This window comes from Methylobacterium sp. 10 (assembly GCF_000519085.1).
Lineage (GTDB): Bacteria > Pseudomonadota > Alphaproteobacteria > Rhizobiales > Beijerinckiaceae > Methylobacterium.
Genome location: NZ_KI912577.1, coordinates 2,826,441 through 2,938,621, shown reverse-complemented (window position 1 = coordinate 2,938,621; position 112,181 = coordinate 2,826,441). Strand labels below are relative to the sequence as shown.

Genomic DNA, 112,181 nt, shown 5'->3' with positions numbered 1-112,181 from the left:
CCGACCGGTTCGAGCAGCCTGACCTGTCGAGCGCCATCCGCGCCGCCGCACGAGGCGTCGGCTGGTCCTTGAGTCTCGCCGCGATCTCCCTGGTGGCGGGGTTCTTCGCCTTCCTGCCCACGGCGTTCCGCGGCGTGTCCGAGCTCGGTCTCATCGCCGGCGTCGGCATGATCGTCGCCTATCTCTTCTCGCTCACCCTGCTTCCCGCCCTCATCGCGGTGTTCAAGCCGAAGGGCGAGGCGCGGGCGGTGGAGACGACATGGCTCGCTGGAGTCGACCATTGGATCATCGAAAACCGTAAGATCGTGCTCATCATCGTCGGCGTGATCACGGTCGCGGGCATCCCGCTGCTGTTCAAGCTGCCCTTCGACTCCAACCCGATGCACCTGCGCAGCACCAAGGTGGAGTCGATCTCCACCTATCTCGACCTGATCAAGGACCCGGAGACGAGCCCCAACCTCATCGACGTGATCGCGCCGAACGTGCAGGCGGTGCCCGAGCTCGCGGCCAAGCTGAGGGCCCTGCCCTCGGTCGCCCGCGTGATCGACATCGACACGTTCGTCCCCCCGGATCAGGATCAGAAGCTCGCGACCATCGCCGAGACGGCCGAACTCCTCGGACCCATCCTCAATCCGGCGAGGAAGCCGCCGCCGCCCACCGATGCCGACACGGTGAAGGCGTTGAAGGAGGCGGCCACCGCGCTCAAGGGTATTGCCACCGGTGAATCCGGCGGAGCCAAGGCCGCCGGCGCGCTCTCGGGCACGCTGGATTCCCTCGCCGCGGCTACGCCGCAGCTGCGTCAGTCCGCCAACGTGGCGGTCACCACCGATCTTACCGCCCTGCTCAGCCGCCTGCGCGGCTTGCTGTCACCCGAGAAGGTCACCCTCGCCAACATCCCGCCGAAGCTGAAGGCCGAATGGATCGCCGCCGACGGCCGCGCCCGGATCGAGGTGCATCCGAGCGGCGACGCCAACGACAACGTCGTGCTGCGCCGCTTCGCCAAGGAGGTGCAGACCGTGGCCCCGCACGCGACCGGCGCGCCGGTGGCGACGACTTCGTCGAGCTACACCATCCTCGGCGCCTTCGTGCAGGCCGCGCTGACGGCACTGGTGGCGATCTTCATCATCCTGTCGGTGGCTTTGCGGAAGCCCTGGGACGTGGCGATGACCCTCGGCCCGCTGGTCCTCGCCACCCTCTGGACGCTGATGGCGCTGCATGTGGTCGGGATGCCGCTGAACTTCGCCAACATCATCGCTCTGCCGCTGATGCTCGCGGTAGGCGTGGCCTTCCACATCTACTACGTCATCGCCTGGCGGGCCGGCGTCACCGACATGCTGGCCTCCAGCCTGACGCGGGCGATCTTCTTCTCCGCCCTGACCACCGGCACGGCCTTCGGCTCCCTGGTCCTGTCGAGCCATCCCGGCACGGCCAGCATGGGCAAGCTCCTCGCCCTGTCGCTGTTTTTCACCCTCATCGCCGCGTTCTTCGTGGTCCCGGCGTTCCTCGGTCCGCCGCCGAAGAGGCCGGACCCGAAGCGTCCCGAGGGCGAGGATGCCGTGTCAGGTCTCAGGGCGGCAAAGCCCGAGCCCGTGGCGGTGAAGTAGGGCCAGGGACCGTTTCCCCAAAAAAAGGCGGCCGTCGCTTCATGCGACGGCCGCCTTTCCTTTGATGGGGATGAGGTTTTGGTCGTAGGCGCCTACGGGAAGTCCGAAAACCCGCCCGTCATGGCCCCCGATTCCACCATGGCCGCGATCGTTTCCGGGGCGATCAGAGCGTCGCGCTCGGCAGCATAGGCATAGCCCGGCGCCTCGCCCGGAAAGCCGCCGCCGGTGGCGGGATGGGTATAGAGCTCGGTCAGGCCATCGGGCAGGTGGCGCAGGAGCCCCGCCATCCGCCGCGGCGTCATCGCGCCGGACCATGCCAGCCCCAACGTGCGATCCGGGATCAGGAGGCCCCCCTGACGGGCACGGACGGCGAGCAGGCCGGCCCAGGGGGCGATGTCGAGGGCGGGCTTCGGATGAGCCCCCGGCTCGGCGGCGCGCAGCACGGCGCGAGGCTCGCGCGGCACCCGGATCGCCCTCATGCCGTAGCCGCGGCCGATCGCCAGGACGCGGCCGGCGATGAGCGGATGCACGTGGAAATGCTTGTGGGCGTTGACGTGGTCGAGGGGGAGGCCCGTCGCCTTGTACGCCTCGAACTGCGCCGTGATCTCCGCCGAGAGCTGACGGCGCGCGGACGGCTTCACGGCGAGGTCGAGGCCGAGGCGGCCCATGTCGCTGCGGATGAGGCCATCCGGTCCGACGAGGTCGGGCAGGTCGGCCGCGGACAGGGTCGGCCACGCCTCCACCATGACGAGGTGAAGGCCGACGCGGAGGGACGGCATGCGTCGGGCACGAGCGACCGCGTCCGCGGTGGCAGGCGCGCCCACCATCAGGCTGGCGGCCGTGAGGATACCCCCGCGATGGGCCTGCTCCACCGCCTCGTTGACCGCCAAACTCAGACCGAAATCGTCGGCGGTGACGATCAGGCGTTTCTTATGGGCCACGCTCAGTCCTCGTCAGGGTAAGCCGTATCGCCACCGGACGTCGATGCGGCAAGGGCTTCGCGGCCGAGCAACCAGGGTCGCTCCGCCCGACGTCAAGCGCGCCTGGAGCAGGCGCTGATTCATGAGTTACAGCTGTACCTTCAGCATTCGGACCAAATTGGCCCAAGAGTGAAGGACGATCTGCAAACGAAAACGGCCGGGCAGCGAGCCCGGCCGTTGTGGTCCATGCAAACGGACGCTCAGGCGGCCTTGGCGGTGCCCTGGCGCTCCTTGAGGAAGCGGTAGAACTCCACGCCCTCGCGCAGACGGCGCTTCATCATGTCGGGCGAGCGGACCATCTCGGAGACGATGGAGGCGATCTTCGGGGCACGGAAATAGAACTTCCGGTAGAACTCCTCCACCGCCGCGAAGATCTCGGAATGCGACAGGTGCGGGTAGTGCAGCGGAGCGATCTGCACGCCGTTCTCGTCGACGAGCTCGGCGTTCGCGATGTCGAGCCAGCCGTTCTCCACGGCCTGCTTGTAGAGGAAGGTGCCCGGATAGGGCGCAGCCAGCGATGCCTGAATCGTATGCGGGTTGATGCGCTTGGCGAAGGCGATCGTCTCCTGGATCGTCTCACGGGTCTCGCCGGGCAGGCCGACGATGAAGGTGCCGTGGATGGCGATGCCGAGGTCGTGGCAATCCTTGGTGAACCGCTCGGCCACCTCGACGCGCATACCCTTCTTGATGTTGTTGAGGATCTGCTGGTTGCCGGATTCGTAGCCGACGAGGAGCAGGCGCAGGCCGTTCTCCTTGAGCACCTTCAGCGTATCACGTGGGACGTTCGCCTTGGCGTTGCACGACCAGGTGACGCCGAGCTTGCCGAGTTCGCGTGCGATCTCCTCGGCACGCGGCAGGTTGTCGGTGAAGGTGTCGTCGTCGAAGAAGAACTCCTTCGTCTGCGGGAACTCCTTCAGGCAGTACTTGATCTCTTCGATCACGTGCGCGACCGAGCGGGTGCGGTAGGTGTGACCGCCGACCGTCTGGGGCCAGAGGCAGAAGGTGCAGCGGCTCTTGCAGCCGCGGCCGGAATAGAACGAAATGTAGGGGTGCTTGAGATACCCGATGAAGTACTTCTCCATCTGGAGATCGCGCTTGTAGACGCTCGTGACGAACGGAAGCTGGTCCATGTCGGTCATGATCTCGCGATCCACGTTGTGGATCACGACACCGTTGGCGTCCCGGTAGGACAGGCCCTTGATCTCGGACATCGGGGTGCCGTCGGCGACTTCCTTGACGGTGAAGTCGAACTCGTTGCGGGCGCAGAAATCGATGCACGGGGCCTGGGCCATGGCGCCGGCCGCGTCGACCGCGACCTTGGCGCCGATGAGCCCGGCGATGAGCTTGGGGTTGGCGGCCTTGAGCGCCTCGACGGTCTTCACGTCGGACTTGAACGAGGGCACCGAGGTGTGGAGCACCACGAGGTCGAAATCATGGGCCTGGGCCACGATCTCGGCGAGCTTGATGTTGTGCGGGGGCGCGTCGATCAGCTTCGAGTTCGGCACCAGGGCCGCCGGCTGGGCGAGCCAGGTCGGGTACCAGAACGACTTGATCTCGCGCTTGGCCTGGTAGCGGGAGCCCGCGCCGCCGTCGAAACCGTCGAAGGTAGGAGCCTGGAGGAAAAGCGTGCGCATGGGGTTCAAGGCCTCAGCGAGAAAGGAAAAAGGGCGGGCAGGACGCTAAAAGCGAAGATCAGAGCGAGGATGCACCAGCATCGTGGCCGAGGCTTCGCTCGGGGATCAGTGTGCCATCTGCAACCACCCGATAATCGTGACCTTTCCATGTCACCGCCCCCGAGACGAAGCTCCAGGAGAAGTTCATGAAGGAGAGGATGTCGCGAATCGGCAACAGCCAGTAGGGGTGCGGAGCGAGGCCGAAGGCGCGCTCCAGGCGGACGCAGAGGATGATGCGGCAGGCGAGCGCCAGGGCTGCCACCACGAGGCCGCTCGTGTCGGCGCCGGGGATCAGGGCGCCGATGAGGGCCAGCGGGAAGGCGTGGGTGACGATGGAGCCGGCATAGCCCGCCGGATCGACGTTGCGGATGGTCCGGTTCCAGCGCAGCTCGTGCTTCCACAGGCCGGCGAGATCGGTGTCGACGCAGGTATGCCCGATGGTGAAGGTCGGGATCGCCACGAGGCCGCCCTTCGCGCGGAGGGCCTCGCCCACGGCGTAGTCGTCTGCGAGATCGTCGCGGAAGGCCTCGAAGCCGCCCATTTCGGCCAAGGCCGTGGTGGTGAACGCGATGGTCGAGCCGAAGCAGGGCTTGGCGAGGCCGAGCGAGGTGCCCATCACCACGTTCGGCAGGAACTGCACATCAATGGCCAGCGCCGAGAGATGGGCCCAGACTCCGCGATGGGCCGGCACGCCGTGATAGAGGCAGGTGACGCCGTTCACGCCCGGCTGCCCGAGTTCGGCGACGATCCGTTCGAGGTAATCGGGCCTCGCCACCATGTCGCTGTCAGCCAGCACGATCACGTCGTGGGCGATCTGGGCCGACATGTTGATGAGGTTGGAGACCTTGCGGTTCGAACCGTGCTGGCGCGCGTCGATGACGAGATCGAGCCTGAGGGCCGGATAGGCCTCGGTCAGGCGGCGCACCACGGCGATTGCCGGATCCGTGGCGTTCTGGACGCCGAACACCACCTGAACCGGTCCGGCGTAATCCTGACGGCAGAAGGTCTCGAGGTTCTCGTAGAGATTGGGCTCCATGCCGCAGAGCGGCTTCAGGATGGTGACCGAGGGACGCGCGGCGTTCGCCGGCAAGACCGGAACGGCGCGGCGCGCGTAGCGGCCCGCCAGGAAGGCGGCCGTCAACCCGTAGACGCAGCCGGCCAGGGCCATGAGCTGGAACACGAGTGAGAGCCAGCTCAGGCTCGCCGAAGGCAGATCCGTCAAGGTGAGGTCCATGATGGGTGAGGCTCGGTCACGGTTTGGATGAGGGTGCCGCAGGGTCGGGAAAACGGCACGGGTGGGGTCGTTGGGCCAGGCCCGGCGACGGGCATCTGGCCTGCGTCTAAGGCTTTGGTTTGGCGGCGAGCATCGCTGCCGTCCGATCGCGAAGGAATTTCAGCAGGCTCTCCGCGCCGCCGCCCTTCAGCGGATCGGCGAAGCTGCCGCGCATGGCGGCGATCTCGCTGACGTTGCCGTTGAGATAGACGTCCTGGATGCGGTTGCCCGAGCCGACGAGGTAATCGATCTGTGAAGCGTCGCCCTCCGCGTTGGCGACCTCGGTCTGGACCACGCGGTTCTGCCCGCGCGCCTCGCTCTCGGGCTTGATGTCGAACTTGCCGCCGGCGGCCTGGGAAAGGCGGGTGGCATAGGTCGCGGTGAAGTATTGTTTGAAGGCTTCCGTCAGGGCGCCCTGCTGCTCGGGCGTGAAGCCCTTCCATTTCGCGCCCACGGCGACCCGCGCCATGGCGGCGAAGTCCATGCTCTGGTCGAGGACCGGTCCGATGACGAGCGCCCGGCTCTTCACGTCGGCCTCTGGCGCCTTGAGCGCGCCCTCGAAGCTGGCATAGAGCCCGCGCACGGTCTGCACCGCGGAATCCTCGGCGGCGCGTACGGCCGTTCCCGACAGGAGGGTGACGGTAAGGAGGGTCGAGGCGGCGAGCCCCGATGCGAAGCCGCTCACGCGCATTTCCGCAGCGTCCCCATATCGCTCTCCATCGACCGCAGCACGGTGTGGTTTCCCACGAGGTTGGCGGGCACCCGCGACACCGGCATGGCCTCCAGGCTCACCGCCCGGGCGATGTCGCCCCCGGCTCTCGCCGTCCCCTGCTGCACGGACACCTGGTCCGGAGACGTCCGGTCCTCCGTGTCCGCCGCGTCCTTCTTGCCCTCCATGAAGTGCCAGGCCACCAGACCGGGCACGCCGACCATGAGATCGGCCAGACGCTTCACCAGGGAAAGCGCCAGGGCAGCCTCGGCTGGGATGTCGAAGATCGCGCAGAGGGCGATGAGGCCGCCTTCCTGGGCGCCGAGCGCCCCCGGCACCGCGAAGGCCGCGCCGCGGACCGCCTGGGCCAGACTCTCGATGACGATGGCCTCGGCGATGCTGACTGGATAGCCCATGAAATGCAGAGCCACGTAGACCTCGGCCGCTCCGACGATCCAACCGATCATGTGCACGCCCATGGCGCCGATGACCCGCTTGGGCGAGGAATAAAGTCTGCGCAGGCCGTCGTAGAGCACGTCGACCGCGCCGAGAGCGCGCCATTCGCGGGCGGCGGCGAAGCGGTTCAGCATGGCCTGGATAACCCGGTGACCGCTGCGGCGCTGGATCAGGAAGAAAGCGCCGAGGGCCGGCGCCGCGATGGCGAGACCGCCCGCGACGGTGCGCACGACCGGACCATCGCCATGCAGCCAGGCGAGGATGGCTACACCGCCGACCGTGAACAGGAACTGGGTGACGGCCTGCGTCATCAGGTCGACGAACATGCTGGCGCCGGCAAGGCCGCCCGAGACGCCACGCTGTGCCAGGAGCCGTGCGCCGACGAAGTCGCCGCCGACCTGGGCCACGGGAAGGAGCGTGTTGATGCCCTCGCGGACGAAACGCAGGGAGACGCAGTTCCAGAGGCTCGGGCGTTCGGCCCGCGGGAACACGGCGAACCAGCCGAGGCCGGCCCAGCCCACGGCCACGGCGCGTGCCGCCACGACGATGGCGGCGCCCCAGCCGGCGCTCACCACCGCGGCGGCGACATCATCCAGTCCCGATGACAAGAACAGGCCTGCAACCGTGCAGAGGCCGACGATGAGGGCCAATGTCGTCAGACGCTTCATGATCCCCCTTCGACCGTCGGCGCGGACGATTTTTTAGAGAAATTCACCGACCCCCCGGACGAAAAACCTTCCGGAAAACGTTGGCATCATCGGAAGTTGCAGCTTTGGATTTCGTTGTCTATCACCCGATAGACACAGTGCGGGCCAAAGCGGCGATGAGGCCTGAGCCTCGAAGAAACAGCCGCAACAAAGGCGCCACCAAGGGACGAATGATGGACCGCGAAGCTTTCACCACGGCCCGGGATGCCGTGCTCGCCGACGCGCAGATCGATGCTTACGACACCGCCCCGGCCGATTATCGCGGCACCCCCGTGCCGAAATCGCCGGTCATGGCATGGAACGAGTGGGACCCTCTGGAAGAGGTGATCGTCGGCAGCCTCGACGGCGCGACCATCCCCTCCCACCACCTCACGGTGATCTTCAACCTGCCGCGTGCCGCCCAGCCGTTCTATCGGTTCGCCGCGGGTTTCCGCTATCCGAAGTTCATGAAGAAGCTGGCCCAGGCCGAGCTCGACAACTTCATCTCGATCCTCGCCGGCGAGGGCGTGAAGGTGCGCCGTCCCGATACGGTGGACTTTTCGCGCAAGTACAACGCACCGCGCTGGTCATCCCGCGGCTTCTGCGTCGCCTGCCCGCGCGACCCATACCTCGTCATCGGCGACGAGATCATCGAGAGCCCGATGTGCTGGCGTTCGCGCTACTTCGAGGGGGATGCCTACCGCTCGCTATTCAAGGAATATTTTCGTAACGGCGCGCGTTGGACCTCGGCGCCGCGGCCGCAATTGACGGACGAACTCTACAATTACGACTACCGCGTGCCGAACCTGAAGGCCGGCGAGCCGATGCAGTTCACGGTCAACGAGTTCGAGCCGGTCTTCGACGCGGCCGATTTCGTCCGTTGTGGCCGTGACCTTTTCGTCACCCGCTCCAACGTGACGAACCTCATGGGCATCGAGTGGCTGCGCCGCCATCTCGGTTCCGGCTTTCGCGTCCACGAGATCGAGAGCCGTTGCCCGCAGCCGATGCATATCGACTCGTCCTTCATGCCGCTGGCGCCGGGCAAGGTGCTGGTCAACCCGGATTACATCGACGTCGAGAAGCTCCCCGCCGTGCTGAAGAAGTGGGACGTGCTGATCGCGCCCCGTCCCGATCCGGTGGAAGGCTTCATGAGCAAGATCTCGATGTGCTCGCCTTGGACCTCGATCAACGTGCTCGCCATCGACGAGAAGAAGATCGTCGTCGATGCGAGCCAACCGACCTTGATCAAGGCCCTCAAGGATTGGGGCTTCGATCCGATCCCGGCGCCGTTCCTGTCCTACGGGCCGTTCGGCGGCTCGTTCCACTGCGCCACGCTCGATGTGCGCCGGCGCGGTGCATTGAAGTCTTACTTCTAGTCTGGGAAGCGCTTCGGCGCGCCCTGCGCGTCGAGGCGTTTTTCTGTCGGTGCCAACATAGGTCTACCGCCACGATGGGTTTGTCGTGATGCGTTAGGGATTTGTGTCTATGACATGGTTCATGGACACGATGTTTCTCAACTCATCCTCGCGCCCTGCTTTAAGGACGAGGCTTGCCGCCATGGCGACCCTGGCCCTTGCGGGCTCGATCATGGCGGCGGGGAGCGCCGGAGCCGCCGACCTCATGGAGATCCAGCGGCCACCGACGTTTCTCGCCCTGGATGAGAACCTCTGGGTGGTGACGGTGACGGCCACCGTTCAGGCGACGCCGAGCTTTCCGGGGTCGAGCGAGTATACCGCGATCGGCTACCCGACGATCAGCATCGCCAAGGCCGGTACGCCGCGCCGGTTCTCGTCGCCCGATGACGGGATCAGCTTCACGCTCTACGATTCGCCGCTCTTCAATGCCGGTCTGACGGCGGAATACGTCCCCGGCCGCTATTACGGCGACAACCGGCGTGACCTGTTCGGTTTGCGCGATGCCCAATTCGCCATCGAGCCGGGTGTCTTCGTCGAGTATTACCCAACGCAATGGCTGCGGGGCCGGGCCGAGTTGCGCCATGGAATCTTCGGGCATCACGGCTTCGTCGGCTCGCTCGGCGCGGACGTGATCCAGCCCTTCGACCGCTGGCAGGTCTCCGTCGGGCCGCGCTTCAACTTCGGCGATGCCAGCTTCGCCCGGCGCTATTTCGGTGTTCAGCCGTTCGAGGCGGCACTGAACGGGACGCTGACCCCGTTCCGGCCCGACAGCTACGTCACGGTCGGCGCATTGGGCGCTGCGACCTACACGTTCGACGAGCGGTGGGCCGCGACAGGGTACATCGGCTACAACCGCATCGTCGGTTCATCCGCCGACAGCCCGTTGGTACGCCGCCAGTTCGGATCGCAGAACCAATACACGTTCGGCGTGAAGGTGAATTACAGCTTTGTCACGCAACCTTGGTTCTAGGGATCAACGCCCGAAACGGGCTGTCCGGGCCGCTGTTTCACCCGGCGATACGGGTTCGGACTCTTCCGTCCGGGACCCGCGGCGTAGAGAGTGCCCGTCGCCATGTGAATCCGGCGAGCACGAGGGCGAGCCCGTATTGCAGAAGCCCGTTCTCGGCGAGGTCCGTCGGCGCGATCTGTGCCTGAAGCGCCCAACGCGTCAGGACATTGAGTAGCATGAGTCCGGCGCAGAAGGCGGCGGCGGTGATCAGGGCGGCGACGAAATCGGGCATGGCACGACCTCCGGAGAACCGGATTTCGAACTAGCAAGGCGCGCGCCAGCTTTCCTCGACGAACGATCCCCGGTTCAGGCCGCCGGCGGCTTCGTCGCCTCCATGGCGGGGTGCGCGGCAAAGCTCATGAACCAGGCCACCAGATCCGGATGCTCCTGCGTCCAGCCGAGCTCGGCGAAGCGCAGATCGAGATATCCGAGGGCGCAGGCGACACTGATCGTCCCGATATCGACCCGGTCCGCGAAGCTTTCCGCCTGTTCGTCGAGGGTCGCCAGCGCGGTTCGTATCTTGGCCTCCTGGCCGTCCATCCAGGCGACGGAGCGTTCGGAGGCGTCGCGGGCCGTGAGTTCGTAGCGGATCAGCAGGGCCGCATCGAGGATGCCGTCGGCGATGGATTGCTCATTGAGCGATGCCCAACGGGCGGGGCCGGCCGGGGGGAACAGCCCTCCCCCGGCGCGGGCATCGAGATATTCGCAGATCACCCGGCTGTCGGCCAGGGCATGACCCTCGTCATCGAGGAGGGTCGGCACCTGCGCCAGGGGGTGATGGGCGAGGATGGTGCCGTCGCGATTCACCGGATGCGCGGCGCTCGGCAGCAACTCGATACGGTCGACGATGCCCAGGACATGAGCGCAGGCCATGACCTTCCGCGCGAAGGGCGAGACGTGCGAATGGAACAGCTTCATCGGGACCTTCCGGGCTCGGATCATAGGCGTGAGGGGGAGCCGGCCCGCTTTCGGCAAAAGCCGCCGCGAAGGCAAGCCCCGGCGAACGCCCGATCGTCCAAGAAGGAACGGAGATCAGGGGCGGCGCGCGGGCTTCGGCTTGGGCTGTGCGCCGGAAGCAGGCACAGGGGCGGCCGGCGCGGCCACTCGCGCGGCGCGGGGCGTTTCCACGGCGAGACGTTTCACCGGCCAGCCGTCGCTCCAGCGCTCCATGTCGCTAAGACGCGGATTGGCCTTGAGGCTGGTCGGATCCCCGCCGAACGCTGCGGCCGCTGCCAGATCGAACGTCTTCCAGTAGGCGAGATAGTCGAGGCTGTCCGCACGGGAATTGTTGAGCTGAGCCAGCAGCGTCGTCTGTTCGCCGGTCAACGACATGTCGGCCGACCATTTGAATGGGGCCGGCGGCTGCTTGGGGTCCTTCGGGGGCTCCGGTGGCAGCTTGATGGCACCCCCGTCATAGGCGGTGTCTACGGCACCCGGCGAGGTCAATGTCGCCGTAAGCGAAGGGAAGCCGTGATCGTCGGAGAGCGCGCGGATGAAAAGCTTGCGCTCGGGCGCCACGGCACTCGCTTCGCGCAGGAGGCGTCTGGCAGCAAGGTCGGCGGCGCGGGCATCCCGGTCGCCGATGACGGTGACGACCAGGGTTTCGGGATCGATCTTCGACAGGTCGCGCAAAACGACGCCCCTGGATTTGGCATCGCTCGCGATCCCGCCCGGCATGATGGCGAAGACGAGGCGAGGCACCGGCAGGCCTGCATCCCCGGCATCGGCGGCGAGGTTGGCCGCGATCGGTGCGCCCGCGAGGTGGCCGATCAAGGCGACGCGCTTCACGTCGGGCTTGGCATCGGGGTCGGTCCCGAGATCCGCGAGGGCGGCCTTCACCAGCTTCTCGGCATTGCCGGTGGCATCCGCCGGCCTCGTCCGGTTGATCTCCTGGAAGCGGGGAAACACGACGAGATACCCGGCTCTGGCGAGGTGATCGATCCATGCCCCATAAGGCTGCGGGTTGGGCGAACCCCAGGCGTGGAGGAAAACGACGACGGGTCGCCCTTCCGCTGGCGCCGCGCCGGCCGCGTGAAATACGAAGGTTGCCGCACTGGGTCGCCCGAGCGCCCGCTTCACGATGGAAACGGAGCGGTCTCCGACCCCGCCCGGGCCTTCGGCGGGCTGATTGGGCGGTGTCGCGCCGAGGACCGGTTCGCACAACGACGCGACGACAAGCGACGCGCCGAGAACGAGGCAGGCTTTCAAACGCATGACGGGCTCGTCAGATCGATCCGGAGGGGCGCGTCCGGAATATCAGGTTTTGGGCGATGAAGGCGAGGCGATCCCGGTCTCCCACCAAGTCCTGACGGATTGCGTCATTCAGGCCGCACCAATGGTACGATCCGGATCACAACGAGAGAAGCTTCGCCCTATCGCGTCGCGGCCCCGGCATTGCGCCTGTCATCGATGACGGCTGCCAGACGAAGCAGTTCCTCGGGCATGGAATTGTCGATGATCTCACTGTACAGCGTGCGCAGATTGTCGCCGACATTCTGCATCATCCTCGACTCTGAGTAGACTGTATACGATTGGCCGGATCGACTAATATTGGCCATGGTCATAGTAGCGGCGGTGCTCATTTGAAGCTCGTGCAGTCAGGTTCCATCAATCATGGACCGATGGACCAACGGCTGGAGCCGAAGAAGTTTCCTTTTAAAATATGATAATTTTGGTCACCGACCGAACACCCATCAGGGGGTGTTGCCGCCGATCCTGTCGATGCCTGGACCTTGCTCGGGCGTGCGGCCTGAAGCCTCCTCGACCCAGGCCAGAATGTCCGATGCCCGCCACGGCTTCGGGATGAAGGTCGCGGAAACCCGCAGGTCGCTCGGCTGATCGCCGGCATCGCCGGAGGTCAGCAGAACCCGCACGCGGGGCCAGGTGACGCCGATGATCCGGGCGAGCTCGAAACCGCCGATGGGACCGGGGGTGCGCACATCGGAAAAGACCACGCTCACCGCGCCGTCCTTCTCGTTCAAGATCGCCAAGGCTCGCTCGGCGGTTTCCGCCTCGATGACGCTGAAGCCGGTCTCTTCCAGTAACGCGGCCGCGAGGAACCGCTCGTCGGGCTCGTCCTCGACGACGAGGATCACTGGTTTCGCGCCGGATGGATTCACAGCACTCATGGGTCCGGAACGCTCTTCAGGGCTGGCGGCCGCATCGGCCGCCACCTCAGCAACGCTATGTTGTCATGCCCGTCAATGTGTCGATCCAGCGCTCGGATCATGAATTTCGACGGGTTTGCGCCGCGGAATTATGATCAATGTACGGGTTTCTCAATTCTAGCAGAGGGAACGCATTCATGGGAGATGCCGGATAGCCCTGTCGAGCCGTTCTTCGCGCCGGCACACCGCGGTACGATTTACTCGACCCCGTGGCTTTTGAGGAACGCCAGCGCGCGGTTCCAACCCTGCTCGGCGCTGTCCTTGCGATAGCTCGGCCGGTAATCGGCGTGAAACCCGTGCGGTGCTTCCGGGAAGATGACGAGTTCGACGCTGCGCCCTGCGGCGTTCGCCCGGTCACGGGCTTCCTCGACACTGGCCACGGGGATGCCCGTATCGGCGCCGCCGTAGATGGCAAGGAGCGGTGCATGGAGATCGGTGGCCACGTCCCCCGCCGTTTTGGGCTGAAGGTCCGTGCGGTCGCCGCCAAGGGGGCCGTACCACGCCACCGCTGCCTTCAGGTCGCGTCTGTGCGCCGCGTAGAGCCACGCCCCGCGTCCTCCGCGGCACCACCCCATCGTACCGATCCGCCCCGCGTCGGCCTTCGAATCGGCAACGGCCCAGGAAGCTGCGGCGTCGAGATCCGCAATCCACTGTGCATCCGGCGTCTTCAGGATGACGTCGCGGACGATCGCCTTCACGTCCGTCATCGCCGAGAGATCGTCCTGCCGCGCGTAGAGTTCGGGCGCGACCGCACAATAGCCGGCCTTGGCCAGACGGCGGCAGACGTCCTTGATGTATTCGTGAACCCCGAAGATCTCTTCGATAACGAGGATCAGGGGAAACGGACCCGCTCCCTCGGGCATCGCCCGGTAACCCGGCATCGGCCCGTCGGCGGCCGGGATCTTCACCTCGCCGGCTACGAGACCTGCCGCATCCGTCGTGACCACCTGCGCCTGCGCATTCGCCTCGGCCAGGGTGAACCCGGCGATGAGGCTCGTCATGACGAAGCCCCGCCGCGAGAAGGGCGGGACCACGAGCCCATCGAGGCCGCCCAAGCCCCTGTTCCGCTGGTCCTTGTCCGTCTCGTGATCGCCCATGGGATGCTCTCCTGCCCGGCGCCGTACGAAGCGCCTTCAGGGAACTAGGGCGTCACAGGGAGAGGTCACGTCAGGACAGGGCCGCGCGCACCATCTCGGCCTCGTCCTTCCGTCCGGCGCCCTTGCGATGCGGGGACGGACGGTTATCCGTCGGGGCATGCCGCCGCCGGGCGATGGATTTCGGACGCACCAGTTCCGCCAGCTTGGTGAAGCTCTCGCCGCCGGGCTGACCGCCCTGCCCCATCCGGAGACCGAAGCCGGTGACGAAGGATTGTACCAGCGCCTCGTCGCGCGCCACGTCGAACAGATCGGCGGCTGCCAGGAACGCCTCACGGAACGGGCGCAGGGAGCACCAGCTCTTCTCCGCGAGATGGAGCGGCCATTCCCACAGGCCGGTCTCGGAGCTCCGACCCAGACCGTCGCGCGCGATGAAATATCCGGTCTCGCGATGCTCCAGACCATCCGCGATCACGCGCCAGTCGGCGTTCTCGAACAGGACCACATCGTCGCCTGACGCATTGAGGTCAATCATCCGGTTCCCCTGCCATCGTGGAGGAGCGCGCCGATTCAGGCTCGCTCGCGTCTGGAACAATGAGGGAACATAGGTAGGAAACGGAACTGACGTCAAGCCACTTGTTCACGCTGTGTTCGCGTCAGGCCAGCGGTTAAGGAGGGCCGATTCGCTAGGTTCAGCGCGATCCGAACATCCTATGCTCGACCCGGTCCCCTGCTTTGATGCCAAGCTTCGCCGTCGTGCCGGCATTGAGTTCCAGCACCGCCAGCACAGGTTCGCCCGAAGTGATGACCTTGGTCGACAAGGGTTCGGTATTCGTAGCAACCCGGGCGATGCTTCCGTCGGGCCGGATGAAGAGCATGTCGAGGGGCAGGTAGGTGTTCTTCATCCACATGGCGACACGTTCGACTTTCTGGAAGTCAAACAGCATGCCGTGTTCGGGCGGCATCGAGCGACGGAACATCAGGCCGCGCGAGCGCGATTCGTCGTCGCGCATCACCTCGACGGAGAAACTGTGCCGTGCGCCCCTGCCGGTGATCTCCAGTGGCTCCGTCACAAGAAGCTCCTGGGCCGTGGCGGCACCGAGGCCGGCCAAGATCGTCACCAGGATCAGGAGCGCGCGCAGAGGCGCCAACGAGCGAGCGTCGTGGAACGGTGTCACGTGGTCATTCCGTCAGTGGGAGGCAGGCGGCGCGCCGTCCAGAAGCCGAACCTCGGCCGCCATCTTGCCCTTCGAACCGTCGCCGTACCGAACGAGAACGGTCTCGCCGGGCTTCAGTTCGGCGATTCCATAGCGACGCAACGTCTCCATATGGACGAAGATGTCGGGAGAGCCGTCGCCACGGCTGAGGAAGCCGAACCCGCGCAGGCGGTTGAACCACTTCACCACGGCCGTCTCGAGCCCGCTCGTCGCCGTGACGCTCACATGGGTGCGGGGCATCGGGAGTTCGGACGGATGCGTCGCCGTCGACTGGTCGAGGGAGATCACCCGGAAAGCCTGCCAGCCCCGCGGCCGCTCGGTGGCTTCCACCACGATCCGTGCGCCCTCGCTCGCTGCCTGATATCCATCGCGACGAAGGCAGGTGATGTGAACCAGCACGTCGGCGGAGCCATCGTCCGGCAGGATGAAGCCGAACCCTTTCGAGACGTCGAACCACTTGATGCGTCCCGAAACCTCCACGAGGTCGAGGGGGCGCAGCACCTCTCCGTCGGCGAGATCGGTGCTTCGGCCGTTGACCGATTCTCCCGAGGCGTGAAGCCCATGCGGGCCTGATCCGACATCGTCCGACATGTAAGCAACCCACACCGAATCACGCCTCGCGATCCGCACCACAGATTAACAAAGTCACAACCCGGCGGAAGCCCGTTTGACCGACATCGACTGCGGCGATTGATACATTCTTCAGCATATCGGCTTGGGCGCAACAAACCGTCCTGGAGGTGGCGCCGGGGCTGAATCCTCTCTGGGCCAAGGGCCGGATCGTGTTCCGGCCGATCACGATCGGTCGTCATCACCTTCGGGAAAAGCCCTGCATGTGTTCACCGCGCCGAAGCGAACGGATGATGCCGCGATTGGCAGTGCCCTTGCGTCGGGCTCGTGACCGGCGATAGCCAACGCGGATGATCCAGACAGTCCTTTCCGGGGTCGGGCCTTCGCTCCGCCCGCGCTCCTCGCACCGGTTCAAACGGCCCCCCCATCCGAGGCCGGGCGCATGAGCGCTTCGACGGCGAGCCCCGTCGCCGGTTCCGAAGCGCCACAATCCGCCGCCCGATTCCGCGAGACACGGCGGTTCGACCTCATCGATGTGGCGCGCGGCGTCGCCCTCGTGGCGATGGCCGCCTACCACACCACCTGGGATCTCGGATATCTGGCGCTCACGCCAGAGAACTACGCCCTGGCGCCGCTGGGCAAGGTCGCGGCCCATCTCATCGCCGGCTCGTTCCTCGTGCTCGTCGGCATCGGCCTCGTCCTGATGAATCGGGATGGCCTCCGGCCCCGCGCGTTCCTCCTGCGGCTCGCGCGGATCGGCATCGCCGCCCTCCTCATCACGGCGGCGACGCTCTATGCCTTTCCGGACAGCTATATCTTCTTCGGCATCCTGCACTGCATCGCCGTATCGAGCGTGCTCGCCGTGCCGTTCCTGCGGGTCTCGCCGGTGGCGGCTCTGGTGGTCGGCATCGTCGTCCTGGCCACGCCGGCCGTGATGGCGAACCCGGATTATCACCTCGCCGTCTTCGACGACCCAATCCTGAGTTTCCTCGGCCTCGGCACGCTGCCGCCCCGCACCAACGATTACGTGCCGCTGTTTCCCTGGTTCGGGCTGGTTCTCTTGGGGCTCGCATCAGCGCGGCTCGGGCTGCCGGCCTTCCTGCGCAGTGGTCTGTCGCAGTGGCGGCCGGGATCGCTCGCCTCGCGGGGGCTGGCCCTGGCCGGGCGCCACAGCCTCGCGGTGTATCTCGTGCACCAGCCGCTTCTGCTCGCTCTGCTGACGGGCGTCGTGACCGTGACCGGTCCGCATCCGAAGGCCGGTCTCGTCGCCTTCCGTCAGGATTACCGCACGCAGTGCGAGGCGACCGGGGGCAATGCGCAGACATGTCGGGTGGCCGCCCGCTGCGTCGCCGATGCCCTCCAACGCGAAAATCTGTGGGCGATCAAGGGGCGGGGCTTTACCGTGGAGGAGCGGGCGAAGGCCCAGGCTCTGTCCCAATCTTGTTACGACACGGCCGACGGTCCAGCTGTATCACCGTGAGGTCGTCTTGAACGAAAGGCACCCGCCTCACCAGGGAAGCGGGTGCCCAAGCTTTCGATCCATGAGCCTCGATCAACTAACAAGCTCAATGATCCCCGAATCTCAATCCTTGGCGCGTTCCACGTAGGAACCGTCTTCCGTCAGGATGACCACGCGGGTGCCCACCGCCACATGCGGCGGCACGGCGGTGCGCACGCCGTTGGACAGGATCGCCGGCTTGTAGGAGGAGGAGGCCGTCTGGCCCTTCATCGCCGGCTCGGTCTCGGTGATCTCGAGGGTGACGCGCTGGGGCAGTTCGATCGTGAGCGGCACGTCGTTATGCGAGGCCAGCATCACCTTCATGCCCTCCTGCAGGTAGGGCGCGGCGCTGCCGACGACGTCCTTGGGCACCGCGACCTGATCGTAGTTCTCGGGGTTCATGAAGTGGTAGCCCTCACCATCCTCGTACAGGAAGGTGTGCTCACGGTCCTCCACGAAGGCGCGTTCCACCGATTCGGTGGTGCGGTAGCGCTCGGACACCTTCACTCCGTCGGTGATGCGGCGCATGTCGAGCTGCGTTACGGGAGTGCCCTTGCCGGGGTGGATGTTCTCCACCGTCAGGATGACGTAGAGCTTGCCGTCCTTGTCGACGACGTTGCCCTTGCGGAGCGTAGAGGCGATCACCTTCACGGGGTCAGATCCTGTTCGAGACAATACATGCGATGCTCCGGCGCGGATTCGGCCCACGGGAGCGACATTTGTGTCCCGCCACTATCCTATCCGGCGGCCTGTTGCCAGCAGCACGGCGCCCGCACGCGCATTTGACGTGCCGGCTACGGGACGCGCGGGCGTGAGAGGTTCTCCCTCGCCCTGGTGGGCACCGCACCGCCATGCCGACCGCCGCCCTGCCCTCCTTGCCCGAAACCGCATCGTCGCGGCCCTGCGCAGGCATTTCGCGGCTCACGATTTCGTCGAGGTCGAAGCCGCCGCGCTACAGGTCTCACCCGGCAACGAGGCCCACCTCTCGGCCTTCGCCACCTCTGCCATCGGCCATGACGGTGCCGCCTCCCCGCTCTATCTCCACACCTCGCCGGAATTCGCCTGCAAGAAGCTGCTGGCCGCGGGTGAGACGCGGCTGTTCAGTCTGGCGCGAGTCTTCCGCAACCGCGAGCGCGGCCCCCTGCACCATCCGGAATTCACCATGCTCGAATGGTACCGGGCCGGCGAGGACTACGAGGTGTTGATGCGCGACTGCGCCGACATCCTGGCGCTGGCGGCCGACGAGGCGAAGGTCCGCTCCTTTCGCTTTCGCGGACGGGAATCCGATCCCTTCGCGGCCTTCGAGCGTCTCACCCTTGCCGAGGCGTTCGAGCGCCATGCGGGTATCGACCTGCTGGCGACGATCGAGCCCGGCGGCGGCACGGACAGGAACGGTCTCGCCGCAGCGGTGGCCGCATGCGGCCTGCGTGTGGCGGAAGACGATTCCTGGGCCGACCTGTTCAGCCGCGTCCTCGTCGCCCTCATCGAGCCGAAGCTCGGCGACGGGCGGCCGACCCTGCTCTACGAATATCCCGTGAGCGAGGCGGCCCTGGCCCGCCCCAGCGCCCGCGACCCCCGGGTCGCGGAACGGTTCGAACTCTACGCCTGCGGCGTCGAACTCGCCAACGCCTTCGGCGAACTCACCGACCCGCACGAGCAGCGGCGCCGGTTCAAGATCGAGATGGCGGAGAAGGCACGGATCTACGGTGAGACCTACCCGATCGACGAGGATTTCCTCTCGGCCCTGGCCATCATGCCGGAGGCGAGCGGCATCGCGCTGGGCCTCGACAGGCTCGTCATGCTCGCGGTGGGTGCGCCGCGCATCGACGACGTGATCTGGACGCCCGTGGCGGAGACGCCGGCGGCGAGGGATGGCAACGCGTGAACCGGCCGCTTCCCCGTTCTCTTCCCCGCTCCCTGCGGAACCCCACGCAGCTCGCCGAAGCCGGGCTCGTCTCGGTCTCCGACCTTCCCGCCCTGAAGGCGGTAGCGGCGCGCTACGCGGTTGCGGTGACGCCGGACATGGCCGAACTCATCGACCCGTCCGATCCCACCGACCCCATCGCCCGCCAGTTCCTGCCCCGCGTGGAGGAACTGGCGACGCGTCCGGAGGAGGATTCGGATCCTATCGGCGATGCGGCGCATTCGCCGCTGCCGGGTCTCGTCCATCGTTATCCCGACCGGGTGCTGCTGAAGCCGCTCCACATCTGCCCGGTCTATTGCCGCTTCTGCTTCCGCCGCGAGATGGTGGGGCCGGAGGGACTCGGCACCTTGAGCGAGGACGAACTCTCCGCCGCTTTCGCCTACATCGCCGACCGGCCGGAGATCTGGGAGGTGATCCTCACCGGCGGCGATCCGTTCGCGCTCTCGGTCCGCCGGCTCGGGCAGATTGCCGAGACCCTTGCCGCCATTCCGCACGTCAAGGTGCTGCGCATCCATACCCGCGTGCCGGTGGTCGAGCCCGCCCGCGTGGACGACGATCTCGTCGCGGCCCTGAAGCGCTTCGGCGGCGCGGTCTTCGTCGCGCTCCATGCCAATCATCCGCGCGAGTTCACGCCGGCCGCGAGAGGCGCCATCGCCCGCCTCGTCGATGCCGGCATCCCGATGGTGAGCCAGACGGTGCTGCTCGCCGGAATCAACGACGACCCGGAGACCCTCGCGAGCCTGATGCGGGGCTTCGTCGAGAACCGGGTGAAACCCTACTATCTTCATCAAGGCGATCTAGCGCCGGGCACCGGCCATCTGCGCACCGGATTGGCGGCGGGGCGCGACCTGATGGGACGCCTGCGCGGACGCTTGTCCGGCCTTGCCCAGCCGCTCTACGTCCTCGACATTCCCGGTGGCCACGGCAAGGTGCCGGTGGGGCCGTCCTATCTCGCAGCCGACGAATCCGGCTGGCGGGTCACCGACCCGCAGGGGCTGGAGCACCCCTACCCGCCGGATGCGGACGGACCGGACCGAGATTGACCCGCGCGCGGGGAATCGTCCGGTACATACGAGGCTTCAGGGTCCAGACATGTTCTTTCCGCTCTCGAAACTGATCTATTTCGTGATCACGCCGTCGAACTTCTTCATCCTGATCGGGCTCGTCGGCTGCGTCCTGATGTTCGGTGGGTGGACGCCGCGCCTCGGGCGCGGGCTGGTCCTCCTCGGTTTCGCCGGGCTCTTTCTCGGTGGTCTCCTGCCCCTCGCTGCCTGGATCACCCTGCCCCTCGAGAACCGGTTTCCGCGCTTCGCGGACGACGGCGCACCAGTCACGGGCGTGATCGTGCTCGGTGGCGCGGTCGAGACCCAGACGACGCTGGCGCGAGGCCAGCTCTCGGTCAACGATGCCGGCGAGCGCCAGATCGCCTTCGCGGATCTCGCGCGCCGCTACCCGCAAGCGCGGCTCCTCTTCTCCGGGGGCAGTGGCTTGCTCGGCACCGACGGGACGTCGGAGGCCGAGATCGTCAGCCGCTTCGCCGATACGCTCGGGCTGCCGCGCACGCGGATGATCTTGGAGGACCGCTCGCGCAACACTCACGAGAACGCACGTTTCTCGGCCGATCTGGTCAAGCCGGTGGCGGGCGAACGCTGGCTGCTGGTCACGTCCGCCTGGCACATGCCCCGCGCCATGGGCTGTTTCCGGCAGGCCGGTTTCGACGTGACGGCCTATCCCGTCGATTACCGCACGATGGGATGGGGCGACGCCTGGAAGCTGAAAAGCTTTGCATCCGACGGACTGCTGGTCCTCGATCTCGTGGTCAAGGAATGGATCGGGCTGATCGTCTATCGGCTCGCCGGCTACACCGATGCGGTGCTGCCGGCGCCGCATACGACGACCGACTGATCCCTTCGCGGCGGCGCGGCTCAGGCTTCCCCGGTGGCCTGGGGGGGCATTCCGAGGCGGTAGATCCCGCGAAAGTCGTCCGGGTCGGCCACGGGCCTGCCCTTGCGCAGGATGGCGATGCGGCCCTCCTTGGTGAGGCGCACGGCCATGCGGCGAACCGGCTGCATCAGCGGGCTCCAACCATCCGGATGCGGCCCGCCGAGATGACGCGCGACTTCCGATGGGCAGACGGTCTTGCCCTCGCCCCGCTCGGCGACGAGGCGGAGGATCGATTCGCCGATCTCCTCCTCGCTTACGGATTTGCGCTCTGTGCTCATGACTCGGTGTCCTGCAGGGTGGCCTCGTCGTCCTCGTTGAGGAGGATGGCGCGGATGTCGGAGGTGAATTGCCGGCGCCACATGACGCAGATGACGGCCGTGGTGGCGATGATCAGGAACCAGGCATTCACGAACCAGCCGAGATAGGCCAGCGCGAAGAGGAAGGCGCGCTGTCCTTTCGCGAAATGGCTGCCGGCGGCGATGTTCATGGCGGCGGCCCGCCTTGCGGCACGGTCCATGTCGCTTTTCGGGGCGCCGGTGCCCTTGGGAGGCACTGCGCCGATGAGGATCGCGCCGTAATTGAACAGACGGTAGGCCCAGGCGAATTTGAAGAACGCGTAGACGAAGACCATGGCGAGGCCCGCCACCTTGATCTCCCAAGTGACGCGCGTGGCGATGGCGCCGAAGGGCAGCGCGCCGAACAGGGTGAGCACGTCGTCGCCGGAGCGGGACAGGGTCAGCACGCCGCCGAGCGCGATGAGCGAGGTCGAGGCGAAGAAGGCCGTTCCGTTCTGGAGCGAGGCGTTGATCGTGGTGTCGACCACCCGGTTGTCGCGGACGGTGAGCTGGCGCGACCATTCCTCCCGCTGGCGGTTCATGATCTGGCTCAGACTCGTGCGCCGACCGCGCATCCGCGCCACCGCTATGCCGTAGCCGGCCCAGGCGGTGACGAAGTAGAGAAGGCCGGCAATGTCGAGCGGCGAGAAATCGGCGAGGGTGAACGGGTGCTGCATGGGCTCTGATCGCTTCCCGGCTGTGGCCGACCGGAACCCGGTCTCACCGGTCCGGCGCCGTCCCGCCTGCGGCGCGGACCATAGGGCATCGGCCCGATCCTTGGGAAACGAATCTCTGACGACGAAGGATCGGAGAAATCCGTTGTCGCAGCCGTCGGTAGAAGGTGATCACGTTCGCAGGATGCGAAATCCCGCATCGGGAGGATTGGCCGCGTCGACCGCCTCGACCGAAGACACGACGGCATCGGCGGGACCCAGCCGGCAAACTTCGATCATGGCGGCAACGGCGTCGGACGGTCCGCTGAACCGGGCTTCCACACCGCCATCCGCGCGGTTGCGGACATGCCCGTTCAGGCCGCGACGTTCCGCTTCTCGCGAGGTCCAATACCGGTAGCCGACGCCCTGCACCCGGCCACGTATGACGACATCGACGGTTCGGATCGTATCCAGGGCAACACTCCTCGTACGAAGCGCCGCGAGCGGCGCGGCATCGTTTCAAACCTTCGCTCGCCTCAATTCCGCGTCGTCCGCAGCCAGCGGCGCATCTCCGCGATGTAGGCGGGCGGTAGCGAGGCGGCTTCTGCAGCCGCCAGCACCGGCTGAAGATAATCGGGCCTCGGAGCACCCGGAACGGCGCTGCACCCAAGATAGATCAGGGCGCGTTTCACCCCGGTCGAGGTCGTCACCGGCTGGTAGGCCTTGGTGTAGAGCCGCCCGGCGACCCCCTCGTAGCGGTCGAGGGCCGGCACGTCGGCAAGGGCCAGATCCCACAAGACGCCCCAGACGGTGGAGGCGGGTGCCCGCACCACCGAGGCATAGCCCTCCCGCATGATGATGAAGCGATGCCGGTTCAGCCGGGCCGTGCCGAGGCAGGTCGAGCCGGGGCAGCGCGCCGCCATCGCGGCGGCATCCATGTTGGCGCCGTAGGAAAAGTAGAGGGGCATGGGCTGGATGACCGGATGGGAGTGATCGAGCGTCCGGGGCGCTCCTTCACCCTCGACCGGGCGCCCCTCCTCCAATGCCCCGCCCCGGAACGGTGAAGCGGCTGCGGAGCCCGGATTGGTCCGGCCGAGGGAGCCAAGAAGCTCTCGGGCCCGCGGGGTGAAACGATGCCCACCCCGTGGGTCCGGACGACAACGCTCTCAGGCGAATTCGATGATGACCGCGTCCACGGCAAGGCTGTCGCCTTCCTTCGCAGCGATCTTGGAGATCGTGCCGTCACGCTCGGCGCGCAGGACGTTCTCCATCTTCATCGCCTCGACGATGGCGAGGGGTTCGCCGTTCTTCACCTCCTGGCCTTCCTTCACCAGGATGGCCTTCACGAGGCCGGGCATCGGGCAGAGCACCTGCTTGCCGGAGCCGGCATTCTCCTTGACCGGCATCAGGGCGGCGAGTTCCGCCTCGCGCCGGGTGAAGACCCGAGCCTCGGCCGCCGCGCCGCCGTGCTGGAGCGCCACGCCGTTGAGCAGTCCGCGGACCTGGATGGCGACGCGTGCGCCGCCGATCTCGCCCGACCAGACCGGCTCGCCCGGGCGCCAGTCGCTCTCCACAGTCCAGGTCTTGCCGTCCTCGGCCGTGACGACGAGCTGGTCGCCGAGATCGTCCACCGTCACCGGGTAGGACTGGCCGGCGAGGATCACGACGCGGTCGCGCTCGAAATGGAGCAGGGCCGGATCGCGCATCTGGCCGGAGATGCCGCGCTTGCGGGTATTGAGCTTGTGGTCGATGGCCGCCGCCGCCGCCGCCATGCGCTGGGCGATCTCGCCCTTCGGCTCCGGCGCCACGAAGCCCTCCGGGAACTCCTCGGCGATGAAGCCGGTGGAGATGTTGCCCGAGCGCCAGCGCGGATGCGCCATGAGGGCCGACAGGAACGGGATGTTGTGGCGGATGCCGTCGATGGCGAAGGAATCCAGAGCCTCGCCCTGGGATTCGATCGCTTCGGCGCGGGTGGGAGCCCAGGTCACCAGCTTGGCGATCATCGGATCGTAGTGGATCGCGATCTCGCCGCCCTCCTCCACGCCGGTATCGTTGCGGACGATGGCGTTGCCGAAGGGCCCCTCTTCCGGCGGCTGATAGGTGGTCAGGCGGCCGATGGAGGGCAGGAAGTTGCGGGTCGGGTCTTCGGCATAGACGCGGCTCTCCACAGCCCAGCCGTTGAGCTTCACCTGATCCTGGGTCAGCGGCAGCGCCTCGCCGTAGGCCGAGCGGATCATCATCTCCACGAGGTCGAGGCCGGTGATCATTTCGGTGACCGGATGCTCGACCTGGAGACGGGTGTTCATCTCGAGGAAGTAGAAGGACTTGTCCTGGCCGGCCACGAACTCGACGGTACCGGCCGAATCGTAGGAGACGGCCTTGGCGAGCGCCACGGCCTGCTCGCCCATCTTCTTCCGGGTCGCCTCGTCGAGGAGCGGCGACGGCGCTTCCTCGATGACCTTCTGGTTGCGGCGCTGGATCGAGCATTCGCGCTCGCCGAGATAGATGACGTTGCCGTGCTTGTCGCCGATCACCTGGATCTCGATGTGGCGCGGATCGGTGATGAACTTCTCCACGAAGACGCGGTCGTCGCCGAACGAGGACGCGGCCTCGGACTTGGCGCGGGCAAAGCCCTCGGCGACTTCGTTGGACGAGAAGGCGATGCGCATGCCCTTGCCGCCGCCGCCGGCGGAAGCCTTGATCATCACCGGGTAGCCGATCTCGTCGGCGATGGTGACGGCGTGTTCGGGACTCTCGATGACGCCGAGGAAGCCCGGCACGGTGGAGACGTTGGCGGCCGACGCCGCCTTCTTCGATTCGATCTTGTCGCCCATGGCGGCGATGGCGCCGGGATTGGGGCCGATGAAGACGATGCCGGCCTCGGCCAGCGCGCGCGGGAACGCCTCGCGCTCGGAGAGGAAGCCATAGCCCGGATGGACCGCCTGGGCGCCGGTCTGCTTGCAGGCCTCGATGATCTTGTCGATGATCAGGTAGGACTGCGCGGCCGGAGCGGGGCCGATATGCACCGCCTCGTCGGCCATTGCCACATGCACGGCGTCCCGGTCGGCATCGGAATAGACGGCGACCGTCTTGATACCCATCCTGCGCGCGGTCTTGATGATGCGGCACGCAATCTCGCCGCGATTCGCAATCAGGATTTTCTCGAACATCTGTCCAGGCACTCTGGTGAAGCAGGAAAGGTCACGAGCGCCGTCGCGCTCAAGCTCGTTCCCGTTAAAGCAGTTGTGCGGCTTCGCAAAGCTGGGCCAATGAAGGATTGTTCATGCGCTGCGCCGGGGCGCATGTGTATTCAAAATCATGGGGGATGGTGACCACACGGCGGCGCAGCGGTCGCGCCGGTCCGCCTTGGGCCGATAGAGCGAGTCGTTGGCCCGGCGGACCCGTTCCGAAAGGCCCATTTCAGGCCGCGTCGAGCAGTTCGGCGACGGGGGCCGAGGTGGAATCCTCCGCATGGACGCGCCGGTGCGCGCTGCCGATGGCGAAGGCCACGAGGATCTCGTGGCTGGTCTCGGCCTCACGCACGATCTCGAAGGCGATGCGGGCAGCGAGGGGGGTCGGTCCGGCATCGCTGCGCAGGGAGCCGACGAGCCAGCGGGCGATCTCGATATCGACGTAGCCGGTGGGGCGCTCGCCCCAGACGGCGAAGTTCACCACCGCGGCGCTGACCAGATCGGCATAGGAGGGGGCGCTCCGCGGCACCGCCCGGTCGAGGGCGATGAGCATGTCGGCTTCGTCCGCGTGCGAGATGCCGTCCGGGAGCACGTCGCGGCCGAGGATCTCCACGTCCGCGGCGGTGATGCGTCCGGCGGCGACGACACGGTTACAGAAAAGCTGAAGCGAACGGTTGATCATTGGTTGATGCCTCCCCGGCTTTATTTGCGCCGGTCTGTGTTTCTGCATGTCGATGACTATGCAGGAGGCACCCGTTCAAGAAGTTAACGGCCAAATCTGAATCAACGTTCAGGTTAAAGCCTACTCACGAATGAGCCTTTCCGAAACGTATCACTGGACTTCGGCTCCGTCGTTTCGACGGCGGAGCCGGGAACCTGGTGCCGCTTCAGCGGACTACGACTTTGGCGCCGATCGGAACGCGCTCGTAGAGATCGACCACGTCCGCGTTGAGCATGCGGATGCAGCCCGAGGACACGGCCTGACCGATCTTCTCCGGCTCGTTGGTGCCATGGATGCGGAACAGCGTGTCCTTCTTGCCCTCTGCGAGGTAGAGCGCACGAGCTCCGATCGGGCTGGTGGGGCCGCCTTCCAGGCGCTTGGGTAGTTCCGGCCGGCGGGCGATCATCTCCGGCGGCGGGTTCCAGTCCGGCCACTCGCCCTTGCGGTCGACATTCGCGGTACCGGCCCAGGCCATGCCTGCATGGCCCACGGCCACGGGGTAGCGCATCGCCTTGCCGTCCGGCAGAACGTAATAGAGGCGGCGCTCTTTCGTCACCACGATGACCGTGCCGGGCGGCTCGTTCGTCCTGTAGTCCACGGTCGCCCGCGCGATCTTCGGATCGACCGTGCCCTGTGGCGCCTGTTTCAGCCATTCCTTGTCGCGGGCCTCCCCGGTCAGGGCGGCGGGCTGGGTGAGCGCCGCATGCGCGGTCGGCGGGTTCTGGGGGGCATTCGCCGTCTGCGTGTTGCAGGCGCCGAGGGCGAGGGCGGACAGGATTGTCGCGCCGCCGAGGGAGCGGCGCAGTATGTTCCGACCGGACGGGCTGAACGACCAGGGCGTGGATGACCAAGGCATGGACGACATGGGATATTGTGCCTGTCTCGAGGCCGGAGGGCTTCGAAGAATGTGGTTGATGGATTATGTCGCCATCTAACTCGCAGACCCGCCCGCGCGTAATCTCGCCGCTCTGAACCGTGGCGCATTTGCATCGTATGTTGTGCTCAAAGCACAGTCGGGTCGGGTGGGACGACGAAGATCGTTCGGAGGGATGAGCGTGACGACCCTGTACGTAAGCCACCCCTCCGCTCTGGATCACCAGATGCCCGAGGGGCACCCGGAGCGGGCGGACCGAATCCGGGCCGTGGAGGCCGCTCTGGAGAAGGAGCGGTTCTCTGGTCTACTGCGCGAATCGGCGCCCCGTGCGGAGACGGAGACCGTCGCCCTGGCCCATCCCGTTCCGTATGTGGAAGCGATCATCGCGGCCTCCCCGCGATCCGGCTACGTCCAGATCGATTCGGATACGCTGATGTCGCCGGGCACCCTCGACGCGGCCCTGCGCGGTGTCGGCGGCGCGGTCCATGCCGTGGACGCGGTGATGAGCGGGGCGTGCTCCAACGCCTTCGTTGCCATGCGGCCGCCGGGCCACCATGCCGAGCGCATTCAGGCGATGGGCTTCTGCCTGTTCAATTCCGCTGCCATCGCCGTTCGCCATGCCAGGGAACGCCACGGAGCCAGCCGCGTGGCGCTGGTCGATTGGGACGTCCACCACGGAAACGGCTCGCAGGACATCTTCTGGGACGATGCAGCGGTGATGTATGCCTCGACCCACGAGATGCCGCTGTTTCCCGGAACGGGCGCGGTGGGCGAGCGCGGCACCCACGATACCATCGTCAACGTGCCGTTGCGGGCGGGCGACGACAGCGGGATCTTCCGCGAGAAGTTCGAGAAGGGGGTTCTCTCCCGTGTCTCCGCCTTCGCTCCGGATCTTATCGTGATCTCGGCGGGCTTCGACGCCCACCGCCTCGATCCGCTGGCCAGCGTGGAACTCGACGAGGCCGATTTCGGCTGGGCCACCCGGAAGCTCATGGACATCGCCGACAAGCATGCCGGCGGCCGGATCGTCTCGGTACTGGAGGGCGGCTACAGCCTTGACGGTCTCGCCCGCTCCGTGACCGCCCATATGGATGCGCTGACGGGGCGGTGAGGATGCCTCACACGTCCAGCGGCACGTCGCCCAGCAGATCGATGCCGAAGCCCGATAGCCCCACATAGGAGCGAGACGAGGTCGCGAGATTGCGGATCGAAACGATGTCGAGGTCGCGCAGGATCTGGGCGCCGAGCCCGACCTCGCGCCATTGCCGCACGCGCTGAGCTTCCGCCCCCTCCTCCGCATAGGAGGAGAGCGGCACGCCGGCGGTGCCGTCGCGCAGGTAGACGAGGACGCCGCGTCCCTCCTTGGCGAAGCGCCGCAGCACACAATCGATCGACTTGCCGCCGCCGATCACGTCGGCCACCACGTTGGAGCGATGCAGGCGCACCAGCACGTCGCGCCCGTCGCCGATATCACCGTGAACGAAGGCGAATTGCTGCACCGTCTCGAACGGGGTCGTGTAGGCAAAGCCGGTGAGGTCGCCGAACTCCGACTTCACCGGGAAGGTCCCGACCCGCTCGACCAGCTTCTCGCGGGCCTGACGGTAGGCAATGAGGTCGGCCACCGACACCCGCTTCAGCCCGTGCAACTCCGAGAAGGCCGTGATCTGCGGCCCCTTCATCACCGTGCCGTCATCGTTGGCGAGTTCGCAGATGACGCCCACGGGCGGCAGCCCGGCAAGCTTGCACAGGTCGACGGCCGCTTCCGTGTGCCCGGAACGCATGAGGACACCACCATCCTTGGCGATGAGCGGGAAGACGTGGCCGGGGCGGACGAAATCGGATTCGCCCATATTGCCGTTGGCGAGCGCCCGCACCGTGTTGCAGCGCTGCTCGGCCGAAATGCCGGTGGTCAGCCCATGCTTCACGTCTACCGTGACGGTGAAGGCGGTGCCCAGGGGCGCATCGTTGGAGGCGACCATCGGGTCGAGGCGCAGGCGCCGCGCCTCGGCGCGGGTCAGTGGCGCGCAGACGATGCCGCAGGTGTTGCGGACGATGAAGGCCATCTTTTCCGGCGTGCAGAGGGAGGCCGCGACGACGAGGTCGCCCTCGTTCTCGCGATCGTCGTCATCGGTGACGACGACGATCTCGCCGCGGGCATAGGCCTCGATGGCCTGCGTGACGTGGGTATGGGGCACGGGATATCTCTTGGAATTCGCTGGGCGGATGGGCTGCGGCGCGCCGGGTCACCCCCGCGTCCCGACCTGCCCCCGATGACGCAGATAGTGATCGGCGAGCACACACGCCATCATCGCCTCGGCGACGGGGACGGCGCGGATGCCGACGCAGGGATCGTGGCGGCCCTTGGTGACGAGGTCGACGTCGCGGTTGTCGGCCGTCACGCTCATGCGCGGCGTCAGGATCGAGGAGGTCGGCTTGACCGCGAAGCGGCAGATCAGCGGCTGGCCGGTGGAGATGCCGCCGAGGACGCCGCCCGCATGGTTGGCGAGGAAGGTCGGTGCGCCGGCATTGCCGGAGCGCATCTCGTCGGCATTCTCCTCGCCGCGCAAAGCCGCCGAGGCGAAGCCGTCGCCGATCTCGACGCCCTTCACCGCGTTGATCGACATCATTGCGGCCGCGAGATCCGCGTCGAGCTTGCCGTAGATCGGCGCTCCGAGGCCCGGCGGCACGCCTTCGGCGACCACTTCGATGACGGCGCCTATGGACGAGCCGTCCTTGCGGATACCGTCGAGATACGCTTCGTAGAATTTGGCCGTCTCGGCATCGGGGCAGAAGAACGGGTTGCGTGCCACCTCGTCCCAATCCCACCGCGACCGGTCGACCGCATGCGGTCCCATCTGCACCAGGGCGGCCCGGATGACGATGTCGGCCGGCAGGACTCGCCGCGCGATGGCCCCGGCCGCCACACGGGCGGCGGTCTCGCGGGCCGAGGAGCGCCCGCCTCCCCGATAATCGCGGATGCCGTATTTGGCGTCGTAGGCGTAGTCGGCGTGGCCGGGCCGATAGCTGTCGCGGATTTCGGAGTAATCCTTCGAGCGCTGGTCGGTGTTCTCGATCTCCAGGGCGATCGGCGTGCCGGTGGTCAGCTGGACGCCGCCGGTGCGGTCGTCGGCGAACACCCCCGACAGGATGCGGACCTGGTCGGCCTCCCGGCGCTGGGTGGTGAAGCGCGACTGTCCGGGCTTGCGCCGGTCGAGCTCCGCCTGGATGTCCGCCGCCTCGATGGGAATCCCGGGCGGGCATCCATCCACCACGCAGCCGAGGGCCACCCCGTGGCTTTCGCCGAAGGTGGTCACGCGGAAGAGATGTCCGAAAGTGTTGTGCGACATGGTGTGGGACGCTCTAGCGCGGGTTTCGGCTGAGGGCAAAGCACCGGGCTCAAGCGTCCGGCCGCGCTAGCACCCCGCCGGTCATCGCCTCCCGCACGCCCGTGGTCGACGGGAAGGTGATCGGCAGGCCCTTCAACGAGCGCACGGCGAGATGCGCGAAGGCCTGGGCTTCGAGATAGGCCGAGGACCAGCCGATGGCGTCGGCCGTCGTGATCTCGGCACGCAGGTGGTAGTTCAGAAGCCGCACCAGCTCGCCGTTGCGGGCGCCACCGCCGGCCACGATCCAGCGCGTGGGGATCTCCGGCGCATGGTCGAGGGCGCGTGCCACGGCGCGTGCGGTGAAGGCGGTGAGCGTCGCCGCCCCGTCCTCGGTGGAGAGCTGGCCGGCGAGCTTGTGCGAGAACCAGTTGCGGTCCAGCGATTTCGGCGGTCGGCGGAAGAAGAACGGGTGCGTCAGCAGCCAGGCGAGGAGCGGCTCGTCCGGCCGTCCCCTCGCCGCCGTGCGTCCGCCATCGTCCAGGGGGCGGCCGGTGCGCTCGCGCATCCAGTCGTCGATGAGGGCGTTGCCCGGCCCGGTATCGAAGGCGATGACGTCGCCGTTCGAGGCGATGAGGGTGGCGTTGGCGACCCCGCCTATGTTGAGGATGCCCAGCGCTCCCTCGAACCCGGCGGCCTTGGCGAGCGCCTTGTGGAAGACCGGCACCAGGGGCGCGCCCTGCCCGCCCGCAGCGATGTCGGCGTGACGCAGGTCCGACACCACCGGAATCCCGAGACGGCGGCTCAGCGCGGCGCCGTCGCCGATCTGCACGCTCATGCGCTGGTCGGGGCGATGGACCACGGTCTGCCCATGGAAGCCGATCACGTCGATGTCAGCGGCGCTCAGGCCGCTGGCGGCAAGGAAGGCCTCCACCGCCTCCGCATGGGCCGCGGTGACGAAGGCCTCGGCCTCGGGCAGGCAGCCGGGCCGGTCCTCGCGGGCGACGACGGCCTCGGAATCGGACAATGCCCGGCGGAGCAACTCGCGATCCTCGTCGGTGTAGCCGCGATAGCCGGTGGGGCCGAGGGGTTCGAGATAGCCGTTATGGCTGCGGACGACCTTCACGTCCTCGCCGTCGGTCTCGATCAGGGCGACATCGACTCCGTCGAGGGAGGTGCCGCTCATCAGGCCGATCGCCCGCATCATGGTCATGCCGTTTACGCCCCGTGCCTTCCGCGGTGAGCCCTGCTAAGAGCCGCGCATCACTTGACCTGCTGCTATCACGCCGGCGTTTCTCCTGTCCCGCGCCGCGACCAGTCGAATCCGGAACCCCGCATGTCCACCGCCACGCCGAACCAGCCCGAGACCTTCGCGCCCAAATCCGACTTCGTGCGGGTTCTGTCCGAGCGTGGCTACATCCACCAGGGATCGGACCTTGCCGGGATCGACGCGGCGGCGCTGGAAGGCCGCCTGACGACCTATGTCGGCTACGATTGCACGGCGGCGTCGCTTCATGTGGGCCATCTCCTCTCGATCATGATGCTGCACTGGCTCCAGGCCACGGGGGGCACGCCGATCACCCTGATGGGCGGCGGCACCACCCGCGTCGGCGACCCGTCCGGCCGGGACGAGTCGCGAAAGATCCTGACGCTGGAGCAGATCGAGGAGAACAAGGCCGGCATCCAGAAGACGTTTTCGCGGTTCCTGACCTTCGGGGGCGGCGGGAACGGCGCGACCATGGTCGACAACGCCGAATGGCTGACCAAGCTCAACTACATCGAGATGCTGCGCGATATCGGCCGGCATTTCTCGGTCAACCGCATGATGTCGATGGACAGCGTGCGGATGCGGCTGGAGCGCGACCAGGAACTGTCGTTCCTCGAATTCAACTACATGATCCTGCAATCCTACGACTTCGTCGAGCTCAACCGGCGCTACGGCTGCGTGCTGCAGATGGGCGGGTCGGACCAGTGGGGCAACATCGTCAACGGCATCGATCTCGGCCGACGGATGGGCACGCCGCAGCTCTACGGCCTAACCTGTCCCCTGCTCACCACGGCGTCCGGCGCGAAGATGGGCAAGACAGCGGCGGGCGCGGTCTGGCTCGATGCCGGGATGCTGAGCCCGTACGATTACTGGCAGTTCTGGCGCAACACCGAGGATGCCGACGTGGCGCGCTTCCTCAAGCTGTTCACCCTGCTGCCCATGGACGAGATCGCCCGGCTCCAGGCGTTGCAGGGCGCCGAGATCAACGAGGCCAAGAAGGTGCTCGCCACCGAGGCGACCGCCCTCATGCACGGACGCGAGGCGGCCGACGCGGCCTCCGAGACCGCGCGCAAGACCTTCGTGGAAGGCGCCGTGGCGCAGGACCTGCCGAGCGTCACCGTCGCCCGCTCCATCCTGGAAGCCGGTCTCGGCGTGCTTTCGGCCTTCGGCCCCGACCATGCCAGGCTCGTTCCCTCCACCAGCGAGGCACGGCGCCAGATCAAGAGCGGCGGGTTGCGTGTCAACGACGTGCAGATCACCGACGAGAAAGCGCTGCTGACGCCGGCCGACCTCACCCAGGATGGCGTGGTGAAGCTGTCCTTCGGCCGCAAGAAGCACGTCCTTCTCAGGGTCGGGTGAGGCGACGGCTGGGGGAGCGGAACCTCGATCGGGGATTGCCGATCACGGGTTTCGAAAGCGTAGCGTGTCTCCGTCGCCCTCTGCGGGGGAAGGTGGCCCGCGAAGCGGGTCGGATGAGGGGCCCCCTGCGTTGTTTGGAGAGGCAGCCCCTCTCCCGCCTGCTCCGCAGAGCTACGGCATTCCCACATCTCACGGGCTGCTCGGGCTCCCTCTCCTGGAAGGAGAGGGAGCCCGTCGCGCCTCATCTCGAACGCTCGAGCGTATGGGAACAGCCGCCCAGGAGATGTGTGAATTCAGCAGCCCGCAGAGTGAGTGAAGTGGCCGGCCACTTCAGCGTTCTGTCTCTCCGGCGGACGTAGCGCTAGGCAGGCCGTCATTGCCACCAGCGCTGAACAGCCGGCGCAGGATGCCGGGCGCCAGGACGGAGAGCGGGTTCACGCTCACGTCCGGCTTCGACAATCGCCCCGAGACCCGGAAATTCAGGGCGAACAGGCCTTCGTTGTTGCCCCCTCCGAGAAGCTGCCCGAACAGCGGCAGTCGCGAGACGACGTTGTTGAGGCCGTAGAGGGGGACGAAGGTGCCGTTGATGTCGGCCCGTTCCTTGGCCGTGTCGAGATAGCCGCTCATGGTGAAGCCCATGGCGGCGTTGGAGATGGCGGCGTCGGTGAAGTCGACGCGGCTGCCGATGCGGGTGAAGTTCGCCCGCAGGCGGTCGAAGCTCACATCGTTGCCGGCGTTCTGGATGATCTGCTTGCGGCCCTTGGCATCCACGACCTCGCTGGTCGCCGGACCCTGCGCCATGATGCTCGACAGGGCCGGCTCGTTGCGCAGCACGAAGTCGCGGATCTGAACCACGCCGGTCTGGGGCCCGTCGCCGAGGGTGCTGCCGAGGACGAGCCGTCCGCCATACATGCGCTTGTAGATGTCGACGAAGCGCAGGGTCGCGCCGGCATCGGTGGTCTCGATGTTGATCGAGGGATCGCCCCGCCCCGAGCGGGACACCACCGCCGAGAACCCGGCTCCGTTGAAGCGGCCCTGGAGACGTCCCGAGCGGAAGTCCTTGCCCTTCATCGAGAGCTTCGCGCTGGCGCCGGTCAGCGCCTCGCCGTTGAAACCGGTGATGATGCCCAAGCTGATATCGGCCTCGATCTCCTTGGATGGGTCGCGGCCGCTCTCCTTCGCAGCCTTGCCCTCCGGTCCCCCAAGCGATTTCAGGAAGGGTCGCGCATCGGCCACGGCTCCCTTCACGCCCACCTTGTAGAGGTTGCCGCTGCGGTCGATCTGGATGCGCATGTCGTCGCCGGGCGAGAGCTTGAAGCTCGAGAGGTCGGCCCGGTCGAACTGTCCGTCCCCGTTGATGGCCGCCGTGCCGCGCGCGCTGGCGGTGCCGGCGTCGAGGACGATGTCGCGCAGGTCCATCGCCCCGCCGGGGCTGACCTCGGTCATGACGAAGCCCACGCGCCCAGGCTTGCCGGCGGGTTTGACGAAGCCGGGGATCAGGCCGTCGATGGAGGCCCGGGTCAGGTCCGCTTCCATGCGGATGGGGGAGCGGGCCGGGCTTCCCTTTCCGATGGCGAGGTTGATCTTCAACGGGATCGGCCCGGCGAGTTGCGGCGCCACCGGCAGGCCTCGCCTCGCCCGCAGGGCCTCGTCGAGGAGGAGCGTCGCGTTGACCTCGCCCGGCGCGCCCGCTTTCGGCTGGCGCAGGTCGAGGGTGAGCGGCGAGCCGAGTACCCGCCCGTCACCCTTGAGAGTGAAGCCGCCGCGCTCGTAGGCGACGGCAAAGCGGCCGCTCTCCAGCTTCTCCTTGCCGAAGGCCTTCTCGACGGCGAGGTCGCTCAGGGTTCCCGTGAGGCTTACGGGCAGGTCGGGAAGGTCGGGAATGCGCTTGAGGTTGAGCGGGAAGTCGATCCGCAGGTCGGCATTCCCCTTGACCGAGGCCGGGTCGATCTCGACCCCGGTGAGGTTCTTGAACATCTTGGTCTGAAGCAGGGCGACGAGAGCATCCGCCCCGCCGCCGAGCTTGAGGCCGATCTGGGCGATGACGGTGTCCGGCGTGATCTTCGGGATCACGAAGGATCCGTCCGTGATGAACAGCGTTCGGTCGTCTGGCATCCGGACGTCGGCGGTGACGCCACGGATGTTGGTGGTGAGGCCGGTGATGGTCCCCGTCACACGGCCGCGGCTCAAGGGCGGAGCGCCGTCGCTCACCACCAGCGTCGCATTGGAGACGGCGAAGTCGATATGGATGGCGCTATCCGGCATCGGCTCGCCGCGCGTGGCGGCGGCGAGCTCGCTGCCGCTCATGTCGACGGTGATGTCGACCTTGTCCACGAGGCCGCCCTGGAGGTTGTCCACCAGATACTCGCGGGCGGGAGGAGCGATATGTTCCGGCCACAGGCGCAGGGCCATCCGCCCGTCGGTATGGGCCGCGGTGATGTTGAGGGTCAGGCCGCCCTCATCTGCGTTCGTGTCCACCGTGCCCGTGACCCGGCCGGTGGCTCCCCCGGCACCGGCGACGGTGAACTCGTCGATGGACAAGCCGCCGTCGCGCCCCGTGACATGGGCCGAAAGGGCGTCGAGCTTGACCGGTTTGTCCGATCTGGCTGCACCCCGCAGGATCGCGTCTTTGCCCGCGAGGGCTAGGGTCCAGGCCGTGGGACCGCCTACCGGGCTCGCGGTCCAGACACCGGCGAGATGAACCGCGTTGCCGGCTCCGAGATAATCGATGCTGTCGAGATTCAGGACCCGCCTTGCCTCGTCCCAACTGACCGAGGCGGTCAGGCTCTCGATGGTGACCGGGTTGAAGTCCTTTTCCTCGATGAGGAAATTGCCGTCGCTGGTCTTCACCGTCGCTTTCAGGGTCTCGACCCGGCCGTTGTCGAGGCCGACCTCCGCCTTGGCCGACACCTTCAGGTCGGTCTCGATCGGCAGTTTCGATTGGCCGGAGAGGAGAAGCAGATCGGTGACCGGCAGGTCGTCCAGGGTGATGATGCCGTTGCGCTTTCCCTCCCCGCCCTCGTGCAGGTCACCGCCGAAGCGCCATTCCCCGTGGGGTCCGTTGATACGCAGTTCGAACACGCGGGAATCCCGCACCGCGTCACGTCGGAACAGCCCGTTCACATGCTCGAACACGCCGCGCTGGCGCGCGTCGTCGTCGATCAGGGTCAAGCGGCCATTGGTGATCCGTGCCCGGTCGAGGGCTCCGACCACGCCGGCGGGATCGAGGACGATGCCGAAGATCGAGGCGACGGCGGCCGAGATCGGCGACGAGGTTCCCCGGGCGCTGTCGACGCTGGGCAGGGTGTGGGGTTCCGCCGCGGCATGGGCCGGATCGGAACCGGCGAAGGCGATGGACCCGTCCCGGTGGACGAGTGCGGTCATCTGCAGGTCGCGGAACTCGATGGCCCTCGGCTGTACCGCGAGGCGCAGCAGTCCCCAGGTATCCAGGCTCACCACCGCCATGGGAGCACGCAGGACGAGGGCACCGTCTGGATTGTGGATGTCGAGACCGGCGACCTGAAGCGCCAGGGAATTCTCGGAATCAAGCTCGATGGTGCTGTCGCGCAGGTCCACCCGCCAGCCGGGCCCGATACTGCCAGCGATGGCCGAGGCCACGCGCTCGGACATGCCGTCGATGCGCAAGGGACCGTTGGTCAGACGCCAGACCACGCCGGACACGGCGAGCATCAGGGCGACCACGAGAACGAGCGAGCACCATAGCAGCGGGCGCCGCCGCCGGGGCGACCTGCCCCGTCGCAAACCTGTGGCCGTGTCCTGATTCATCGATCCTTGAGCCGCTGGATCGGACGGGCCGCTCACGCTATCGAGCGGGTGTCCGGGATTCGGGGTTGCCTTGACCCGGCAATCTTTCGGTCCTCAGCCGAGGGGTTACCTGCACCCCTCGATCAACGCCTCTTGTGGCACACTATCAATCGGCCGAAAGGAAGGCACCATGCCTCTCGACACCGGAGATCACGCTCCCGCCTTCACATTACCGGGCGCGGGCGGTGAAGAAATCAGCCTCGGCGGGTTCGAGGGTCGTAAGGTCGCACTCTACTTCTACCCGAAGGACGATACCAGCGGTTGCACTCTGGAGGCGCAAGGCTTCAACGCTCTCGGCGCCGCCTTCGGGGAAGCGGATACCGTGGTGGTGGGCGTCTCCCCGGATACGGTGAAGAGCCACGACAAGTTCCGGGCGAAGTACGATCTGACGTTCCCCCTCGCCTCCGACGAGAGCAAGGCGATGCTCGAGGCTTATGGCGTCTGGGTGGAGAAGAGCATGTACGGCCGGAAATACATGGGGGTGGAGCGCACCACCGTGCTCATCGACCGAGAGGGGCGCATCGCCCGCATCTGGTCGAAGGTAAAGGTGCCCGGCCATGCGGAGGAGGTTCTCTCCGCGGCGCGTGCGCTCGCCTAAGGCCGCTGCCGCACGCGTCTCGCGCATCGGATTTTGCGCTTCGTTAACCCTGATCCCCTCCAATGGCGGGAGTTGGAGTGGGGTTGGCCCGGATGCGTCTCTCGTTTCCCATCGCTGGAGGGATGCGCCTGCCGAACGTCGGACGGCGCCTCGTTCCGGCCCTTATCTGTGGCCTTGCGATCGCCACGCTCTGGGCCGGTGCCGCCACATGGTACCTCGTGTTCCACGACGAGGTCCTGGCCCGCTTCGTATCCCAGCAGACTGCCCTGCAATATGCCTACGAGGAGCGGATCGGAGCCCTCCGGCTGCAGCTCGACCGGGCGACGATGGAGCATCTCGCCACGCGCGAGGGATTGGCCGCACGGATGGCCGATCTGTCCCAGCGCCAGGCCGCGATGGAGAAGCGACAGACCCAGCTTTCGCTCCTCGCGGGCGAGGCGGGGCGCCCCGCCGCGATGGCCGACAGGATCGCGGCGGACGATCTCGCCGAGACCGGGGCGCTCGGTTACGCGAGCCCAATCACTGATTCGGTCGCCAAAACTCCAGCCAAGCCGGCGCCAAAACCCTTTCCGACGCCTGACGCTTTCGAACTGCGCTCACGCGACGGCGCGCCCGGCCGCCAATCCATGCGAGAGACCGAGCAGGTTCTGGCAGGGCTGGAACAGCGCCTCGATCGTCTGGGCGCGCACCAGATCCAGACCCTCGACGGGTTGGGTGTGCGCGCGATCCGTGGCTCCCAGCGCCTGCGCGACATCGTCATCCGGGTCGGTCTCGACCCGCAGCGTTTTGAACGGCAGCGCGATGCGGGGATCGGCGGGCCGCTCGTGCCGCTCGCCACCGATCCGTTCGGCCTCGCGGTGGGACAGGTCCAGCGGGCTCTGGGCGAGGAAGCGCATCTCCGACGGATCGCCTCCGCCCTCCCCCTCCGGCGGCCCCTGTCCGGGGATTACAGCCTATCGAGCGGGTTCGGCCCTCGCCTCGATCCCTTCACGCGCGGGCTCGCTTTGCATACCGGCCTCGACATGAAGGCCGAGTTCGGGGAAAGCGCCCGCGCCACGGCGGCCGGGCGGGTAACGGTCGCCGATTACAACGGCGGCTACGGCAACATGGTGGAGGTCGATCATGGCAACGGGCTCGTCACCCGCTACGCCCATCTCTCCTCCATCGCGGTGGGCGCCGGACAGTGGGTCGATGCCGGGGCGTCCATAGGCCGCGTCGGGTCGAGCGGACGCTCCACGGGAAGCCACCTGCATTACGAGACCCGCATCGACGGCGAGCCCGTGGACCCGCAGCGCTTCCTGCGCGTCCTCAGCGAATCGGACGCGAAGTTCCTGGACGCCCGCTAGGGATCTCACCCTCCCGCGCGATCCGGCCGTCATCGAGGACTATTCGATGTCCTCGACCTCGCCGGCGCCGCCATAGACGCGCTGGGCCAGGGACGCTTCCATGAAGGGATCGAGTGCGCCGTCCAACACTTCGTCGGGATCGGTGGACTGGGTGCCCGTGCGCAGGTCCTTCACCAGCTGATACGGCTGCAGCACGTAGGACCGGATCTGGTGGCCCCAGCCGATATCGGTCTTGGCCGCGTTCTCGGCATTGGCCTTCTCTTCGCGCTTCTTGAGCTCGGCCTCGTACATCCGGGCGCGCAGCATGTTCCAGGCGGTGGCCCGGTTCTTGTGCTGGGATCGCTCCTGCTGGCACGCCACCACGATCCCGGTGGGATTGTGAGTGATGCGCACCGCCGAATCGGTCGTGTTCACGTGCTGGCCACCGGCACCGGACGAGCGATAGGTGTCGATGCGGCAGTCCGATTCCTTGATCTCGATGACGATGCGGTCGTCGATCACCGGATAGACCCGGACGCTGGCGAAACTGGTATGCCGCCGCGCGCTCGAATCGTAGGGCGAGATCCGCACGAGACGGTGGACGCCGGATTCGGTCTTGAGCCAGCCATAGGCGTTGTGGCCCTTGACCATGAGCGTCGCGCCCTTGATCCCGGCCTCGTCGCCATCCGACCACTCGACGATGTCGACCTTGTACTTCCGCCGTTCGGCCCAGCGGCCGTACATGCGCTGGAGCATATTGGCCCAGTCCTGGCTCTCGGTGCCGCCGGCCCCGGCATGGACTTCGACATAGGTGTCGAGCCCGTCGGCCTCGCCGGACAGGAGGGTCTCGATCTGGCGGCGCGCGGCCTCCTTCTCAACGGCGCGAATGCCGTTCTCGCCCTCGAGGATGGTGTCCTGATCGCCTTCCATCTCACCGAGCTCGATGAGCGTCGCGGCGTCATCGAGATCCTGGCTGAGCTTCTTGATCGCGCCCGCGGCGTCTTCGAGGGCGCCGCGCTCGCGCATGACCTTTTGCGCCGCCTCGGCGTCGTTCCACAGGTTGGGATCCTCGGAGGCTGCGTTCAGCTCCGCGAGGCGTTTCTCGACGGTATCCCAGTCAAAGATGCCTCCTCAGCAGTCCGATCGACTGCTTGGCGGCATCCGAGAGTTGTTCGATCTCGGCGCGCATCTGGTGTTTCGGCTCGTGGTGCGAAGGTGTGGGGTTCGGCGTGTGAACGCGGGTGATACCGAGACGCCCGCCCAGTGTAAACGGCAGCACCCGTCTTCCGCTCCCTCACGATCCGGGAAGTTCACTCGCATGACGCCAGCCACCACGGCTCGACCCATCGGCCGCATTCGGACGCGAGGGGGCTGTCTCGCGGCGAGTCTCGCGATCATCGTCGCGGGGCTGACCCTGCGCCTCGTTCCCCTCGGTCTGCCGATGGGGATCGTCAAATACGGCGGCTCGGCCCTGTGGGCGGCGATGGTCTACGGTCTGGTCGCAATGTTGCTGCCGCACCGGCGCGGGCGGACGATTTTCCTCGTCGCCGGTGTGATCGCCCTGCAGGTGGAATTCTCCCGCCTCATCCATACACCGTGGCTCGACGCGTTCAGACTGACGCTTCCCGGCGCGCTGCTGCTCGGACGGATCTTCTCGCCCTGGAACCTGGTCGCCTATGCCGCAGGCCTCGCCGCATCCGCCCTCGTGGATCGCTGGGCCGACGTCCGGGCGAAGGGGAGATAGGGGTCAGCGGCCGTAGGCGGGGGGCGCGACACGCGCCGGGGCCAGGACGAATTCGTGCGGCCGCTTGCGTCCGTTCAGCGGACCTTCCGTCGGCGAATCCTCAAAATAGCTGTTGCCGCTGAGGCCGAACCCGCCGCCATTCATGACGCTCGGCACGGGAATCGCGCGCGCATCGTCCGGGACGGGACGGCCCGTCGCTCGGTCGGTGGGCAGGATGTACGGGCCGTTCGCCGCCGTATAGGACGTCTGGGCGACGGCGCCGGAGGCGAGGGACAGGCCAAGGCCGATCAGGCCTGTGGCGGCGAAGGTCGAAAGATGCTGCACGGGTCGCTCCGTCGCGGTTTTGCGGCCTTGGCCGCTCATGCCCATACCATGCCCCAGGAGAGGTTGCCTGTCCGTGTCCTCGCCGCGCCAGGACGTAACTTTTTCGAGGCCGGCCAATCTCTCACGGGGGAGACGCCTCCCGACCGAACTGGCAACCAGCCCGGAATCTCCGCGTTGAACCCACAAGCGCACTCGTTAAGCGCATTCAGCAAGGAGCCCACCATGAGCGCCATCAAGATCTCCACCGCCGCCGCAGCACTGGTCGTTGCCCTGTCCGGTGCCGCCTTTGCGCAGACCGGAATGCCCGAGAGCCATGGCACGAACGCTGCCGGTTCAAAGTCGGGCGTGGTCGGCAAGGGGGACAGCATGGAGGCAGGCCCCGCCACCACCGGCACTGCGACCGCGCCGGGCGCCCGCATGGCCCCGGGCAACGCCATGCCGTCCACTCCCGGCATGACCACCAACGATCCGAGCGCTGCGCCGCGGCCCGTCTCCCCGGCGCCTGCCGTTCGCTAAAACCAGGGCCGATCGCCCACAAAAGGAAAAGGCCGGAGCGATGCTCCGGCCTTTTTCGTGGATGAGACGGTATGTCCGCGCAGCTCAGCCCTTGGCGCGCAGGACGACCTGGGGCTCGCGTTCCACCGGCACGCAATTGGTGCGGATCGCGTTCAGAATGAGGGGCTGCGAGTCGCAGACATAGCTTAGACCCGGTTCCGGCGCGGGAACGGGGTCGCGTGCGACGATCGGGTTCGGCGCGCAGGCACCGGCCGATGCGGCCAGCAGCAGCGCGACGGTCAGGGTCAATCCGCGCATACGATCCTCGGTGACAGGCGACATGGCGCGACCCTGCGCAGCAACGCGTTGCGTGACAAGCACATGGGAGCGTCGCGGGCCGCTTTGGCGCGACCTGTCTCCCCCCCGCAACAACGCCGGTGACGCGCCTCAGCCCGCCTTGGTGAGCGGCACGACGTTGTGGAGCGTGCGATCCGACGTCTCGAAGAAGCGGCGAATATTGCGGGCCGCCTGACGGATGCGCTGCTCGTTCTCCACCAGCGCGATACGGACGTAATTGTCGCCATGTTCGCCGAAACCAATACCCGGCGCCACCGCCACGTCCGACTTCTCGAGGAGGAGCTTGGAGAATTCGAGGCTGCCGAGGCCCTGATACTTTTCCGGGATCGGCACCCAGGCGAACATCGAGGCCGACGGGCTCGGAATCTTCCAGCCGGTCTTGTCGAACGACTCGATCAGCGCGTCGCGGCGCTTCTTGTAGATCGAGCGCATCTCGACGATGCAATCCTCGGGGCCGTTGAGGGCGGCGGTGGCCGCCACCTGGATCGGCGTGAACGCCCCGTAATCGAGGTAGGATTTCACCCGCGTGAGGGCGGCGAGCAGGCGCTCGTTGCCCACCGCGAAGCCCATGCGCCAGCCGGCCATGGAGAAGGTCTTCGAGAGCGACGTGAACTCCACCGTGCAATCGATGGCGCCCGGCACTTCCAGCACCGAGGGCGGCGGCTCGCCGTCGAAATAGACCTCGGCATAGGCGAGATCCGACAGGATGATGATCTCGTGGCGTTTTGCGAAAGCAACGAGGTCCCGGTAGAAATCGAGGCTCGCCACGTAGGCCGTGGGGTTCGAGGGATAGCACACGACGATCGCCACGGGCTTGGGGATCGAGTGCTGCATCGCCTTTTCGACGGCGGGGAAGAAGGCCGGGGTCGGCTCGGCCGGCACGGAGCGGATCACGCCGCCCGCCATCAGGAAGCCGAAGGCGTGGATCGGGTAGCTCGGGTTCGGCACCAGCACCACGTCACCCGGCGCGGTGATCGCCTGCGCCATGTTGGCGAAGCCTTCCTTGGAACCCAGCGTCGCCACCACCTGGGTGTCGGGGTTCAGGCTGACGCCGAAACGGCGCTTGTAGTAGTTGGCCTGCGCCCGGCGGAGACCCGCGATGCCCTTCGAGGACGAATAGCGGTCCGTGCGCGGCCGTCCGGCCGTTTCCACCAGCTTGGCGATGACGTGGCGCGGGGCATCGAGGTCGGGATTGCCCATGCCGAGATCGATGATGTCGGCACCGTTGGCCCGCGCCTGGGCCTTGATCCGGTTGACCTGCTCGAAGACGTAAGGGGGCAGGCGCTTGATGCGGTGAAAATCGGTCATGGGCTTCACGGGATCCGATGCGCCAATCGCATGATTCGCGCGTTCAAAACTGTCATCACTCTGACGTGGTCGGCCTGTCTACCATCTCGGTGGCCAGGAGCCGACCGTTATTGTGCAGGCTGCATCTGGCCGGTGGCGCGCGCGGCACTCTCGGCGGCACGGCCCTTGGCCTCGTTGCGCCCGCGCGCGCCCATCAGATCGTTCTCGAGATCCTTGGTCCCCTCGGCGGTGCGGGCGCGGATGGGTCTGGCGGGTGCCGCGACACCCACCGGCAGGTACTCGGCGTCGGTCTTGCGCGACTCGACCACGAAGTCGGGCGCCTTCACATCCTTCGGCCCGCCCCCGGCGAGCGTATAGGCGCCGCGCATGGCATTGAGGTCGCCGGAGCATCCTCCCGCGGTGAGCAGGCCGCCGAAGACGAGGGCGAGGCGGGGAGCAAAGCCGCACCGCCTGTAATTCCGTGATGAAGGCTCTGACATAATGACCCGAAACGTAAGCCGTGCCCTGGCGGAAAGTCGAGGTGCCGCGTTAATTTGTCGAGAACGAGGACGGTTCGGCCGGGCCGTCCCGCGGAATAGAGGGGAAATCAACGCGTGACGACCGACAGGACGACACCGCTTCCCGACATCGACGCCTTGTCGCGCAACGCGACGTTGCTGATCGAGGAGTTCACCCGCACGGCCGGCGCCTACATGAAGCCGATCAGCCAGGCCGATCCGCTCGATCCCGAACTGGCCAAGCCCCCGGAAGAAGTCAACGACGTCGTCAAGACCCTCGGCACCGTCGTCGAGCGCTGGATGGTCGACCCGCAGAAGTCCCTCGAAGCCCAGAAGAAACTCAGCGACGCGTTCATCACCCTCTGGGGCTCGACCTGGCATCGGCTCCAGGGCGAGGAGGCGTCGCCGGTGGCGTTGCCCGAGGCGAAGGACAACCGCTTCAAACACGCGGAATGGTCCACCAACCCGATCTTCGACTTCATTAAGCAGAGCTACCTCATCACCTCCCGCTGGGCCGAAGAGCTCGTCGATGAGGCCGATGGCATCGACGAGCATACGCGGCACAAGGCGCAGTTCTACCTGCGCCAGATCGTCGGTGCGCTCTCGCCCTCCAATTTCGTGATGACCAATCCCGAACTGATTCGGCACACGCTGCAGGAGAACGGTGCCAATCTCGTGCGCGGCATGAAGATGCTTGCCGAGGATATCGAGGCCGGCAAGGGCCAGCTGCGGGTCCGCCAGACCGACCCGTCCGGTTTCGAGGTCGGCGTCAACGTCGCGGTTTCGCCCGGCGAGGTGGTGTTCCGCAACGACCTGATGGAACTCATCCAGTATTCGCCGACCACCGAGACGGTGCTCAAACGCCCGTTCCTGATCGTGCCGCCCTGGATCAACAAGTTCTACATCCTCGATCTCAACCCGTCGAAAAGCCTGATCGGCTGGATGGTGTCCCAGGGCCTGACGGTGTTCTGCATCTCGTGGGTCAATCCCGACGAGCGCCATGCCGACAAGGATTTCGAAAGCTACATGCGCGAGGGCATCGAGGCGGCCATCGACGCGATCGGTGTCGCCACCGGTGAGAGCGAGGTCGCCGCGGCCGGGTATTGCGTCGGCGGCACCCTCCTCGCGGTGACCCTGGCGATGCAGGCGGCCACGGGCAACAAGCGGATCAACAGCGCCACCTTCCTGACGACGCAGGTGGATTTCACCCATGCCGGCGACCTCAAGGTCTTCGCCGACGAGGAACAGATCCGCGGCATCGAGGCCCGCATGAAGAAGCGCGGCTACCTCGAAGGCTCCGGCATGGCGACCGCCTTCAACATGCTGCGCCCCAATGATCTGATCTGGTCCTACGTGGTCAACAACTACGTGAAGGGGCAAACGCCCTCGGCCTTCGACCTGCTCTACTGGAACGCCGACGCTACGCGCATGCCGGCAGCCAACCATTCCTTCTACCTGCGCAACTGCTACCTCGATAACACCCTCTCCCAAGGGCGCATGATCCTCGGCAACGTCCGCCTCGACCTGAAGAAGGTGAAGGTGCCGATCTTCAACCTCGCCACCCGCGAGGATCACATCGCCCCCGCCATCTCCGTGTTCGAAGGGTCTTCGAAATTCGGCGGCAAGGTCGATTACGTGCTGGCCGGGTCCGGTCACATCGCCGGCGTGGTCAACCCGCCCTCCAGGCCGAAATACGGGTTCTGGACCGGCGGACCGGCCAAGGGACGGCTGGAGGACTGGATTTCGGCGGCGACCGAGCACAAGGGATCGTGGTGGCCCTACTGGTTCGATTGGCTGGAGAAGCAAGCGCCCACCCGCGTGCCGGCGCGGATCCCCGGAGAGGGCGGACTGGCCTCCCTCGGGCCGGCACCCGGGACCTATGTCCGCATGAAGGCATGATCGGTTGAATGGCCGAGCCGGCAACGGGACTGTCGGTGGCCTCTGCGGCCGACTGACGTTTGTTAGACTGCGTTTTCGGATCCGCATCACCTCATCTTGAGGTGTCGGAGCGAAACGGAGGCCTCGAAGGAGGCCTCCGTTTCGCGCAAGAGTGCACTCAGAACTTCCGCACCAGCGGCGCGGAAGCGATCGGCGCTGCCGGGGCGCCGAAGACGTAGCGGAAGCCCACCGAGACGATGTCCGCGCTGCCGCTCGTATCGGCAGCGAGGGAGATATTGCGAAAATTGTAGTCGCGGCCCGGCCCGGCCAGGAGCTTCGAATCGCCCACCAGGAAGAGGTGGGAATAGGCGATGTTCAGGGTCAGCGTCTCGCTCCAGCGATAACTGCCTCCGAGGGAGACGTTGAAGCGGTCGCTGTCGGGCAGCCTCACCGAGCGGTTCGAGAAGTCGATGGGAGATTGCTCGTAGGCGAGGCCGGCCCGGACCGTCAGGGCGGGCGACCAATCGTACTCGCCACCGACGGAATAGGTGTAGCCGTCCTTGTAGTTCAGGGGCAGCGTGGTCGCGATGCCGCCGGTGGTGCGGCCGACGATGCCGACATCGCCGAGCCTCGACCAGTTGTCCCACTCGAAACCGAGATTGACACGGGCGACCGGACTGACGGCTTGGGTCAGGCCGACACTCAGCTTCTCCGGGGTGTTGAGGTTGGCGGTGACCTGCTGGCTCAGGAAAGCGGCCGGCCCCGGTAATATGAAGGCGCCTTCGATGTCGTGATGCACGGAGGAGCGATAGCCGACGCCCAACGCCGTGCCGGCCCAGGGTGTGATGAGCACGCCCGCCGTGAATCCGATGCCCCAGGATTCTCCCTTGAGCGACGCGTTGGGGGCGATGAGCGGGCTGAACGAGAGCGGGAAGGCCTGGCGCAGGGTCAGGCGGAAATACTCGATGTTCGGCCCCGCGGCGACCGAGAGCCACTCGTTGACCTTGAAGCCGATGGTCGGGTTGAACGAAAGCGAGAAGATGCGGCTCGACCGTCCATAGACCGCACCGGCCCAGTCGTCCCGAGGCTTGGTGACGAGGCCGAACGGTGCGCCGGTCTGGATGCCGATCCAGAGCCGGTCGGTGAGCTGGTAGGAGGTGGCGCCGGCCGGGATCACGGCCCCCTGGCCGATGTCGCCGCTGCCGCCCAGCGGCGCGAATAACGGGGAGGTGCCGTCGGTGGGGGTGATCTTGGAGGAGAGATTGATGAAGCTGAGATTCTGCTCGCTGACCCAGCCGGGGCTCATGGTGATCGTGGCCGGGTTCCAGAACATCGACGAGACGCCGCCGGAGCCGGACGCGGCGCCTGCGAAAGCCTGACCTTGCGCGAGGGTGCTCTGTTCGCGGATGCCGAACGCGCCGGCGAGGGCTTCACCCGCCGTCATGGCCAGGACAGCGGCGGAGAGTCCCGCCAGAGCCGCGTTGCGAATCGTCATGGCCATGTCCTGCTTCCGACCCTTGCTTGCGATGCTCGGATTTACCGCGGCGTGATCCCCGGCTCGCATCTTGAGCAGAAGAGTGCCTTTCTTGGTCGGTCTATGCAATCCATGTGTGGTGAAGTCTTAATCATTTCATAATCCGAAATATACTTTGGGAACATATCGGGTCATCTTGTCGGCCTGGGTCGTCGAGAGGCATCGGAGGGAGTGGTTCACATCTAAACTGTCCGATTTACACATGGTATAATCGGCACGAAAATGCGTGTTCCGCCGCATTCCCGAGCCCATGTATGAATTATGCAACATGCTCCTGTCCGGCATCGACACCTTGCCAGGGGCGGTGGAGGGACCGATGTCTTCGCCAGCCAACTGATCGAAGCGGAGCGAGAACCGATGAAACTGGTGCGTTACGGAGACGTGGGCGACGAGAAGCCCGGCTTGATCGATGCGAAGGGCGGGTTGCGCGATCTATCGGGCATCCTGCGCGATATTTCCGGGGCGGCCCTCGCCACCACGTCATTGGAGCGCCTGCGCTCCATCGATCCCGAAACGCTGCCGCTCCTGCCCGCCGAGACGCGACTCGGGCCGTGCGTCGGCGGCACCCGCAACTTCATCGCGATCGGATTGAACTATTCCGACCACGCGACGGAGATCGGCGCCGACATCCCGTCCGAGCCCATCGTCTTCAACAAGGCGCCCTCCTGCATCTGCGGCCCCAACGACCGCGTCATCCTGCCGAAAGGGTCGGCCAAGACGGATTGGGAGGTGGAACTCGCCATCGTCATCGGCGCACGGGCATCCTACGTCCATGCCAACGAAGCCCTGTCCTATGTGGCGGGCCTGTGCCTCTGCAACGACGTCTCCGAGCGCGAGTTTCAACTGGAGCGCGGCGGGACATGGACCAAGGGCAAGGGCTGCCCAACCTTCGGCCCCCTCGGACCGTGGCTCGTGACCCTAGACGAGATCCCCGACCCGTCCGCCCTCGACCTGTGGCTCGACGTGAATGGCGAGCGGATGCAGTCGGGCTCGACAGCGACGATGATCTTCGGCGTCGCTCAGATCGTCGCCTACCTCTCGCATTTCATGATGCTGGAGCCTGGCGACGTCATCACCACGGGCACGCCCCCCGGTGTCGGGATGGCGCAGAAGCCCCCCCGCTTCCTCAAGAACGGGGACGTTGTGACCCTCGGCATCACCGGGCTCGGCGAGCAGCGCCAGGAGATCGTCGCCTTCGACGACTGGACGGCGAAGGTCGCGGCAGGCGAACCGACTCATTGAGACGGGGCGGGGATCGAAATCCCTCCTCGCTCGTCTCCTCTGCTAGAGGCAGCTTGGCCGGTAAACTGCGTCGCACGGCTCGGCCCATGGCAGTTGGAAGGACCTAACCTTGAGCATCGGACTGATCGCCCTCCTCGACGATATCGCGGGACTGGCCAAGGTCGCGGCCGCGTCCCTCGACGACGTCGCCGGGCAAGCCGCCAAGGCCGGTGCGAAGGCGGCAGGCGTCATCATCGACGACGCCGCCGTGACGCCGCGCTACGTCGTGGGCTTCGCGGCCGAGCGCGAATTGCCGATCGTGGGCAAGATCGCCATCGGTTCGCTGCGCAACAAGATGCTGTTCCTGCTGCCGGCGGCCCTGCTGCTCCAGGCCTTCGCCCCGTGGGCGATCACCCCGCTGCTGATGCTCGGCGGGGCGTATCTCTGCTACGAGGGTACCGAGAAGGTCTACGAGGCGCTGTTCCCGCACAAGGCTCATGCGCACGAGGCCAAGCTCGATGCCGATGCCGGGGACGGCCAGGCTTTGGAAGCGCGCAAGGTCTCGAGCGCGATCAAGACGGATTTCATCCTGTCCGCCGAGATCATGGCGATCTCCCTGGCCTCCCTTCCCGAAGGCAGCATCTGGACGAAGGCGATCGTGCTGGCGGTCGTCGCCATCGGCATCACGGTCTTCGTCTATGGCGGGGTCGCGCTGATCGTGAAGGCGGACGATGCCGGGGTCGCGATGGCGAAGAACACCTCGGCTTCCGTGTTCGGCAGCGCAATCCGCGGTTTCGGCCGCGCGTTGGTCAAGGGCATGCCGGTCTTCCTGCAAATCCTGGCCGTGGTCGGCACCGCCGCGATGATCTGGGTCGGCGGCGGCATCCTCGTCCACGGCCTCGAAGGATACGGCCTGCCCCAGGTCGCCCACGCGATCCACGAAGCCGCTGCCGCCAGTGCGAAGCTGGTTCCGCCGATCGGGGCCATCGTCGAATGGATCGTCACCGCCATCGGCTCCGGGCTCGTCGGTCTCGTGGTCGGCGGTGCGCTGATTCCGATCACCAGCTACCTTATTGCGCCCCTCTGGTCGGGCCTGTCGGGCTTGCGCGGCAAGACGGCGTGAGGAGCCGATTCTGGCCGGTCTGAAGGGAAATGCATCGGGGCATGCGGCCGGCCCGGCTTGATTTTCCGGCGAAGATTCGCCTCATGGGGGCCATGACCGAGACCGTGGCCCCCCTCGCCCCTTTTCCCGCCACCGAGATCCCCGCGATCCGACACGATTGGTCCGTGGCGGAGATCCAGGCGATCCACGACCTGCCGCTCCTCGACCTCGTGTTCCGGGCAGCACAGGTTCACCGCGCACATAACGACCCGGCCGACATCCAGCGCGCCGCCCTGCTGTCGATCAAGACCGGCGCCTGCCCCGAGGATTGCGCCTATTGCCCGCAATCGGCGCATCACAAGGGCACCGGCCTGCCGCGCGAGCGTCTGATGCCCGTGGACAAGGTCCTGAAGGAGGCCGCCGCCGCGAAAGCCGCTGGCGCCCACCGTTTCTGCATGGGCGCTGCCTGGCGCCAGCCCAAGGACGGGCCGGAATTCGATGCGGTCCTCTCCATGGTGCGCGGCGTCCGCGGTCTTGGGATGGAGGCCTGCGTCACGCTCGGCATGCTGACCCCGTCCCAGGCGGGCCGCCTCGCCGAGGCCGGGCTGACCTCCTACAATCACAACCTCGATACCGGCCCCGATTTCTACGGCGACATCATCTCGACGCGGACCTACGAGGACCGCCTGAACACCCTTCAGAACGTGCGCGATGCCGGGATCGGCGTCTGCTGCGGCGGCATCGTCGGCATGGGCGAGGGCGTGCAGGACCGGGCGGCGATGCTCCAAGTGCTCGCCAACCACGCCCCCCATCCCGAGAGCGTTCCGATCAACGCACTGGTGGCCGTGGAGGGCACCCCCCTCGAAGGCCGGCCACCCGTGGATCCGCTCGATCTCGTACGGATGTGCGCCACGGCCCGCATCGTCATGCCGAAGGCGCGCGTGCGCCTCAGCGCCGGCCGCAAGGGTCTCACCCGCGAAGCGCAGATTCTGTGCTTCCTGGCCGGCGCGAACTCGATCTTCTACGGTGAGCGCCTACTCACCACGGCCAACAACGAGACCGATGCCGATGCGGAGCTGCTCCGCGACATCGGCATTACCGTGCCGGGGCTGATCCTGGCGGCAGCCGAATAGGTTCAGAGCGAGGACGGCGCACGATCCGGGATTACGATCCGGAAGCGGGCGCCCTCCCCCTCCGCCGTCGGGTCGAGGGTAAGACTGCCGCCCTGAAGCTGGATCAGTTCGGCGGCGATCGGCAGCCCGAGCCCCGTCCCTCCCGAGCGCATCGAGCCCTCGAACGGCGAGAACAGGTTCGCCCTCGCCCGTTCGGGAAGCCCGGGCCCGTTATCCGCGATGAGGATCGTCACCCCGCCCGCCCCCGGCCGACCGTGGCGTGTGGCCTCAATCTCGATCATTGGATCGAGCAGCCGCGCCTTGTCCGAACCGATGGCCTGAACGGCGTTGCGCACGATGTTGGTGAGCGCCCGCGAGAACTGGTCGGGATCGACCTCCACCTCGATATCCTCGTCGCAAACCACGCGAATCGTCACCCTTGATGCGCCGTCGAGCCTGGACAGATCGGATTGCTCGGCGAGGATCGGCGCGAGCTCGACCTTCCGCCGTTGCGGCACGGCCTCCGTCGCCCGCCCATACGACAGCGTCTCCTCACAGAAACGGATCGCCCGGCCAAGGGTGGCGAGGAGGCGGGGGGCGATGCGCTCGACCGCCGGGTCGGACACGGATTCCAGCCGGTCCCCGAGGAGCTGCGCCGTGGTCAGGAGGTTGCGCAGTTCGTGATTGATCTTGCTCACCGACAGGCCGAGTTCCGCGAGGCGTCGTTTCTGGCGAAGCTCGCCGGCCAGCGCCGTCTCCATGCGGGCCAGGGCCACCTCCGCGTGACCGATCTCGTCGGTCCGGCGCGACGGCGTGATGATGCGGTCGCTCCCCTGGGGATCGTCGGCGAACTCCGTGATGTTGCGGGCGAGGCGCCGGACCGGGCGCACGATGATCCGCTGCAGCATCAGGAAGACGAGGCCGGCGACGGCCGCGGCGATTGCCAGCGACGAGAGCAGCAGCCGGTCGGCGAAGTCGATCAGCGCTTCACGCAGGGGAGCCTCGTCGAGGAGGATCTCCACGAGGTCGAACCCGTCCCGGCCGTGGCCGATGACCCGGACCGGGCCCTTGCTCTTGGAGAAAACGGTGCGCCATGCCCCCCCGATGGAAGCGATCCAGTCATGGGAGCGCAGGTCGACGAGGCCGGCGACCTCGGAGGGCATCGCATCCACGGCGAGGAGGCGGCGCGTCCCTTCGCCGCGAACCGCGATGGCGCTGGCGCCGACCCCCTTCAGGAGATGCCGCGCGAGATCTTCCGAGACATGCTGATCGGGCGAGGCTTCGAGGACGAGGGCGGCGATCTGAGCGGCGGCGATACGGTCCGACAGCCACATGCGCCGGTAGTTCGCCACGGTCGGCACGTAGATCAGGATCTCGACCAGGGCGACGAAGGCGATGGTCACGAGAAACAGCCGGCCCGACAGGCCGAGATGACGGCCGATTCCCGGCCGAGCCTCCGCCTTGACGGGGACAGGCAATTCCATGCCGGCGCGTGGCGTCGCGTCCATCACGGGCTCCCAATCATCCCTCATCCCGGGCTTCTTCGCTCGTCCCGGTTTCTCCGGCGCAGTGCCTCCCGCGGCGGTCATTCCGATCTCTCGGCGTCCAACTCTACGTCTTAATGCGATGAATTTACATCACGGTTACGCTCCGGCTGCCGCGCCGTCGAGTGTCCGGCCACGGGGATCTGCGACGTACCGCTGCGTTTGCGGGCAAACCGGCGCCTCAGCCCGATGGAGAGCAACGCGAAGGCGGCGAGGCCGCCGAGGCCGGCGAGAGTCTTCACGGTGACCAGAGACCGCAGGGACAGGGCCTCGTCGCAGGCGTCGGCGCCGCTCGCCAGACACGCCGCCTTGGCCGCCTCGTTGGCCGCGACGACATCCTCGATCGCCGATCCGGCTGCCGCATAGGCGAAAGCGCCGGGGGCGAGACCGAGAAAGGTAGCCAGCACGAAGGTGCGCAGGGGAACGCCGAAGGCCGCCGGGGCTAGGTTCGTCATCCAGAACGGAAAGATCGGCAGGAGCCTCAGGACGAGGATGTAGCCGAAGGCATCGTCGCGAAATCCAGCGGCGAGGCGGCCGAGGCGCGGCCCGGCGCGGTTCAGGAGAAGCTCCGACACGGGTCCACGGCCGATGGAGAAGACAATGGCCGCCCCCGTCGTCGCCGAGACGAGAGCAATGCCGGCGCCCGTGGTGGCCCCGAACAGGAAACCGGAAAGGATCGTCAGGACCAGCGAGGCCGGCACGGAGACGATCACACAGCCGATATAGACCAGGCAGGCGATGCCGATGGCGCGGAGGCGATCTTCGGCCACCGCTTCCACCAGCGATGCACGATAGGACAGCAGGCGGTCGAAGCTGAGGAGGTGCGAGGCGCCGGAGACCAGAACGCCGAGCGAGATGACCACCAGGGCGAGGATGGGCAGCCACCGCAGGGCGCGGCGCAGGGAGCCGTTCGACGGGCGTGTCATCGCTCCGGCACCCTGGTCCCGGTCCGACGCGCCAGGTTCAGCCGGGCTTCCGCATCCTCAGGATCTTGAAGAAACCACCGGGGAAGGTCGGCGAGACGCCGATGAACTCGACGCCGTTGCGCCGCGCCCAGGCCTCGATGCGCGTCGATTTGAAGGCCGAGGACCAGCCGATCTTGGTGCAGAGCGGTGCCACGATCTCCTCGACCTTGGCGACCGCCCCCTTGGTCTGGCCGAAATGGTTGGCGAGCACGATCTCGCCGCCCGGCCGCACTACGCGGAGGAATTCCGACAGCGCGGCTTCCGGGTCTGGCACCAGGGTGATGAGGAACTGCGCGACCACCGCGTCGAAACTGGCATCGGCATAGCCGAGGCGGCACACGTCCATCACTTGGAGGCCGCGGACATGGGTGAGGCGGCGGCGGAGCACCTTGGCGCGGGCGCGCTTCAACATGTCCTCGGACAGGTCGACGCCGCAGACGAAGCTGCCGGGCGGATAATAGCCGAGGGACAACCCGGTGCCGACGCCGGCCTCCAGGATGCGCGGCCCGCATGCGGTGGCGGCCATCACCGCGTCGCGTGCTGCGGGCTCGGTGAGCTTGTCGTAGACGACATCGTAGACCGGTGCCCAACGGGCGTAGGCCTTGCGCATCAGGGCCGTGCTCGGACCGGCCTGCGGCTCGCTCAGCATTTCGTCTCTCAGTCCTGCAGATGGGAAGGGGTGGCGTCTCGGGCGGTTGAGCCGGGGGGCTTGTGACGGGCGGCCTGGTTTTCAGGCCGCTTGCGCCGCTCCCGCTGCCAACGCGTCGATGCGGCGAATGGTGCCGCCGCCGAGCACGCGCGCGCGTGGGCCGTCATCAGCGTAGATGACGCAGGCCTGGCCTGGGGAGACGCCGTCCTCCGGTGTGGCCAGCACGATCTCGGCGGTTGCTCCACCGGAATCGAGCGTCAGATGCGCCGGGCGCGGTTCGCGGGTCGAGCGGACACGCACGGCCACCGGCATGTCGACGACTCCGCCCGGCGGCACGATTCCGAGCCAGTTCAGGTCGTCGAGGCGGATGCGGCTGGTGGCCAGGGCGGAACGCGGGCCGACCACCACGCGGGCGGTGGCCGGCTCTAGGCGGATCACGTAGAGCGGCTCGCCGACGGCGAGGCGAAGACCCTTCCGCTGCCCGACCGTGTAATGGATGATGCCTTCATGCTGGCCGAGCACACGGCCGTCGAGGGCGACGATGTCGCCGGCACGGGCCGCATCCGGCCGCAGCTTGGCGATGACGTCGGCGTAGCGCCCCTGGGGCACGAAACAGATGTCCTGGCTGTCGGCCTTCTCGGCGATGGCGAGGCCGAGCTCGCGGGCGAGGCGGCGGGTCTCGTCCTTCGGCAGTTCGCCCAGGGGAAAGCGCAGGAAATCGAGCTGCTCGGCCGTGGTGGCGTAGAGAAAGTAGCTCTGGTCACGGGCCGGATCGAGGGCGCGGTAAAGCCCTCGGCCGCCGTTCTCCACGGGCCGGCTCGCCACGTAATGGCCGGTGGCCAGCACGTCTGCATCGAGGTCGCGGGCGGTGGCGAGCAGATCGCGGAACTTGATCGAGCGGTTGCACTCGACGCAGGGGATCGGCGTCTCCCCGGCCAGATAGCTCTCGGCGAAACGGTCGATCACCGATTCCCGGAAGCGGTCCTCGTAATCGAGGACGTAGTGCGGGATGCCGAGGGTTTCGGCGACGCGGCGGGCATCGTGGATGTCCTGGCCGGCGCAGCAGGCGCCCTTGCGATGGACCGCCGCCCCATGGTCGTAGAGCTGCAACGTGATCCCGACGACGTCGTAGCCCTGTTGGCTGAGCAGCCCGGCCACGACGGAGGAATCAACGCCGCCGGACATGGCGACGACGACGCGCGTCTCGTGCGGGGCCTTGGGAAGGTCGAGGGAGTTCATCACGTCACGGGTTCGCCGGCAGGCCGCAGCGCCCGCACATGCGGAGTCTATAGCGATCCTGAGGTGGAACTTCCAGGCAGGCCGGGCGGCAGGTCTCGCCTGTCGACGGGCCGGACCCGGCAAATCCTGCCTGGACAGGGATCATTTCGCCGGGTCGAGCTGACATGATTCACGGGCGACGAAAAAACTGTCTGTCGGAACAATGGGTTGCCGGGCGTGATTCGTGGCTCGGAGCTTGCGCTGTGGGAGGGCGAGGAGATTGCGCCGAATGGCCACCACGTCGATCAACGGAGACCAGGCGGTGCGGCTCGCGAGCGCGATCGCCGCGCGTCCCGCCACGATTCTTGCCACCGATGCGGCGGGCCTCGAACGTTTCAGCATCCCCGTAGGCGAGCCGGCCCCGTCTCCGATGCCGGCCTCACGCGGAGCCGTGGAGCCGAAGACGGCCATTCGCGAGCGTGGAGCGGCCAAGACCGTCGTCGCGACGTCGCTGGCTTCGCCGATCGTAAAACCGTCCTTGCCGGTGTCCGCCATCGTCCGGCTGGGCGCGACGAGGATCCCGTCGTCTCTGCAATCGAAGGGCGATGCCACAGGTCCTGCGGCGCCTTCGCAGCGGACGGCTTATGATGGGCTCGTATTGGTCGATGCCGGAGGAGTGGTCTCGGCCGAGGCGGCATTGCGGGAGCGGGATTCGGTTTCAGGGCAGATCGGGGACGTGGGTGAGACACGGTCGCTGCGAGCCCGAAGGGACGAGGATCAGGCGACGCCGCCGGACGAGGCAGACCCCGGGACCTCGCCGTGGTTGCCCCAGCAGCAGGCCATTGGCGCCCCCATGCCGGTATCCGAGGGCGCTCGGACACCGCAGGTCTCATCCAGTCGGGAGGAAGATCGCGATTCCTCAGCGAGCCTGACAGACGCCGCGCCTCTTGCAGGTTTGCCGGTGCAACGTAACGCTCCCTCTCTCACCCCATTGGCGGAAGGCGGCGGGTCGCAGGTCGCCCTGTCGCCCCAAGAGCCGGGCCGGGCTTTCGCTTCGGCGACGACCGGCACCGACATGCAGCCCCCCATGCCGCGACAGGGCCGAGACTCATCGATGGCGGGCGCTCTGGGAGGCGCCGCCGCTACGCCGGGCTTCCCTCAGCAGCCGATGCGTCAGGCTTTCGTTGCCATGGCCGAAAGGGCAGGCACAGAGGCCACGCTGTCCAAGCAGGATGCGAAGGCGACGTCCGCTCCCTCCCCGATCCGCTCCGGAGCGCTGTCCCAGATGCAGCAGCAAGCCGGCAAGGCAGTCTTGCCGATGACCGATGGCGCCGGAACATCGACCACCACTTCCGTGCAGGGAGGATCTGAGAGCCCTGAATCGGCCCGAGCCGCCGGAACGCCGTCAGGGCCGACGTTGCAACGGACAACCCAGGCTCCCGTCCCGATGCCTCGGAGTGGCGGAACTTCGCCCATACAGGAGGAGACTGCGGCAGCCGCTCCGGTTCCGGCGATCGCATCTCCGGCCGTCGCCGCCGAGCCGGTGACGACGGCCGACGAGCGGAACGACGAAGTGGCGGTTCCGGCAAACGGCACGGTAGGGAACCCGGCCGCCGCGGCGATCTCTGCCCTCGACCTGCCCGAACTCCTCGCGCCTCCGCCTCCGGCCAACGCACCCGCGATGGCGATTCAGGCCGGTGCCGCAGCTTCTCCGAACGCGAGCGCAATCGCTTCACCCGGCACGGGCACCTCGCACGCTGCCTCCGGTCGCCCTGTCTCCGTATCCGCACCCGGCGCCGATCGCCCGGCTGCTTCCCAGCGCGAGACCGCATCGGCCGAGGCTTTCGACGAACTCGCGTCCGGATCGACGGTGACCCCCGACGATCTCCCTTCCGCCCCCGCGGCGCCCTTCAGCCCTGTGCCGGCAGCCCACATTCCCGCACCCGCCCCCGAACCCGCCGGCGCCCTTCCCCAGACACAGGCGGCGCCGGTGCCCCTCGGCGCGGTTCCGATGACCATCGGGCTTCGGTCGCTGGCCGGGTCGAACCGTTTCGAGATCAGCCTCGATCCGAAGGATCTCGGGCGGATCGACGTGAATCTCGACATCGACAAGGACAGCGGCACCGTCACCGCGCATCTCACGGTCGACAGGCCGGAGACCCTGGCGCTGCTCCAGCGCGATGTCGGCAACCTGCAGCAGGCCCTGTCACAGGCCGGCTTCGATGGGGGGGATGCCGCCATCAACCTGTCCCTGCGCAGCGACACCGGCTCCAATGGGGGCAACGGCGCCGAGCGGGATGGCGGGGGTGGCCGGGATGGCCGTCCCGGCACGCCCGGTTCCGACCTGAAAGACCCGCGCCTTTCGAACGACGCCGTGCCCCTGCGTATGCTGCGCGGCCCCGGCGGCATCGACATCCGAATCTGAGGAGACCGCCATGACATCGGGCATCACCGGAGCTTCGAGCAGCTCCGCCATCACGAGCACGAAGACTGCCACTGGCGCTTCGCAAGAGATCGCCGGCAACTTCCAGCAGTTCCTGACCCTGCTGACGACGCAGCTCAAGAACCAAAACCCCATGGACCCCCTGGACACCAACCAGTTCACGCAGCAGCTCGTGCAATATGCCGGCGTCGAGCAGCAGCTGAAGTCGAACGACCGACTGGATTCGATCCTCAACAACGCGAAGGCCTCGAGCGCGGCCGCCGCAACAGGTTTCATCGGCCAGAGCGTGACGGCGGACGGGCGCGTCGCCAACTTGAAGGACGGTTCGGCCGTCTGGACCCTGACGCCGGCGCGTGCCGCCAAACAGGCGACGATGACGATCAGCGATGCCAAGGGCAACGTGGTGGCGACGCAGACGAAAGCCCTGACCGCCGGGGCACAGACTTTCGCCTGGGACGGGCGGTCCACCTCCGGTTTTACCTCCGCAAACGGCAGCTACTCGATCAAGATCGATGCCTTCGACGCCACTGGTGCACAGGTTAGTGTCGACACGCAGGTCGCCGGAAAAGTCGACGGCGTCGATCTCAGCGGCAGCGAACCGGTGCTGCTGATCGGCACTTCGCGGCTGCCGATATCGAGCGTGCAGAACATCGGAACCGGGTTGTCCACATGATCCTGGAAAAAACGAATCAGATGCAATCGATCCGCTTCAACATATCTTAAGCGGGCGCAAGTAGCTTCCAAGCTCGACAGGTCAGTCGAGTTGTAGAGCGTATCATGACCGAACCAAGCCGCCCGAGAGTCAAATACGTCATCGGGCCAGATGGAAGCCCGCTGACGATCGCGGATCTTCCGCCGACCACGACCAGACGATGGGTCATCCGCCGCAAGGCCGAAGTCGTCGCTGCCGTCCGCGGCGGTCTTCTCAGTCTTGAGGAAGCCTGCCAGCGTTATACCCTTACCACCGAGGAATTCCTGAGCTGGCAGTTCTCCATCGACCAGCACGGTCTGGCCGGATTGCGGACCACCCGTATTCAGCACTACCGCCATTGAGATCGAGAAGGGTCGGCATCCGGGCCTGGTTCCGGAAGTCTCCTTCGAGCAACGATCGCCTTGAAAAAGAACCGCGCCCTCCCCGGGGCGCGGTTCTTTCTGTTTCGGGCTCGGCTCGCGACGCGCGACCGCCGACCGACGTTTTTCTCTGCGTTAAGGAAATCGTTAACCGGACGCTAACCACGACCTGGGCAAATTTTGCCGAGCGAGCGCGGCCCTTCCGTCGCTCGGGTTCGGGTGGGTACGTCGCGTCGTGAAGTCCGTTCTCGAAGTGGTGACGAAGTTGGGACCGGCGCGGCTCGCGGCCATGGCGGCCGTGACGCTGACGTTGATCGGCTTCTTCGCCTTCGTGATCCTTCGCGTGTCGAAGCCCGATATGGGTGTCCTGTTCGCCGACCTGTCGATGCAGGATTCGGGCGCCGTCATCCGCGACCTCGATGCGCGCGGCATCAAGTACGAGACGCGCGGCGATGCCGGCCAGACCATCATGGCGCCTCGCGCCGACCTGCCCCGCCTACGGATGGACCTCGCCGGCAAAGGCCTGCCCAGCGCCACGGGCGTTGGCTACGAGATCTTCGACAAGGGCGATGCGTTCTCGTCCACCAACTTCGTCCAGAACGTCAATCACCTGCGCGCCCTGGAAGGCGAACTCGCGCGCTCCATCCGGGCCATCGGCCGGGTCCAGGCTGCGCGCGTCCACCTCGTCATTCCCGAGCGCCGCCTGTTCGAGCGCGACCGCGAAATGCCGAGCGCGGCCATCGTGCTCAAGCTCGTCGGCGACATGGACCCGTCCCAGGTCCGCGCCATCCGCCATCTCGCCGCCTCCGCGGTCGAGGGCCTGAAGCCCGAGCGGATCTCCATCGTCGACGAGCGCGGCCGCCTGCTGGCAGACGGGGCACGGGGCGCGGAGGCCGAGACCGGCGCCGGCATGGAGGAGAAGCAGGTCGGCCTCGAGCGCCGCCTGCGGTCCCAGATCGAGGAGATCGTGGCCGGCATCGTCGGCGCGGGCCGCTCGCGGGTCCAGGTCACGGCGGAACTCGATCGGAACCGCGTAGAGAGCCGCTCGGAGACCTTCGATCCCGAGAGCAAGGTCGTGCGCTCGACGCAGACCCGCAGCGAAAGCGCGCTCACGGGGGGCACCGAAGGCGCCGTGACCGTCGGAAACGAATTGCCGGGCGCCAACCAGACGAACCCGAATCCCAATTCGAAGGATTCCTCGAAGAAGGACGAGGAGACCACGAATTACGAGATCTCCCGCGTCACCAAGACGGTGATCGAGGAAGGCGGACGCCTGAAGCGCCTGTCGGTGGCGGTTCTCGTCGACGGCGCCTACGTCCCGGGAGCGGATGGGCGCCCCGTCTATCAGCCGCGCCCGGCCAACGACATCGAGCGGATCGCCACCCTGGTCCGCACCGCCATCGGCTTCGACAAGGACCGTGGCGATCAGGTCGAAGTGGTCAACCTGCGTTTCGCCGAGACGCCCGCGCCCGTCGAGTTCACCGAGCCTTCGCTGATCCAGTCGCTCATGGCTCCGTCGAAGGAGGACGTGATGCGCATGGTCGAACTGTCGGTGCTCCTTCTCCTGACGGTGATCGTTCTCCTCGCCGTAGTCCGTCCCCTCGTGCGCCGCGTCCTCACCGCCGAACCGACCCAGGCCATCCTGGTCTCGGGGCCGGCACTGGCTGGTGGCGAGCCCGGCGCCGATCCGATGCTGCCGGCTCGCGACAACCCCACCGCCCGCCTCGTCGACTTCGCTCAGCTGAACGGCAAGGTGCAGGCGGAGACCGTCCAGCGGGTGGTGGACATGGTCCGCGGCAGCCCGAGCGAGACGGTGGAGGTCCTGCGCAACTGGATTCACGACAGTTGAGCGGGTCGGCGACGGCATTCGAAGCGGCAACGGCAACGGCGAAGAGGAGTGAGGCATGGCCTCGGGTTTGACCGTCATCCCGGATCAGGATCTCGGCAAGGCGGGCTTGAGCGCCATGACCGGCGCGCAGCGCGCGGCTGCGCTTCTCCTTCTCCTCGGCGAGACGGAGGGCGCGCCGATCTGGCAGATGCTCGACGAGGAGGAGGTCAAGATGGTCTCCCACGCCATGGTCCAGCTCGGATCCCTGGAGGCGGAGACCGTCGAGAGGCTGATCGTGGACTTCGTCTCGCGGCTCTCCTCGGGCGGCGGCATCACCTCCAACTACGAGCGGACCGAGTCGCTGCTCCTCAAGATCTTTCCCACCGAGCAGGTCTCGGCGATCATGGCGGAGATCAAGGGCGCCTCGGGCAAGCGGGTCTGGGCGAGCCTGACGCAGATCGACCCGGAGATCCTCGCCTCGTTCCTGCGCAACGAATATCCGCAGACGGTCTCGGTGGTTCTGTCGAAGGTTCGCCCCGACTACGCGGCGAAGGTCCTGACGATCCTGCCCGAGGACTTCGCCATCGACGTCCTCAACCGCATGCTGCGGATGGAGACGGTGCAGAAGGAGGCCCTGCGCCACATCGAGGAGACCCTGCGCGTGGAGTTCGTCTCCACCATCGCGCAGACCACGCGGCGGGACGCCCACGAACTGATGGCGGACGTGTTCAACGCCTTCGACCGCCAGACCGAAGGCCGCTTCCTCGCGGCCCTGGACCAGGCCAATCGCGGCTCGGCCAAGAAGATCCGCCAGCTCATGTTCACCTTCGAGGACCTGCTGAAGCTCGATGCGGGCAGCGTTCAGACCCTCCTGCGCAAGGTCGACAACGACACCCTGTGCCGGGCCCTCAAGGGCGCCGACGAGCGGGTGCGCAGCTTCTTCCTCAAGAACATGTCCACCCGCGCGGCCAAGAACATCACCGACGAGATGGGCTCGCTCGGCCCGATCCGCCTCAAGGACGTCGATGAGGCCCAGGCCAAGATGACCGAGCTCGCCAAGGAACTGGCCGAGAAGGGCGAGATCATGATCGCCAAGTCCAGCGGCGAAGAGGAACTGGTCTATTGAACGCCCGCCGGTTCCTCTTCGACACCGATTTCCGGCCTCGCGAGGGTGCGACCGTCCCGCCGAAGGAAGCGGCGGCCCTGGCCGAGGCCGTGGCGCTGGCCCATGCCCGCGGCGTCCAGGAAGGCCGTGCCCAGGCCGAGGCCCAGGCCCAGGCCCGCATGGCCGACGCCCTCACCCGCGTCGGCCTCGCCGCGGCCGGCCTCATCGGTCAGGCCGACGCGCGGGATGCGGCCCGTGAGGAGGAGGCCCTGGCCTTCGCCGTCTCCCTGGCGCGACGCATCGCCGGCGATGCCCTCGACACGCAGCCCCTGGCGGCCATCGGCGACGCGGCGCGCGCGGCCCTGCAGCACCTGCGCGGCGTGCCGCATCTGGTGGTGCGCGTGAACGACAGGCTGGTGGACGAGGCCGAGACGCTCGTGAAGAGCCTCGCCCGCGAACGCGGCTTCGAAGGGCGCCTCATCGTCCTGGGCGAGCCCGATCTCGCCCCCGGCGATGCCCGGATGGAATGGGCCGATGGCGGCGTCGTGCGCGACCGCGCCCGTATCGAGGCCGCCGTGCTCGAAGCCATCGGTCATCCTCCCGAATCCTGATCCGTCGACGATCGCCCCCGCAACGCCCGCGACAGTGAAAGCCCGTGATGTCCGATAATTTCAGCCTGCCGCAGCTCAATGGCATCGACTCGTCCTTCGACGGACTCGGCTCCGAATCGATCCGCGAGGCGCCCACGACCCCGAAGAGCGCCGCCGACCTCGAACAGGTCTTCGACGTCCCCGTGGTGGTCTCGGCCGTGCTCGGCTCGTCGCGCATGCCCATCGGCGACCTGCTGCGGCTCCAGGCGGGCGCGGTGTTGGAGCTCGACCGCAAGGTCGGCGAGGCCATCGACATCTTCGTCAACAACCGCCTCGTCGCCCGTGGCGAGGTCGTCCTCGTCGAGGAGCGGCTCGGCGTGACGATGACCGAGATCATCAAGAGCGACCACTGATCCCGCCCGTCGCGCTGCTGCGCGAGGCACCACCTTCACAGGATACTAGACCATGCGGCTCCTCATCATCGGACGCTTGAGCGGCGAGCTCGTCACCGCCTCCAAGATCGCCATGAACCGCGGCGCGGCCGTGACCCATGCGGACGGGGTGGCACAGGGTCTCGCCGTCCTGCGCGCCAAGGGCGCCGACCTCGTCATGATCGACGTGTCGCTGCCGATCCGCGACCTCGTGTCGGCACTCGCCGACGAGCGCATCCGCACCCCGGTGGTCGCCTGCGGCGTCGCCACCGATGCCAAGGCGGCGGTGGCCGCGATCCAGGCCGGCGCCCGCGAATACATCCCTCTGCCGCCCGATCCCGAACTGATCGCCGCGGTGCTGCAGGCGGTCTCCGAGGATGGGCGCGCGTTCGTCTGGCGCGACGCCTCCATGGAGAAGGTGGTCAAGCTCGCCGAGCAGGTGGCGCGTTCCGAAGCCTCCGTGCTGATCACCGGCGAGAGCGGCACCGGCAAGGAGGTGCTGGCCCGCCACGTCCACATGAAGTCGACCCGTTCGAGCCGGCCCTTCGTTTCGGTCAATTGCGCCGCGATCCCCGAGGCACTCCTCGAATCCGAGCTGTTCGGCCACGAGAAGGGCGCGTTCACCGGTGCCGTCGCCCGCCGGATCGGCCGGTTCGAGGAGGCCAATGGCGGCACGCTGCTGCTGGACGAAATCTCGGAGATGGATGTCCGCCTGCAGTCGAAGCTGCTGCGCGCCCTGCAGGAACGGGTGATCGACCGCGTCGGCGGTACCGCGCCGGTGAAGGTGGACATCCGCGTGCTCGCCACCTCCAACCGCAACCTCATCGACGAGGTCCGCAAGGGCACGTTCCGCGAGGATCTGTTCTACCGGCTCAACGTGGTGCACCTGCGCCTGCCGCCGCTGCGCGAGCGCCCCGCCGACATCCTCGAACTCGCCACGCATTTCGCCAAGAAATACGCTGAGGTGAACGGCGTGCCGGTCCGGTCTCTCAGCCGCGAGGCACAGGCGATCATCCGCGAGAATCCGTGGCGCGGGAACGTGCGCGAACTCGAGAACACGCTCCACAGGGCGGTGTTGCTGGCGACGGGAGCGGAGATCGACGCCGACGCGATCTCGACCCCCGAGGGCGAATCCTTCGCCCGTTCCGCCGGACCGGTGGAGCGCGCCGCCCAGGTGGCCGAAGCGGCCACCCGCGGCCTCGTGGGGCGGACGGTGGCGCAGGTGGAATGCGAGCTCATCCTCGACACCCTCGACCATTGCCTCGGCAATCGCACCCATGCGGCCAAGATCCTCGGCATCTCGATCCGCACCCTGCGCAACAAGCTCAACGAATATGTCGATGCCGGCATCAGCGTCGCCGAACCCGGCAGTGTCAGGGCCGTGGCTGCCTATGGTTGAGTGGCGTGGAGCCGGCGAGGCGTCACGCCCCGTTGCCGCCCTTCCCCCTCATGGTTAGGTGTAGCGGCGGCGCCTTCCTTGGTGCGCCCGATGTGGAACAGGCACCCGGATTTGGCAAAGCACGAGAAGGACACGACCGTTCGGACGGCGAAGTCCGGCTATTCCGACATCGTCCTGGTCTGCGCGAAATGCACCAAGCGTGTCGGCCTGAAGAAGGACGAGATTCGGGGGAGGCTCAAGCGGGAGGTGAAGAGGCGCGGCCTCGGCGGGGTGACCCGCGTTGTGTCCACTGGCTGTCTCGGCCCCTGCCCGAAGCGGTTCGTGGCGGTGGCCACCTCCTTCAGTCTGTCGCGCAACCGCATCGTCCTGATCGACCCCGAGGGCAATGCCGAGCAGGCCCTCGATACGGTCTATCCTCCCGCCCGCCGGTCCGAGTGAATCGGTCTCCGATTTCAGCCCCAATGCCGCGATAGGACCGGTCCGAGTTCGATTGTGTGTCATAGGCGCAGCGCCCTGCCCGGCTCTTCGATGTGTCGCAGATTGTCATCGCGGAACCCGGGCCATGTCCGCGAAACCTGCTGAGAGAGGATCGTCCCCGTTGACGCTCGTCCATTTCGGAATTCCGGGCCTGTGACCCGCCACAGCGTGGCGCCTCCTCCCGCCCGGGCGGGAAGCGCGCGGCATGTCCTGCGCTACCTGCCCGTCCTGGGCACGGTGCTGGGCCTCGGCCTGGCGATCTGGCTCGTGGCGACCCACGATCTCGGCTCGGTGGCCGATGCCTTCGGACGGATCGGAATGGTCGGGTTGTCCGGCATCGTGCTGATGCGCGTCGTCGTCCTTTCCCTCTGCGGCTTCGCCTGGGAGCGGGTGCTGAACCGGCTCTCGGCCACTGCCGAGGCGGGTGCCTTCCTCATCCTGCGTTTCGTGCGGGACGGGATCAACGTGCTCCTTCCGGTGGCCTCCGTCGGAGGTGACGTCGTCGGCGGAAGGCTCCTCACCTTCTGGGGTGTGCCGGGGACGCTCGCCGCGGCCTCGATCCTCGTGGACATGCTGATCCAGGTCGGTACGCAGGCCCTGTTCGTCCTCGTCGGCGTCGCCCTGCTGATGCAGATGGAGGGCGAGTCCGCCGCGTCCCTCGCCGCCTGGGCGCTGCGGGCGCTGGGCGTCACCGCCGTCGTGCTCGCCGCCTTCTTCCTGTTCCAGCGCAGCCCGCTCATGCGCGGCGTCGAGCGCCGCATCGTCGAACTCGGCCGGCGCTTCCTGCGCGACGAGAACGAGGCGGCGCCCGGCTCGGCGCCCACCGACGCGGGTGTGCATGGCGCCCTCGACACGGTCTGGGCTCCGAAGCGCTGGCCCCTGCTGCTTCAGGGCGTCGTTCTCCACCTCCTCGCCTGGATGCTCGGCGCCGCGGAGATCTGGATCGCGCTGACCTGCATGGGCGTGGGGGGCGTGGGTCTCGCCGAGGTGATCATCATCGAGGCCCTGAGCCAGGCCATCAAATCGGCGGCCTTCCCGGTGCCGAGCGGCCTCGGGGTTCAGGAAGGCGGGTTCGTCTTGGTGGGCGGCCTGTTCGGCATCGATCCCGGCACCGCCATCGCCCTGTCGTTGGCCAAGCGCGTGCCGGACGTGGTGCTCGGCCTGCCCTCCCTGATCCTATGGCAGACCCTGGAGGCCCGCCGGGCGACGATCCTGCCGCCGCGCGGCTGATCTCCCGTCAGGTCGCGATCGTCGCCACCGATCCGCCATCGACACGCAGATTGGCGCCGGTGATGAAACTGGCCTGTTCGGAGCAGAGGAAAGCCACGGCCGCTGCAACCTCCTCTGCCCGTCCCCGACGCTTGGCCACCATGCCGGGGCGTTCCTCGTCGAGGAAGCTCGCGATCGCTTCATCGACGGACGTGCCGTTGTCCTCCGCCCGCTTCTTCATCATGGCGTCGGTCATGGGCGTCGCGATGAAGGCGGGGGCGACGGTGTTCACCAAGACGCCATCCGGCCCATAGGCCTTGGACAGACCCTTGGCGAGGCTGAGAATTCCGGCCTTGGCGGCGCAATAGGGCAGTTCCTCGACATAGGGCTGCACAGCGTCCTCCGAGGCGAACAGGACGATGCGCCCCCACCCGGCCTCGCGCATGCCGGGGATGAAGGCGCGCGTCACTCGCACCGCCGCCATCAGGTCGGTCTGGATCGTCTCCAGCCAATCCTCGTCGGTCAGGTCGAGGAAATCACCCGTGGCGCCGGTGATGCCGGCGGCATTCACCAGGATCGTCGGCGCTTCACCGAAGGCCTCTCGTGCCTTGATCGCGAGGGCTTCGACCTCGACCCGCTCCGTGAGGTCGGCCGCCACCGCCACCACGGCGCCGAGGCTGGAAAGTCCGGCGGCCGCCTTCTCCAACGCCTCGGGGACCTTGTCGCAGAGGACGACCTTGGCGCCCTCCTTGAGGAGTAGTTCGGCAGTGGTGTGGCCGATGCCGGAATCGCCCCCGGTGACCAACGCCACCCGTCCCTTGATGCCGAAATTCATCGCTCGCTCCGCTGACCGCGTTGGCCCGACCGGGACAATCTGGTCTCCGATCGATCATGTGCGGGCCAACCCGGATCGGGCCGGGGGTGTTCCGGGTTGTGCGGATGTGGCGGAGCGGGCGGATGTCCGGTGCGCGTGGACGACTACGGCTCCCCCGAATCCTCGCAGAAGCGGAGGCTGTTCCCGAACGGGTCGGTGACCGTCATGACCAGCCCCCAGGGCAGGCTCTCTATGCCCGGCTTGGCATGGACATAATTCCGGGCGCTGAGTTCCGCCTGAAAGGCGTGAATGCCGGCCATCCGGACGAAGGTCGTCGAGCCCGGCGTCGCATCGCCGTGATGTCCGCTGAGATGCAGGATCAGGCCCGCGCGCGAGACCTGGGCGTAGAGCGGGAAATCGTCGCCGAAGCGATGCTCCCAATCGAGGGTGAAGCCGAGGAAATCGACGTAGAACTCGCGCGCCTTGGCCTCGTCGAAGATCCGCAGGATCGGACAGGTCTGGTCGAAGCGAATCTCGCCGTCTGGCCCCTTCGTCGGTGTCATCGCCTCATGCTCCTCAGGCGATCGTATCGGGCTCGGCCAGCAACCCATCGACGAAGTCGGCGAGACCGGTGTTGCGAGCCCGCTTCAGGCGCTCCGCGGTGAGGATGCCCTTCAAGGCGTGGAAAGCATCGTCGAGATCATCGTTGACGAGGACATAGTCGTATTCGACCCAGCGCTGGATCTCGATGCGGGAATTGGCGAGGCGCTTCTCGATGGTCTCGGGCGAATCCTCGGCCCGGCGCTCGAGCCGGTGGCGCAACTCGGCGAGGCTCGGCGGCAGGATGAACACCGTCACCACGTCCTCGGCGAGCTTCGCCCTCACCTGGCGCGTGCCCTGATAGTCGATGTCGAAGATCATGTCCCGGCCCGCACCGAGGACCTTCTCCACCGGGCGGCGCGGCGTGCCGTAGAAATTGCCGTGGACTTCCGCCCATTCGAGGAGGTTGTCGGCGCCGCGCAGGGCGTCGAAGGCCTCGCGGTCGATGAAGTTGTAGTGCTTGCCGTCGATCTCGGAGGGCCGGCGCTGACGCGTCGTCACCGAGATCGAGAGGTCGAGCCCCCATTTCGGGTCACTGGCGACCGCGCGCGTGAGCGTCGTCTTTCCCGCTCCCGAGGGCGAGGACAGGATGAGGATGAACCCGCGCCGCTCGATCGTCGTGGCCTGCATGTCCGAAAAAACCTACTCGACGTTCTGAACCTGCTCGCGGAATTGCTCCACCACGGCCTTCAAGTCGAGTCCGATCCGTGAAAGTGCGATGTCTCCGGCCTTCGCGCAGAGGGTATTTGCCTCGCGGCCGAGCTCCTGGGCCAGGAAATCGAGCTTGCGGCCGATGGCGCCGCCGTTGGCCAACAACTCCCCGACGCTGTCGAGATGGGCGCTCAGGCGGTCGAGTTCCTCGCGAACGTCGGCTTTCGCGGCGATGAGGACGGCCTCCTGGTGCAGGCGGTCGGGATCGAGCCCGCCAGCCTCCATCAGCGCGGCGATGCTGGCCGACAGCCGCGCCTTCACCGCCTCGGGCTGGCGGCCGGGGCAGGCCTCGGCGGCTTGGCGGAGGCGGGACATGGCGACGAGCTGTCCCTCGATGATGGCGCGCAACTGGCGACCTTCGGCGCGGCGCGCCTCCACGAGGTCGGCCACGAGGCGGACGACGCCCTCGGCGAGATCGTGGGCGAGGGTGTCGGATTCCGCCGCCGGCTCGTCCTCGGATTCGATGACGCCGCGGATGCCGAGCAAGCCGTCGAGGGAGGCCGGGGCGAGGCCTTCGGGGCGCGGAACGCGGGCGATGGCGGCGGCGAGTTCGGCCAGCAGGGTCTCGTTGATGCGCACCCGCGCCCTGGCATCGGGCCGGGTGAGGTTGAGCGAGAGCTGGCACTGGCCCCGCGTCAGGGTCTTCTGCAGGGCGGTGCGGGCGACCTCGCCCAGAGCCTCTAGGCCATTGGGCACGCGCAGGCGCACGTCGAGCCCGCGCCCGTTCACGCTGCGGACCTCCCAGGCCCACTGGACCGGGCCGGTGATGCCCGTGGCCCGGGAAAAGCCCGTCATGCTGGAGAGGATCATGGTCGAGAGCCGTGGTCGAGAATGGCGGTCGGTCGCCGGGATTGCCCTCTCCCCGCCGGCCCTACGACATTCATACATCTGGCGGGCGGCTCGGGTCCCCTCTCCTGGAAGGAGAGGGGCAGGGTGAGGTGTGCGACTTCTCCGGAGATGGACCACACCTCACCCCAGCGCTCTCCTTCCAGGAGAGGGTGCCCGTCACGCATGTCGAACCCTCGTTGGATACAGAGAACAGTCGTCGAGCTGATCTGTGAATCCCGTCGCCGCGAGCGGCGAGAGGGTATGCACGCGGCAGGCGGGCGTCTCATTGCGGCTTCAGCGCCGGGACGCTCTTGGCCGAGTTGAGGTCGAAGGTCTTGTTCCGCAGCGGGTCGAGCTTGGTGCCTTCCGACGCGTCGAAGGCTTTCGGGCGCGGGGCCGACGGGTCCGGGGCGCTGCCCGCGAAGTTGGTGCCGTCCGGCGCGTAGGCCGAGGCCCGGCCCGGGACGGCCGAGGGATCGGCCGGCGGTTCGGCCTTGTCCACGGGGGCAGCATCGGTGGGCGTCTCCTTACGGGCGCGTTCCACCTGACGCCAGCGGGCGACGTTGCGGGAATGGCCCTCCAGGCTGTCGGCGAAGGCGTGGCCGCCGGTGCCGTCGGCGACGAAGTAGAGATCCTTGGTGCGCGACGGGTTGGCGACGGCCTCCAGCGCCGCGCGGCCGGGATTGGCGATGGGGCCCGGCGGCAGACCCTCGATGACGTAGGTGTTGTAGGGGGTCGCCCGGTCGATCTCGGAGCGCTGGATGCCGCGCCCCAGGGTGCCGCGTCCGCCCACCAGCCCGTAGACGATGGTGGGGTCCGATTGCAGCTTCATCCGCTTGTTGAGGCGGTTGACGAAGACGCCGGCCACGCGCGGACGCTCGTCGGCCCGGCCGGTCTCCTTCTCGACGATGGAGGCAAGCGTCACCATCTCGGCCGGAGTCTTCACCGGGATCTCGGCCGAGCGGCGCAGCCAGATCTGGTTCAGTACCTCGCGCTGCTTGGCGCGCATCAGGTTGACGATCTGCTGGCGGGTGGCACCGCGCTCGAACTTGTAGGTGTCGGGCAGGAGCGACCCCTCCGGCGGGATCTCGTTGATGTCGCCCGTGAGGATGTCGTTGTCGTTGAGGCGCACCACGATCTGCTCGGAGGTCAGCCCTTCGGGGAAGGTGACGGCGTGCTGCACCTGCCGGCCGGTGGCCAGGGTCTCGATGGTGTCGCCGATGCTGGCATGGGCCTTGAAGGTGTACTCGCCGGCCTTCAGGGCCTTGCCGGAGAAGCGGGAGGCCCATTCGAACAGGGCGGTATGGCTGATGACGCCCTCGCGGCTGAGCGCGTCGGCGATCTCGGAGGTGCCGCTGCGGGGCGGGATGACCACGACCTTGTCGGCAGCGAGCGGGCCGGGCTCGCGGATCTGCCGGTCGAACAGAGTCACGCCGATCATCGCAGCGATGGCGAGGACCACGGCGGCGGTGAGCAGGCCGCTGATCGTGCTCAGCAATCCGCCGCGCTCGCGAATGGGGCGCTGGGGCGGAGGCGGCGCGGCCGTGGGCTTGATCGCCTCGCTGGGGCTGCGCGGGGACACCCGGTGCGGCAGGGACGGCTCGTCGGACGGGGCCGCTATCGCCGCCTGATCCGGGTCTTTGCGCTTGCGGAAGAACATGGACATCCTGTTCGAGCCTCGCCTCTCGCCAACCTTGTCTCGGCCCGACGATGCGGTCGTCGTGTCGTCCTGGCCGACCGGGGGCCATGGGTTCCACGAGACCCAGACCAGGAGACTCAGGCCGAGAGACTCAGGCAGTGAGGTGCCGGCGCATGGATGGGCTTCTCGCAACGAAGCCGCAGGATCCGTGCGTCAAACCTGACTACACCCGGGCGGGCGGGTTGTACGAGCTGGATTGAACCGGTTTTGTGGCAAAAAGGCGTATTATCGCTCTGTCGTCACGGCCGCGCTCCCGTTCCCCACCGCTCTGCGGCGTGACCGGACGAAGCGTGTGAGGACGGCTCCCACCGGGCGCTCGAACAGGCGGTACGACACCAGGGCCATCAGGATCGCGATCATGGCCGTGGCCACTTTGGCGGTCAGCGTGGTGCCGAGGATCTTCGCCGCGGCGGAGATGACGATGCCGTGGAGCAGGTAGAGCGAGTAGGATGCGTCGCCGCCGATCTCCAGCGCCCGCAACCCGGACGGCCACCGTCCCGCCCGCTCGATGGCCAGCGCGCCGCAGACGATGAGGAAGGCCGGGACGCCCCAGGTGAGCAGGCGGTAGTACTGGTCGTAGATTCCGAGGCTTGCGAGCTCTCCGAGCCAGATCACGCCGATACCGAGCATCGCCAGGCCCTTGCCGATGCCCGAGGGCCGCACCCGAGTGGCGAGCGCGAGCCCGGCGGCGAATTCCAGGAGCAGGGGCGTGGTCCATTGGCGGAGGATCGCGTCCGATGGCTGGAAGACCGCGCCCGCAAGCGCCAGCAGGGCGAGGGACGCGGCGGCGAAGCGGATCGGCGTCCCGAGGAAGAGGCCCGCCGCGAAAAGCGCGTAGAACAGCATCTCCACGTTCAGGGTCCAGCCGACGGGCACGATGGGCCAGAGATCGCCACCCGCTTCGAAATAGGGAATGAACAGCAAGGACTTCGCGAGGCTCGGCGGATCGACGGTGATCCGGCTGAATACTCCCAGGACGGACACCGCGCTGAGGAACAGCGTCACCGCCCAATACAGCGGCACGACACGGATGATCCGCTTCGCGAGGAAGGTCGACGGCGTCTCCCCGACGCCGATCGTCCCCATGATGAAGCCCGATATGACGAAGAAGATGTCGATGCCCACGGCACCGACGATGAAGTTCCCATCGGCCAGATGGAATGCCATGACGAGGAGGGCCGCGACGAAGCGAAGGGCCTGGATCGAGCGGTAATGCGGCATGGTCGTTCTCGGTGATGTCCCGGCCGATATCCGGGCGATCCCGACGGAAACGTCGGACCGGGCCCGGTCTTCAGACCCGGCGCATCACCAAGCTCGCATTCGTGCCGCCGAAGCCGAACGAATTCGACAGTACGACATCCACCTGCTTGCGCTTGGCCTCGTGCGGCACGAGGTCGATGGCCGTCTCCACCGAGGGCGTGTCGAGGTTGAGGGTCGGCGGCATCACGCCGTCGCGGATGGTGAGGATCGAGAAGATCGCCTCGATGGCACCGGCTGCACCGAGCAGGTGGCCCACGGCCGACTTGGTGGAGGACATGGCGGCCTTGGCGGCGTGCTCACCGAGCAGGCGCTCCACGGCCTTGAGTTCGAGCTCGTCGCCCATGGGCGTCGAGGTACCGTGGGCGTTGATGTAGTCGATGTCGGACGCCTGGATGCCGGCGCGCTTCACCGCGGCGCTCATGCAGCGGAAGGCGCCGTCGCCGTCCGGGGCCGGCGAGGTGATGTGATAGGCGTCGCCGGTAAGGCCGTAGCCGACCACCTCGGCGTAGATCCGGGCACCGCGTGCCCTGGCGTGTTCGTATTCTTCGAGCACCACGACGCCGGCACCCTCGCCCATAACGAAGCCGTCGCGGTCCTTGTCGTAGGGTCGGGAGGCCTTGGTGGGCTGGTCGTTGAAGCCGGTGGAAAGAGCGCGGCAGGCGGCGAAGCCCGCGAGCGCCAGCCGGTTCACCGGGGATTCGGCGCCGCCGGCCACCATCACATCGGCATCGCCGAACTGGATCAGCCGGGCGGCGTCGCCGATGGCGTGCGCCCCGGTGGAGCAGGCGGTGACCACCGCGTGATTCGGCCCCTTAAGGCCGTGGGCGATGGAGACCTGCCCGGAGGCGAGGTTGATGATTCGGCCGGGAATGAAGAACGGCGAGATCCGTCGCGGCCCCTTGTCGTGCAGGGTCACGGAGGCGTCGTAGATGCCCCCGATCCCGCCGATGCCGGAACCGATCATCACGCCGGTGGCGCATTGATCCTCATGGCTCTTGGGGTGCCAGTCGGCATCGTCCAGGGCCTGGCCGGCGGCGGCCATGGCATAGACGATGAACGGATCGACCTTGCGCTGCTCCTTCGTCTCCATCCATTGGTCCGGATTGAAGGTGCCGTCGCTGCCGTCTCCGAACGGGACCGAGCACGCGATGCGGCAGGCGAGATCGGACACGTCGAAGGCTGTCACCTGCGACGCTCCGCTGTCTCCCGCGATCAACCGGCTCCAGGTGGCCTCGACCCCGCTTCCCAGCGGCGTCACCATACCCAAGCCCGTCACCACAACCCGACGCATCGCGTTATCCCGAACCAGTCCCGTCATGTCACTGTCGTTGGGCGCGCGGGGTCCCGTGGGCCCCGCTCCTCGCGCCTTTCGTTCCGTCGCGCTTACGCGGAGTTCTTCTCGAGGAACTTCACGGCATCGCCGACCGTCTGGATGGTCTCGGCAGCGTCGTCGGGGATTTCGACGTTGAACTCTTCCTCGAAGGCCATCACGAGCTCGACGGTGTCGAGGCTGTCGGCACCGAGGTCATCGATGAAGTTGGCGCCCTCGACCACCTTTTCCGGCTCCACGCCGAGGTGCTCGACAACGATCTTCTTCACGCGCTCAGCGATATCGCTCATCGTTCTTGGTCCTTAGTTATTCGATCGTGATGGTGAAGGCGCCGTGGCCGCCGTCCCGCTGGTGCGGATCTCTAGAGCGGCCGGTGTCCGATCGCGCGTGGTCTTGAGAACCCGCAACGCGCTGAACCGTCAACCCCCCTCGCACGGCAGCCGGGGTGGTAGCACAGGGTTTTGGCGCTGGCGAGGGCCGGTTCACAAACCGTTCATCGCCGTGGCTTTTTCCCGGACAATCGGCGGGTTTTCCTGCCTAAGCAGGTTCGCATTGGCAAGCCAACGCTTCACCTCGCTTAAGCCTTTCAAGTGTCGCAGGTTCTGGAATGCGAAACCGGTGACCACTTTTGCTGAACCTGCTTAGGGTGGCGCGACACCCGCTCAGTACATCGCCATGCCGCCGTTCACGTGCAGGGTCTGGCCGGTGACGTAAGCGGCCTCGTTCGAGGCGAGGTAGACGGCCGCGGCCGCGATCTCCTCGCCGGTGCCGAGGCGGTTCATCGGCACGCGGGTGAGGATGCCCTCGCGCTGCTTCTCGTTGAGGGCGTCGGTCATCGGCGAGGTGATGAAGCCCGGCGCGATGCAGTTGACGGTGAGGTTGCGGGTGGCGACCTCGGCCGCCATGGCCTTGGTCATGCCGACGAGGCCGGCCTTGGCGGCGGCATAGTTCACCTGCCCCGGATTGCCGGTGGCGCCGACCACGGAGCCGATATTGACGATGCGGCCGTGGCGCCGCTTCATCATGCCCTTCACCGCTGCCCGCGAGAGGCGGAAGGCGGCCGAGAGGTTCACCGCGATCACCGCGTCCCACTCGTCGTCCTTCATCCGCAGGAGAAGGTTGTCGCGGGTGATGCCGGCATTGTTGACAAGGATGTCGAGGCCGCCCAGGGCGGCTTCCGCCGCCGGCACCAGGGCCTCGACGGCGTCCTTGTCGGAGAGGTTGCAAGTCAAGGCATGGACGCGCTCGCCGCCGAGTTCGGACGCGAGTGCATCCAGCGCTTCGGCGCGGGTGCCGGAGACGGCGACGGTGGCGCCCTGGGCGTGGAGCGCCCGGGCGATGGCGCCGCCGAGGCCGCCGGTCGCGCCGGTGACGAGGGCCTTGCGGCCGGTCAGGTCGAACATGGGCAATCCTGTTGTCAGCTGAGCGTCGGGAAGGCGGCTACGTCGTCGGGCGTGCCGACGGGGGTGGCGGTGGCACCGGGGGCGATCCGTTTGACGAGGCCGGAGAGCACCTTGCCGGTGCCGATCTCGTGGAACTGGTCGATGCCGGAGGCGGCCATGGCGGCGATGCATTCGCGCCAGCGTACGGTGCCCGTTACCTGGGCGACGAGGGCTTGACGGATGGCGGCCGGCTCCAGCACCGGCGCGGCCAGGACATTGGAATAGACCGGCACCAGGGGGGGCTTCATCGCCACCCGGGTCAGGGCGTCCTGCATCGCCTCCGCCGCCGGCACCATCAGCGAGCAGTGGAACGGCGCCGAGACGTTGAGCATCACCGCGCGCTTGATGCCGCGACCTTGCGCGATCGCCACCGCGCGCTCCACGGCAGCCTTCGCGCCGGAGAGCACCACCTGCCCCGCGCCGTTGTCGTTGGCAACGTCGCAGACTTTGCCCTCGGAGGCCTCCGCGGCGATGGACCCGGCCAGTTCGGCATCGGCGCCGATGAGGGCGGCCATGGCGCCGGCACCCGGCGCAACCGCGCCCTGCATCGCCTCGCCGCGGATGCGCAGCAGGCGGGCGGTGTCGGCCAGGGTGAAGGTCCCGGCGGCGGCGAGCGCCGTGTACTCGCCGAGGGAATGGCCGGCCACCGCTGCCACGTCGCGGACGAGATCGAGACCTCGTGTCGCCTGGAGCACGCGCAGGGTGGCGATGCTGGCCGCCATCAGGGCCGGCTGGGCGTTGGCGGTGAGGGTCAGCTCCTCCACCGGTCCCTCGAACATCAGCGTCGAGAGCGACTGGCCGAGCGCCTCGTCGACCTCGGCGAAGACCGCCCTCGCCTGGGGAAATGCCTCCGACAGGGCCCGGCCCATGCCCACGGCCTGGCTACCCTGGCCTGGAAAGATGAATGCGCGCGCCATGGTCATGTTCTCGCACGGAAAGGGCGGCGCAGTCGCACCGCCCGCCCCGGGTGTCAACACGAGGCCCCGCCATCGCGGGCCGAAGTCAGGCTTCGTTCAAGGCGTCAGGCTTCGTTGAAGAAGTCCACCACGCCGGTATCGAGGCTGTAGGAGGCGCCGACAATGCGCAGCTTGCCCGCCTTCAGCGGATCGAGGAGGGCGGGCTCGGAGGCCGTGCGCATGCGGTTGACGACCCGGTCGACATTGGCGCGCACGCAATTCTCGATGAAATCGCCGGGCTTGCCGCGGGCGGACAGCACCGCCGGCACGATCGGCTCGATCATCCGGCCGATGGAGCCGGGATAGACGGTGTTGTTCTCCACCACGTCGGCCGCCGCCAGCACCGCGCCGCAGCGGCTGTGGCCCATCACCAGCACCAGAGGAACGCCGAGCTGCGACACGGCGTATTCCACCGATCCGAGGGCGGCGGTATCGGCGGTGTTGCCGGCGTTGCGGACGATGAAGAGCTCGCCGAGACCGCGCCCGAACAGGATCTCAGGCGAGACGCGGGAATCCGAACAGCTCACCAGCACGCAGAACGGCGTCTGCCCGAGGGCGATCTCGATCCGGCGGTCGCGGCCCTGCACCGAGCGGACGGGGCTGTCGGTCTTGTAGAGGCGGTTGCCTTCCTTCAGCAGGTCCAGGGCCTGGTCGGCGCTGAGATCGGTCTTCTTCGTGGACGGACTGGCGGCGAGCCCGAGATTCGGCAGGGCGGTGGCGGCGAAGGCCGCTGCGCCGAGCCGGCAGGCGCAGTCGAACAGTTTACGGCGACTGAAACTGGTGGTCATGAGTAGGGGAACCTCCGTAACCCGCGCCGAATCGTGCGGACCCGTGAGGCATGGTTAGCGACGGGCACCCCGGTTGTCTCCGGGGCGATCGGCTGCGCCAGCCGGGCGGATGGATCGGGCGCCTCGTTCGTGGCGCGAGCCGCGCCCCGAGGTTTAAACGGAGAGCGTTCCCGCGCATCGGCTTGTTGCGGCGCGTGAGGCGGTGTATGGAGCCCGTTCAATCTCTATATTCCCGGTCTATGGAAGGAGCCCTCCCGCATGGCTCGCGTCACCGTTGAAGACTGCATCGACAAGGTCGAGAACCGCTTCGAGCTCGTGCTGCTCGCGAGCCACCGCGCCCGCCTGCTCGCCGCCGGCGCGCCGCTGACCATCGATCGCGACCGCGACAAGAACCCGGTCTGCGCGCTCCGCGAGATCGGCGACGCAACGATCACGGCCGACGACCTCAAGGAACAGCTCATCCACTCGATGCAGAAGTATGTCGAGGTCGACGAGCCGGAGGCCGAGACGGTGCCGCTCCTGTCGAGTTCGCCGGCCGCCGCCGCCGTGGCGCCGCAATCTTCCAGCGACGACGGCGCCGTCCAGTTCGACCGGATGAGCGAAGAGGACCTGTTGCGCGGCCTCGAGAACCTCGCTCCGCCGACCGAGACGGACGAAGAGGCCGAGTGATCGGACGACACGCTTTTTACTGACGTTCCTGCGAAAACCCGGCCCGGCGCCGGGTTTTTTTGTTTTTCGGCGAGAGAAACCGGTGTCATGCGGCGCCATGGGTCTGGCGTGCCCGGTCGCGATGCGGGACAACGAAGACAGAGGCGGGCAGCGACGATGTGTGAAGGGTGTTGCGGCGGATGATGCGCCAGTACGAGCTCGTGGAGCGGGTGAGGCGTTACAACCCCGCCGTGAACGAGGCCCTTCTCAACCGCGCCTACGTCTACGCCATGCGGGCCCACGGCACGCAGAAGCGGGCATCGGGCGATCCCTTCTTCGCCCATCCCCTGGAAGTCGCGGCGATCCTCACGGATCTTCGGCTCGACGACGCGACCATCGTCGCCGCCGTCCTCCACGACACGGTGGAGGACACTGCCGCCACCCTCGACGAGATCCGCGAGCTCTTCAGCCCCGAGATCGGCGCCCTGGTGGACGGGCTGACGAAGCTCAAGCGCCTCGACCTCGTGTCGAAGCGCGCGGTCCAGGGCGAGAACTTCCGCAAGCTGCTGCTCGCCGTGGCGGCGGATGTGCGCGTGCTCCTGGTGAAGCTCGCCGACCGCCTGCACAACATGCGCACGCTCCATCACATGAAGCTGGAGAAGCGCGAGCGGATCGCCCAGGAAACCCTGGACATCTACGCGCCGCTCGCCGGCCGCATGGGCATGCAGGAACTGCGCGAGGAACTCGAAGACCTCGCCCTGCGCAACCTCAAGCCCGAGATCTACGCGACGATCACACAACGTCTGGCCGATCTCGCCGTGAAGTCGGAGCGCCTGGTGGAGAGCATCGAGCGGGATCTGACCGCCAAGCTCGCCGCGCAGGGCATCAACGCCGTGGTCACCGGCCGGCAGAAGCGGCCCTATTCCATCTCTGCCAAGATGGAACGCAAGTCGGTCGCCTTCGAGCAATTGTCGGACATCTTCGGGTTCCGCGTCATCGTCGAGTCGCTGTCCGAATGCTACGGGGCGCTGGGCGTCGTCCATACCACCTGGCCGATGGTTCCGGGCCGCTACAAGGATTACATCTCGACCCCGAAGCAGAACGATTACCGTTCGATCCACACTACGGTGATCGGCCCGAAGAGCCAGCGCGTCGAGCTGCAGATCCGTACCGCGGCCATGGACGAGATCGCCGAGTACGGCATCGCCGCGCACGCCCATTACAAGGAGAGCGGCGGCAGGGACGAGATCGGCGGCGTGCATCCGCGCCTCGCCACGGAGAGCGGCGCCTATCAATGGCTGCGCCGGACCATCGAACTCCTGGCCGAGGGCGACAGCCCGGAAGAGTTCCTGGAGCATACGAAGCTCGAACTGTTCCAGGATCAGGTGTTCTGCTTCACGCCCAAGGGGCGTCTCATCGCCCTGCCGCGCGGCGCGACGCCGATCGACTTCGCTTATGCCGTCCATACCGATGTCGGCAACACGGCGGTGGGGGCCAAGATCAACGGCCGTATGGCGCCGCTGCTGATCGAACTCGTCAACGGCGACGAGGTCGAGATCGCGCGGGCGGACGGGCAGTCGCCCCCGGCGGCCTGGGAATCCCTCGTGGTCACCGGCAAGGCCCGCGCCGCGATCCGGCGGGCGACGCGTTCGGCCGTGCGCCGGCAATATGCCGGCCTCGGCCGCCAGATCCTCGATCGTGCCTTCGAGCGGGCGGCCAAGAGCTTTTCCGAGGACAAGCTGCGGGGTGCGCTTCCCCGCCTGGCACGCCAGAGCACGGAGGACGTGTTCGCGGCGGTGGGCCGTGGCGAGATGTTCTCGGGCGACGTGGTGCGCGCGGTCTACCCCGACCACAAGGACGAACGCCGCACGGGCCCGGCCGCACTGCAGCAGCCCATGGATGACGGGGCGGGGCGTCTCAGCCTCGCCAAGGGGCAGGCCATGCGCCTGACGTTCCCCGAAGGCGCCGCCGATATGGGCCGGGCCGACGCCATCCCGATTCGCGGTCTCGACAACGACCTGCCGGTGAGCTTCGCCCCGAATGGCGGCGCGGTGCCTGGAGACCGCATCGTCGGCATCCTCACCCCCGGCGTCGGGGTGACGATCTATCCGATCCAGTCGGCGGCGCTCGCCGCCTTCGACAACGAGCCGGCGCGCTGGCTCGACGTGCGCTGGGACGTCGAGGCGGGCGGGAGCGAGCGGTTTCCCGCGCGCCTCGCCCTGCAATCGATCAACGAGCCCGGTGTCCTCGCCCAGATCGCGCAGGTCATCGCCGATCACGACGGCAATATCGACAACGTCTCAATGAAGCGGCGCACCCAGGACTTCACCGAGATCGTCATCGACCTCTCCGTCTGGGACCTGAAGCACCTCAACGCCATCGTCGCCGAGCTGCGTGGAAAGCGCACCGTGAGCAAGGTCGACCGCGTCAACGGCTGAACGGTCGAATTACCGCATAGCGCGTCGTCGGCCAGGACAGGGGCGGCAGTACGGCTGACCGCGCGCCGGGTAACACCCAGTTTACCATGCACCGACGCAGCGAGGCGCCCGGCGTGGCGGGGCGCCTTGCGCCTCGTGTTCCGCACTGCCACAAACGCCGCCCTACCCTCTCATCCCAGGAGCACCCCACTCATGACGCCAGACGCGGTGCTCGCCGAATTCCGCGAGGCGGGGGCCCTCCTCGAAGGGCATTTCGTCCTCAGTTCCGGGCTCCATTCCGGCGTCTTCCTGCAGAAGATGGCGATCTTCTCCGACCCGGTCCGGACGGAGCGCCTGTGCAAGGCCCTGGCGGAGGTCATCGTAGCCCGTTTCGGCCACGTCGACATCGTGGTGTCTCCCGCCATCGGCGGCATCGTGCCCGGTTACGAGACGGCCCGCCATCTCGGGGCCCGCGCCATCTTCGTCGAACGCGATCCCGGCGGGCCCTTCTCCCTGCGTCGCGGCTTTAGCATCCCGGCCGGCCAGCGCGCGGTGATCGTAGAGGATATCGTGACCACGGGCCTCTCCGCCCGCGAATGCCTCTCGTCCCTCCAGGCCGAGGCCGGGGAGGTCATCGGCGCAGCCTGCCTCATCGACCGTTCGGGCGGGCGCGGCGAAATCGGCCTCCCCCTCGTCTCCCTGGTCACCCTCGACATTCCGGTCTATCCTGCTGACGCACTGCCGCCGGAACTCGCCGCGCTGCCCGTCGTCAAGCCCGGCAGCCGAGTGCAGGTATCCAGCTGATTATAAGTAAAATCGATAACTTAAGGTGGTCGTTTGTATGGTATGCAATTAGGCATATCAGTTGCGCAGAGTGGAATATTCTAGGCACGTCCAGCTTTCATCCGCTTTTTCCGGCGATTGCATGCCGGACATGGTTGACAAACGCCTCGCTCGGACAATAGCAAAGGATAGGATTGTCGGTTGGTTTCGGTGGTCTGCGAATTCTTAAATTTTATCAGCGACTCAGTATAGTAAGATAAAATAATTTCGGACCAAAAAGTATTGGGGTTGGCAAGTCTTTTTTTGGAGCGTTGAGCTTTAAGACTTCCCTGCCTTACAAGTGAAAAATCCCATGAGAAAATGGATCGTCCAATGAGCGCACAGCAGCGCAGCGCCCTGTTCATTGACGGGGCAAATCTTTATGCAGCGACCAAGGCACTCGGTTTCGATATCGATTATCGCCGGCTGCTCAAGGAATTTCAGGCTCGCGATAACTTGATACGAGCTTTCTACTACACCGCGATGGTGGAAGATCAAGAATATTCATCAATCCGTCCGCTGATCGACTGGCTTGACTATAACGGCTACCGGGTCGTGACGAAACCGGCCAAGGAATTCACCGATTCCGCCGGCCGTCGCAAGATCAAGGGCAACATGGACATCGAGCTGGCCATTGATGCCCTCGAACTCGCGCCCCGCATCGACCACATGGTGCTGTTCTCCGGCGACGGCGATTTCCGCTCATTGGTGGAAGCGATGCAGCGGCGCGGCGTCCGAGTCACCGTCGTCTCTACGATCCAGACACAGCCAGCCATGATCGCCGACGACCTTCGTCGGCAGGCCGACGAGTTCGTCGACCTCGTCCATCTCATTCCACGGGTCGGTCGCGACCCCGGCGAGCGTGGCGTTCGGAGCCAGGGCGACGGTCCGCCGCGCGGTCCGCGCGAGTTGCCGAGAGATATTCCGCGAGACCTGCCGCGAGAGGTGGCCGAACGGCCACCGGCGCGTCCCAATCCCGGTCTGGAAACCCGCTATGGTATCCGCCAGGGCGATGACGCGACCGAACAGTAGCGGCACCCATCGCCGAGGAAGCGCGGCAAGCCGTCTCCCCGGCACCGATCCGGACCATCGCTCTCAGCCCGCGGCGTCCGCGCCATGCGCCGAGAGCTCCGTCTCCAACCGGGAGGCATGCGCGAAGAAACGGCGGCGGACATCCGCCGCATAGGGGTTCGCGCGCTCGATCGCGTCGAAGACCTCGGGCGCATCGTGCCGGACCATGCCGACTGCCTGCATCAGCAGGTCGAAGCTCTTCGTCGTCATCCGGGTCGGCAGCGGCTCCATCTCGACGAAGACCTTGGCGATGAGACGGGTCAGCCCCTGGACCGAGGCAACGGCTCTGTCATGCGCCTCCGGGTCCGTGAGGATGACATCGAGGCCGAGATGCTTGCACAGGAAAGCCGCAGCGCGCCAGCCTCCCCTCCCCCGGATCGGACATACGGCAATCTTCAGCCCCCTCACGCCCGAACGCGCGCTTTGCGGGCCGAAGAGCGGATGCGTCGCGACGATCTCCACGTGATCGGGCAACCCTTCCGCCATGATCCTAGCTGCGACCATCTTCACCGAACCGACATCGAGGACGAGGGCGCCCGGACGCAGGTGAGGTCCGATGGCGGAAACCACCTCGGCGAGCTTGGAGACCGGAGCGGCCAGGACCACGACGGGACAGGCGGCCGCCTTGGCCAGGGAGCCGAGCCGCGCCCCGGCCTCACGTGCCCCTTGCGGCCCACTGGATTCACACATCTGCTCGACAGCCGTTCCCTGGATCCAAGGGGGTTCGACATGAGGCGCAGCGGAACTCCCTCTCCTGGAAGGAGAGGGCTGGGGTGAGATGTGATCCATCTCCGGAGAGGTCGCACACCTCACCCTGTCTTTCTCCTTCCAGGAGAGGGGACCCGTGGTGCCCGCGAGGTGTGTGAACATCGTAGCCTTGACGGAGAGGGTTGGGGCGAGGCGTGGTCCATCTCCGGAAAGGTCACACACCTCACCCTGTCCCTCTCCTTGCAGGAGAAGGGACCCGAGCGGCCCGCGAGATGTCTGAGTATCGTCGACTTGCGGCAGGGCGGGATCGTAGGCGTGCAGCGGAAAATGCCGCTCGAGATGCTTGGCGATCAGCCGTCCGAACGCGCCGAAGCCGATGATCCCGACGGGAATGGTCGATGAAGGGGAGATGACACAAGACACGGAACTGACCTCGATGGAGCCGAGGAGCCAGCGGTCTTGGAAAGAGGGTCAACCGCCGACGACCGGGGCGGTTGAGACGTGACAGAGCACCTCGCCGCTAGGGGAGCGGCGGATAATCGAGACCGGAGAGGATCGGGCTCGTCGTCATGGGCGGTGTCGTGGCAGGACAGGCATCGCCCGTCAACGGAGCGTTCGCGGGTCAGCCCTTGTCGCGCATGATGCGGGCGCGATCGCGCTCCCAGTCGCGCTCTTTGGCACTCTCGCGCTTGTCGTGGAGCTTCTTGCCCCGGCCGAGGCCGAGCTCGATCTTCGCGCGCCCCTGCTCGTTGAAGTAGATCTTCAACGGCACCACCGTGTAGCCCTCGCGCTTCGTCGCGCCGATGAGCTTGTTGATCTGCTTGCGGTGGAGCAGCAGGCGGCGCGGGCGCTTGGTCTCGTGGTTGAAGCGGTTGGCTTCGAGATATTCCGGGATGTAGGCGTTGAACAGGAACAACTCGTCGCCCGACGGGCCGGCATAGGCCTCGCCGATGGCCGCCTTGCCCTTGCGCAGGGACTTGACCTCGGTTCCGGTCAGGGCGATGCCCGCCTCGAGGACGTCCGAGATCTCGTAATGGAAGCGGGCGGCGCGGTTGTCGGCGACGACGCGGCGGGTGTCTTGCGGTTTGGGAGCCATCACATCGTCGGTTCTGGAGCATCGGCCCGAGTGGCCGACGCCCCCTGTCTGGAAGGAAGCTGACGGAGGTGTCCGGCCGCGCGGTGCGGCCGGACGAGTGTCATATGGTTCGCCGAGCTTTCGCCTGCGAGAGGGACCCCGCCCGCGAGGTGCCTCAGCCTTCGATCAGGCCGGCATGGCGCAGGGCGGCGTCGACGATGCCCTTGGTGGCATCGCTGACCGTGAGGAGCGGCAGGCGCACCTCGTCGCTCATGTGGCCGAGCCGCGAAAGGGCATATTTCACCGGCGACGGGTTTGATTCCGCGAACAATCCCACATGCAGCGGCAGCAACTGGTCCTGAAGCCGCAGAGCCGTGGCGTAATCGCCGGACAGGGTCGCTTCCTGAAGCTTGGCGCAGAGGCGCGGTGCGACGTTCGAGACCACCGAGATGCAGCCGACGCCGCCCTGGGCATTGAATCCGATCGCCGTCGCATCTTCGCCCGAAAGCTGGATGAAGTCTTCACCCATGGCTTGGCGCTGCAGGCTGACACGGTCGAGCTTGGCCGTGGCGTCCTTCACGCCGGCGATATTCTTGAGCTCATACAGCCGCGCCATGGTGTCGACGCTCATGTCGACCACCGAACGCGGGGGAATATTGTAGATGATGATCGGGATGCCGATGGCGTCGTTGACGGCCTTGAAATGCGCGTAGAGCCCCGCCTGCGTCGGCTTGTTGTAGTAGGGCGTCACCACCAGCACGGCATCCGCGCCGGCCTTCTCCGCGTTGACGGCCCGGTCGACGGCCTCGGCCGTGGAATTGGAGCCGGCCCCCGCGATCACCGGCACGCGGCCGGCGGTCTCGGCGATGCAGGCGGCCACGACGCGGTCGTGCTCGTCATGGCTCAGGGTCGGCGTCTCGCCGGTGGTGCCCACGGGCACGAGACCATGGATGCCCTGATCGATCTGCCAGACCACGAATTTGCGGAAGGCGTCCTCGTCGAAGGCGCCGTCGCGAAACGGCGTGGCGAGGGCGGTCATGGCGCCCTTGAGGCGTTGGGTCGTGGTGTCGGTCATCCTGGCGTTCCCGGCCGTCGATCTTTCGGTGGGCCGGTGTGCCGGCCGCGTCACCGCTCTCGCGGACGGGCAGACATAGGGCCTCGCTTGCACTCGCGCAAACGCTCCGTCGGCGCGGTTAATGACTTCTTAATGCCCTCTGGGACAGCTTAAGCATGTCCGCATCCGACGGGACTGGAAGAACCATGGCGTTCTGGACGCGTTCCTATCGTGCCGCCCTCCCCGTGTCCCTCGCCGTCGCCTTGGCAGGGACGACGATGTGGATAGGTCCGGCCTCGGTTTTCCCCGTGGCGGCCGGCCAGGGGGACGACATCGTCACCCGGCCGTCGAGCGATGCCGTCGCCCCCTCCGTCCTCGTGCCGGACAGCAGAGCCGCCGCCACCGATGCGGTCGCGGCCGACGCCTTGAAGCTCGATGACCGCAGCGCCGAGACCGCGCCGAGCAAGGCCCTGCCCGCCGCCGCCAAGGCCTATGCCTCCGCCGACCCGGAAGCGCCGATCGCCTTCCCCCTTCCCGATGCGGCGATGACGCCGGCCGCTCCCGTTCCGGAAGTGCCCGATCCCGCCCGCGCGGCACAGGTCGCGCCGGACGTCGATCTCCCCGCTTTGCGCCAGGCCATCGACGCCTATCGGCGCGGCAAGGTGTCCGAGGGCGACCGCCTGCGCGACGGCTTCACCGATCCGGCGGCGCTGGCCCTTCTCGAATGGGTGGCGATCCGCGCCGGATCCGGTATCGGCTTCGAGCGCACCGTCTCCTTCACCCGGACGAACCCGGACTGGCCGGCGGGGCCGCTCCTGCGCCGTCGCGCCGAGGAGGCGCTTCTCACCGAGCGCAAGAACCCGGCGACCGTGCGCGCCTTCTTCGCCGGCACCCGCCCGGCGAGCGCTCCGGGCAAGTTCGCCCTCGCCCTCGCTTTCCGGGCGGACTCCCTCGACGAGGATGCCGCGTCCCTGGTCCGCGACCTGTGGCGCTCCGAGACCTTCGGGCGTGCCCTCGAGACCAAGGTGCTGGACGCCTTCCCCGGAATCCTCACCCGCGTCGATCATCGCTTCCGCATGGAGCGCGCCCTCCTGAAGGAGGATTACGAGTCGGCCGGCCGCGCCGCCACCTATGCCGGCGGCGGCTACGCCACCCTGGTGCGGGCTCGCCGCGCCGTCGAGGACAAGAGTTCCTCGGCCGCCTCCGCGCTCAACGCCGTGCCGCCGTCGCTGCGCAGCGACCCGTCCTACATCCTGTCGCGGGCGCAATATCTCCGCCGGGCCGACAAGCCGGTGGAAGCGGCCGCGATCCTCGCCACGGCTCCGACCAACGGCGACGTCCTGGTGGATGGCGACGAATGGTGGGTCGAGCGCCGGATCGTCGCCCGCAAGCTCGTCGATCTCGGCAATCCGGGCCTCGCCTACGAGGTCGCCGCCGGTCATAGCGGCCGCACAGTGGAGAAGCGGATCGAGGCCGAGTTCCATGCCGGCTGGATCGCCCTGCGCTTCCTCGACGATCCGGCCAAGGCCTCCAGCCATTTCGCCAAGGCCGCGACCATCGCCGAGACGCCGATCTCGCTCGCCCGCGTCGCCTATTGGCAGGGCCGTGCCGCCGAGGCGGCGGGCGATGCCGGCCTCGCCAAGACCTTCTACGAGCGCGCGGCGCTCCAGCCGATCGCCTATTACGGACAGCTCGCGCGGGCAAAGCTCGGACAGGCGAGCCTGCCGCTCCGTGTCGTCTCCGAACTCGAACCCGCCGCCGCGGCGGCGTTCGAGAACCGCCTGACCACGCGGGCATTGCGCATGCTGGAGGCCGCCTCGCTCAAGGATCTGGCGCTGCCGCTCTATATCGACACGGCGAACCGCCTCACCAACCCTGCCGAGATCAGCGCGCTCGGCAACCTCGCCGTCGATGTGCGAAATTCCCGCGCCCTCGTGGCCATCGGCAAGCTCGCGGTCCAGCGCGGACTGCCCCTCGACGCCCATGCCTACCCGACCATCGGCATCCCCGATTACGAGGCCTCCGCCGCCGTTCCCCTGGTGGAGAAGGCCATGGTCTTCGCCATCGCCCGCCAGGAAAGCCAGTTCGATCCCCGCGCCCAATCCAGCGTCGGCGCCCGCGGGCTGATGCAGATGATGCCGGCCACGGCCCAGCGCACGGCGCGGCGGGTCAGCGCCTCCTACGACCAGGACCGCCTCACCAGCGATCCCGCCTACAATGCCCGCCTCGGCCAGGCCCATCTCGGCGAACTGATGGAGGATTGGCGCGGCTCCTACATCCTCGCCTTCGCCTCCTACAATGCCGGCGGCGGCAACGTGAAGAAGTGGATCGACGCCTATGGCGATCCACGCCGGACCGGGGTCGATCCCATCGACTGGGTCGAGCGCATCCCCTTCACCGAGACCCGCAACTACGTCCAGCGCGTGATGGAGAACCTGCAGGTTTACCGCAGCCGCCTGGAAGGCAAGAGCGCGCTGCTGATCGAGGGAGACCTCCAGCGCGGAGCGCGGTGAGGGGAGAGTTTGTTCTCCCCGATCGCTTCATCCCGAAGCTTTCCCTCGAAGCCTCCGCTCCGCAGCGGCAGCCGGTCGAGGTGATGAGGCGAGGCGGACAGGGGAGCCGCTGACGCGGTCGATGCCCGACGCCCTCGGCGGAGATGGACGGGCCAGTCGTGCCAGTGCTCCGGTTCCGGCGCCGACGAGATAGGCCGTCAGGTTCAGCGCCGCGCTCTCCACCCAGAAGCCGGGGCGGCCTGGCACGAGCCCACTGATCGCGAGCCCACTGACCGCCACGGCCCCGAATCCGAGTCCGAGGCCGATGGCGGTCGAAAGCCGGTCGCGTGGCGGTCCGAAGTGCCATCCGATGGCGGTCCCCAGCGCGAGGCTGGCGGCGAGCGCGGGCCAGAGAATCGTCAGCAGCAGGATCATCGGGACGATCTCTCAGGAACGCAGGGCGAGGCCGACGCCCTGCCCGGTGGCATTGGCGCGGCCGGCGGGTGCGGCGACGATCCTGTCCGCCGGGATGCCGGCTTGGAGCAGATATTCGACGACCACAAGCGCGCGCTGACGGGCGATGTCGGGTTCCGGCTCCGCGGGCTTCGCCTCCTTCTGGGCATCCGCCTTGGCGTCCTTCTCCTTCGCCGCCTTCTCTCCGGCCGCCTTGTCCTTGCCGTCCTTCGCCGAAGCGGCTTTGGGATCGGCGGGCTTCACGATGGGCTTTTCGGCCTTCGCGACCACCGGCTTCGTGGCCTTATCTCCGTCCCGGGCCTTCCCCGAATCGACGGACGAGGTGTTCTCCACCCCGGCATCGAGGGCGGGTTTGGGGACGCTGGCCGCACCGGCCGGGTCGGTATGACCCGTCACCTCGATGCGCAGGCCGGGGCAGGCTTTCGCCGCCGAGGCCACTGCGTCGAGGGTCGGATAGAACTCCGCTCTCAGGGTGACGCCGCCGGGTGCGAAGACGAGGCGGCTCCCATTTATCGCGCGGTCGAACGCGCCTCGGCAGGCCGCCGGGTCGTCCGAGGTCGTGCCGGGCGGCGGCTTCACCTCGGCCTGCGCCTGCCAGCCGGCCGGCATCCGCCGGGCGAGATCGGCTTCGAACCGACCGGCACTCTCGCGGTAGAGGCTGTCGCCGGTCAGCGCGAGGCTCCTGTCCGAGAGGCGGATCTCGCCGGTGGCGAGCATCGCGAGGCTGGTAATGCCGGCCTCGACGGCGCCGGTGAGGTTGGGCGGCGCACCCTCGGCGATGCGGCTCTTGTCGACGATGCGTTCGCGGAAGAATCGGGGTCGCAGCGTCGCCAGGATACGGTCGCGCGTGACGCCGTCGGGAAGGTGTCCGGTCAGCGTCACGGCATCGCTCTCGCGCCGGACCATGAAGCGATAGGGGGAGAGCGGCATGGCAGCGAGTTCGACCGTCCCGGCCCTGGTGCCGGACGGTCGCCCGTCGCGCAGCAGCGCGTCGATCTCACCGATGGCTTGCCCGTCGAGTGCGGTCCCCGAGACCGACAGGCGCGAATTGGCAAAGGTGACGCTGCCATCCTGCAACAGGGACGAAAGCTGGAAGGCGAAGCGGCCGAGCGTGGTCGGATCGATCCCATCCTGAAGACCGCGTGCGGTCTGCATCCGGTCGTCTACCGTGGCGCCATCGGCGGCGTCGTCGGCCATCGCGCGAATTTCCTCGCGTGCCGCTTCGGAAACGATATTGCCCGAAAGGACGAGGCTGCCGCCGCGCTCCCGCATCACCGCGAACCGGAAATCGGAGATCGCAGCCGGCCGGATATCGACCTTGCCCATGGTGAAACCGGCCGGAGGATGGGCCAATGCCTGCCTGACGGCCTCGTAATCGGCCACCGTCGCCGCCTCGCCGCTGAGAGACACGGTGGTGTCGGCGATGGTGGCGCTGGCGCCCGGAGCCAGCGGCTTCAGCTGTTCGAGAGCGAAAGCGGAAGCGGCGGAAAAGTCCGGCGGTGCCCCGCGCGCGGCCTTCGCCTGATCGACGATCCTGGTCTCGGAGGGAAGCTCGGGGGCGAGCTTCGCGGCAAGCGCCCTCGGGCCGATCTCGACAGGACGGTTGCCGGACAGCTCGATCCGTTCCGGGCTCGTGCGTGTCGCCGTCCAGACGAAGGGAGAGGCATCCTCGACGATACCGATACGCCCGACCACGTGGCGCAGGCCAGGCAGGCGCTTGAGCCTGTCGAGGGCCGCGACGCGCCCGGCCTCGTCCGGCGCCTCGCCGGCGGCGATGAGGTCCCGGCCCCGCACCGTCAGGCGCAGCCAGGGCTCTAACCCCGTCTCGGCCGTCGCACGCACGACCGGGCCGGCGTTCTCGTCGAGCCGCCGCTCCGCGCGGCTGGCGAGGAACGGCGTCGCGACGCCGACGATGAGCGCCAGTCCGGGCAGGCCGACGGCCCAGCCGAATTTCTGGAGCAAGGGGGGGGACGGGAGGGCGGGCAATGCGAACCTCGGGGATCGGCCGGCACCAGACACCCGCTTCGCGGCATCTTGAAGACGCCGCAGGCTCATTCCCATCGATCGCCGCCTCCTTCCTTGTCCACATGCCTTCACCCCCGCGCGCGATAGCGCCGGGGGCATGGCCCAAGAGAAAACCCGAGAGCACCGCAAGAGGGGGACGCGGGACGCCGCGAAACCCATTGAGCGCTATAAGTGTTTGCCGGTTCCCCGGCGTCCCGTCAGGCTCCGGCGTTGCCGCCGGGGCCTGTTTTGTCGTCGCGGTGTCTCCAGCGGTCCTCGCGTTGCGTCGCGCCTGAGGTGGTCGTGTTGCATCCCAGCCCGGCTGTTCGAACGGACTTTGCCCCGCACGCCCTCTCGTATTGGAGGGGCCGCAAACCTCATCATGGCAGCCGAGATCGGGGTCAGTGCCGGGGCATTTAACTCCCGACCTACCGCGCCCCCATCCGAGCCCCCAGACTATCGAGCCGCCGCCCGGGGCGATGGTGACCGACACCACCGACGCAGGCACCGCCCCGCCGCCCCTTTCGGCCCACCCGGTCGGTCACCGGGCGAGCCCCCTTCGATGGGCGGCAGGTGTGGGGATATAGGTATGAAATAGGAATTTTGTCAAGAAGTTTCATGTCGGGGAGAACGGTCTCGGCCATGGGACCGTTATCGGGAAGCCTCGGCGATCTCTGGCGTCCCATCGGGGGCGAAGGTCTCGTGAACACTCCGTGCCCTCTGTCTCGGCAGGAGCGTTCCCGCCCCTCCGCGTGGTGCCATGACCCTGGCGGAGGGACCGGGATTCTAAGCGGGTTCGAGTTGGTCGACCGACGCTTCACCCTGCTTAGCTCTCTGATGTGTCGCAGGTTTTGATCGCAGAACCGGGGGGGCACTTCTGCGAAACCTGCTTAGTGTCTCTCACAAAACTCCCGCTGCGCCGTCGTGCTTGGAGCGAGAACCGACCGTGACCGGGAGTTTCGTGAGGCACTCTTAGCCCTTCCTCAATGCGGACAGTTCGGGGTCGTAAATGGTCCCGCCGGCTTCCCCCGGTCGAGGGGGGGCGCTTCACCGAGCGGGGGAGCCCGAGCCGACGCGCTCTGCCGGGCGTCCGGTGCGGAGGGCGACCCGCCTCATCCTTCCCGCTGCATCTCCAGCTCCAGCCAGCGGTCCTCGGCCGCCGAGAGGTCGGCCTCCGCCGCCGCGAGGGTCGCCGAGGTTTTCTGGAACAGGGCCGGATTGCGGCTGTAGAGCTGCGGATCGGCGAGGACGGCGCGGTTCTTGGCGATCTCGGTCTGCAGCTTCGCGATCCGCTCCGGCAGGGTCTTCAACTCGTGCTGATCCTTGAACCCCATCTTCGTCTTGGGCGCCGGGGGCGCGGACGTGCTGACGAGGCGTCCCGGCTTCACCTTGCCGTCGGGGCGAGGCGCCGTGGCGCTCTTGCGCGCCTCGACGCCCTGGCCGCGCTGCGTCACCATGTCAGTATAGCCGCCGGCATATTCGACCCAGCGCCCCTCCCCCTCGCTGACGAGGACGCTGCCAACGACGCGGTCGAGGAAGTCACGGTCGTGGCTCACCAGGATCAGCGTGCCGGAATAATCGGACAGCATCTCCTGCAGGAGGTCGAGGGTCTCGAGATCGAGGTCGTTGGTGGGCTCGTCGAGGACGAGGAGGTTGGCGGGCTGGGCCAGGGCTCGGGCGATGAGAAGGCGGTTGCGCTCGCCGCCGGAGAGCACCCGCACCGGGGTCCGGGCCTGTTCCGGGGCGAACAGGAAGTCCTTGAGATAGCCGATCACATGGCGGCTCACGCCACCGACGACCACGCTGTCGCCGCTACCGCCGGTGAGCACCTCCGTGACCGTCATCGACGGCTCCAGCACTGCGCGGGCCTGGTCGAGGAGCATCATCTTGAGATTCGTGCCGAGGGCTATGCTGCCGGAATCCGGTGCCGATTGTCCTGTGAGCAGATTGATGAGGGTTGTTTTGCCGGCGCCGTTGGCGCCGACGATGCCGAGCCGGTCGCCACGCATCACCCGGATCGAGAGATCGTCGACGATGCGGCGCTCACCATAGGCCTTGGCGGCGTTCTTGGCCTCGATCACCAGGGCGCCGGAACTCTCCGCCTCGGTTGAGGTCATCGTCGCGGTGCCGACGGGGCGACGGTCCTCCCGGCGGTCCTTGCGCAGGGCGTGGAGGTTGCCGAGCCGGCGGACGTTGCGCTTGCGCCGTGCGGTAACGCCGTAGCGCAGCCAATGCTCCTCGTCGGCGATCTTGCGATCGAGCTTGTGCCGGTCGCGCTCCTCCTCCTCGAAGAAAGCATCGCGCCACGCCTCGAAGGTGGAAAAGCCCTGCTCGATCCGCCTCGTAATGCCGCGATCGAGCCAGACGGTGGTCTTCGACAGGGCCGAGAGGAAGCGCCTGTCGTGGCTAATGAGAACGAGCGCGCCGCGCACGGACTTCAATTCCGCTTCGAGCCATTCGATGGCCGGGAGGTCGAGATGGTTGGTGGGCTCGTCGAGCAGCAGGATGTCGGGCTCGGGTGCCAGCGCCTGGGCGAGCGCGACGCGCCGCCCTTCCCCGCCCGACAGGCTCGCCGGGTTCTCGGCTCCGGTCAGGCCCAGGCTCTCCAGCAGGTAGCGGGCGCGATAGGCGTCGTCGCCATGGGTGAGGCCGTGTTCGACGAAGTCGAGGGTGGTGGAAAAGCCCGAAAAATCCGGTTCCTGTGCGAGGTAGCGGATGGTGGTGCCGGGCTGGACGAAGCGCACGCCCTTGTCGGGCTCGATGAGCCCACAGGCGATCTTCATGAGCGTCGACTTGCCCGAACCGTTGCGGCCGACGAGACAGGTCCGTTCGCCGGGCGAGATCGCGAGATCCGCCTGTTCGATCAGCGGAGTGCCGCCGAATGTGAGCGCGACGTTCTGGAGGGTGAGAAGCGGGGGAGCGGCCATGATGCGGGCTTATGGCAGCGCAGCCGCTCCCGAACAAATGCGGACTTGCCTTCGAGGCTACATCGTCGGGTTGGCCGGGCCGGTTGGCGACGGATCGGGCGAGACGGGAGCGGGGCTCGGGTCGATCACGGGGATCTCCGTCGGGCTCTCGGTGGGCGCCTCGGCCGGCGTGGACGCGGGGATATCCGGCCCGGGAGCCGGCGGCGGCGTCTGGGGGGCCTCGTAGGGCGTATCGGGAACCGGAGCTTCCGGGATGGGCGCGGGATCTATGGGGCCTGGATTCGACATGGGCGACGCCACCTGCTCGCGAAGTTTAGGGAGAGGGCTGGAAACGGGCGAGTGCCCGTTGCCGTTCCCCGATGGCGCTCCTCAGCCCTTCTTGATCAGGAGCTGGTTGCCTTCCTTGCCAATGATCTTCTTCATCCGCTCGGCGAACAGAGCCAGCAGCATCGGCAGGCGCACTTCGATACGGACCGTCTCGGGAAGGACGTCGACCTCGCCGTCCACCTTCTGGCCCATGGCGGACATGGCGAAGTTCAGGCGGTCGTCTGTCCAGGTCATGTGCTCGACATTGATTCCGGCCTTGGCGCAGGCCGCCTTCGCCTTGTCCAGCCCACTCGAAATCCGCCGTTTCGCCTCGACGGGACCGATCTCGTGGGGAATCTCGACGATCAGGGGCTTTGCCATGGGGGAACCATCCTCAAACACGCATCCAGCCGTCAAGATGGGGCCGATCGCCATCCATGCAACGGCGACCGGCCCCTTAGTTGATCAAGCGCGGCAGTGAAACCCGCCTCGCGCGGAATCACCATGCGGTATCAGGACGATGGTGCATGCCGCACGTCGTCGCGAGCCGGCACGGCCATCCTCTGGCATACCGCACGATGTCACGGGTTCCGCATCAGTTCACGACCTTGAGCGAGACGTAGGTCGTGCCGCCCATGCCGAGCGCTCGGGCAGAGCCCTTGGCGAGATCGATGATCCGGCCGCGCACGAAAGGTCCGCGATCGTTGATGCGCACCACCACCGAGCGGCCGTTGCGCTTGTTCTCGACCCGGACACGGGTGCCGAACGGCAGGCTGCGATGGGCGGCGGTCATCCCGTTCGGATTGAAGCGCTCGCCATTCGCCGTCTTGCGGCCGCTGCCGTACCAGGAGGCCGCGCCGGATTGGGCGGCAGCCGGTGCACTGAGTGCGGCGAGAGACATGGCGGTTCCAATAGCGGCAGCGGTCCAACGAACAGGCTTCATATTCATCCGCATTCCTTTTGCTGTTGCAGAGGCTGCGGAACATAGAGCCAATGAAGGCTGAAATGAGATCAGTAGAATGTGGCAGGAGCTGCCTTCATTAGCCTGGGACGCTCGTGGAATATGTGAATAAAATCTAAAGACATTTTAAATTGGGGGCATGTCGAAGATCTATATTGAGAGCGGATGGTGACTGTCGTCAGCAGGTTTCGTCCCGCAGGTCGAGCCCGTCACATTTCCTGCCACATCGATGGCGAAGCGTAGCCGTGCCCCAGCGCGAGGTGCATGGGAGATGCGCGCCGCTCGTGACCCTGACAGTTCCGGAAGGGCCGCCAACGGGTCGGATGCGGGCTGGAGACATCCGCAACAGGGGTGGACAGGTCTTCGTGGTGAAATCGAGATCGTCTGATTAATAGTCGTCCGATGATGATGGTTTGGTAAATAGAGAGTTGAGTTGATGAGGGTAGAGCTTAAAATTCATCAGTATTCGAGCGGGTAGGCAAAATCTGCAGCCCCAAATCGAGACGCATTGTCCGCACCTTGGCAACCTGCCCTTTACGTTAACGGCCCCATGGTCTGCCTGTCAGTCGCGTAACCGGTGTTTGCCATGGCTTCCCTGCGTACCGCGGTTGCCGACACCGTCGCCCGGAAAAGTGTCTCGCGTACCGGGCGACTCGTGTCGGCGCCGCGGATGGGTCTCGTACCCGCCGCCCAGCGTCTTCCTCTCGACGAAATCCTCGTCGGGGATTGCATCGCCGCCATGAACGCCCTGCCGGCGGCGAGCGTCGACTGCGTCTTCGCCGACCCGCCCTATAATCTTCAGCTCGGCGACGGCTCGCTGTTGCGACCCGACCAGAGTCGTGTCGATGCCGTCGACGACGCCTGGGACCAATTCTCGAGCTTTGCTGCTTATGACGAGTTTACCCGCGCCTGGCTGACCGCCGCCCGCCGGGTGATGAAGCCGAACGCCACCCTCTGGGTCATCGGCTCCTACCACAACATCTTTCGTGTCGGCTCGGTGCTCCAGGACCTCGGGTTCTGGATCCTCAACGACATCGTCTGGCGGAAAGCCAACCCGATGCCGAACTTTCGCGGCAAGCGCTTCACCAATGCCCATGAGACCTTGATCTGGGCCTCACGCTCGGCAGAGGCGAAGAGCTACACTTTCCATTACGAAGCCCTGAAGGGCGGCAACGACGACGTCCAGATGCGTTCGGACTGGTTCATCCCGCTCTGCACCGGGGATGAGCGCCTCAAGGGCGCTGACGGCCAGAAGGTCCATCCGACCCAGAAGCCTGAAGCCCTCCTCGCTCGGACCCTGCTCTCGGCGACGAATGCCGGCGATGTGGTGCTCGATCCGTTTTTCGGTACGGGTACCACCGGGGCCGTCGCCAAGCGCCTCGGACGGCGCTTCATCGGCATCGAACGCGAGACGGTCTATGCCGACGCGGCCCGCGCCCGGATCGACGCCGTGGAGCCCTTGTCCAAGGCCGCCCTCCTCGTCGCCCCGACGAAACGGGCTGAGCCGCGTGTCGCCTTCCTCAGCGTGATTGAGGCCGGCCATATCCGCGCGGGTGAGATCCTCACCGATGCGCGCGGTCGCCACGAAGCCGTGGTGCGTCCCGACGGGACGCTGATGGTCGGGCCGGCCATGGGCTCGATCCACAAGATCGGCGCCCTCGTCCAGGGCTTCCCATCCTGCAACGGCTGGGATTTCTGGCACGCCAAGCGCGACGGCAAACTGGTTCTGATCGACGTGTTCCGTGGCCGGATGCGGGCCGCGATGGGGTCGGCCGCCTAGTTCTTTCGAAGGTGAGAGGATCGGATGCGAGCCGACTTCTCCCCCAGGGGGGGAGGGTTCGCGCTCTTCCTCTCAAGGACGCGTTTTCGGCCTGCCGCGCTTGCGCGGCGCCGCAGGCGGTGGCGCTTCCTCCGGCTCCCCGAAAAATCCCTCCCCGTCCTCGACCGGCGGCTTTGCGACGATGCGCGGTGCCGGTTTGGGCACCGGGCGAAAGCTCGGGCGCGGCTCGGGCACCGACGCCTCGTCTTCAGCGAAGAGCGGCGTGTCCTGGATCGATCGCATGGCCTTCGGCCGTCCGCGCTTCACGGCCTCGGGCTTAGGATCGAAGGCGTGGGCGAGCACCTTCTTCATCACGCCGGGCAACGGTTCCTCATCGAGGTCGCGCCTGGGCGTGAAGCGCATTCCGGCCGGTGCCTTCGTAGTGAGGCCGACGCGGGCGACGAAGACGGTCAGTCCCAGCGGGAAATGCGTGAAGACGTGGCGCACCACGCCCGGCAGCCGCTTCCATCGCGCGTCCAACGGAGCGTCGAGTAGGGCCTGGGCGACGTCGTAGCCGCTTTCCCATGCGCTGGTCGGAGGCTCCGCCATGGCACCGAGCAGACCTTCGGGGGGGCGAGTCCGCAGCAATACGGCCTCGTCGCCGCTACGGATCGCCACGAAGGCGGCGCCATAGCGTTCGACGCCCTTCGTTTTCTTGATCTTGCGTGGAAACGTTTCCTGCAGCCCTAGGGCGCGTGCCTCGCAGGGGGCCATCCAGGGGCAGAGGGCGCAGGCCGGTCGCTTCGGCGTGCAGATGGTCGAACCGAGATCCATCAGGCTCTGGGCGAAGTCACCGGGCCGCTGTGCCGGCACGAGGCTCTGCGTCAGCCGTCGGATCTCGGGGCGCGCGGCGGGGATCGGCGTGTCAATGGCGAAGAGCCGGGTCACCACCCGCTCGACGTTGCCGTCCACTGCCGCTTCCTGCCTGTCGAAGGCGATGGCCGCGATGGCGCCGGCCGTGTAGGCGCCGATGCCGGGCAGCTTGCGCAAGCCGTCGAGCGTGTCGGGGAAGGCGCCGGCTTTCGTGACCGCCTTGGCACAGGCGTGAAGGTTGCGGGCGCGGGAATAATAGCCGAGGCCGGCCCAAGCCGACATGACGCTCTCCTCCGGCGCCGCCGCGAGGGCCTCCACGGAGGGGAAGCGTTCGAGAAAGCGCAGGAAGTACGGTTTGACCGCTGCGATCGTGGTCTGCTGCAGCATCACCTCGGACAGCCAGACCCGATAGGGGTCGGGCGTCTCGCCCGCCAAAGCACGCCATGGCAGCACGCGGCGATGCCGGTCGTACCAGTCGAGGAGGTCGGTGGCTCGCGGGCCCCGGGCGGAAGGATCCATTGCTGCCGTGAAGTCCGGTGACATGAAATCCCGCGACATGAGATCCGGCGTGTTGGGCGCCCGTCCATACAGGGTGGCCGCGAACGATCAAAGCATTCGAAAGCCGGCGCCGTTCACGCTATCATGCGGCGTCCGCCCGCATCGGAATCTCTCGGAGCTCATGGCCCGCATCAAACCCCTCGCCGAGCTGATCGAGACCTGCATCGGACCGGCTTTCGCCGCGCAGGGGTTCGCCTCCACCGATATCCTCGCGGCCTGGCCCGATATCGTCGGCGAGCGCCTCGCCCGTTTCTGCCAGCCCTCGAAGCTCGAATGGCCCCGCCGCGCCCGCCGCGAGGAGCAGGGTCGGCCGGATCCGGGCACGCTGGTGGTGCGGGTGGAGGGCGTCTTCGCCCTGGAATTGCAGCATCTGGCTCCCGTGGTGATCCAGCGCATCAACGCCCATTATGGCTGGGCCTGCATCGGCAAGCTCGTCCTCAAGCAGGGGCGCGTTCATCAAGCCGTTCGCAAGCGGGTTGTGCCGCCCCTCGATCCGGTGAAGCGTGGGGAAGTCGCGTTGGCGGTCTCCTCCATCGACGACGATGGGCTGCGCGACGCCCTCGACAGGCTCGGCGTGGCGATCGTCGCCTCTGCACCGCCGCGATCCGGCTGAATCCCGCCTTCGGCCCCGCGCATGTCGCGGCGCATGGAAGCGGAGCCGCCTGTCGCGTCTTGTCAGATTGTCCGCGGGTCTCTACCGCAAGCCGCATGGATCGGATCTGCGAGCGGAGCCCGTCGACATCATGATCACTCGTCGCGACACCTTGAAACTGACCGGCATGGCGATCGGCGCGGCCGCGCTTCTGCCCCGGTTGACCCTTGACGCCTTCGCCCAGGAGGCGAACCTCGCTTCCCTGATGGAGCCGGGTCCCCTCGGCGACGTTTGGCTGGGGCCGAAGGACGCCAAGGTGACGATCATCGAATATGCTTCGATGACCTGCTCCCACTGCGCCGCGTTCCACAAGAACACTTGGCCGGCTTTGAAGGAGCGCTACATCGACACCGGCAAGGTGCGCTTTACCTTGCGCGAATTCCCGCTCGATCCGCTGGCGACCGCAGCCTTCATGCTCGCCCGCTGTGATGGCGACGCGAAATACTATCCCATTACCGATCTGCTGTTCGACCAGCAGCAGGGCTGGGCCTACGTGCAAAAGCCGCAATCGCCGGTGGATGCCTTGGAGCAGATGTTGCGGCAGGCCGGGTTTTCGAAGGAGAAATTCGAGACCTGTCTCAAGGATCAGAAGCTCTACGCCGCCGTGAACGCGGTGAAGCAGAAGGGGCTCGATACCTTCAAGGTCGACTCGACGCCGACCTTCTTCATCAACGGCGAGCGCTTCAAGGGTGAGATGACGATCGACGGGATGGAGAAGGTCATCAAGCCGATTCTGGGCGCCTGAGACCCAAGCTTGGCCGGCGCTTCCCATTCATGCACCAAGCGCATCCTCCAGGATCGCCGCAAGGGGCTGATTATCTTTGTTTTACAGTAACTTAGTGTCTATAAGGCGCGCCTTGACACTCAAGATAGGCGAAACTATGGTGCGCCGCGCTTGACGGCGTTTTCAGGCCGGTTCCCTCCACTCTCGCCAATGTGAGTTTTCGCCGTGAGCGGTAACGACGCAGGGGATGGGAATGGAGATGGACGGCAGAAACCGGACGAGGATCTCTCTGCGAGACTGAAGCATCTCGAGAAGCAGATCGAGGAGAAGCTGCCCGCCGCTCCTTCCCGTCCCTCGCCGGGTGCGGGTGCCTCCAACGGGGCGTCATCCTTGGGGCTGGCGATGCGACTCTCCACGGAGTTCATCGCCGGTGTCCTTGCCGGAGGCATTCTCGGCTGGCTGTGCGATCAGTTTCTGGGGACGAAGCCCTGGGGTCTGATCGTTCTGCTCATGCTGGGCTTCGCAACCGGCGTCTATAACGTCATGCGTGTCTCGGGCTCGCTCTCGAGACCGGCCGCGAAAAGCGCGGCCGACAAAAATCAGGATCGGGAACGGTCCTGACAGGCAAATTTGCCGCTTTCGGGCGGTCCTGGGGCAAAGCGGGCATCTCGCCCGCTCGTGGACAGAAGGACGGTAGCGGCAATGGCCGTAAAGATGGATCCGATCCACCAGTTCGAGCTCAAGCCGCTCGTATCCTTCGGTCATATCGGCAATCAGGAAATCGCGTTCACCCAGTCGGCGCTGTACATGTTCGCCGCCGTCGGGATCATTGCCCTGATCACGATCGTGGCGACGGCGCAGCGCTCGGTGGTGCCGGGCCGGATGCAGTCCGTGGCCGAGATGTTCTACGAGTTCATCGGCTCGACCCTGCGCCAGTCCGCCGGGCACGGGTCCGAGCGGTTCATGCCGCTGATCTTCTCCTTGTTCATGTTCGTCCTCGTCCTGAACATGTTCGGCATGATCCCCTATGCGTTCGCCGTGACAAGCCACATCATCGTGACCTTCGCGCTGGCGCTCCTCGTGATCACCACCGTCATCGTCTACGGCTTCATGGCCCACGGCACGAAGTTCCTGAAGGTGTTCGTGCCCTCGGGCGTGCCGGGCTGGCTGATGCCGATGATCGTCGCCATCGAGATCGTCTCCTTCGTCTCGCGGCCGATCAGCCTCGCGGTGCGTCTCTTCGCCAACGTGCTCGCTGGCCACATCGCCCTCAAGATCTTCGCGGGCTTCGTTCCGGCGCTTCTCGCCGCGGGCGCCTGGGGTGCGATCTCCCCGCTGCCGCTGGCTCTCAGCGTCGCGGTGACGGCCCTTGAGTTCCTCGTCGCCGGTCTACAGGCCTACGTCTTCGCGACGCTCGCCTCGATCTACCTCAGCGACGCCCTTCACCCCGGCCACTAGGCCCCGGCGGTATCCCCTTCCGTCCCCGGTCCGCGGTTGCGGCCGGATTTCTCTCCACGCAACGAACGAACCGACACCAGGAGCAATTTGATGGATCCCTTAGCCGCTAAGTACATCGGTGCCGGCCTCGCCTGCCTCGGAATGGCGGGCGCCGCCATCGGCCTCGGCAATCTCTTCGGCCAGTTCTATGCCGGTGCCCTTCGCAACCCGTCGGCTGCCGACGGCCAGCGCGGCAACCTGCTCCTCGGCTTCGCGCTGACGGAAGCGCTCGGCATCTTCTCGCTGCTCGTCGCGCTTCTCCTCCTGTTCGCCGTCTAAGACCGACGACGTTCGTCGATCCGACAGCAGACCCGGACCGGGCGCCCCATTCCCCTGGACGCGCGCCCGGTCCTTATCCGCGAATTTCTTTTGAGCGAAGGACGTCATGGCTCAGCCGGCCCATCCGACCGCAACCCATGAAGGCATCATGGCATCGCCCGCGTCCGAACATGGCGGCGGCTTTCCGCCCTTCGAGAGCCATACTTTCCTCTCGCAGCTGATCTGGCTCGCGCTGGCCTTCGGCCTGCTCTACTACCTGATGGACAAGGTGGCCCTGCCCCGCATTCAGGCGATCCTGCACGACCGTGCCACGCGCCTCTCGTCCGATCTCGATGAGGCCCAACGGATGAAGTCCGAGGCCGAGGCTGCCGGTGCCGCCTACGAAAAGTCGCTGGCCGACGCTCAGGCCAAGGCCCGCACCATTGCCGCCGAGACCCGCGCTTCCCTGAGCTCCGAGGCTGAAGCCCGTCGCAAGACGCTCGAGGCCGAGCTCAACGACAGGATCGCCGCCTCCGAAGCCACGATCCGCACCCGCACCGCCGAAGCCATGGGCAGCGTTCGTTCCATCGCCGGCGAAACGGCCACCGCCATCGTCGAGCGCCTCACCGGGACGGCTCCCGACCAGGCCAGCCTCGATACCGCACTGAACCGCGTCGCCTTCCCGCACTGAGTGCGCCTGCAGCAGACGTGACCGGTCCGGCCCCGCCCGGCCGGAGGCCAACGAAATAGGACGACGAGAATGTTGTTGGATGCCGAGTTCTGGGTCGCCGTCGCCTTCGTCCTGTTCATGGGCGTCGTGTGGAAGGTCGGCGGCTTCGCTCAGATCACCAAGGCCCTCGACACCCGCGGCCGCCGCGTTCGCTCCGAACTCGACGAGGCCCGCCGCCTACGCGAGGAGGCCGCCACGGTGCTGGCCGACTACAAGAAGCGCCGCAGCCAGGCTGAGTCCGAAGCCGAAGCGATCGTTGCCGGAGCCCGCGAAGAGGCTCAGCGCATCGCCGACGAGGGCCATGCCCGTCTGAACGAGTTCATCGCTCGCCGCACCAAGTCGGCCGAGACCAAGATTGCCCAGGCCGAGGTCCAGGCCACCGCCCAGGTCCGCGCAGCCGCTGCCGACGCGGCCGTGAAGGTGTCCGAGGTGGTGTTGCGTGAGCGCCTGCAAGGCGACGCCGCCCTGTCGCTGGTCCGTTCCAGCCTCGACGAGGTCAAAGGTCGTCTCCGGGCCTGACGTCTTCCGGAACGATCGTTTCGAGAAAGCCGCCCACCGGGCGGCTTTTTTGTTTCCGGACGTGCCGCTTCACACTCGCGGGCCGCACCCCCTGTCGTGGTATGGCAGCACCCACGTCCTTGCCCACAAGAATAATCCATGGAGATCCGATGCGGCCGATCATCTCCATCTTGGGCCTGTCGAAGGTCTATGCCTCCGGCCTCCACGCCCTCAAGGATATCAACCTCGACATCGCCAAGGGCGAGATTTTCGCTCTGCTCGGTCCCAATGGCGCCGGCAAGACGACACTGATCAGCATCGTCTGCGGCCTCGTCCGCGCGACGAGCGGCACTGTCACCGTGGATGGCCACGACATCGGAGCGGATTATCGCGAGGCGCGCAGGGCCATCGGCCTCGTGCCGCAGGAACTCACAACCGATGCCTTCGAGACGGTGTGGGATACGACGAGCTTCAGCCGCGGTCTGTTCGGCATGAAATCCGATCCTGCCCATATCGAGAGGGTACTGCGCGACCTCTCCTTGTGGGACAAGAAGGACAGCCGGATCATGACCCTGTCCGGGGGCATGAAGCGGCGCGTTCTCATCGCAAAGGCTCTCAGCCATGAGCCGCACATCCTCTTCCTTGACGAGCCGACAGCCGGCGTCGACGTGGAACTGCGCCAGGACATGTGGCGACTGGTGCGCAAGCTCCGCGAGCAGGGCGTCACCATCATCCTCACCACCCATTACATCGACGAGGCCGAGGAGATGGCCGACCGCGTCGGCGTGATCCGGAAGGGCGAGATCATCCTGGTGGAGGAGAAGGCCGAGCTGATGCGCAAGCTCGGCAAAAAGCAACTGACCCTGCAATTGCAGAACCCCCTCCGCGCCCTGCCGAACGAGTTGGCTCCGCATGGCTTGGTTCTGTCGGCGGATGGACAGGAGCTTGTTTACACCTACGACACCAAGGGCGAGCGCACCGGGATCACCACGCTGCTGACCGACCTCGCCGCTGCCGGCATTCCCTTCCGTGATCTCTCCACCAGCCAGAGTTCGCTGGAGGACATCTTCGTCGATCTCGTAAGGGAGCAGGCATGAATCCGTTGTCGATGAACTGGCCGGCCGTCGGCGCGATCTATCGCTTCGAGATGGCCCGGTTCTGGCGCACGGGACTGCAGAGCATCGTCGCTCCGGTCATCGCCACATCGCTCTACTTCGTGGTCTTCGGCGCGGCGATCGGGTCGCGCATGGCCTCGGTGGATGGCATCGCCTACGGCGCCTTCATCGTGCCGGGGCTGATCATGCTCTCGCTCCTGACGCAGAGCATCGCCAACGCCTCCTTCGGTATCTACTTCCCGCGCTTTGCCGGCACGATCTACGAAATCTTGTCGGCGCCGGTCTCCCCTTTCGAGATCGTGCTCGGCTATGTCGGCGCTGCTGCCTCGAAATCCATCCTGATCGGGCTGATCATCCTCGCCACCGCCGCTCTGTTCGTGCCCCTGCGGATCGAGCATCCGCTCTGGATGGTGGCCTTCCTGATTCTCACGGCGGTGACGTTCAGCCTGTTCGGCTTCCTCATCGGCCTCTGGGCGGACGGATTCGAGAAGCTCCAGCTCGTGCCGCTTCTGGTCGTGACGCCCCTTACCTTTCTCGGCGGCAGCTTCTATTCCATCGAGATGCTACCGCCGTTCTGGCGGGCGGTCAGCCTTGTCAACCCGGTCGTCTACCTCATCAGCGGCTTCCGGTGGAGCTTCTTCGGCACCTCCGATATGCGGGTCGAGATCAGCCTCGCGATGACGCTGGTCTTCCTCGCCCTTTGCCTCGGCAGCGTGACCTGGATCTTTCGGACCGGTTATCGGCTGAAAAGCTGATCTTCCTCAGGGTCGCCCGTTGAGAAAGGCGAGGACGCCCTGCCGGTGCTGCTTGTCGCCCACCGCTGTACTGTGGTCGCGGTTTGGCAGTTCCAGGCTCCTTGCATTGGGCATGAGAGTAGCCAGCGCCGGTGCGGAGCCGGCAACCGTGTCGAGGGTGCCCACTGTGACCAGGGTCGGCGCTTCGATCTGAGAGACTTCTTCCCGCGACAGGGTCTGGCGCGAGCCGCGCATGCAGGCGGCAAGCGCTCTGAGATCGCTCTTCGTCTGCTCGGCAAAGGTGCGGAATGCGGCGGCGGTGAGGTTCGGCGCTTTCTCGCCGGGAGGTGCTTCCAGAGCCTCGGCGATCCCGTTCGGCAGTCCTTTGCCCTCCACCAGATGCAACCCGAGACCGCCGAGAAGCACTGAACGTACCCGCGTCGGCTCATCGAGGGCGAGATAGGCGGCGATCCGCGCGCCCATGGAATAACCCATGATGTCGGCGCGGGCGATGCCGAGATGGTCGAGCAGACGCCGCGCGTCCTGCGCCATGATGTCGGAGCCGTAAGCCTCCGGATCGTAGAGTTTCTCGCTCTCGCCGTGCCCGCGATTATCGAGGGCGACGACCCGGTGCCCCGCGTCGGACAGGGTCTTAACCCAAAGCGTGTTGACCCAGTTCACGGAGTGATTCGAGGCAAAGCCGTGGATCAGCACGATCGGATCGCCGCTGCCGCCCTTCGCCGGCACATCGATATAGGCGATGGTGGTTCCGTCGGAATCGAAGGTCTGCATCGGGCTTGTCTATACCTGTCGAAGAAGGCGCCATCGGTGGATGGACGGCCTCCATGGATCGCTAAACTCGCCCTTGAACGGCATGTAGGCAAGGTGCGTGCATCCGAAGCGGTAACAGGAGAGCGTTTCCCTCGTTCCGCGTGGGTTTGGCCGGCTTACCTCCCCTTGCCGCTCGGCGTCTCCGGCGCGATGAACGGTGTGATCGTCCCTGCGGCATCTCTCCGGTCCGGCCGATCGATTCTTGAGGATACGGACGGCCCATGATCCAGATCGTACCTGTCGTCGTCCTCAAATACGTCGTTCGTGCGCCCCAGCCGGACGTGTTCCGTGCCTGGATCGACCCTTTGCTTATCAAGCGTTGGCTCGCGCCCGGTACTTCCGTCATGGAGCATGTGGAGACCGACCCGCGGGTTGGCGGCGCGTTTCTCCTGCGGCGGCGCGACTCGGATAGGGCGTCCCATACCGTGACCGGGCAATACGAGGAGATCAGGCAGGGATATTCCCTGCATCAGACCTGGACTTATGAGGGGCCAAACCCGCTCCTGCGCATCGGCGAGACCCTGATCCATGTCGATCTGCTCTCCGTCGGCGATCGGGCTACGGAGATCACGCTCACCCATCGCCGCATCGTCAACGCTGATGTTCGGAACGCCTATCGCGATGATTGGCGGAGCTGCTTTTCGAAGCTCCAGGCTGCTTTTGCCTAACGGCTTTCCATTTGGATCCGGATCGCCTTCCGCCGACGCTGCAGGCGTTCGAAAAAGGGGGGACCGTTTTTTCTCTCCGGATCCAACGACAAAGGGACCACGGCCTGCGCCGTAGCCCTCCGGGGGATCGTCGCTCAGGCGAAGGCGGGCTGACCGCTGGTGACGGCGCGCTGCGCGACGGCTTCGTCGTAGAGCTTCTGCTCGGTCTGCTTGTGGGTAACTGAGAACCGCACCGAGATTGCGCAGAGCGACGAGATCAGTACGGCGATGCCGAGGATGAACAGGGCGCCGGGCAGGTTGCCGACACCCTTGAGCAGGAAGCCCGCCGCCACGGCGCCGACATTGCCGCCTGCGCCGATGATGCCGGCAACGCCACCGAGCGCCTTGCGGTCGATGAACGGTACGAGGGCGTAAGTGGCGCCGCAGGCCATGTGGGTGAACAGGCCGAAGGCGAGCATGGCGACGACGGCCAGTACCACCGAGCCGGCATAGGCAAAGGCGAGAAGGCCGATCCCTTCGCCGACCATCAGCGCGAACAGGAGCAAGGTGCGACCGTCGAGGCCCTTCGAGCGGGCGACCCGGTCCGACGCGATGCCGCCGAGCGCGCGGGCGAACAGAGCCAGCAAGCCGAAACTGCCCGCCGCCATGCCGGCCTGGGTCAGATCGAGGCTGAACCGCTCGACATAGTAGGTCGCCGCCACCGCATGGATGAAGATCTCGACGCCGAAGCAGGCGCCATAGGTGATGGCGAGCATCCAAACCCGGTAGTTCGTCATCGCCTGCTTGAAGACCGCCCAGCCGCCCTTCTTGCCGGAATCCACCGCGACGCCGCGGGCGCGCAGCTCCATGATGTTGCCCTCGGGCATGTCCTGCGTGAACCGGTAGTAGAGGAAGGCTACGACGAGCATCATCACGCCCGGCACGATCATCGATAGGCGCCAGCCCATCGTCTTCTCGACGCCGATGCTGACGAGGGCCGCGAGGATCAGCGGCATGACGCTTTGGGTGACGCCGCCGCCGGCATTGCCCCAGCCGCCCACGGTGGCGTTGGCGGTGCCCACCACGTTCGGCGCGAACATCACCGATGTATGGAACTGCGTGATGACGAAGCTCGCCCCGATGGCTCCGATGGCAAGGCGGAAGAACAGGAAGCTCTCATAGGAATTGGCGAAGGCGATGCCGATCACCGGGATCGCTCCGAGAACCAGGAGGCCGGTATAGGTCAGGCGGGGTCCGAACCGATCGCACATCGGCCCGATCAGCAGGCGCACCAGGATGGTGATGCCGACCGCGGCGATGTTGATGTTGTAGACTTGGTCGTTGGTGAGCTGAAACTCGCCCTTGATCACCGGCATCAGCGGGGCGACCGCGAACCAGGCGAAGAAGCAGACGAAGAAGGCGAGCCATGTGATGTGGAACGCACGCATCTGCGGCGTGGCCAGACTGAACAGATCGATCCGGGTGGCTTTTTGGGACTGCATGCGGAGAGGCTCCAGGCGATCGGATGTCTCCCGGCACTCGGTGCGAGTGGCCCCCATCGCGGGGTGGGGAGAGATTGGTCGCTCACGCCACAGTGAGCACGAGCCGCCATCTTTGAAGGCAGCTCTCGCGGGCGCCGTTGCCCACGTGGGGGCTTTCGCATGGCGCGTGCCAAGTCGAATGATTCTGAACCGTCGCTCCGCAATCCGGTATTTTACCGAGGGCAGTACCGCTCCCCCCTTAACTCAGGAGAATCCCAGCCTTGCCGGCAATGCCTCTTGGATGATCGCTTGCGCAGCCGATGAACTAAGGACTGCGTTCTTTGTGAGCATGGCGCCGATTTATGCCGATTTAACCAATGGCGTCGAACGACATCAGATGCTTGCCGTGCGCTTGCCGGGCTGGCATCACCCGCCTCAATGACCGACACGCAATCTTCCCCCATCCGGCCTTTCGGCACCTACGCGCCCAAGGGGCTCGTGGCGCGCATCACCGATCGCACGGTGACGCTCTCCGGCAAGAGCTGGGCCGGTCGGCGCATAGGCTTCTTCCTGCGCCGGCTGGCTATCACGATGCTGCATGGACAGCCCCTCGACGTAGAGCGGTTCGGGGCGCGCATGCGGCTGCACCCCTACAACAACAATTGCGAGAAGAAGGTGCTGTTTACCCCGCAATTCTTCGATCCCGAAGAGCGGGCGCTGCTGGCCTCACGGCTGGAGCCAGACTGCACCTTCCTCGACATCGGCGCCAATATCGGCGCCTACGCCCTGTTCGTGGCTGCTTTCGCCGGTCCGCGCGCCCGCATCCTCGCCGTCGAGCCGCAGCCCGACGTGTTCGACCGGCTCACCTATAACATCGCCCAGAACCCGTTCGGCACAGTAAAGGCGGTGGCCTGCGCGGTGGCCGACAAGGCCGGCGAACTGACGCTGTTCGTGGACCCGCGCAACCGTGGCGAATCGAGCCTGAAGATCGTCGGCACCAACGAGGGCGCACAAATCCGCGTGCCGGCGGTCACCCTCCTTGGACTCGCCCAGGGCGAGGGCATTACCCGCATCGACGCGATCAAGCTCGATGTGGAGGGCGCCGAGGATCTGATCCTGGAGCCGTTCTTCCGCGAAGCGCCGGTCTCCCTGTATCCTCGCCTTCTCGTCATTGAGGATGGCACGGCGCAATGGCAGATCGATCTCGTCGGCCTGCTCGAGGCTCGAGGTTACCGACAGATCGCCCGCACTCGGCTGAACCTGATCTTCGAGCGAACGGCCGGCTGAGCACATCCGGCCGTTCGCTCGAACCACCTGTCAGCATCAGGTCGAGATTGAATAGGCGAAAGCGCCATCTCCGCCGCTGAGATGTTTACGTCTCGGCTCCACGTCCGCGCCGCGGCAGTCGGACGGAAAAAGGGCCCCCGAAGCAGGGAGCCCCGATGATGCCATCGCTCAGAGCGGGATGTTGTCGTGCTTCTTCCAGGGCTGCTCCATCTCCTTGGTGCGGAGCATGCCGAGCGCCCGAGCGATGCGTTTGCGGGTCGAGTGGGGCATGATCACCTCGTCGATATAGCCGCGCTCTGCGGCGACGAAGGGCGAGAGGAAGCGGTCCTCGTATTCGCTGGTCCGTGCCGCGATCTTGTCGGTATCGCCGATCTCACTCCGGAAAATGATTTCCACCGCGCCTTTGGCGCCCATCACCGCGATCTGTGCGGTCGGCCACGCGTAGTTGATGTCGGCACCCACGTGCTTCGAGGCCATCACGTCGTAGGCGCCGCCGAAGGCCTTGCGGGTAATGATCGTCACCAGCGGCACGGTGGCCTGACTGTAGGCGAAGAGCAGCTTGGCGCCGTGCTTGATGAGGCCGCCGTATTCCTGGGCAGTGCCCGGCAGGAAGCCTGGTACGTCGACGAAGGTCACGATCGGGATCGAGAACGCGTCGCAGAAGCGCACGAAGCGGGCGGCCTTGCGGGAGGCGTCCGAATCGAGCACGCCGGCCAGCACCATCGGCTGGTTGGCGACGAAGCCGACGGTGCGGCCCTCGATGCGGCCGAAGCCCGTCATGATATTGCGGGCATAGGTGGCCTGGATCTCGAAGAAGTCGCCCTCGTCGGCCACGCGCCGGATCAACTCGCCCATGTCGTAGGGCTTGTTCGGGTTGTCCGGGATCAGGGTGTCGAGGGATTTGTCGAGGCGCAGCGGGTCGTCGAAGCTTTCGATCTCCGGCACGCCGTCGATGTTGTTGGCGGGCAGGAAGTCTACGAGACGGCGGACCTGGAGCAGCGCCTCCACGTCGTTCTCGAATGAGCCGTCGGCGATGGAGGACTTGGTGGTGTGGACCTTGGCGCCGCCGAGTTCCTCGGCCGTCACCACCTCGTTGGTCACGGTCTTCACCACGTCTGGGCCGGTGACGAACATGTAGCTCGTATCGCGGACCATGAAGATGAAGTCGGTCATGGCCGGCGAATAGACGTCTCCGCCGGCGCAGGGGCCCATGATGACGGAGATCTGCGGGATGACGCCCGAGGCGGCGACGTTCCGGCGGAAGACCTCGCCATAGCCGCCGAGCGCCGCGACGCCCTCCTGGATGCGGGCGCCGCCGGCATCGAAGATGCCGATGATCGGCGCACGCATTTTCAGCGCCATGTCCTGGACCTTGACGATCTTCGCGGCATGCGTCTCGGAGAGCGAGCCGCCGAAGACTGTGAAGTCCTTCGAGAACAGGAAGACGGTGCGGCCGTTGATGGTGCCCCAGCCGGTGACGACACCGTCACCGGGGATCTTCTGCTTCTCCATCCCGAAATCGGTGGAGCGGTGCTGCACGAACATGTCGAATTCCTCGAACGACCCATGGTCGAGGAGGAGCTCGATGCGCTCGCGCGCCGTCAGCTTGCCACGCTTGTGCTGAGCAACGACGCGATTCTCGCCGCCGCCGAGGCGAGCCTGGGAGCGCCGCTCTTCGAGCTTCTCGAGAATATCCTTCATGCGCGGTGAGCCTTGAGATGGGTGCGAGAAAATGGGGCCATGCCACATGTTTGGGCAAGGCTTGGCGGTTGAGAGTCAAATGCGCCTTAGCACGGAGGACAGGCAGCGAAAATGGATTTAACGGGCAAGCTTTGCCAGCTTTGCCGCGGACTCGAACTCGGTCTTCCGCAGGGCATGGCGCGCGTCCGCCTCGGCATCGCTTCCCCAGACACTGGCCTGATAGGCCTCGTCTACATGCGCCGCCGCCCAGGCATCTTGCGAGGTCAGGCGTCCGTGAAGGGCGGCCAGCGCGATGAGGAGCGAGCCGGTGAGCGTGGTCATCGTGTGGAGAGCCGCCAGCCGGAACGGCCCTTCGACCGCTTCGATCGCGCCGCGCAAGGCGGTCACCGACGTCTCGGGCTGGGTGACATGCATCACCCCTTCGCTGAGGATGAGGCGCGCACCGTAAGTCTCGTGCGCCCAGTCGATCACAGGGTCCCAGGCACGGGCCTGATCCGCCACGAGACGTTCCGGGTCAGCGGCGCGGTAGGCGACGAGATCCGTTCCGGCATAGGCCGAAAGGTCGTCTATCACCGCCTCTCGGCGGGGGGCGACGCCGTCGATGGCAGTGTTGGCGATGCGCGTCAGCGGCATGGTCGACGGATCGATGACGTCGACTTGCGCCGCCCATTCGGCGGCCACGGCCTCGGCCAGCGCCCGCGTTGGCAGGCGCAGCGGGTTGCGTGCTGGCGTGTTGGCGGACCGTCCGTCGAGAATCAGGCGAAACCCACCTTCGTCTTCGGCGAGATCGGCCTCCGCGTAGAACCGCTTCGGCAGGGCGACACGCGTCTGCGCCCGCACGGCCCGGTGCGGGTCGTGGACAGGAGGGGCATCGGAGGCGCCAAGCCAGCCGGCAGGATCGTCGTTGCTCATGAAGCGGGGTTCTAACGCATCGCGCATCGGCCTGCGAGCGTCGAGCTGGGGGATGTTCGTTCGGGTGCTGTGTCCTACTCGGACGCGAGGTCGCCGATGATGGTGTCCGTGCCGGACTCGCGAAGACTTCCCGAGAACAGGTCCGCCAGCGCGGAGGCGGTCTCGACCACGGTCACCGCCCCCGCTCCGAGCAAAGCGCCCGGCGGATGGTAGCCCCAGGCGACACCGATGGCGGCCGCGCCGGCACTCACCGCCATGTCCATGTCGTAGGTGGTGTCCCCGATCATCACCGTCGTCTTCGGCAACGCACCCACCTCGGCCATCGCCTGATGCAGCATCGCCGGGTCTGGCTTCGACGGTGCATCGTCCGCGGTCTGGATGGTGGCAAAGACGTCGCCCCAGCCATGGCTCTCGATCAGACGGTCAACCCCGCGCCGGGACTTGCCTGTAGCGAGCCCGAGCCGAAGATCGTCGCGGGCGCGCAGGCGTTCGATTAGGTCGCCCATGCCCGGGAACAACGGTTCCTCATAGGCGGGGCTGAGGCGCAGGGTGTTGAAGGCGCGCTTGTAGCTCTCAGACAGACCCTCCACTGGCCCATCCTCGCCCACGAGACGCCGGAAGGCTTGCGGTAGCGAGAGCCCGACGACGGAGAGGGCTACCGCGCGCGTGGGCGCTTCGATACCGTGTTCGGCGAAGGCCATGCCTTGCGCGGCGACGATGAGGTGCTGACTGTCGACGAGCGTCCCGTCGACGTCGAAGACGACGAGCTTCACGGGACCGTCCCGCATGGCATCATCACGGCTGACGTCCTTGCGGGGATTGCTGAGCTGGAGCTTGACCGGGCTTCTGGCGTTCGTAGCCGAGCTTGCACCGGATCAGGAAGCGCCGCCGCACCCCGCCGCGCAGGCCGCGCGCATGAGACAGCCGGTTACAGCTGGCATAGGACCGCCGCCTGCGGTCGCCCGCCCGCGCCTGCGATCCGTGGCGACCGACGGAGGGAGGCGGCGGAGTTTGGTTCTGCGCGACTGGGACCGGGGCTGCTTTTGCTGCGGGACCCGGTGGGTTCTGCTGTGGACCCGCCGCCTGCGCCGCAGCCTCGGAAGTCAGCGACGCTGATCCGAAGCACACGAACAGGCCGATCAAGGCGGTGCTGGCCATGGTCGCGAACGTCATTGGCATGGTTTCTCGCTGCAACGACGGGTGAGGTCGACCACAAGGATAAGGCATGGCGCCCGATTGCCAAGGCGCATCCGCGGACACTCCCCACCGATGCGGCCCGCGTGGATCATGCTTCCGGCGCCTCGACGATGGGATCGTAGCGCGAGGCGTCGAAGCCCAGCAGGTTCCAGCTCTGAGCCATGTGCGGCGGCAGCGGCGCCGTCACGTCCACCGGCTTCAGCGTGCGCGGATGCGGGATGACGATGCGGCGTGCCAGCAGATGCAACCGGTTCTGGATGCCTCCCGGCAATGCCCAGTTCTCGACGCTGAAATATTTCGGATCGCCGACAATGGGATGGCCGATATGCGCAGCATGGGCGCGGAGCTGGTGCGTGCGCCCCGTCACGGGTTTCAGCGAGAGCCAGGACAGCTTCTGCGCCGCGTTATCGACCATAGCGTAGTAGGTCAGCGCGTGGGCGGCGCCGTCATCGCCATGCTGGGCTACCCGCATTCGGGCGTCGCCGTCGGGGGCCTCTTCCTTGGCGAGGTAAGTCGAGATCCGGCCCTGAGGCACGCGCGGGACACCGGCGGTGAGCGCCCAGTAGACCTTGCGGGCGGACCGCGAGCGGAAGCTCTTGGCAAGGGTCGCCGCCGCGAGGCGCGTCTTGGCGACGATGAGACAGCCGGCAGTGTCCTTGTCGAGGCGGTGGACGAGGCGCGGCTTCTGCCCGTCCGGTCCGGTCAGGGCCTCCAGCAGCCCGTCCACATGGCGCACGGTGCCGGAGCCGCCCTGGACGGCGAGGCCGAACGGCTTGTTCAGCACCATCATGTCCGCATCCTCGTAGAGGATGAGCGAGCGCAGGAAGTCGGCATCGGTGGCGTCACGCGCGACACTGCGCGGCCGGTCAGCCACGGGGTCGAGCTTGAGGGGCGGCACGCGTACGCTCATGCCCGGCAGGAGGCGGTCATTCGGCTTGGCGCGCTTGCCGTCCACCCGCAACTCGCCCTTGCGGACGATGCTCTGGACACGGGTGAAAGGTAGCTGCGGAAAGCGCGTGGTCAGGAAGCGGTCGATCCGCATTTCGGCTTCGTCTTCCTCGACGATCAGCGTCTGCACCCCGGAGGCCAGAGTCGCGGAGGCGGCGGCGCGCTGTTCGCGCCGGGTCGGGCCTTCGACTGCCGGTTCCGGAGGCTTGGCGCCGGCACGGCGCTGGCGCGGCGCATCGAAGGCTTTCGCTGCGACCTCGTTGCGGGGCGCCCGCGTCCGAGGCGCACGGGGAACCGAGGCTTCGTCGTCAGCCGTTGCCTCGGGGGCGTCGCCAGGGCGCCAGGGGGCGCGCTTGTCGGCTTCGCCGCGCAGCTGCGCGGCGCGCTGGGCGGCGTCGAGGGCGCTGGTGCGCGGGCCGGTTCCTTCGCGGTCGGGCCTGCGGAACGCGCCGGGCTTACCGGGACGGTAGGGCTTGCCGCCGCTGCCGGGCGGCCTGCCCTTGCCGACGCCGGAACCTTTGCGTCCGGCATTGCCGCGTGATGGTGGTCTGGTGGTCATCGGGTGCTCGTAACACCCTCGCCCCTCTGGGCAAAGCGCTTCGAGAGCGGGGCCCTGCGTGAACCGAAGGTCAAGCCGCGCGGCGGCCCGCCTCGATGGTGAGGCCTGTCCCGACCGAGCCGAACGTGTCTCCGTCGACAACGCGGGCGTTCGGTACGCCCGCAACCAGGGCGGCTCGGACATGCGGCAGCCCCGTTGACCCGCCGGTGAGGAACAGGGCGTCGATGCCCTCGGCGGGCAATCCCGCTTGGTTCAGGCAGCGCCCGATCCGCTCGGCGATTCGCCGCGAGAGCTCCTCCGTCTGCGCCACGAGGCCGGCATGGTCGAGATTGGCGGCGAGGCCCGGCTCGACCCAGCCAAGGGCCACGCCGCCCTGGCCTGCATCCGAGGCGGCGATCTTGGCACCTTCGACCTCCATCGCCAGGGAATGCCCGCGCTCGGCCTCCACCACGGTGTAGAGCCGAGCGATCAGGTCCGGCCGGCGCGCGTCGCGGCGAACCTCCTCGATCTCGCGCAAGGTCTTGGCGTTGTAGAGCCGGTTGATGCTCGACCAAGTCGCGAGATCGTGGAAATAGCCGCTCGGCACGTCGAGATCGCCCCGGTTCATCGAGCTGCCGAGGCCAAACAGCGGCATCACCGTGC

110 protein-coding genes (2 of these 110 cut by a window edge) are annotated in these 112,181 nt (G+C 66.9%); 44 read left to right on the top strand and 66 right to left on the bottom strand.

What is annotated here, in order from left to right; all coding sequences use genetic code 11:
* Positions 1 to 1,604, top strand: partial view of an MMPL family transporter gene (locus K368_RS0113615; RefSeq protein WP_027172893.1) — the 3' portion only. It extends 1,063 nt beyond the left edge of the window; the window shows 1,604 of its 2,667 coding nt (coding positions 1,064-2,667); its start codon lies beyond the left edge, outside the window; it ends in the stop codon at positions 1,602 to 1,604.
* A 92-nt stretch (positions 1,605 to 1,696) separates the two neighbouring features.
* On the opposite strand, the gene hpnK is transcribed toward K368_RS0113615, so the two are convergent.
* From hpnK to K368_RS24650, 5 genes are all read right to left on the bottom strand, one after another.
* Positions 1,697 to 2,545, bottom strand: a complete 849-nt coding sequence (hpnK, locus tag K368_RS0113610) for a hopanoid biosynthesis-associated protein HpnK (RefSeq protein WP_027172892.1) — start codon at positions 2,543 to 2,545, stop codon at positions 1,697 to 1,699.
* 239 nt (positions 2,546 to 2,784) lie between these two features.
* Positions 2,785 to 4,218: a hopanoid biosynthesis associated radical SAM protein HpnJ gene (hpnJ, locus tag K368_RS0113605; protein ID WP_027172891.1), complete on the bottom strand. Its 1,434-nt coding sequence runs from the start codon at positions 4,216 to 4,218 to the stop codon at positions 2,785 to 2,787.
* A gap of 58 nt (positions 4,219 to 4,276) precedes the next feature.
* A complete protein-coding gene (gene hpnI, locus K368_RS0113600) occupies positions 4,277 to 5,491 on the bottom strand; it encodes a bacteriohopanetetrol glucosamine biosynthesis glycosyltransferase HpnI (RefSeq protein WP_036266305.1) in 1,215 nt (404 codons plus the stop codon).
* Positions 5,492 to 5,597: 106 nt separating this feature from the next.
* A complete protein-coding gene (locus K368_RS0113595; protein WP_027172889.1) occupies positions 5,598 to 6,221 on the bottom strand; it encodes an ABC transporter substrate-binding protein in 624 nt (207 codons plus the stop codon).
* Positions 6,212 to 7,363 (bottom strand): lysylphosphatidylglycerol synthase domain-containing protein, encoded by a 1,152-nt coding sequence (locus tag K368_RS24650; RefSeq protein WP_036266301.1) that lies wholly within the window; start codon positions 7,361 to 7,363, stop codon positions 6,212 to 6,214. The genes K368_RS0113595 and K368_RS24650 overlap by 10 nt, the downstream gene beginning before the upstream one ends.
* 212 nt (positions 7,364 to 7,575) lie before the next feature.
* Here K368_RS24650 and K368_RS0113585 point away from each other — a divergent pair, with 212 nt between their 5' ends.
* Together K368_RS0113585 and K368_RS0113580 are read left to right on the top strand one after the other, a co-directional pair.
* Positions 7,576 to 8,757 carry an amidinotransferase gene (locus tag K368_RS0113585; protein ID WP_027172888.1) on the top strand — a complete coding sequence of 394 codons (1,182 nt, stop codon included), beginning with the start codon at positions 7,576 to 7,578 and terminating at the stop codon, positions 8,755 to 8,757.
* Between the two features lie 181 nt (positions 8,758 to 8,938).
* Positions 8,939 to 9,766 (top strand): MipA/OmpV family protein, encoded by an 828-nt coding sequence (locus K368_RS0113580; protein WP_027172887.1) that lies wholly within the window; start codon positions 8,939 to 8,941, stop codon positions 9,764 to 9,766.
* Between the two features lie 37 nt (positions 9,767 to 9,803).
* Here the strand turns inward: K368_RS0113580 and K368_RS0113575 are convergent, their stop codons facing one another.
* From K368_RS0113575 to K368_RS0113535, 9 genes are all read right to left on the bottom strand, one after another.
* Positions 9,804 to 10,037: a hypothetical protein gene (locus K368_RS0113575; RefSeq protein ID WP_027172886.1), complete on the bottom strand. Its 234-nt coding sequence runs from the start codon at positions 10,035 to 10,037 to the stop codon at positions 9,804 to 9,806.
* 74 nt (positions 10,038 to 10,111) lie between these two features.
* Positions 10,112 to 10,723, bottom strand: a complete 612-nt coding sequence (locus tag K368_RS0113570) for a glutathione S-transferase family protein (protein ID WP_027172885.1) — start codon at positions 10,721 to 10,723, stop codon at positions 10,112 to 10,114.
* A gap of 114 nt (positions 10,724 to 10,837) precedes the next feature.
* On the bottom strand, positions 10,838 to 12,019 hold the full coding sequence (locus tag K368_RS0113565) for an alpha/beta hydrolase (RefSeq protein WP_027172884.1): 1,182 nt from the start codon (positions 12,017 to 12,019) through the stop codon (positions 10,838 to 10,840).
* A 158-nt stretch (positions 12,020 to 12,177) separates the two neighbouring features.
* Positions 12,178 to 12,309, bottom strand: coding sequence for a hypothetical protein (locus K368_RS27580; protein WP_280940235.1), 132 nt, complete (start codon positions 12,307 to 12,309; stop codon positions 12,178 to 12,180).
* 189 nt (positions 12,310 to 12,498) lie between these two features.
* Positions 12,499 to 12,933: a response regulator gene (locus K368_RS0113555; RefSeq protein ID WP_026176030.1), complete on the bottom strand. Its 435-nt coding sequence runs from the start codon at positions 12,931 to 12,933 to the stop codon at positions 12,499 to 12,501.
* Between the two features lie 236 nt (positions 12,934 to 13,169).
* On the bottom strand, positions 13,170 to 14,069 hold the full coding sequence (locus tag K368_RS0113550; RefSeq protein ID WP_027172882.1) for a dienelactone hydrolase family protein: 900 nt from the start codon (positions 14,067 to 14,069) through the stop codon (positions 13,170 to 13,172).
* Between the two features lie 70 nt (positions 14,070 to 14,139).
* Positions 14,140 to 14,601, bottom strand: a complete 462-nt coding sequence (locus K368_RS0113545) for a hypothetical protein (RefSeq protein ID WP_027172881.1) — start codon at positions 14,599 to 14,601, stop codon at positions 14,140 to 14,142.
* Positions 14,602 to 14,758: 157 nt separating this feature from the next.
* Positions 14,759 to 15,187, bottom strand: a complete 429-nt coding sequence (locus tag K368_RS0113540; RefSeq protein WP_245259686.1) for a DUF192 domain-containing protein — start codon at positions 15,185 to 15,187, stop codon at positions 14,759 to 14,761.
* A gap of 69 nt (positions 15,188 to 15,256) precedes the next feature.
* A complete protein-coding gene (locus K368_RS0113535; protein WP_027172879.1) occupies positions 15,257 to 15,874 on the bottom strand; it encodes a cold-shock protein in 618 nt (205 codons plus the stop codon).
* A 421-nt stretch (positions 15,875 to 16,295) separates the two neighbouring features.
* Here K368_RS0113535 and K368_RS0113530 point away from each other — a divergent pair, with 421 nt between their 5' ends.
* The gene (locus K368_RS0113530; RefSeq protein WP_027172878.1) at positions 16,296 to 17,333 is read left to right on the top strand and encodes a heparan-alpha-glucosaminide N-acetyltransferase; all 1,038 of its coding nucleotides are present in this window, start codon (positions 16,296 to 16,298) and stop codon (positions 17,331 to 17,333) included.
* Between the two features lie 102 nt (positions 17,334 to 17,435).
* Here the strand turns inward: K368_RS0113530 and efp are convergent, their stop codons facing one another.
* Positions 17,436 to 18,002, bottom strand: coding sequence for an elongation factor P (gene efp, locus K368_RS0113525; RefSeq protein ID WP_027172877.1), 567 nt, complete (start codon positions 18,000 to 18,002; stop codon positions 17,436 to 17,438).
* Between the two features lie 160 nt (positions 18,003 to 18,162).
* On the opposite strand from efp, the gene epmA reads away from it, so the two are divergent.
* Genes epmA through K368_RS0113510 form a run of 3 tightly spaced genes read left to right on the top strand, consistent with a single transcriptional unit; the run spans position 18,163 to position 21,180 of the window.
* The gene (gene epmA / locus K368_RS0113520) at positions 18,163 to 19,236 is read left to right on the top strand and encodes an EF-P lysine aminoacylase EpmA (RefSeq protein ID WP_027172876.1); all 1,074 of its coding nucleotides are present in this window, start codon (positions 18,163 to 18,165) and stop codon (positions 19,234 to 19,236) included.
* The gene (locus K368_RS0113515) at positions 19,233 to 20,318 is read left to right on the top strand and encodes a lysine-2,3-aminomutase-like protein (protein ID WP_027172875.1); all 1,086 of its coding nucleotides are present in this window, start codon (positions 19,233 to 19,235) and stop codon (positions 20,316 to 20,318) included. Before epmA ends, K368_RS0113515 begins: the two co-directional genes overlap by 4 nt.
* A 49-nt stretch (positions 20,319 to 20,367) precedes the next feature.
* The gene (locus K368_RS0113510) at positions 20,368 to 21,180 is read left to right on the top strand and encodes a YdcF family protein (protein WP_027172874.1); all 813 of its coding nucleotides are present in this window, start codon (positions 20,368 to 20,370) and stop codon (positions 21,178 to 21,180) included.
* A gap of 20 nt (positions 21,181 to 21,200) precedes the next feature.
* On the opposite strand, the gene K368_RS0113505 is transcribed toward K368_RS0113510, so the two are convergent.
* The 7 genes from K368_RS0113505 to K368_RS0113475 form a co-directional block, all read right to left on the bottom strand.
* Positions 21,201 to 21,497 carry a DUF3253 domain-containing protein gene (locus K368_RS0113505; protein ID WP_051439873.1) on the bottom strand — a complete coding sequence of 99 codons (297 nt, stop codon included), beginning with the start codon at positions 21,495 to 21,497 and terminating at the stop codon, positions 21,201 to 21,203.
* Positions 21,494 to 22,231 (bottom strand): DUF599 domain-containing protein, encoded by a 738-nt coding sequence (locus tag K368_RS0113500; protein WP_027172872.1) that lies wholly within the window; start codon positions 22,229 to 22,231, stop codon positions 21,494 to 21,496. Before K368_RS0113500 ends, K368_RS0113505 begins: the two co-directional genes overlap by 4 nt.
* A gap of 168 nt (positions 22,232 to 22,399) precedes the next feature.
* Positions 22,400 to 22,681, bottom strand: a complete 282-nt coding sequence (locus tag K368_RS0113495; protein WP_027172871.1) for an acylphosphatase — start codon at positions 22,679 to 22,681, stop codon at positions 22,400 to 22,402.
* Between the two features lie 62 nt (positions 22,682 to 22,743).
* On the bottom strand, positions 22,744 to 23,175 hold the full coding sequence (locus tag K368_RS0113490) for a gamma-glutamylcyclotransferase (protein ID WP_027172870.1): 432 nt from the start codon (positions 23,173 to 23,175) through the stop codon (positions 22,744 to 22,746).
* A 198-nt stretch (positions 23,176 to 23,373) separates the two neighbouring features.
* Positions 23,374 to 25,377 (bottom strand): acetyl/propionyl/methylcrotonyl-CoA carboxylase subunit alpha, encoded by a 2,004-nt coding sequence (locus K368_RS0113485; RefSeq protein WP_027172869.1) that lies wholly within the window; start codon positions 25,375 to 25,377, stop codon positions 23,374 to 23,376.
* Positions 25,378 to 25,627: 250 nt separating this feature from the next.
* Positions 25,628 to 26,080, bottom strand: coding sequence for a hypothetical protein (locus tag K368_RS0113480; RefSeq protein WP_027172868.1), 453 nt, complete (start codon positions 26,078 to 26,080; stop codon positions 25,628 to 25,630).
* Between the two features lie 205 nt (positions 26,081 to 26,285).
* Positions 26,286 to 26,984: a L,D-transpeptidase gene (locus K368_RS0113475; protein ID WP_245259575.1), complete on the bottom strand. Its 699-nt coding sequence runs from the start codon at positions 26,982 to 26,984 to the stop codon at positions 26,286 to 26,288.
* 184 nt (positions 26,985 to 27,168) lie between these two features.
* Here K368_RS0113475 and K368_RS0113470 point away from each other — a divergent pair, with 184 nt between their 5' ends.
* Positions 27,169 to 28,104: a histone deacetylase family protein gene (locus tag K368_RS0113470; protein ID WP_197031016.1), complete on the top strand. Its 936-nt coding sequence runs from the start codon at positions 27,169 to 27,171 to the stop codon at positions 28,102 to 28,104.
* 7 nt (positions 28,105 to 28,111) lie between these two features.
* On the opposite strand, the gene ribB is transcribed toward K368_RS0113470, so the two are convergent.
* From ribB to K368_RS0113455, 3 genes are read right to left on the bottom strand one after another with little or no spacing between them, the layout of a single operon-like run.
* Positions 28,112 to 29,188 (bottom strand): 3,4-dihydroxy-2-butanone-4-phosphate synthase, encoded by a 1,077-nt coding sequence (gene ribB / locus K368_RS0113465; RefSeq protein WP_027172865.1) that lies wholly within the window; start codon positions 29,186 to 29,188, stop codon positions 28,112 to 28,114.
* 48 nt (positions 29,189 to 29,236) lie between these two features.
* On the bottom strand, positions 29,237 to 30,340 hold the full coding sequence (gene aroC / locus K368_RS0113460; protein WP_027172864.1) for a chorismate synthase: 1,104 nt from the start codon (positions 30,338 to 30,340) through the stop codon (positions 29,237 to 29,239).
* A gap of 49 nt (positions 30,341 to 30,389) precedes the next feature.
* A complete protein-coding gene (locus K368_RS0113455) occupies positions 30,390 to 31,529 on the bottom strand; it encodes an anhydro-N-acetylmuramic acid kinase (RefSeq protein WP_027172863.1) in 1,140 nt (379 codons plus the stop codon).
* A 123-nt stretch (positions 31,530 to 31,652) separates the two neighbouring features.
* Here K368_RS0113455 and tyrS point away from each other — a divergent pair, with 123 nt between their 5' ends.
* Positions 31,653 to 32,942, top strand: coding sequence for a tyrosine--tRNA ligase (tyrS, locus tag K368_RS0113450; protein WP_027172862.1), 1,290 nt, complete (start codon positions 31,653 to 31,655; stop codon positions 32,940 to 32,942).
* 330 nt (positions 32,943 to 33,272) lie between these two features.
* Here the strand turns inward: tyrS and K368_RS0113445 are convergent, their stop codons facing one another.
* Positions 33,273 to 36,728 carry an AsmA-like C-terminal region-containing protein gene (locus K368_RS0113445; RefSeq protein WP_027172861.1) on the bottom strand — a complete coding sequence of 1,152 codons (3,456 nt, stop codon included), beginning with the start codon at positions 36,726 to 36,728 and terminating at the stop codon, positions 33,273 to 33,275.
* 169 nt (positions 36,729 to 36,897) lie between these two features.
* Between K368_RS0113445 and K368_RS0113440 the strand changes: the two genes are divergently transcribed.
* Both K368_RS0113440 and K368_RS0113435 read left to right on the top strand, forming a co-directional pair.
* Positions 36,898 to 37,365, top strand: a complete 468-nt coding sequence (locus K368_RS0113440; protein WP_027172860.1) for a peroxiredoxin — start codon at positions 36,898 to 36,900, stop codon at positions 37,363 to 37,365.
* A 122-nt stretch (positions 37,366 to 37,487) separates the two neighbouring features.
* Complete coding sequence (locus tag K368_RS0113435) at positions 37,488 to 38,711, top strand: M23 family metallopeptidase (RefSeq protein ID WP_027172859.1); 1,224 nt, start codon at positions 37,488 to 37,490, stop codon at positions 38,709 to 38,711.
* Between the two features lie 39 nt (positions 38,712 to 38,750).
* Here K368_RS0113435 and prfB read toward each other — a convergent pair.
* Positions 38,751 to 39,879 (bottom strand): peptide chain release factor 2 gene (gene prfB / locus K368_RS0113430; protein ID WP_155935136.1). Its coding sequence is split into 2 segments (ribosomal slippage): positions 38,751 to 39,809 and positions 39,811 to 39,879, totalling 1,128 coding nucleotides; the frame shifts between segments, so codons are not numbered across the junction.
* Between the two features lie 129 nt (positions 39,880 to 40,008).
* Between prfB and K368_RS0113425 the strand changes: the two genes are divergently transcribed.
* Positions 40,009 to 40,434 (top strand): DUF2809 domain-containing protein, encoded by a 426-nt coding sequence (locus K368_RS0113425; protein WP_027172857.1) that lies wholly within the window; start codon positions 40,009 to 40,011, stop codon positions 40,432 to 40,434.
* A 3-nt stretch (positions 40,435 to 40,437) separates the two neighbouring features.
* On the opposite strand, the gene K368_RS0113420 is transcribed toward K368_RS0113425, so the two are convergent.
* Positions 40,438 to 40,758 carry a hypothetical protein gene (locus tag K368_RS0113420; protein ID WP_245259574.1) on the bottom strand — a complete coding sequence of 107 codons (321 nt, stop codon included), beginning with the start codon at positions 40,756 to 40,758 and terminating at the stop codon, positions 40,438 to 40,440.
* Positions 40,759 to 40,980: 222 nt separating this feature from the next.
* Between K368_RS0113420 and K368_RS0113415 the strand changes: the two genes are divergently transcribed.
* Positions 40,981 to 41,274: a hypothetical protein gene (locus K368_RS0113415; RefSeq protein WP_027172855.1), complete on the top strand. Its 294-nt coding sequence runs from the start codon at positions 40,981 to 40,983 to the stop codon at positions 41,272 to 41,274.
* An 84-nt stretch (positions 41,275 to 41,358) separates the two neighbouring features.
* Here K368_RS0113415 and K368_RS0113410 read toward each other — a convergent pair whose 3' ends face one another.
* The 3 genes from K368_RS0113410 to K368_RS0113400 all read right to left on the bottom strand — a co-directional run bounded on the left by K368_RS0113410 (position 41,359) and on the right by K368_RS0113400 (position 43,397).
* Entirely contained in the window at positions 41,359 to 41,571 is a 213-nt protein-coding gene (locus K368_RS0113410) for a hypothetical protein (protein WP_027172854.1), read from the bottom strand.
* 129 nt (positions 41,572 to 41,700) lie between these two features.
* Complete coding sequence (locus K368_RS0113405; RefSeq protein ID WP_018044439.1) at positions 41,701 to 42,918, bottom strand: LL-diaminopimelate aminotransferase; 1,218 nt, start codon at positions 42,916 to 42,918, stop codon at positions 41,701 to 41,703.
* A gap of 107 nt (positions 42,919 to 43,025) precedes the next feature.
* Positions 43,026 to 43,397, bottom strand: coding sequence for a hypothetical protein (locus K368_RS0113400; protein WP_027172853.1), 372 nt, complete (start codon positions 43,395 to 43,397; stop codon positions 43,026 to 43,028).
* 114 nt (positions 43,398 to 43,511) lie between these two features.
* On the opposite strand from K368_RS0113400, the gene phaC reads away from it, so the two are divergent.
* The gene (phaC, locus tag K368_RS0113395; RefSeq protein ID WP_027172852.1) at positions 43,512 to 45,314 is read left to right on the top strand and encodes a class I poly(R)-hydroxyalkanoic acid synthase; all 1,803 of its coding nucleotides are present in this window, start codon (positions 43,512 to 43,514) and stop codon (positions 45,312 to 45,314) included.
* A 157-nt stretch (positions 45,315 to 45,471) separates the two neighbouring features.
* Here the strand turns inward: phaC and K368_RS0113390 are convergent, their stop codons facing one another.
* Complete coding sequence (locus K368_RS0113390) at positions 45,472 to 46,737, bottom strand: outer membrane protein transport protein (protein ID WP_245259685.1); 1,266 nt, start codon at positions 46,735 to 46,737, stop codon at positions 45,472 to 45,474.
* A 447-nt stretch (positions 46,738 to 47,184) separates the two neighbouring features.
* On the opposite strand from K368_RS0113390, the gene K368_RS0113385 reads away from it, so the two are divergent.
* The 3 genes from K368_RS0113385 (at position 47,185) to bioB (ending at position 50,283) form a co-directional block, all read left to right on the top strand.
* A complete protein-coding gene (locus K368_RS0113385; RefSeq protein WP_027172850.1) occupies positions 47,185 to 48,069 on the top strand; it encodes a fumarylacetoacetate hydrolase family protein in 885 nt (294 codons plus the stop codon).
* 109 nt (positions 48,070 to 48,178) lie between these two features.
* The gene (locus K368_RS0113380) at positions 48,179 to 49,171 is read left to right on the top strand and encodes a DUF808 domain-containing protein (RefSeq protein ID WP_027172849.1); all 993 of its coding nucleotides are present in this window, start codon (positions 48,179 to 48,181) and stop codon (positions 49,169 to 49,171) included.
* 92 nt (positions 49,172 to 49,263) lie between these two features.
* Positions 49,264 to 50,283, top strand: coding sequence for a biotin synthase BioB (gene bioB / locus K368_RS0113375; protein ID WP_027172848.1), 1,020 nt, complete (start codon positions 49,264 to 49,266; stop codon positions 50,281 to 50,283).
* Positions 50,284 to 50,285: 2 nt separating this feature from the next.
* On the opposite strand, the gene K368_RS0113370 is transcribed toward bioB, so the two are convergent.
* From K368_RS0113370 to K368_RS26670, 5 genes are all read right to left on the bottom strand, one after another.
* The gene (locus tag K368_RS0113370) at positions 50,286 to 51,746 is read right to left on the bottom strand and encodes a HAMP domain-containing sensor histidine kinase (RefSeq protein ID WP_051440055.1); all 1,461 of its coding nucleotides are present in this window, start codon (positions 51,744 to 51,746) and stop codon (positions 50,286 to 50,288) included.
* A gap of 134 nt (positions 51,747 to 51,880) precedes the next feature.
* Positions 51,881 to 52,732, bottom strand: a complete 852-nt coding sequence (locus K368_RS24645; RefSeq protein ID WP_036266293.1) for a VTT domain-containing protein — start codon at positions 52,730 to 52,732, stop codon at positions 51,881 to 51,883.
* A 37-nt stretch (positions 52,733 to 52,769) separates the two neighbouring features.
* A complete protein-coding gene (locus K368_RS0113360; RefSeq protein WP_027172846.1) occupies positions 52,770 to 53,420 on the bottom strand; it encodes a class I SAM-dependent methyltransferase in 651 nt (216 codons plus the stop codon).
* 81 nt (positions 53,421 to 53,501) lie between these two features.
* Entirely contained in the window at positions 53,502 to 54,659 is a 1,158-nt protein-coding gene (gene mnmA / locus K368_RS0113355) for a tRNA 2-thiouridine(34) synthase MnmA (RefSeq protein ID WP_027172845.1), read from the bottom strand.
* Positions 54,660 to 54,800: 141 nt separating this feature from the next.
* On the bottom strand, positions 54,801 to 55,250 hold the full coding sequence (locus tag K368_RS26670; RefSeq protein ID WP_027172844.1) for a hypothetical protein: 450 nt from the start codon (positions 55,248 to 55,250) through the stop codon (positions 54,801 to 54,803).
* Positions 55,251 to 56,085: 835 nt separating this feature from the next.
* Here K368_RS26670 and K368_RS26665 point away from each other — a divergent pair.
* The 10 genes from K368_RS26665 (at position 56,086) to K368_RS0113300 (ending at position 65,212) form a co-directional block, all read left to right on the top strand.
* Entirely contained in the window at positions 56,086 to 57,063 is a 978-nt protein-coding gene (locus tag K368_RS26665; protein ID WP_245259573.1) for a flagellar hook-length control protein FliK, read from the top strand.
* A gap of 10 nt (positions 57,064 to 57,073) precedes the next feature.
* Positions 57,074 to 57,754 carry a flagellar hook capping FlgD N-terminal domain-containing protein gene (locus tag K368_RS0113340; RefSeq protein ID WP_027172843.1) on the top strand — a complete coding sequence of 227 codons (681 nt, stop codon included), beginning with the start codon at positions 57,074 to 57,076 and terminating at the stop codon, positions 57,752 to 57,754.
* Positions 57,755 to 57,858: 104 nt separating this feature from the next.
* On the top strand, positions 57,859 to 58,134 hold the full coding sequence (locus K368_RS0113335) for a DUF1153 domain-containing protein (RefSeq protein WP_018044452.1): 276 nt from the start codon (positions 57,859 to 57,861) through the stop codon (positions 58,132 to 58,134).
* A 253-nt stretch (positions 58,135 to 58,387) separates the two neighbouring features.
* On the top strand, positions 58,388 to 60,001 hold the full coding sequence (gene fliF / locus K368_RS0113330; protein WP_027172842.1) for a flagellar basal-body MS-ring/collar protein FliF: 1,614 nt from the start codon (positions 58,388 to 58,390) through the stop codon (positions 59,999 to 60,001).
* Positions 60,002 to 60,056: 55 nt separating this feature from the next.
* Positions 60,057 to 61,106, top strand: a complete 1,050-nt coding sequence (gene fliG / locus K368_RS0113325) for a flagellar motor switch protein FliG (protein ID WP_027172841.1) — start codon at positions 60,057 to 60,059, stop codon at positions 61,104 to 61,106.
* Entirely contained in the window at positions 61,103 to 61,696 is a 594-nt protein-coding gene (locus tag K368_RS0113320) for a FliH/SctL family protein (protein ID WP_027172840.1), read from the top strand. The genes fliG and K368_RS0113320 overlap by 4 nt, the downstream gene beginning before the upstream one ends.
* A gap of 47 nt (positions 61,697 to 61,743) precedes the next feature.
* Positions 61,744 to 62,088, top strand: coding sequence for a flagellar motor switch protein FliN (gene fliN, locus K368_RS0113315; protein ID WP_027172839.1), 345 nt, complete (start codon positions 61,744 to 61,746; stop codon positions 62,086 to 62,088).
* A 52-nt stretch (positions 62,089 to 62,140) separates the two neighbouring features.
* Complete coding sequence (locus tag K368_RS0113310) at positions 62,141 to 63,505, top strand: sigma-54 dependent transcriptional regulator (RefSeq protein WP_027172838.1); 1,365 nt, start codon at positions 62,141 to 62,143, stop codon at positions 63,503 to 63,505.
* 111 nt (positions 63,506 to 63,616) lie between these two features.
* On the top strand, positions 63,617 to 63,943 hold the full coding sequence (locus K368_RS0113305) for a (2Fe-2S) ferredoxin domain-containing protein (RefSeq protein WP_027172837.1): 327 nt from the start codon (positions 63,617 to 63,619) through the stop codon (positions 63,941 to 63,943).
* A gap of 192 nt (positions 63,944 to 64,135) precedes the next feature.
* On the top strand, positions 64,136 to 65,212 hold the full coding sequence (locus K368_RS0113300; RefSeq protein WP_051439870.1) for a lysylphosphatidylglycerol synthase domain-containing protein: 1,077 nt from the start codon (positions 64,136 to 64,138) through the stop codon (positions 65,210 to 65,212).
* Positions 65,213 to 65,219: 7 nt separating this feature from the next.
* Here K368_RS0113300 and K368_RS0113295 read toward each other — a convergent pair whose 3' ends face one another.
* From K368_RS0113295 to K368_RS0113245, 12 genes are all read right to left on the bottom strand, one after another.
* Positions 65,220 to 66,026, bottom strand: coding sequence for an SDR family oxidoreductase (locus tag K368_RS0113295; RefSeq protein ID WP_027172835.1), 807 nt, complete (start codon positions 66,024 to 66,026; stop codon positions 65,220 to 65,222).
* A 143-nt stretch (positions 66,027 to 66,169) separates the two neighbouring features.
* Entirely contained in the window at positions 66,170 to 66,568 is a 399-nt protein-coding gene (locus tag K368_RS0113290; RefSeq protein ID WP_027172834.1) for a glyoxalase superfamily protein, read from the bottom strand.
* A 13-nt stretch (positions 66,569 to 66,581) separates the two neighbouring features.
* A complete protein-coding gene (gmk, locus tag K368_RS0113285; protein ID WP_027172833.1) occupies positions 66,582 to 67,235 on the bottom strand; it encodes a guanylate kinase in 654 nt (217 codons plus the stop codon).
* Positions 67,236 to 67,247: 12 nt separating this feature from the next.
* On the bottom strand, positions 67,248 to 68,126 hold the full coding sequence (locus tag K368_RS0113280; protein WP_027172832.1) for a YicC/YloC family endoribonuclease: 879 nt from the start codon (positions 68,124 to 68,126) through the stop codon (positions 67,248 to 67,250).
* Positions 68,127 to 68,427: 301 nt separating this feature from the next.
* Positions 68,428 to 69,804, bottom strand: coding sequence for an endolytic transglycosylase MltG (mltG, locus tag K368_RS0113275; RefSeq protein ID WP_027172831.1), 1,377 nt, complete (start codon positions 69,802 to 69,804; stop codon positions 68,428 to 68,430).
* Between the two features lie 264 nt (positions 69,805 to 70,068).
* Positions 70,069 to 71,064, bottom strand: coding sequence for an acyltransferase (locus K368_RS24635; protein ID WP_036266289.1), 996 nt, complete (start codon positions 71,062 to 71,064; stop codon positions 70,069 to 70,071).
* Positions 71,065 to 71,134: 70 nt separating this feature from the next.
* Positions 71,135 to 72,394 (bottom strand): beta-ketoacyl-ACP synthase II, encoded by a 1,260-nt coding sequence (gene fabF, locus K368_RS0113265; protein ID WP_027172830.1) that lies wholly within the window; start codon positions 72,392 to 72,394, stop codon positions 71,135 to 71,137.
* Between the two features lie 92 nt (positions 72,395 to 72,486).
* A complete protein-coding gene (locus K368_RS0113260) occupies positions 72,487 to 72,723 on the bottom strand; it encodes an acyl carrier protein (RefSeq protein ID WP_018044468.1) in 237 nt (78 codons plus the stop codon).
* Positions 72,724 to 72,915: 192 nt separating this feature from the next.
* Positions 72,916 to 73,059: a hypothetical protein gene (locus K368_RS26660; RefSeq protein ID WP_155935132.1), complete on the bottom strand. Its 144-nt coding sequence runs from the start codon at positions 73,057 to 73,059 to the stop codon at positions 72,916 to 72,918.
* A gap of 36 nt (positions 73,060 to 73,095) precedes the next feature.
* The gene (gene fabG / locus K368_RS0113255; RefSeq protein ID WP_027172829.1) at positions 73,096 to 73,836 is read right to left on the bottom strand and encodes a 3-oxoacyl-[acyl-carrier-protein] reductase; all 741 of its coding nucleotides are present in this window, start codon (positions 73,834 to 73,836) and stop codon (positions 73,096 to 73,098) included.
* Positions 73,837 to 73,850: 14 nt separating this feature from the next.
* Entirely contained in the window at positions 73,851 to 74,792 is a 942-nt protein-coding gene (fabD, locus tag K368_RS0113250; protein ID WP_027172828.1) for an ACP S-malonyltransferase, read from the bottom strand.
* A 104-nt stretch (positions 74,793 to 74,896) separates the two neighbouring features.
* Positions 74,897 to 75,619, bottom strand: coding sequence for a carbonic anhydrase (locus tag K368_RS0113245; protein ID WP_027172827.1), 723 nt, complete (start codon positions 75,617 to 75,619; stop codon positions 74,897 to 74,899).
* A gap of 258 nt (positions 75,620 to 75,877) precedes the next feature.
* Between K368_RS0113245 and rpoZ the strand changes: the two genes are divergently transcribed.
* The 4 genes from rpoZ to K368_RS0113225 all read left to right on the top strand — a co-directional run bounded on the left by rpoZ (position 75,878) and on the right by K368_RS0113225 (position 80,538).
* The gene (rpoZ, locus tag K368_RS0113240) at positions 75,878 to 76,288 is read left to right on the top strand and encodes a DNA-directed RNA polymerase subunit omega (RefSeq protein ID WP_018044472.1); all 411 of its coding nucleotides are present in this window, start codon (positions 75,878 to 75,880) and stop codon (positions 76,286 to 76,288) included.
* A gap of 179 nt (positions 76,289 to 76,467) precedes the next feature.
* On the top strand, positions 76,468 to 78,705 hold the full coding sequence (locus K368_RS0113235) for a bifunctional (p)ppGpp synthetase/guanosine-3',5'-bis(diphosphate) 3'-pyrophosphohydrolase (RefSeq protein ID WP_027172826.1): 2,238 nt from the start codon (positions 76,468 to 76,470) through the stop codon (positions 78,703 to 78,705).
* Positions 78,706 to 78,897: 192 nt separating this feature from the next.
* Entirely contained in the window at positions 78,898 to 79,488 is a 591-nt protein-coding gene (gene pyrE, locus K368_RS0113230) for an orotate phosphoribosyltransferase (RefSeq protein WP_027172825.1), read from the top strand.
* Positions 79,489 to 79,839: 351 nt separating this feature from the next.
* The gene (locus K368_RS0113225) at positions 79,840 to 80,538 is read left to right on the top strand and encodes an NYN domain-containing protein (protein ID WP_027172824.1); all 699 of its coding nucleotides are present in this window, start codon (positions 79,840 to 79,842) and stop codon (positions 80,536 to 80,538) included.
* Positions 80,539 to 80,601: 63 nt separating this feature from the next.
* Here the strand turns inward: K368_RS0113225 and K368_RS24630 are convergent, their stop codons facing one another.
* The 3 genes from K368_RS24630 to dapA form a co-directional block, all read right to left on the bottom strand.
* On the bottom strand, positions 80,602 to 81,267 hold the full coding sequence (locus K368_RS24630) for a prephenate dehydrogenase/arogenate dehydrogenase family protein (protein ID WP_051439869.1): 666 nt from the start codon (positions 81,265 to 81,267) through the stop codon (positions 80,602 to 80,604).
* Positions 81,268 to 81,907: 640 nt separating this feature from the next.
* Positions 81,908 to 82,381 carry an SsrA-binding protein SmpB gene (gene smpB, locus K368_RS0113215; protein ID WP_018044478.1) on the bottom strand — a complete coding sequence of 158 codons (474 nt, stop codon included), beginning with the start codon at positions 82,379 to 82,381 and terminating at the stop codon, positions 81,908 to 81,910.
* A gap of 154 nt (positions 82,382 to 82,535) precedes the next feature.
* Positions 82,536 to 83,435 carry a 4-hydroxy-tetrahydrodipicolinate synthase gene (dapA, locus tag K368_RS0113210; RefSeq protein ID WP_027172822.1) on the bottom strand — a complete coding sequence of 300 codons (900 nt, stop codon included), beginning with the start codon at positions 83,433 to 83,435 and terminating at the stop codon, positions 82,536 to 82,538.
* A 185-nt stretch (positions 83,436 to 83,620) separates the two neighbouring features.
* On the opposite strand from dapA, the gene K368_RS0113205 reads away from it, so the two are divergent.
* The gene (locus K368_RS0113205) at positions 83,621 to 85,927 is read left to right on the top strand and encodes a lytic transglycosylase domain-containing protein (RefSeq protein ID WP_027172821.1); all 2,307 of its coding nucleotides are present in this window, start codon (positions 83,621 to 83,623) and stop codon (positions 85,925 to 85,927) included.
* A 27-nt stretch (positions 85,928 to 85,954) separates the two neighbouring features.
* On the opposite strand, the gene K368_RS0113200 is transcribed toward K368_RS0113205, so the two are convergent.
* From K368_RS0113200 to K368_RS0113175, 6 genes are all read right to left on the bottom strand, one after another.
* On the bottom strand, positions 85,955 to 86,341 hold the full coding sequence (locus tag K368_RS0113200) for a hypothetical protein (RefSeq protein ID WP_027172820.1): 387 nt from the start codon (positions 86,339 to 86,341) through the stop codon (positions 85,955 to 85,957).
* Positions 86,342 to 86,353: 12 nt separating this feature from the next.
* Complete coding sequence (locus K368_RS0113195) at positions 86,354 to 88,342, bottom strand: hypothetical protein (RefSeq protein ID WP_051439868.1); 1,989 nt, start codon at positions 88,340 to 88,342, stop codon at positions 86,354 to 86,356.
* A 1,154-nt stretch (positions 88,343 to 89,496) separates the two neighbouring features.
* Positions 89,497 to 91,311: an ATP-binding cassette domain-containing protein gene (locus tag K368_RS0113190; RefSeq protein WP_027172818.1), complete on the bottom strand. Its 1,815-nt coding sequence runs from the start codon at positions 91,309 to 91,311 to the stop codon at positions 89,497 to 89,499.
* Between the two features lie 57 nt (positions 91,312 to 91,368).
* The gene (locus tag K368_RS26025) at positions 91,369 to 91,599 is read right to left on the bottom strand and encodes a hypothetical protein (protein ID WP_056162480.1); all 231 of its coding nucleotides are present in this window, start codon (positions 91,597 to 91,599) and stop codon (positions 91,369 to 91,371) included.
* 81 nt (positions 91,600 to 91,680) lie between these two features.
* The gene (locus K368_RS0113180; RefSeq protein WP_027172816.1) at positions 91,681 to 91,998 is read right to left on the bottom strand and encodes a polyhydroxyalkanoic acid system family protein; all 318 of its coding nucleotides are present in this window, start codon (positions 91,996 to 91,998) and stop codon (positions 91,681 to 91,683) included.
* Between the two features lie 214 nt (positions 91,999 to 92,212).
* Positions 92,213 to 92,518 (bottom strand): septal ring lytic transglycosylase RlpA family protein, encoded by a 306-nt coding sequence (locus K368_RS0113175; RefSeq protein WP_018044485.1) that lies wholly within the window; start codon positions 92,516 to 92,518, stop codon positions 92,213 to 92,215.
* A gap of 646 nt (positions 92,519 to 93,164) precedes the next feature.
* On the opposite strand from K368_RS0113175, the gene K368_RS0113170 reads away from it, so the two are divergent.
* On the top strand, positions 93,165 to 94,358 hold the full coding sequence (locus tag K368_RS0113170) for a site-specific DNA-methyltransferase (protein WP_027172814.1): 1,194 nt from the start codon (positions 93,165 to 93,167) through the stop codon (positions 94,356 to 94,358).
* 72 nt (positions 94,359 to 94,430) lie between these two features.
* Here K368_RS0113170 and mutY read toward each other — a convergent pair whose 3' ends face one another.
* Complete coding sequence (mutY, locus tag K368_RS0113165) at positions 94,431 to 95,729, bottom strand: A/G-specific adenine glycosylase (protein ID WP_036266988.1); 1,299 nt, start codon at positions 95,727 to 95,729, stop codon at positions 94,431 to 94,433.
* Between the two features lie 160 nt (positions 95,730 to 95,889).
* Here mutY and K368_RS0113160 point away from each other — a divergent pair, with 160 nt between their 5' ends.
* The 9 genes from K368_RS0113160 to K368_RS0113120 all read left to right on the top strand — a co-directional run bounded on the left by K368_RS0113160 (position 95,890) and on the right by K368_RS0113120 (position 101,997).
* A complete protein-coding gene (locus K368_RS0113160) occupies positions 95,890 to 96,381 on the top strand; it encodes a DciA family protein (RefSeq protein WP_027172812.1) in 492 nt (163 codons plus the stop codon).
* A 130-nt stretch (positions 96,382 to 96,511) separates the two neighbouring features.
* Positions 96,512 to 97,165, top strand: a complete 654-nt coding sequence (locus K368_RS0113155; RefSeq protein WP_027172811.1) for a DsbA family protein — start codon at positions 96,512 to 96,514, stop codon at positions 97,163 to 97,165.
* A 204-nt stretch (positions 97,166 to 97,369) separates the two neighbouring features.
* On the top strand, positions 97,370 to 97,765 hold the full coding sequence (locus K368_RS0113150) for an AtpZ/AtpI family protein (RefSeq protein WP_027172810.1): 396 nt from the start codon (positions 97,370 to 97,372) through the stop codon (positions 97,763 to 97,765).
* Between the two features lie 81 nt (positions 97,766 to 97,846).
* Positions 97,847 to 98,602 carry a F0F1 ATP synthase subunit A gene (locus K368_RS0113145; RefSeq protein WP_027172809.1) on the top strand — a complete coding sequence of 252 codons (756 nt, stop codon included), beginning with the start codon at positions 97,847 to 97,849 and terminating at the stop codon, positions 98,600 to 98,602.
* A gap of 90 nt (positions 98,603 to 98,692) precedes the next feature.
* Positions 98,693 to 98,920: a F0F1 ATP synthase subunit C gene (locus K368_RS0113140; protein ID WP_018044493.1), complete on the top strand. Its 228-nt coding sequence runs from the start codon at positions 98,693 to 98,695 to the stop codon at positions 98,918 to 98,920.
* 106 nt (positions 98,921 to 99,026) lie between these two features.
* On the top strand, positions 99,027 to 99,590 hold the full coding sequence (locus tag K368_RS0113135; RefSeq protein ID WP_027172808.1) for an ATP synthase subunit B: 564 nt from the start codon (positions 99,027 to 99,029) through the stop codon (positions 99,588 to 99,590).
* A gap of 72 nt (positions 99,591 to 99,662) precedes the next feature.
* Complete coding sequence (locus K368_RS0113130; RefSeq protein ID WP_197031075.1) at positions 99,663 to 100,148, top strand: ATP F0F1 synthase subunit B; 486 nt, start codon at positions 99,663 to 99,665, stop codon at positions 100,146 to 100,148.
* A 149-nt stretch (positions 100,149 to 100,297) separates the two neighbouring features.
* Positions 100,298 to 101,224 carry an ABC transporter ATP-binding protein gene (locus tag K368_RS0113125; protein ID WP_027172806.1) on the top strand — a complete coding sequence of 309 codons (927 nt, stop codon included), beginning with the start codon at positions 100,298 to 100,300 and terminating at the stop codon, positions 101,222 to 101,224.
* Complete coding sequence (locus tag K368_RS0113120) at positions 101,221 to 101,997, top strand: ABC transporter permease (RefSeq protein WP_027172805.1); 777 nt, start codon at positions 101,221 to 101,223, stop codon at positions 101,995 to 101,997. The genes K368_RS0113125 and K368_RS0113120 overlap by 4 nt, the downstream gene beginning before the upstream one ends.
* 6 nt (positions 101,998 to 102,003) lie before the next feature.
* Here the strand turns inward: K368_RS0113120 and K368_RS0113115 are convergent, their stop codons facing one another.
* Positions 102,004 to 102,768, bottom strand: a complete 765-nt coding sequence (locus tag K368_RS0113115; protein ID WP_027172804.1) for an alpha/beta hydrolase — start codon at positions 102,766 to 102,768, stop codon at positions 102,004 to 102,006.
* Positions 102,769 to 103,028: 260 nt separating this feature from the next.
* On the opposite strand from K368_RS0113115, the gene K368_RS0113110 reads away from it, so the two are divergent.
* On the top strand, positions 103,029 to 103,475 hold the full coding sequence (locus K368_RS0113110) for an SRPBCC domain-containing protein (RefSeq protein WP_027172803.1): 447 nt from the start codon (positions 103,029 to 103,031) through the stop codon (positions 103,473 to 103,475).
* 134 nt (positions 103,476 to 103,609) lie between these two features.
* Here the strand turns inward: K368_RS0113110 and K368_RS0113105 are convergent, their stop codons facing one another.
* Complete coding sequence (locus tag K368_RS0113105) at positions 103,610 to 104,956, bottom strand: MFS transporter (protein ID WP_027172802.1); 1,347 nt, start codon at positions 104,954 to 104,956, stop codon at positions 103,610 to 103,612.
* A 417-nt stretch (positions 104,957 to 105,373) separates the two neighbouring features.
* Here K368_RS0113105 and K368_RS0113100 point away from each other — a divergent pair, with 417 nt between their 5' ends.
* Positions 105,374 to 106,222 (top strand): FkbM family methyltransferase, encoded by an 849-nt coding sequence (locus tag K368_RS0113100; protein WP_027172801.1) that lies wholly within the window; start codon positions 105,374 to 105,376, stop codon positions 106,220 to 106,222.
* A gap of 168 nt (positions 106,223 to 106,390) precedes the next feature.
* Here the strand turns inward: K368_RS0113100 and K368_RS0113095 are convergent, their stop codons facing one another.
* The 5 genes from K368_RS0113095 to K368_RS0113075 all read right to left on the bottom strand — a co-directional run.
* Positions 106,391 to 107,923, bottom strand: coding sequence for an acyl-CoA carboxylase subunit beta (locus K368_RS0113095; protein ID WP_027172800.1), 1,533 nt, complete (start codon positions 107,921 to 107,923; stop codon positions 106,391 to 106,393).
* A gap of 117 nt (positions 107,924 to 108,040) precedes the next feature.
* The gene (locus tag K368_RS0113090; protein WP_027172799.1) at positions 108,041 to 108,835 is read right to left on the bottom strand and encodes an ATP12 family protein; all 795 of its coding nucleotides are present in this window, start codon (positions 108,833 to 108,835) and stop codon (positions 108,041 to 108,043) included.
* A 74-nt stretch (positions 108,836 to 108,909) separates the two neighbouring features.
* The gene (locus tag K368_RS0113085; protein WP_036266283.1) at positions 108,910 to 109,623 is read right to left on the bottom strand and encodes an HAD-IA family hydrolase; all 714 of its coding nucleotides are present in this window, start codon (positions 109,621 to 109,623) and stop codon (positions 108,910 to 108,912) included.
* A gap of 497 nt (positions 109,624 to 110,120) precedes the next feature.
* Positions 110,121 to 111,539, bottom strand: coding sequence for an RluA family pseudouridine synthase (locus K368_RS0113080; RefSeq protein WP_027172797.1), 1,419 nt, complete (start codon positions 111,537 to 111,539; stop codon positions 110,121 to 110,123).
* Between the two features lie 70 nt (positions 111,540 to 111,609).
* A protein-coding gene (locus K368_RS0113075; protein WP_027172796.1) for an Hsp70 family protein crosses the window boundary here: on the bottom strand, positions 111,610 to 112,181 show its end. Its footprint extends 676 nt past the window's final position; only the last 572 of its 1,248 coding nucleotides appear in the window; the start codon falls outside the window, past its right edge; it ends in the stop codon at positions 111,610 to 111,612.

Coding starts and splice junctions, on each gene's coding strand:
- fliN (WP_027172839.1), top strand. CDS start 61,744: ATGTCCGATAATTTCAGCCTGCCGCAGCTCAATGGCATCGACTCGTCC.
- K368_RS0113530 (WP_027172878.1), top strand. CDS start 16,296: ATGAGCGCTTCGACGGCGAGCCCCGTCGCCGGTTCCGAAGCGCCACAA.
- pyrE (WP_027172825.1), top strand. CDS start 78,898: ATGACGCCAGACGCGGTGCTCGCCGAATTCCGCGAGGCGGGGGCCCTC.
- K368_RS0113505 (WP_051439873.1), bottom strand. CDS start 21,497: ATGAGCACAGAGCGCAAATCCGTAAGCGAGGAGGAGATCGGCGAATCG.
- K368_RS0113570 (WP_027172885.1), bottom strand. CDS start 10,723: ATGAAGCTGTTCCATTCGCACGTCTCGCCCTTCGCGCGGAAGGTCATG.
- dapA (WP_027172822.1), bottom strand. CDS start 83,435: ATGACCGACACCACGACCCAACGCCTCAAGGGCGCCATGACCGCCCTC.
- K368_RS0113500 (WP_027172872.1), bottom strand. CDS start 22,231: ATGCAGCACCCGTTCACCCTCGCCGATTTCTCGCCGCTCGACATTGCC.
- K368_RS0113565 (WP_027172884.1), bottom strand. CDS start 12,019: ATGCGTTTGAAAGCCTGCCTCGTTCTCGGCGCGTCGCTTGTCGTCGCG.
- K368_RS0113135 (WP_027172808.1), top strand. CDS start 99,027: ATGGCTCAGCCGGCCCATCCGACCGCAACCCATGAAGGCATCATGGCA.
- K368_RS0113485 (WP_027172869.1), bottom strand. CDS start 25,377: ATGTTCGAGAAAATCCTGATTGCGAATCGCGGCGAGATTGCGTGCCGC.
- fabD (WP_027172828.1), bottom strand. CDS start 74,792: ATGGCGCGCGCATTCATCTTTCCAGGCCAGGGTAGCCAGGCCGTGGGC.
- K368_RS0113405 (WP_018044439.1), bottom strand. CDS start 42,918: ATGACCGATTTTCACCGCATCAAGCGCCTGCCCCCTTACGTCTTCGAG.
- K368_RS0113535 (WP_027172879.1), bottom strand. CDS start 15,874: ATGTCGGACGATGTCGGATCAGGCCCGCATGGGCTTCACGCCTCGGGA.
- K368_RS0113290 (WP_027172834.1), bottom strand. CDS start 66,568: ATGACACCGACGAAGGGGCCAGACGGCGAGATTCGCTTCGACCAGACC.
- rpoZ (WP_018044472.1), top strand. CDS start 75,878: ATGGCTCGCGTCACCGTTGAAGACTGCATCGACAAGGTCGAGAACCGC.
- K368_RS0113340 (WP_027172843.1), top strand. CDS start 57,074: ATGACATCGGGCATCACCGGAGCTTCGAGCAGCTCCGCCATCACGAGC.
- K368_RS0113595 (WP_027172889.1), bottom strand. CDS start 6,221: ATGCGCGTGAGCGGCTTCGCATCGGGGCTCGCCGCCTCGACCCTCCTT.
- mnmA (WP_027172845.1), bottom strand. CDS start 54,659: ATGAACTCCCTCGACCTTCCCAAGGCCCCGCACGAGACGCGCGTCGTC.
- K368_RS0113140 (WP_018044493.1), top strand. CDS start 98,693: ATGGATCCCTTAGCCGCTAAGTACATCGGTGCCGGCCTCGCCTGCCTC.
- K368_RS0113105 (WP_027172802.1), bottom strand. CDS start 104,956: ATGCAGTCCCAAAAAGCCACCCGGATCGATCTGTTCAGTCTGGCCACG.
- K368_RS0113200 (WP_027172820.1), bottom strand. CDS start 86,341: ATGATCCTGCTGCTGACGATTCTCTGGCCCGCGCTCGCCGCCAGCCTC.
- K368_RS0113370 (WP_051440055.1), bottom strand. CDS start 51,746: ATGGAATTGCCTGTCCCCGTCAAGGCGGAGGCTCGGCCGGGAATCGGC.
- K368_RS0113440 (WP_027172860.1), top strand. CDS start 36,898: ATGCCTCTCGACACCGGAGATCACGCTCCCGCCTTCACATTACCGGGC.
- K368_RS0113180 (WP_027172816.1), bottom strand. CDS start 91,998: ATGGCAAAGCCCCTGATCGTCGAGATTCCCCACGAGATCGGTCCCGTC.
- tyrS (WP_027172862.1), top strand. CDS start 31,653: ATGTCCACCGCCACGCCGAACCAGCCCGAGACCTTCGCGCCCAAATCC.
- K368_RS0113480 (WP_027172868.1), bottom strand. CDS start 26,080: ATGATCAACCGTTCGCTTCAGCTTTTCTGTAACCGTGTCGTCGCCGCC.
- K368_RS0113110 (WP_027172803.1), top strand. CDS start 103,029: ATGATCCAGATCGTACCTGTCGTCGTCCTCAAATACGTCGTTCGTGCG.
- K368_RS0113410 (WP_027172854.1), bottom strand. CDS start 41,571: ATGCGCGGATTGACCCTGACCGTCGCGCTGCTGCTGGCCGCATCGGCC.
- K368_RS0113425 (WP_027172857.1), top strand. CDS start 40,009: ATGACGCCAGCCACCACGGCTCGACCCATCGGCCGCATTCGGACGCGA.
- K368_RS0113555 (WP_026176030.1), bottom strand. CDS start 12,933: ATGAGTGCTGTGAATCCATCCGGCGCGAAACCAGTGATCCTCGTCGTC.
- K368_RS0113160 (WP_027172812.1), top strand. CDS start 95,890: ATGGCCCGCATCAAACCCCTCGCCGAGCTGATCGAGACCTGCATCGGA.
- K368_RS0113415 (WP_027172855.1), top strand. CDS start 40,981: ATGAGCGCCATCAAGATCTCCACCGCCGCCGCAGCACTGGTCGTTGCC.
- K368_RS0113235 (WP_027172826.1), top strand. CDS start 76,468: ATGATGCGCCAGTACGAGCTCGTGGAGCGGGTGAGGCGTTACAACCCC.
- K368_RS0113435 (WP_027172859.1), top strand. CDS start 37,488: ATGCGCCTGCCGAACGTCGGACGGCGCCTCGTTCCGGCCCTTATCTGT.
- gmk (WP_027172833.1), bottom strand. CDS start 67,235: ATGCAGGCCACGACGATCGAGCGGCGCGGGTTCATCCTCATCCTGTCC.
- K368_RS0113360 (WP_027172846.1), bottom strand. CDS start 53,420: ATGCTGAGCGAGCCGCAGGCCGGTCCGAGCACGGCCCTGATGCGCAAG.
- K368_RS0113125 (WP_027172806.1), top strand. CDS start 100,298: ATGCGGCCGATCATCTCCATCTTGGGCCTGTCGAAGGTCTATGCCTCC.
- mltG (WP_027172831.1), bottom strand. CDS start 69,804: ATGTTCTTCCGCAAGCGCAAAGACCCGGATCAGGCGGCGATAGCGGCC.
- K368_RS0113205 (WP_027172821.1), top strand. CDS start 83,621: ATGGCGTTCTGGACGCGTTCCTATCGTGCCGCCCTCCCCGTGTCCCTC.
- K368_RS0113120 (WP_027172805.1), top strand. CDS start 101,221: ATGAATCCGTTGTCGATGAACTGGCCGGCCGTCGGCGCGATCTATCGC.
- K368_RS26665 (WP_245259573.1), top strand. CDS start 56,086: ATGCCTCGGAGTGGCGGAACTTCGCCCATACAGGAGGAGACTGCGGCA.
- K368_RS24650 (WP_036266301.1), bottom strand. CDS start 7,363: ATGAAGCGTCTGACGACATTGGCCCTCATCGTCGGCCTCTGCACGGTT.
- fabG (WP_027172829.1), bottom strand. CDS start 73,836: ATGTTCGACCTGACCGGCCGCAAGGCCCTCGTCACCGGCGCGACCGGC.
- K368_RS0113580 (WP_027172887.1), top strand. CDS start 8,939: ATGGCGACCCTGGCCCTTGCGGGCTCGATCATGGCGGCGGGGAGCGCC.
- K368_RS0113400 (WP_027172853.1), bottom strand. CDS start 43,397: ATGTCAGAGCCTTCATCACGGAATTACAGGCGGTGCGGCTTTGCTCCC.
- bioB (WP_027172848.1), top strand. CDS start 49,264: ATGACCGAGACCGTGGCCCCCCTCGCCCCTTTTCCCGCCACCGAGATC.
- K368_RS0113190 (WP_027172818.1), bottom strand. CDS start 91,311: ATGGCCGCTCCCCCGCTTCTCACCCTCCAGAACGTCGCGCTCACATTC.
- hpnJ (WP_027172891.1), bottom strand. CDS start 4,218: ATGCGCACGCTTTTCCTCCAGGCTCCTACCTTCGACGGTTTCGACGGC.
- K368_RS24630 (WP_051439869.1), bottom strand. CDS start 81,267: ATGTGTGAATCCAGTGGGCCGCAAGGGGCACGTGAGGCCGGGGCGCGG.
- K368_RS0113470 (WP_197031016.1), top strand. CDS start 27,169: ATGAGCGTGACGACCCTGTACGTAAGCCACCCCTCCGCTCTGGATCAC.
- K368_RS24635 (WP_036266289.1), bottom strand. CDS start 71,064: ATGCCGCATTACCGCTCGATCCAGGCCCTTCGCTTCGTCGCGGCCCTC.
- K368_RS0113475 (WP_245259575.1), bottom strand. CDS start 26,984: ATGTCGTCCATGCCTTGGTCATCCACGCCCTGGTCGTTCAGCCCGTCC.
- K368_RS0113095 (WP_027172800.1), bottom strand. CDS start 107,923: ATGAAGGATATTCTCGAGAAGCTCGAAGAGCGGCGCTCCCAGGCTCGC.
- K368_RS27580 (WP_280940235.1), bottom strand. CDS start 12,309: ATGATGCAGAATGTCGGCGACAATCTGCGCACGCTGTACAGTGAGATC.
- K368_RS0113085 (WP_036266283.1), bottom strand. CDS start 109,623: ATGCGGGACGGTCCCGTGAAGCTCGTCGTCTTCGACGTCGACGGGACG.
- K368_RS0113090 (WP_027172799.1), bottom strand. CDS start 108,835: ATGAGCAACGACGATCCTGCCGGCTGGCTTGGCGCCTCCGATGCCCCT.
- K368_RS0113280 (WP_027172832.1), bottom strand. CDS start 68,126: ATGATCCTCTCCAGCATGACGGGCTTTTCCCGGGCCACGGGCATCACC.
- K368_RS0113145 (WP_027172809.1), top strand. CDS start 97,847: ATGGCCGTAAAGATGGATCCGATCCACCAGTTCGAGCTCAAGCCGCTC.
- K368_RS0113225 (WP_027172824.1), top strand. CDS start 79,840: ATGAGCGCACAGCAGCGCAGCGCCCTGTTCATTGACGGGGCAAATCTT.
- K368_RS0113575 (WP_027172886.1), bottom strand. CDS start 10,037: ATGCCCGATTTCGTCGCCGCCCTGATCACCGCCGCCGCCTTCTGCGCC.
- fliG (WP_027172841.1), top strand. CDS start 60,057: ATGGCCTCGGGTTTGACCGTCATCCCGGATCAGGATCTCGGCAAGGCG.
- K368_RS0113455 (WP_027172863.1), bottom strand. CDS start 31,529: ATGACCATGATGCGGGCGATCGGCCTGATGAGCGGCACCTCCCTCGAC.
- K368_RS0113585 (WP_027172888.1), top strand. CDS start 7,576: ATGGACCGCGAAGCTTTCACCACGGCCCGGGATGCCGTGCTCGCCGAC.
- K368_RS0113100 (WP_027172801.1), top strand. CDS start 105,374: ATGACCGACACGCAATCTTCCCCCATCCGGCCTTTCGGCACCTACGCG.
- K368_RS0113295 (WP_027172835.1), bottom strand. CDS start 66,026: ATGAATTTCGGCATCAAGGGACGGGTGGCGTTGGTCACCGGGGGCGAT.
- hpnI (WP_036266305.1), bottom strand. CDS start 5,491: ATGGACCTCACCTTGACGGATCTGCCTTCGGCGAGCCTGAGCTGGCTC.
- K368_RS0113445 (WP_027172861.1), bottom strand. CDS start 36,728: ATGAATCAGGACACGGCCACAGGTTTGCGACGGGGCAGGTCGCCCCGG.
- K368_RS0113080 (WP_027172797.1), bottom strand. CDS start 111,539: ATGACCACCAGACCACCATCACGCGGCAATGCCGGACGCAAAGGTTCC.
- K368_RS0113155 (WP_027172811.1), top strand. CDS start 96,512: ATGATCACTCGTCGCGACACCTTGAAACTGACCGGCATGGCGATCGGC.
- smpB (WP_018044478.1), bottom strand. CDS start 82,381: ATGGCTCCCAAACCGCAAGACACCCGCCGCGTCGTCGCCGACAACCGC.
- aroC (WP_027172864.1), bottom strand. CDS start 30,340: ATGTCGCACAACACTTTCGGACATCTCTTCCGCGTGACCACCTTCGGC.
- K368_RS0113335 (WP_018044452.1), top strand. CDS start 57,859: ATGACCGAACCAAGCCGCCCGAGAGTCAAATACGTCATCGGGCCAGAT.
- K368_RS0113490 (WP_027172870.1), bottom strand. CDS start 23,175: ATGCCCCTCTACTTTTCCTACGGCGCCAACATGGATGCCGCCGCGATG.
- K368_RS0113260 (WP_018044468.1), bottom strand. CDS start 72,723: ATGAGCGATATCGCTGAGCGCGTGAAGAAGATCGTTGTCGAGCACCTC.
- K368_RS0113115 (WP_027172804.1), bottom strand. CDS start 102,768: ATGCAGACCTTCGATTCCGACGGAACCACCATCGCCTATATCGATGTG.
- K368_RS0113245 (WP_027172827.1), bottom strand. CDS start 75,619: ATGACCACCAGTTTCAGTCGCCGTAAACTGTTCGACTGCGCCTGCCGG.
- K368_RS0113545 (WP_027172881.1), bottom strand. CDS start 14,601: ATGATTGACCTCAATGCGTCAGGCGACGATGTGGTCCTGTTCGAGAAC.
- K368_RS0113310 (WP_027172838.1), top strand. CDS start 62,141: ATGCGGCTCCTCATCATCGGACGCTTGAGCGGCGAGCTCGTCACCGCC.
- mutY (WP_036266988.1), bottom strand. CDS start 95,729: ATGGATCCTTCCGCCCGGGGCCCGCGAGCCACCGACCTCCTCGACTGG.
- K368_RS0113510 (WP_027172874.1), top strand. CDS start 20,368: ATGTTCTTTCCGCTCTCGAAACTGATCTATTTCGTGATCACGCCGTCG.
- K368_RS0113385 (WP_027172850.1), top strand. CDS start 47,185: ATGAAACTGGTGCGTTACGGAGACGTGGGCGACGAGAAGCCCGGCTTG.
- K368_RS0113550 (WP_027172882.1), bottom strand. CDS start 14,069: ATGGGCGATCACGAGACGGACAAGGACCAGCGGAACAGGGGCTTGGGC.
- K368_RS0113390 (WP_245259685.1), bottom strand. CDS start 46,737: ATGACGGCGGGTGAAGCCCTCGCCGGCGCGTTCGGCATCCGCGAACAG.
- fabF (WP_027172830.1), bottom strand. CDS start 72,394: ATGCGTCGGGTTGTGGTGACGGGCTTGGGTATGGTGACGCCGCTGGGA.
- K368_RS26025 (WP_056162480.1), bottom strand. CDS start 91,599: ATGTCGAATCCAGGCCCCATAGATCCCGCGCCCATCCCGGAAGCTCCG.
- K368_RS0113175 (WP_018044485.1), bottom strand. CDS start 92,518: ATGTCTCTCGCCGCACTCAGTGCACCGGCTGCCGCCCAATCCGGCGCG.
- K368_RS0113170 (WP_027172814.1), top strand. CDS start 93,165: ATGGCTTCCCTGCGTACCGCGGTTGCCGACACCGTCGCCCGGAAAAGT.
- K368_RS24645 (WP_036266293.1), bottom strand. CDS start 52,732: ATGACACGCCCGTCGAACGGCTCCCTGCGCCGCGCCCTGCGGTGGCTG.